This window comes from Caballeronia glebae, assembly GCF_001545035.1.
Lineage (GTDB): Bacteria > Pseudomonadota > Gammaproteobacteria > Burkholderiales > Burkholderiaceae > Caballeronia > Caballeronia glebae.
This window is the reverse complement of the sequence record NZ_FCOJ02000001.1, coordinates 226376-341049: the sequence shown is the minus strand read 5'-3', so window position 1 is coordinate 341049 and position 114674 is coordinate 226376. Positions and strand designations below refer to the sequence as shown.

The window sequence follows — 114674 nt, the reverse complement described above, 5'->3', positions numbered from 1 at the left end:
TCAACCTGTCGTACAGCAATGCCGGAACGATCGGCACGCTCGACGGCGAGATCCAGGTCGCGCTCAATCCCGATCACGCGCCGACGCAAAAGTACATCGACGAATTGCGCGCGCTCCTGCCGCGCCGCTTTCCCGGTGTCGAGTTCTTCTTTCAGCCCGCGGACATCGTCACGCAAATCCTGAACTTCGGCCTGCCCGCCGCCATCGACGTGCAGATTCAAGGCCAGAACGGTCAGGCGAATTTCGAAGTCGCGAGCAGGCTGATGAAGCAGATCCGCATGATTCCCGGCAATGTCGATACGCACATTCAGCAAAAGCTCGACGAGCCCGCCATCGACTTGCAGATGGATCGCACGCGACTGCAACAGCTCAATCTCTCGGCGAGCAACGTCGCACAGAACGTGCTGGTTTCGCTGTCGGGAAGTTCGCAAACCGCGCCGGGATTCTGGTTCAATCCGCGCAACGGCGTCGAATACAACCTCGCGGTGCAGACGCCGCAGTATCAGGTTTCATCGATCGACGAACTGCTGCGCACGCCCGTTTCCGCATCGCTCAACGGACCGACGCAACTGCTCGGCAATCTCGTGCGCCTCTCGCCGCAAAATCAGTTCGCGGTCGTCACGCACTACAACATCCGGCCCGTGATCGATCTCTTCGTGAGCGTCGAAGGGCGCGATCTCGGCAGCGTTGCGCGGCAGGTGAATCATCTTGTCGATGAAGCGCGCAAGACGCTTCCGCGCGGCACGCAGATCGCCGTGCGCGGTCAGGTCGAAACGATGCGCACGTCGTTCTTCGGCCTCGGCCTCGGCGTCGCGATGGCGATCGTGCTCGTGTATCTGTTGATCGTCGTGAACTTCCAGTCGTGGGTCGATCCGCTCATCATCGTGAGCGCATTGCCCGCCGCGCTCGCGGGCATCATCTGGATGCTCTTTCTCACCGGCACGCACCTGAGCGTGCCCGCGCTCACCGGCGCGATCATGACGATGGGCGTCGCCACCGCGAACAGCATTCTGATGGTCTCGTTCGCGCGGCAACGTCTGAACGCCGGCATGCCGCCGCTCACCGCCGCGCTCGAAGCGGGCGCGAGCCGCATTCGTCCCGTTTTGATGACGGCGTTCGCGATGATCATCGGCATGGTTCCGATGGCGCTCGGCCTCGGCGAAGGCGCGGAGCAGAACGCGCCGCTCGGTCGCGCCGTGATCGGCGGCCTCCTGTTCGCAACGGTTTCCACGCTCTTTTTCGTGCCGCTGATCTTTGCGGGCATTCACGCGCGTCTCGCACGCCGCGCCGCGCACAAGGATCAGACGCAACATCGAGACGGCAGCGGCCAACACTGACATCCAAGCATCCCGACGAACATGACTGAAAAGAAGCACGCATCGCTTGCGATTCCCGCTCGCGACCCGAACGAAGGACCCGCATTGCCGCCGCGCAATGTCGAGTGGAAACGCGCGAAGATCGCGCTTGTAATCGTGCTCGCGTTGCTCGCGATAGGCGCGACGCGCACGGTCGTCACCGACATGCTGCATAGCCATTCCATCGCCACGCGTACGCAACAGAACGCGCAGCAATACGTGAACGTCGTCATGCCGAAGCAAACCGACGGCGGCGGTGAAACGACCTTGCCGGGGACCTTGCGCGGCTTCGTCGAATCGCCGATCTATGCGCGAGCAACGGGTTATCTGCTGCACTGGTATGTTGATATCGGCTCGCGCGTGAAGCAAGGCCAGTTGCTCGCCGACCTCGACACGCCCGAGATCGATCAGGAACTGGCGCAAGCGGTGGCGCAGCGAGATCAGACCGCATCGAGCTTAGGCCTCGCGAAAAGCTCGCTCGAACGCTGGCAGCAATTGCGTCAGCGCGACGCCGTGTCTCAACAGGAACTCGACGAACGTCAAAGCACGTACAACCAGGACGTCGCGAATCTCGCCGCCGCCGACGCCAACGTGAAGCGTCTGCGCCAGCTCGAATCGTTCAAGCGCATCGTCGCGCCGTTCGCGGGCGTGGTCACGCAGCGCAATGTCGACGTGGGCGATCTCATCGATGCGGGCAGCGGCACGAGCCGCGCGCTCTTCGCGCTCGCGCAGAGCGACCCGTTGCGCGTATTCGTGCAGTTGCCGCAGGCGTACGCGCAGAACGTCTCGGTCGGGCAGGACGTGACCGTCTCGCAGGCGGAGCTTCCGGGCGAACAGTTTCACGGCAAGATCACGCACATTTCCGGCGCGATCGACGTGCCCACGCGTTCGTTGCAAGTGGAAGTGACGCTGCCCAATTCCGATGGACGTCTGCGGCCCGGCGCGTATGTGCAGGTGTCGCTGCCCGCGACCGCGCATGCTCGCCTGCTCGTGCCGGGCAATGCGCTGCTTTTCCGTTCCGAAGGCCCGCGCCTCGCCGTTGTCGATGCCGACGGACACGTGCGTCTGCACAAGATCGTGATCGCGCAGGATCTCGGGCAATCGCTCGAAATCGAGAGCGGTGTCGAGGCGACCGACAAGATCATCATCAACCCGAGCGATTCGGTCGCCGATGGCGATCATGTCGTGATCGCGCCGCAGCAAGCGCCACAGCAGCCCGCGTCGGGCGGCAAGGCCGCGTCATGAAAAGCGCGCTTGGCATCACGCTCGTGGCGCTGCTCGCGGCGTGCACCGTCGGGCCCGACTATCGCCGGCCCGTCGCGGAAACACCGCCCACGTGGCAGACGGATTCGTACTGGCGCGTGGGCGAGCCGTCGCATGCGCCGCTCGCGCTCGACTGGTGGCAAGGCTTCGGCGACGTCGCGTTGAGCGGGCTGGAAACGCAGGCGCTCGCGCAGAATCAGACGCTCGCCGCCGCGAGTGCGCATTACGCGCAGGCTCGCGCCACGCTCGCGCAAACGTCCTCGCTCGCGCTGCCCGAAATCGATCTGGGCGCGAACGCGTCACGCTCGCGCATTTCGAGGAATCGCCCCGTCAACAATTACGCGACGCCGAACAGCACCACCGTGCAGAACGATCTGAAGCTCGCGCCGACGGTCAACTACGACGTCGATCTCTTCGGCCGCATCCGGCGCGAAGTGGAGGCCGCGCATGCATCGGCGGATCAGTCGCGCGACGATCTCGCGAACGCGCGTCTCGTGCTGACCACCGATCTCGCCAGCGACTACTTTTCGATGCGCGAGCTCGACGCTGAGATCGACGTGTTGAACCGCTCCGTCGTTCTGCAGAAGAAAGCGCTCGACTACGTGCAGACGCAACACGATTTGGGCGCGGTGTCGGGACTCGATGTGCTGCAACAACAGGCGCAACTCGACCAGACGCGCGTGCAGGCGCAATTGCTTCTGAATCAGCGCGCGCAATTCGAACATGCGATCGCCGCGCTCGTCGGCACGCCGGCGCCGCAATTCTCGATCGCGCCGGAATTGAACGACCGCCCGCTCCCACCGATCCCACTCGGCATACCGAGCGACGTGTTGCAGCGCAGGCCCGACGTCGCGTCCGCCGAGCGCTCGATGGCCGCGGCCAATGCGCAGATCGGCGTCGCGAAGGCGGCGTTCTTTCCGAGTCTAACGTTGAACGGCACGGTCGGCTGGGAAAGCACGGCACTGTCGAGCCTGATCTCCGCGCCGAGCCTCCTGTGGACCATCGGCACGATGGCGAGCCAGGTCGTGTTCGATGGCGGACGGCGCGCGGCCGCCGTCGAGTTCGCGAACGAGGGCTATGTTGCAGCGGTCGCGAATTATCGGCAGACCGTGCTGGGCGCATTTCAGCAAGTGCAGGACGGCATCGTCGGATTGTCGGTGCTGGACGGCGCGGCGAAGCAATCGCACGCCGCGGTGGTCGATGCGCAACGCCTGCTGTCGCTCGCGAACGATCGCTACTCGGGCGGACTCGTCGCCTATCTCGACGTGATCACCGCGCAGCAGCAATTGCTCACGAGCGAGCGGCAGGATGTGCAGATTCACGGGCAGCAGCGCACTGTTTCGGTGGCGCTCGTGAAAGCATTGGGCGGCGGCTGGAATTCAAATGACGCGGCGCACGATAGCGAAGAAGTTGCAAACGCAACCAACGAGGCAAGCGACAAGCCGCCTGCACGCTGAGTTGATCAAAACGTATGCACGATGCCCGCGAGACTCGTATAGTTAGCAGTTGAACAATACGGTAAACACACACTGAACGCGCATAGGTGCCAGGCATGAAAGTCCTGATAGTCGAAGACGAACACAAAGTGGTGGATTACCTGCGCTCGGGGTTGACCGAGCAAGGCTGGGTCGTCGATATCGCGATGGATGGCGAGGAAGGCACGCATCTCGCCATCGAATACGACTACGACGTGATCGTGCTCGACGTGATGCTGCCGAGACGCGACGGCTTCGCGGTATTGAAGGCGCTGCGCCTGCAGAAATCGACGCCGGTCATCATGCTGACCGCGCGCGATCACATCAACGATCGCGTGCGCGGCCTGCGCGAAGGCGCGGACGACTATCTCACGAAGCCGTTCTCGTTTCTCGAACTGGTCGAGCGTCTGCATGCGCTCGCTCGGCGCACACGCGCGCAGGAATCGACGCTGATTTCCGTCGGCGATCTATACGTCGACCTGATCGGCCGCCGCGCGACACGCGATGGCGTGCGGCTCGATCTCACCGCGAAGGAGTTCCAGTTGCTCTCGGTGCTCGCGCGCCGCCACGGCGACATTCTCTCGAAGACCGCGATCACCGAACTCGTCTGGGAAGTCGATTTCGAAAGCCACACGAACGTCGTCGAAACGGCGATCAAGCGACTGCGCGCGAAACTCGACGGACCGTTCCGCACGAAACTGCTGCATACCGTGCGCGGCATGGGCTACGTGCTCGAAGTGCGCGAGGTCCGCGACACGCGCGAAGCAAGGGAAGACGCGAGACCATCATGAACACGCAGTGGACATCGTCGACGCCGCACGAAGCGCGCGAGCGGCGCACGCAGCGCTCCATATCGCGGCGTCTCGCCTTTATGTTCGCGCTCGTCGCGCTGTTCGTGTTCGCGCTCGTCGGTTCGGGACTGTTTCTCGTGCTGCGCGTGCAACTGGAGCAGCATTTGCGCGACTCGCTCGACAACCGTGCGGAGGTCGCGCGGCTCATCGTCGCGCACGTGTCGACGCCGGACAAATGGAAGATCGCGAAAGAGAAGCTCGCCGACATCACGCCGCGCGACGGTTCCACGCTCTTTGCCGTGTCGAGCAACGATCCGCGCTTCGAATACGGCTCGCCGCCCGCGGGACGCGTCGTCAAGCGCGTGATGGGCGGCTATGCGCGCTTCCATCCGGAAGACCGCGCCTACGACATGCTGATGACCACGCTCACGATTCCGCCCAACGCGGACCGTCCGCCCCTGCAACTCTTCGTCGCGATCGACTGCGCGCCGAACGTCCACACCATGCGCGCGTTCGGTCTCGCGCTCGCCGCGCTGATGGCGCTCGCCACCATCGCCGTTTTGCTGCTGAGTTATTCGGTCGCGCGGCTCGGTCTCGCGCCGCTTGCGCGCCTCACACGCGATGCATCGAAGCTGAGTCCGACCAATCGCTCGCAACGCCTGAACACGCGCGCGCTGCCGATGGAACTCGACGATCTCGCGAAGTCCTTCAACGGCGCGCTGGAACGGCTCGATCACGCATACGGCCGGCTCGAATCCTTCAACGCCGACGTCGCGCACGAGTTGCGCACGCCGGTCACGATTCTCATCGGCCAGACGGAAGTTGCATTGACGCGCGACCGCTCGATCGACGAGTTGCGTCACACGCTGCAGTCGAATCTCGAAGAGTTCGAGCGCGTGCGCGCGATCATCAACGACATGCTGTTTCTCGCGCGCGCCGATCAGGGCGAGCGCGCCACTGGACTCGTCGACGTGTCGCTCGCGGCGGAGGTCGGCCGAACGCTGGAGTTTCTGGAAATTCCGCTGGAAGAAGCCCAGGTCCGCGCGCTTGCAAGCGGCGATGCGCGCGCTTTCGTCAACACGTCGCTGTTCGGGCGCGCGCTGTCCAATCTCGTGATGAACGCGATTCAGCATTGCGCGCCGGGCGCGACCATCGCCGTGTCGATCACGCGCGAGCATGGGCGTATTCGCATCGCGGTGGCCAATCCCGGCGAACCGATCCAGCCGCACGTGATGGAGCATCTCTTCGACCGCTTCTATCGCGCGGAGAGTTCACGCACGAACAGCCGCGAAAATCACGGCCTCGGGCTTGCCATCGTGAAGGCGGTGGCGGAGATGCATCGCGGCACGGTGTCGGCGACGAGCGAGCACGGCGTCAACACGTTCTCGTTCTCGGTCGCGCGTTTCGGCAATGAATCGCGAACCGTCGAGGACGTGGCCTTGCCCGTGCCGCCGGTCGTCGGAACGAAGTCCGCCACGACCTGAGCCGCGCGCCTCACTGACAAAAATATTCGTCCGATGCCGCCACCGGCGCTTCGGCTGTCGCCGGTTTGAAATGGCTGTACTTGCGATACGTCTTGCCGTTCACCGTCACCGATTCGGCGGCTTCGGTCTCGCCCGAGGCCGACGCAATCGCGCTGCTATGCGCTTCGACCTGACCGTTGCTCCAACTGCTCGCGCGCGCATACGATCCGCCTTTCGACGTATCGGTCTTGCTTGCTTCCGAGATCGTGCTCGTCACGGGATTGCCGAAACTCTTCGTATCGATCGACGATTTCGGCGGCTCGTAGCCCCACTTCGACGTAAGCGTGCTCATGTCGATCTGTTGCGGCTTCCATCCGATCACGTTCGGGCCAATCGAGAGCGGCAACAATTCCACCGCGACGATCTGCGTGCCGCGCCGCGCGACGAGCAGGCACTTGCCGCCCGAGCTTCGCAAGGGCACATAGCCGCTCGAAGACAACAGCGCGAGCGCCTGCGCATCGGGCATCGACTGCACGCCGACCGGGTTCGCGGCCCAGATCACGCCGGCGCTTGCATCGGCGCGCGCGCTCGTCGGCATCATCGAGACCATCGCACTCGCCGCGAGCGCGATGGCCGCCATTTTCTTGTGACTCTTCATCGCATGCCTCAGCGGGAAAACGAGGGTTGACTCTCCGGGACCAGTCTTTCAGAGCCAACCCTTCAAAGGTAGAGACGGCCCGATTGCTCAGACGCGTCTCTGTTGCTCCATGGCCTCACGCGGCCACTGGATCTCTTGCTTCCTCACTTCACCAGCGAGACTTCGATCTTCTCGCCGATGGGCGCGCTGGCCACTTCGACGCCATTCGTGCTGTCAGTCTGATCGTACACGCGGGCCGCGACCGGCGTCGGCTGCGCGATCTGTTTCGCGGGCGCCGGTTGATCCTGCTTGGCCTCGTTGCGGGTCTTCAGGTTCACTTCCGGATTGTTGGCCGCGGTCATCGGCAAACCGAGACGCGCGCGCACCAGCGGATCGCGATACCGCTCGTCATCCGAAAGCACCGCGTCTTCGCCCGATTTCACGAGCGGCGTGGTCGTTCCGGGACACAGATGACCCGTGGCCTCGACCGCGCGGCGGTTCGCATCGCTCTGGCAGAGCAGCGCGAGCGCGACATCGGTCAGGCCCATTGCGCGGAATTCGCGTGCATCGAGACGGCGTACGCAAGCCTGATCGACGAGGGTCGTGCCGCCCGTCGCGCCGAAGCCCGTGATCGACAGCCCGAAGCTGGCCGAGCCCATGCAGGTGTCGGAGAGCGTCGTCGTAAGCGACGGCGCGGCGATCGCCGGCGTGGTGCGCACCGAGTACGAGCTCTGGTTGTAATCGACCGTCGTGCGCGTGTCGAAGGCGCTCGTGCCGGGGCCGCTGGTGGCTGCCTTGTTGGTCGCGTCCGTGCCGCTCGCATCCGGACCCGACGTCGTGAGCGTCGGCATCGACAGCGAGATGTTCACATTCGACGAACCGCCACGCGCGTTCGATGTACCGCCCTGCGCGCTCGACGAGCCGCCCTGCGCGTTCGAACGTCCGCCGCTTGCCGTCGCGACGCCGAGGCCGCCCACCGACGACGAATTGGAACTGGTGTTGGCCGTCGAGTTCGCCGACGTGCCGATATTGTTCAGGCTCGATCCGCCGCCCTGGCCGATGCCCGTGGACGTCGAACCCGAAACCGAGCCCGACGAGGAATTGGCGGTGGTGTCAGCGTGGGCAAGTTGCGCGGCGCAAAACAGAACCGCGCATGCCAGTTGCAGAGTGGTCTTGTTCATTTTGGTTCTCCGGAAGAAAGGGGAGCGCCACAGCGCATGACGGTCCCGGACGACTTGGATTTTTTTTATGAGTTCGGCAAAGGCGGCATCCCGCGAGCGCGTGGCTCTTCACGACACCGCCCCTGCCTTGGGTCGGAGACCGGCTTAGCGCCAGCCGCCGCCCAGCTTGCTCCATGCATTGGCCGCTGCATCCGCGCCCGAGGTGCCGCCCGCTTGCGCGTTGCCGTGACCGAAGCCGCTCACGTTCGACGTGTTGGTGTGGCTCGTCGTCGCGTTGGTCGCGTTGCCGGTCACACCGAACAGGCCGCCTGCGACCGATTGCGCGTTGCCGTTGGCCGTGCCGTGGTCGGTCGCCGTGAAACGGCCGAAGCCCGATACCGAAGCGGAGGTCGTGCCGCCCGAGGTCGAGGACGAGCTGGAGTTCGCGGTCGTGGCCATGGCGGCAACGGAGACGAACGAGAGCAGTGCTGCAGCGATCAGATTGCGTTTCATGATTTGCATTCCTTATTGAGTCGGTAAGATTGGATTTCGTAATTTGTTATTCGAACCGCGGTCACGTCGGTTGCGGGAAAGCGAACCCCGTTGCGGCGAAGTTCGCCGTCCGTCGCCGCGTGCTTAGCGCCAGCCGCCGCCGAGCTTGCTCCAGGCATTCGCGGCAGCGTCGGCGCCCGAGACGCCCGTTGCCGTCGAGCCGCCGAAGCCCTTGCCGCCCACCGACGACGTGTTGATGTGGCTGGTCGTCGCGTTGGTCGCGTTGCCCGTCGTGCCGAAGCCCTGGCCGGCGATCGACGATGCGTGGCCGTTGGCGGCGCCTGCGTTGGTCGCGGTGAACGAGCCGAAGCCGTACACGGCGGCGCTCGTGGTGCCGCCCGAGGTCGAGCTCGAGCTGGAGTTCGTTCCCGTTGCGAAAGCAGCTGCGGAAACGAGGGAGAGGACGGCTGCTGCTGCGATCAGTTTGCGTTGCATGGTGAGGTCTCCAAGTTTAGGCGCACGGTCAATTCCAGCTACATCGACGCCGGTATGTAGCGGATACAATCAAACTTCTTTTGCTTAGTATTCCTATGTCAAGCGCATGGCTGAATTTCGCGTCGATGAAGCAGCGTGAAAATCAGTGGGCGTTCGAGACAGGACGCGCCTGCGGCGCGGTTAAGCGGATCAGAGTCGGTGCGAGATGCGAACGTCGCGAGCTTCGATCAAATGAAGCCGTCGTTCGTGCATGCCGATGATGAGTTGAGACGGGCTCGTGGCTTCCGTCGAGCGGATCGTGGCGCGCTGACCTTGCGCCTGGCCCATTTGTTTTGCGTTCTTCATCGCAATCCCCGTATTACTTTTGGTGTTGTTCTCAGGCGTCTGTTTGTTTAGTGCCTGTGTTTTGAGGTGACTGTACGGAAGATGAATCGGGGAAAGCGTGGGGAATCCAACACACTATTTCACGTCGTAACAAATCGTAAGGGTTTTGGTTGGCGAGCGCTCATTCGAGCATACCAATACCCCGGAAACGCCCTGTTTTCGCGGGTTTTCACGGACGAGCGCGCATAGTGGGACGGCTGAAAAACGCAAACGCGGGCGACATGCGCCCGCGTTCGTGCGGTAGGCCACGCAGCAATCAGACCGTGGAAAGGCGCGCCATTTCCGTTTCGACGATGAGCTTCTTCAGCTCCGGCACGCACGATCCGCAGTTGCCGCCCGCCTTCACACACGACGTTATTTCCGCGGCGGTTTTCAATCCCTTCTCGCGAATCGCATTGCAGATCGTGTTGCGTCCGACGCCGAAGCACGAACACACCGTCGGCCCCGTGTCCTCGCCCTTGCCTATCGGCTGGCCGAGCAGAAGGCTCGCGCGGTCTTCGTCCTCCAGCCGGTCCTTTTCGAAGAGCGTCGCGAGCCATGCGCGCGCCGGCAGATCGGGCCGCTCCGAGATGAACACGCAACTCTCGATGCGCTCATCCACCACATGCGCCGCGCGATACACACCGGCGCTCTTGTCTTCGTATTCGATCCAGTCCGCATGTCGATCGTCGATGTGAAAGAGCGCGCGCGCCCAGTCGTGATGATCGCCGTGCGATGCATCGAAACGATTGCGGCCCGCCATTTCGTAGCGGACGAAGCGCTCGCCATGCACGCGCGTCCAGTGCGTGACGCCGTCGAGATCGGGCGCGGCGCGAGAGAGCGAAAAGCCATGCCACGTGACGTGAAATTTCTCGATTGCAACGGGCGTGTGCTTGAACTCCGGCTCACCCGAAACCGGATCGACGACGGGATTCACCACCGCGCCGACACGCGCATCGGAGGCGACCTGATCGTTCCAGTGAATCGGCACGAACACGCTGCCGCGCGGCATGCCGCCGCCGTGCTGCACGCGCGCGATCATCGAACCCCAGCGGCTCGACACGCGCGCGAGTTCGCCCTCGCGCACGCCGCATGCGAGCGCGTCTTGCGGATGCATGTCGATGAACGATTCGCTGATGTGTCCGGCGAGCTTCGCGGAGCGGCCCGTGCGTGTCATCGTGTGCCATTGGTCGCGCACGCGGCCCGTGTTCAGCACGAGCGGATAGTCGTCGTCGGGCGCGTTGACCGGGGCACGCGCAATGGTGGCGACGAAGCGCGCGCGGCCATCGCGATGACTGAAGCGGTGGTCTTCGAAAAGCCTCGCCGTGCCCGCTTGCGCCGATGCAGTCAACGGCCATTGCACCGGCTGCAACGCGTCGTACTTCGCGCGATCGAGTCCGACCAGCCCGCCGATATGAAACGCGCGATGCACGCCCGTCGATGCATCGTTGCGGTAAGCGCTCAAGCGCGCGTGCTCGTCGAAGATCTCATGCGGACCCGCGAAATCGAAGCCTTCGAAGCCCATGCGCCGCGCGACATCGCAGACGATGAGCCAGTCCGCGCGCGCCTTGCCCGGCGCCGGAATAAACGCACGTTGCCGCGAGATGCGCCGCTCCGAGTTCGTCACGGTGCCGTCCTTCTCGCCCCAGCCGAGCGCGGGCAGCAGCACGTCGGCGAACGCGTTGGTATCCGTCTTCACGACGATGTCGGACGCGACCACGAGTTCGCACTTGTCGAGCGCCCGCTTCACGCGATCGCCATCGGGAAGGCTCACGACCGGATTCGTGCCCATCACCCACACGGCTTTCACGCGTCCCGCTTCGATGGCGTCGAACAATTCCACGGCCTTCAATCCGGCACGCTCGGCAATCGCGGGCGAGTTCCAGAACGTTTGCACGATCTCGCCATGCAGCGGATCGCCGAATTCCAGATGCGCGGCGAGCGTATTCGCGAGGCCGCCCACTTCGCGTCCGCCCATCGCGTTGGGCTGGCCGGTGAAGGAAAACGGTCCCATGCCCGGCTTGCCGATGCGCCCCGTCACGAGATGGCAGTTGATGATGCTGTTCACCTTGTCCGTGCCCGCGCTCGACTGATTCACGCCTTGCGAGTAGACCGTCACCACGCGATCCGTGCGCGCGAACAGGCGATAAAACTCCATCAGGTCGTGTTGATCCAGCTTGCAATCCCTCGCGGTCTGCGCGAGATCCGACAATCCTGCCGCGGCGAGCGCTTCATCGCAACCGTTGGTATGGGCATCGACGAAAGGCGCGTCGATTGCGCCGTGCTCCGCGAGAAACGCGAGCAGGCCGTTGAACAGCGGCACATCGCTGCCGGGCTTGAGCGGCAAATGCAGATCGGCCATCTCGCAGGTCGCGGTATAACGCGGATCGATGACGACGATCTTGATCTCCGGGCGCGTCTCCTTCATCTTCACGATGCGCTGAAAGAGAATCGGATGACACCATGCCGTATTCGAGCCGACCAGCACGACGAGGTCCGCGAGTTCGAGGTCCTCGTAACTCATCGGGACGAGGTCTTCGCCGAACGCGCGCTTGTGCCCCGCCACCGACGACGACATGCATAGCCGCGAGTTCGTATCGATGTTCGCGCTGCCGATGTAGCCCTTCATCAGTTTGTTGGCGACGTAGTAGTCCTCGGTGAGCAACTGCCCCGACACATAGAACGCGACCGCGTCCGCACCGTGCTCCGCGATGATCCGCGAGAAGCCACTCGCAACCGTGCCGATCGCGTCCGCCCACGATGCGTCGGTGAACGCGCCCGTGCCGCGATCGCGCAGTTTCGGATTGAGCAGGCGCCCTTCGAGCCCCACTGTTTCGCCGAGCGCCGACCCCTTCACGCACAGACGGCCGAAATTCGACGGATGCGTTTCATCACCGGCGATCGACACTTCGGTCGCGCTCTTCGGCGACGCGTTCACACCACAACCGACGCCGCAATACGGGCATGTTGTTTTGACGGTAGCAGGTTGAATCGGGATGATGGGCATGCTCACGTTCAATGTCCTTGGCTTTGTCTCAGGCTTCGCAAAGCGTCTTGCCGAAGAGAAGCTTGCCGCGCAAATGCGATATGTCCGCGCGGCTCTGAATCAGATCGAAGTACCAGCCGCCGTCCTTCACGTCGCCATACAGCACCGCGCCGATAACACGTCCCGCCTGCAACACGAGACGCTTGTAGACGCCACGGCGCGGATCGCGCAGCACGAGATCCTCGCTGTCGCCGCCGCCGATGAAATCGCCCGCCGAATACAGATCGACGCCCGTCACCTTGAGCTTCGTCGCGGTCGCGCGCTGCACATAACGGCGATGCCCCGCGCCCGCGAGATGCGCGCCCGCGACGCGCGCCTGATCCCAGATCGGCGCGACGAGTCCGAACGTCGCCGAGCGATGCTGCACGCATTCGCCCACCGCATAGACGCGCGGATCGAAGGTCTGCAACGTGTCGTCAACGACGATCGCGCGCTCGCAATGCAGGCCCGCGTCTTTTGCGAGCGCGATGTTGGGGCGCACGCCCGCCGTCATCACAACGAGGTCCGCGTCGATCTGCGTGCCGTCCGCGAAACGCACGGCGCGCACGCGGTCGGCGCCGACGATCTCGGCGGTCTGCGCGGCCATCGCGAAGTTGAGGCCTTTGGCTTCGAGCGAACGCTTGAGCAACGCCGATGCGGTGGCGTCGAGTTGACGATCCATCAGGCTTTCGCTCGAATGCACGACCGTCACCGACATGCCCTGCCGCTGCAAGCCGTTGGCCGCTTCGAGCCCGAGCAAGCCGCCGCCGATGATCACCGCATGCCGATGATCGCGCGCCGCGTCCAGCATCGTCGCGACATCCTGGATATCGCGAAACGCGATCACGCCGGGAAGATCGCAGCCCGGCACCGGAATGATGAAAGGCTTCGAGCCGGTCGCGATCAACAGACGGTCGTAGCGCGCCTCCACGCCCTTCTCCGAGCGCACGATGCGCCGCGCGCGATCGATCTCGATCACGGCATCGCCCGCATGCAGCGCGATGCCGTTCGCGTCGTACCATTCGCGCGTGTTGAGAATGATGTCGTCGACGCTCTTCTCGCCCGCGAGCACCGGCGACAACAGAATGCGGTTGTAGTTGCCATACGGCTCGGCGCCGAACACCGTGATGTCGTACAGATCGGGCGCGATCTTCAGCAGCTCTTCGACGGTGCGCATGCCGGCCATGCCGTTGCCGATGACCACGAGCCGCTGGCGCGACGCGACGTGCTTCAACGAAGCCATGCCCGCAACCGCATATTCTGTTTTCATGCCGCGATCCACACCTTGCCGCCCGCGACCTTCACGCGATACGCGCTCACCGAAAGCTCCGGCGTTTCAAGGCATTCGCCCGTGCGCAGATCGAAATGCTGCTTGTAGATCGGCGATGCCACGACCACGCGCTCGCCCAGACTTCCCACGATGCCGCGCGACAGCACGGCCGCCTGCGAATGCGGATCGTAGTTGTCGATCGCATACACGGCCGCGTCTTCGCCCGCGAGATGAAACACCGCGACTTGCGCGCCCTTCACAAGGGCGCAGACGCCCGTATCCGGCACGATGTCATCGAGTTCACAAACGGCGGTCCAGTCCTGTTCGATGCGGTCGTTCATGATGCGCTCCTTGGTGTGTGCGATGAGTCAATGAGTCAGACGGTTTCGACAACGACGGGAATATCGGTAAGCTTCGACTTGCGCTCTTCGAGCGTCGCGGGGCGAATCTGGCCGCGCTCCTCGACGAAGGTCACGTTCGCATCGCCCTGTTCGCTGTTGACGAAGTGACGGAAGCGGCGGCGTGTATGCGGATCGGTGACGGCCTTCTTCCATTCGTCTTCGTAGGTATCGACCACGAGCTGCATCTCCGCTTCGAGCTCGGCGGCGATATCGAGCTTGTCGCCGATGACGACGTCGATCAGATAGTCGAGGCCGCCTTCGAGGTTGTCGCGCCAAACGCTCGTGCGTTGCAGGCGATCCGCCGTGCGCACGTAGAACATGAGGAAGCGGTCGATGTAACGCACGAGCGTGTCGTGATCGAGATCGGACGCGATGAGTTCGGCGTGACGCGGCTTCATGCCGCCGTTGCCGCAAACGTAGAGGTTCCAGCCGTTCTCCGTCGCGATCACGCCGACGTCCTTGCCTTGCGCTTCGGCGCATTCGCGGGTGCAGCCCGACACGCCGAACTTGATCTTGTGCGGCGTGCGCAGACCCTTGTAGCGGTTCTCCAGCTCGATCGCGAGACCCACCGAATCGCCGACGCCGTAACGGCACCACGTCGAGCCGACGCACGATTTCACGGTGCGCAGCGCCTTGCCATACGCGTGACCCGACTCGAAGCCCGCCGCGATGAGCTCTTCCCAGATGAACGGCAATTGTTCGACGCGCGCGCCGAACATGTCTACGCGCTGGCCGCCCGTGATCTTCGTATAGAGGCCGTACTTCTTCGCGACCTGACCGACGGCGATCAGACCGTCGGGCGTCACTTCGCCGCCGGCCATGCGCGGCACGACGCTATACGTGCCGTCGCGCTGAATGTTCGCGAGGTAGTAATCGTTCGAATCCTGCAGGCTCGCGTGCTCCTTCTTCAGCACGAATTCATTCCAGCACGACGCAAGAATGCTCGCGACCGCGGGCTTGCAGATATCGCAGCCGCGTCCCTTGCCGTGCTTCGCGAGCAGCGCGCCGAACGTGCGATGTCCTTCCACGCGCGCGATGTGATAAAGCTCCTGACGCGAATACGGAAAGTGCTCGCACAGATGATTGTTCACCGCGAGACCTTGCCGCTTCATCTCCGACTTCATCACTTGCGTGACGAGCGGCACGCAGCCGCCGCACGACGCGCCCGCCTTGCACGACGACTTGATCGCGCCGATGCTGGTCGCGCCCGCGCAGACGGCCGCGCAGATCTCCGCCTTGCTTACGTTGTTGCACGAGCAGATTTGCGCGCCATCGGGCAAGGCTTCGACGCCGAGCGCGGGCTTTGCCTTTCCATCGCTCGATGGCAGGATCAGGAATTCGGGCGCTTCGGGCAACTCGATCCGGTTCAACATCATTTGCAGCAGCGTGCCGTATTCGGCTGCATCGCCGACCATCACGCCGCCCAGCAGGAACTTGCCGCAGTCGGACACGACAATCTTCTTGTAGACCTGCTTGCGCTCGTCGCTGTACTGATACGTGCGAGCACCCGGCGTCTTGCCGTGCGCGTCGCCGATGCTCGCGACGTCCACGCCCATCAGCTTGAGCTTCGTGCTCATGTCCGCGCCCGCGAACGCCGCATCCTCGCCGACGATCTGTTTCGCGACGATGCGCGCCATGTCGTAACCCGGCGCGACGAGGCCGAACAACTGGCCCTTCCACAACGCGCATTCGCCGATGGCGTAGATCGCTTCATCGCTCGTGCGGCACGCGTCGTCGATCACGATGCCGCCGCGCGCGCCGATATCGAGACCCGCTGCGCGCGCGATGTCGTCGCGCGGACGAATGCCCGCGGAGAACACGATCATGTCGGTGTCGAGATGCGTTTCATCGGCGAAATTCATGCGGTTGAGCGCGCCTTCGCCATCCACGATCGCGAGCGTGTTCTTGCCGGTATGAACCGTGACGCCGAGCGCCTCGATCTTCGCGCGCAGTACGCGTGCGCCGCCATCGTCGACTTGCACGGCCATCAGACGCGGCGCGAATTCGATCACGTGCGTTTCCAGCCCCATGTCGCGCAGCGCCTTCGCCGCTTCGAGACCGAGCAACCCGCCGCCGACCACCGTGCCCGTCTTCGAGCGCGCGCCGCATGCCTGCATCGCTTCGAGATCCTCGATCGTGCGATACACGAAGCAGCCGTCGCGATCGCGGCCATCGACGGGCGGCACGAACGGGTACGAGCCCGTCGCGAGCACGAGCTTGTCGTACGCGAGCACTTCACCCGTCGAAGCCGTCACCGTGCGCGCTGCACGATCGATGGCGACCGCGCGCGCGTTGAGCTTCAACGCATAGCCCGAGCGCTCGAAAAAGCCTTCCTCGACGAGCGAAAGATCATCCGCGCTCTTGCCCGTGAAGAATTCGGTCAGATGCACGCGGTCATACGCGGCGCGCGGCTCTTCGCACAGAACCGTCACGTCGAGCGCTTCATCGCCGCTCTCGGCGAGACATTCGAGGAACTTGTGGCCGACCATGCCGTGGCCGATGACGACGATTTTCATGACGGGGCCTTCTCAGTTTGCAATGACGTTATTGGCCGCGAGCGCGCTTTCACGCAGTGCCGCTTCGCGCGCCTTGTGTTCGGGGGAAAAGCGCACGGCGAGCGCGCACAGCGCCGTGGTCGCGACGATCACGCCGAGCATCGAGAGCGTTGCCTGCGCGTTGCCGAGGCCCTTCATCAGGAAGCCCGCCGCGACCGCGCCCACATTGCCGCCCGCGCCGATCACGCCAGCCACGCCGCCGAGCGCGCGGCGATCGATGAACGGCACGAGCGCGTAGGTCGCGCCGCACGCCATGTGCGTGAAGAGGCCGAATGTGAGCATCGCGACGATGGCGAGCACGACGCTCGGCGCATGCGCAAACGCATAGAGGCCGACGCCTTCGCCCGCGATCAGCGCGAACAACAACGTCGCGCGGATATCGAGGCCTTTCTTCACGGCAGCCTTGTCCGAGAGCCAGCCGCCGAGCGCGCGGGCGAACAGCGCGAGCAGGCCGAAGCTGCCGGCGGCCAAGCCTGCTTGCGCGAGGGAGAGCCCGAAGTGATCGACGTAGTAGATCGCCGCGATGTTGTGGATGAACACTTCGACGCCGAAGCACGCGCCGTAGGTGACGAACAGCATCCACACGCGATAGTTCGAGCATGCGGTCACGAAGCTCTGCCAGCCGCCCTTCTTGCCGCCGTCGATCGCGATACCCGCGCGGCGCAGCGTCGCGAAATCGCCTTGCGGGCAGTCCTGCGTATAGCGCCAGTAGAAGAAGGCCATCACCGGCATTGCGATGCCCGGCACGATCAGCGCGACGCGCCATGCCGATGCCTCGCCCGTGCCGAGCGCGATCGCGGCCGCGACGAAGAGCGGAATGATCGCCTGCGCGGCGCCCGCGCCCGCGTTGCCCCAGCCGGCCGTCGTCGCGTTCGCGGTGCCGACGACGTTCGGCGCGAACATCACCGACGTGTGGTACTGCGTGATGACGAAGCTTGCGCCAATCGCGCCGATCGCGAGACGGCACCACAGGAAGCTGTCGTAGCCCGTCGAGAACGCCGCGCCGAGCACGGGTAGCGAACCGGCGAGCAGCAGCGCGCTATACACCTTGCGCGGGCCGAAGCGATCGCACATCGGTCCGACGACGAGGCGCACCAGAATCGTCACGGCCACGGCCGCGATGTTGATGTTCGCGACCTGATCCGCCGTGAGGCCGTATTCACGTTTGATGAGCGGCATCAGCGGCGCGCATGCGAACCACGCGAAGAAGCACACGAAGAACGCCATCCACGTGAGATGGAAGGCGCGCATCGGCGCGCTGCGCATGCTGAAGAGATCGATCCGGGTGGCTTTGTCCATCGTCTTTCCGCAAAAAAGAAAGGCGTCCCGCGCATTCGGCCGGGAAGCCGATGCGGGGGACGCCGTTGTCCGGTGCCCGCATGACTTCACTTGCCGGGCGCTGTATTCAGGACGGATCGCCGTTGATCCGATGGGCAGACATAAGGCAAGGGCTATGCCATACGCGATGCGCCGGCTCGCGAGGCTTGCTGCGTAAGGCTCGACGCGCTGCATGCACCGCTTGCGCGCACGCGCTTCGCCGCACGTTTCGATGCAGGCGGGCACAGCGATGGTGCGACGCAGCACTGATGCCGTGCGAGCGCACTCGAACGCGCTCTTTGCATGACGCGGTTTTTGTACTATCCGGTTAGTCGAAGCGTTCACCCGAACGAAGCACGCTTGCGCCGATGCAGTGCCGCGCGAGCCGGCCGCGCACAAGCACAGTGCGATCGACGCGGCCAAACCCCGGTTTCATCGAATGGCCCGCTTATTGCATTGCTGAAAGCGCTGCGAGCAACGGCGTTCGCGGCACATTCGTTCAGAGAAGCAAGGACAAGGGCGTCCCCATCGTGCAGCGACACGAGCGGACGCTATCGGCGTTTGCCGCGCCGATGCGCCTCATATACGCAAGCAAGCAGATTCAGGAAGCAACGATGAGCACCATCAAAGGCAAAGTCACTCTGTTGAGCGCAGGACCCGGCGATCTGGACTTGTTGACCTTGCGCGCCGCAAAGGCGCTCGCCGCCGCCGATATCCTGCTCGTCGACGATCTCGCGAACGCCGACATCGTCACGCTCGCGCCGCGTGCGCGCGTGATTCGCGTCGGCAAGCGCGGTGGATGCAAGTCGACGCCGCAAGCGTTCATTCAGCGCCTCATGCAGCGCTACGCGAAGATGGGGTTGCACGTGGTGCGCGTGAAAGGGGGCGATGCGTTGCTCTTCGGCCGCGCGGGCGAGGAGATCGCCGCATTGCGTGAAGCGCATATTCCGGTCGATATCGTCAACGGCGTGTCATCGGGATTCGCGGCGGCCGCGGGACTCGGCATCTCGCTCACGCATCGCGATCATTGTCAGGGCGTGACCTTCGTCACCGCGCACATGCAGGATCACAGTCAGCCGGACTGGGCCGCGCTCGCCGCGACCGGCACCACGCTCGCGATCTATATGGGCATGAGCCGCATCGCGAGTCTCACGGCAGCGTTGCTCGATGCGTTGCCCGCGAGCACGCCCGCGGCGGTCGTGCAGCACGCGGGGTCGTCGCAGGAAAAGCGGCTCGTGACGACGCTCGATCGCCTCGCCAACGATGCCATCGCCGCCGGTCTCGGCAGTCCCGCGGTAATTCTCATCGGCGGCGCGATCGGCGAAGCGGCCGGGTTCGCGGCGCATGCACACGACGCTCAAGGCCTGGCCCATGCAGCATGAAGCGGGTTCTCAAACGGCGGACGGCGCGTTAAAGTTGCCAGAGCCGCTTCCGCCGTTCTTCGCATGACGCCTCCCGCTTCCCGCATGCTCCGCGTTCTTCTCGTCACCGACACCGACAAGCCCATCGGCGATCTGCGCGAGCAACTCGCGCGCATGGGCTACGACATGCTCGCCGAAGCGGCCGCGCCCTCGGCGCTGCACAAGGCCGTCGAGAGCCAGAAGCCCGATGTCGTCATCATCGATACCGAATCGCCGTCGCGCGATACGCTCGAACAGCTCGCGGTGATGAACAAGGCCGCGCCGCGTCCCGTGCTCATGTTCAGCAACGACGCGGATCAGCAGTTCATTCGCGCGGCGGTCGGCGCGGGCGTCACCGCGTATTCCGTCGAGGGGCTTGCGCCCGAGCGTCTCGCGCCGATCATCGAAGTCGCGCTCGCGCGTTTCGCGCATGAAGAGCAGTTGCGTCAGCGTCTCACGAAAGTCGAGGACGAACTGGAGCAACGCAAGGTCATCGACCGCGCCAAACGCCTTCTGATGGACAAGCGCGGCATGTCCGAAAACGAAGCCTATGCGGCACTACGCAAGCGCGCGATGGATCAGGGCGTGAAGGTCGCGGAGATCGCGCGCCAGCTTCTCTCGATGGCCGATCTGCTGCGCTAGCCGACGCACTTCAAGAACCCGATATGAACCCGTCCGACACGAACTTTCCCGCGCCCGAACGCACGCATCTGCGACTCGGCTTCGTCGCCCTTTCCGACGCCGCGCCGCTCGCCGTCGCCGCGTTGCGCGATCTCGGCGCACGTCATGGCATCACGATCGAGCTGTGCCGTCAGCCATCGTGGGCGGCCGTGCGCGACAAGCTGCTGTCCGGCGAAATCGACGCGGCGCACGCGCTCTATGGCCTCGTGTATGGCGTGCAACTGGGCATCGGCGGGCCGCAAGCGGATATGGCCGTGCTGATGGTCCTCAACCGCAACGGTCAGGCGATCACGCTATCGCGCCCTTTGGCCGATGCGATGGAACGCGGCGCGAGCGTGAAGGAAGCGCTGCATTCGCTCGGGCGCACGCCTGTCATCGCGCAGACCTTTCCGACCGGCACGCACGCGATGTGGCTGTATTACTGGCTCGCGGCGCACGGCGTGCATCCGTTGCGCGATGTCGAAAGCATCGTGATTCCGCCGCCGCGCATGGCCGATGCGCTCGTCGAGGGCGCGCTCGACGGCTTCTGCGCGGGCGAGCCGTGGCATGCCGTGGCCGAGGCGCGCGGGGCGGGCAAAACGGTCGCGTACACGAGCGAGATCTGGCCGGATCATCCGGAGAAGGTGCTCGCGTGCCGGCGCGATTTCGCCGCGCTTTATCCGGCGACGGCGCGCGCGCTCGTGCGCACGATGCTCGATGCCTGCGCATGGCTCGACGCGAGCGCGCATCGCGCGGAGATCGCGCAGGCGCTGTCGTCGCCCGCGTTGCTCGGCGTGCCGGGCGCGCTGATCGAGCCGCGCCTCGCCGCGTCCGATGGCGGCGATGCGCGCGCGCTGCCCGTGCGCTTTTTCGATGACGGCGCGGTCAACTATCCGCGCGTATCGGACGGGCTATGGTTCATCACGCAATACCGGCGCTGGGGCATGCTCGACGCCGATATAGACGATGCGGCCGTCGCGACGAGCGTGAATCAGACTGCGCTGTACCGCGACGCAGCGCAGGCCGCGGGCATCGCGACGCCCGGCGAGCGGCGCGCGGCAACCTTCTGCGACGGCCGCGTCTGGGACGGCGGCGATGCGGCGCGGTATCTCGCGGGCTTCGAAATGCGCGCGTAGAAAAGCGCCTACCATGGAATCTCCAGCGCGCACCGGAGACTCGCCATGGAACTGCTCGCCATCGGCATCGACAAGCCCGAGGACACCAATTTCATCCTCGGCCAGTCGCATTTCATCAAGACGGTCGAGGATCTGCACGAGGCGCTCGTCGGCGCGGTGCCCGGCATCCGCTTCGGGCTCGCGTTCTGCGAGGCGTCGGGCAAGCGGCTCGTGCGCACCTCGGGCACGGACGAGCATTGCGTCGAGATGGCGGCGCGCAATGCGCAGAATATCGGCGCGGGGCATAGCTTCATCATCGTGCTCGGCGACGGCTTTTTTCCCGTGAACGTGCTCAATACCATCAAGGCCGTGCCGGAGGTGTGCCGCGTCTTCTGCGCGACCGCCAATCCGACGCAGGTGCTCGTCGCGCAGACGGATCAGGGGCGCGGAATCCTCGGCGTGGTGGACGGGCTGCCGCCGCTCGGCGTCGAAACCGCCGAGGACGTGAAGTGGCGCCACGACCTGCTGCGCAAGATCGGCTACAAGGCCTGAAACGCGAAATGGCCGCCGCGCCTTGACTTGGCAGCGCAAATCGCGAGAATGAGGCCCGCCGCCGCGCGCCCATCCGGAGCGTTTTTCCGGCCGGGGCGCGACATCATGGAAAATAACGGGATACGGTATAAAGGCCGTTAGCGTTTTTTTGATCCTTCATGCCTTTCGGCGCGCCCGAAAGCCGCATGAACGGACGAATCCCGGCATCACCCCCGCCGACACGGCATCGAACACCGGCCACCCGCGCCGCCCGAGGACAGGGTCGTCCTCGCGCGGCCTATAGGAGCATCACATGACCGATTTGAATCCAGGCTTTTTCGGCAGGATGAGCATTGCCTTCGGCGCCTTCTTCGGCATTCTGGGCAATGCATCGTTCGCGGGCCGCGTGCAGCGCCTGCGCGAAGCGCCGCATGCGCCCGAAGCCGCGCCCGTCGCGCCACAACCGCCGAAGCCTGCCGCCGCGCCCGTGCAGCCCGTGCAACCCGCGCCGTCCGCGCTGAAGGAAGCGAGCCCGGTCGCCGCGCTGCAACTGCTCGGCCTTCTGCAGCGCGATGCGCGTTTCATCGATTTCGTCGAAGAAGACATCGCCAATTACAGCGACGCCGATATCGGCGCGGCCGCCCGCCTCGTGCATGACGGCTGCCGCGCGGTGCTGCGCGAGCATTTCACGGTCAAGCCCGTGCGCTCGGAAGCCGAAGGCACGCGCGTCACGCTGCAGGAAGGCTTCGACGCCGCGGCCGTGCGCCTGACGGGCAACGTCGTCGGCAAGCCGCCTTTTTCGGGCAGCATCAGCCATCGCGGCTGGAAGGTCGAGGACACGCGCCTGCCGAAGCTCGCGCCGTCCCATGATGCGAGCATCGTCGCGCCGGCGGAGGTGGAACTGTGAGCGATATTCAATCGAACGATAATCCCGCGCGCTACTCGATCGGCGTCGATCTCGGCACGACGCATTGCGCGCTCTCCTACGTCGACATGAGCGCGAGCGACGGCGAAAAGACCGTGCAAGGCGTGCTGAGCGTCTCGCAACTGACCGCGCCCGGCGCCGCCGAAGAGCGCGATTTGCTGCCGTCGTTTCTTTATCTGCCGCACGAGAACGAGCTCGCGCCCGGCGATCTCACGCTGCCGTGGACGCAGGAGCGCACGTTCGTCGTCGGCGAGCTCGCGCGCAGCCGTGGCGCGGGCACGCCGATCCGCCTCGTCTCCAGCGCGAAAAGCTGGCTGTGTCATCCGGGCGTGGATCGGCGCGCGGCGATCCTGCCGTCCGACGCGCCCGAGGAAGTCGAGCGGGTGTCGCCGCTGGAAACCTCGGTGCGCTATCTGACGCACTTGCGCGAAGCGTGGAATCACGCCCACCCCGAAGCGCCGTTCGATCAGCAGGACGTCACCGTGACGATTCCCGCCTCCTTCGATCCCGCCGCGCGCGAACTCACCGCCGAAGCGGCCGCCGCGGCCGGCTACTCGCGCATGACCCTGCTCGAAGAGCCGCAGGCCGCGCTCTATAGCTGGATTCAGAAGTCGAGCGGCGGCTGGCGCAAGCAGGTCAAATTGGGCGATGTGATTCTCGTCGTCGATGTCGGCGGCGGCACGACCGACCTCTCGCTGATCGCGGTCGTCGAGCGCGAAGGCAATCTCGAACTGCATCGCGTCGCGGTCGGCGAGCACATCCTGCTCGGCGGCGACAACATGGACCTCGCGCTCGCGCATATCGTCGCGCGCAAACTCGCGCAAGCGGGCACGCAGCCCGATCCGTGGCAGTTGCGCGCCCTGACCTACGCATGCCGCTCCGCCAAGGAAACGCTGCTTTCCGATCCGGCCGTCGACGCCGTGCCGCTCGTCGTGCCGAGCCGCGGCTCGAAGCTGATCGGCGGATCGCTGCGCACGGAACTGACGCGCGCCGAACTCACGCAAATTCTGCTCGAAGGCTTTTTCCCGCAAGTCGATGCCGCCGCGCGACCCGTTTCGCGTGCGCGCGTCGGTCTCACGCAACTCGGTCTGCCCTACGCGCAGGACGCCGCTGTCACACGCCATCTCGCCGCGTTCCTCGGCCGTCAGGTCAACGCGCTCGCGCAAGTCGAAGGTCTGCAACATCAAACGCCGCAAGGTGCGACGCTGCTGCATCCGACCGTCGTGCTCTTCAACGGCGGCGCGTTCAAGTCGCCGCTGCTCGTCGAGCGCGTGATGACGACGCTCAATGGCTGGCTCGCGTCCGAGAACGCGCCCGCCGCGCGTCTGCTCGAAGGCGCGGATCTCGATCTCGCGGTGGCGCGCGGCGCGGCCTATTACGGCTACGTGCGGCGCGGCAAGGGCGTGCGCATCCGTGGCGGCACGGCGCGCGCGTACTACGTCGCGGTCGAATCGGCGATGCCGGCCGTCCCCGGACTGGAGCCGCCCGTGCAGGCGCTGTGCGTCGCGCCGTTCGGCATGGAGGAAGGCACCGACGCCGAACTGCCCGCGCAGGAATTCGGGCTCGTCGTCGGGGAGCCGGTGCATTTCCGCTTCTTCGGTTCGTCGGTGCGCCGGCAGGATCAGGTCGGCACGCTGCTCGAATACTGGCAGCCGGACGAGTTGCAGGAACTCGAAGAGATCGAAGCGTCGCTGCCGTCCGAGGGCCGCACGCCGGGCGAAGTCGTGCCCGTCAAGCTGCACGCGCGCGTGACCGAAGCGGGCACGCTCGAACTCGAAGCGATCCCGCGCGGCTCGTCCGAACGCTGGAAGGTCGAGTTCGACGTGCGCGGCAGCGTGAGCGCGGATCAGGGCATGGGCCTGTAAGTGTCCGCGCGTAAGAAAAAGGGCGCGCGGTATAGCGTCGGCATCGATCTGGGGACGAGCAATACGGTCGTCGCATACGCGGAGATCGGGTCGAACGATATCCGCGTGTTCGAGATCGAGCAGCTCGTTGGCGCGGGCGAAGTCGCGGCGCTCGCGCTTCTGCCCTCGCTGCGCTATCACTACGCGCCGGGCGAACTCAACCCCGCCGATCTGCAACTGCCGTGGGGCGTGATGGAAGCGCCCGCCGTCATCGGCAGATTCGCGCGCTCGCTCGGCGCACAGGTGCCCGGACGGCTCGTGTCGAGCGCGAAGAGCTGGCTGTCGCACGCGGCGGTCGATCGTCTCGCGCCGATACTGCCGTGGGGCGCGGACGAAGACGTCGAAAAAATCTCGCCCGTGATCGCGAGCGCGAGCTATCTGGCGCACGTGCACGCGGCGTGGAACGAGCGCTTTCCGGACGCGCCGCTCGACACGCAGGACGTCGTGCTCACCGTGCCCGCCTCGTTCGATGAAGGCGCGCGCGCCCTCACGCTCGAAGCCGCGCGCATGGCGGGACTCGAAAAGCTGCGGCTGCTGGAGGAACCGCAGGCGGCGTTCTACGACTGGCTGTTTCATCATCGCGAGACGCTCGCTGGCGAACTCGCATCGACGCGACTCGTGATGATCGTCGACGTCGGCGGCGGCACGACCGACCTCACGCTCATCCAGGTCGCGATGGAAAACGGCGAGCCGGTGCTCACGCGCATCGGCGTGGGCAACCATCTGATGCTCGGCGGCGACAACATGGATCTCGCGCTCGCGCATCTCGTCGAGAAGCGTCTCGCGGGCAACGATGCTCGGCTTTCCGCCGGGCGTCTGTCGCAACTCGTCGAGCGCTGCCGCGCGGCGAAGGAGCAATTGCTCGGCGGCAATGCGCCCGATTCCACGTCCATCACTTTGCTCGGCGCGGGCTCGAAGCTCATCGGCGGCGCGCGTTCGGCCGAGCTCACGCGCGACGAGATCGAGCGAATCATCGTCGAAGGCTTCTTTCCGATGGTGTCCGCGAGCGATCGGCCCGGCCGTTCGCGCGGCGGCATCGTCGAGTTCGGGCTGCCGTACGCGAGCGATCCGGCCATCACGCGGCATATCGCGGCGTTTCTCGGCCAGCACGCGGGCGAGGCGCGCAAGGCGCTCGGCCTGCTCGACGCGAGCGCCGAAACGCTCGCCATTCCGGACACCTTGCTGTTGAACGGCGGCGTGTTTCGCGCCGATACGCTCGCGCGCCGCATCGCCGATACGCTTTCCGGCTGGCGCGGCGAGGCCGTCAACGTGCTGGCGAACGGCAATCCGGATGTCGCCGTCGCGCGCGGCGCGGTCGCCTATGCGCTCGCGCGCGCGGGCCACGCGCCGAAGATCGGCGGCGGCTCGGCGCGCAGCTTCTTCCTGCTCCTCGAAGACGACACTAACGCGATGCGCGGCGTCTGCGTCCTGCCGCGCGGCACGGAAGAAGGCCAGGCGATCCATCTCGCCGATCGCACCTTCGCGCTCACGCTCGGCGCGCCGGTACGCTTTCACCTGGCGTCGTCGGTGTCGGAGAAGGCCTACGAGGCGGGCGCGCTCGCGGACCTCGCGGCCGCATCGGGCGATTTCATCCGGCTGCCGCCGATCGCGACCGTCGTCGATCCGCGCGCGGCGGACCATGGCCGGGCGCGCGAAACGCCGGTTCAACTGACGACCTCGCTCACCGAAGTCGGCACGCTGGAGATGCACTGCATCGCCGTCGACGATCCCGCCAAACGCTGGCTGCTCGAATTTCAACTGCGCCGCGAAGCAGCCCAGACCGACGAGACCGCGAGCGAGTCTCATCCGGCGCTGCCGAAAGCCATCGAACTCATCGATCGCACTTTCGGCGCGCGTTCGCAGGACGTCGGTCCGAAAGAAGTCAAACGCCTGCGCGCGCAACTCGAACAGACGCTCGGCCCGCGCGACACCTGGGACATCGCGCTCTTGCGCGAGCTTTTCGGCGCGCTGTTCGAGCGCGCGAAAAAGCGCCGCCGCACCGCCGATCACGAGCGCCTGTGGCTCAATCTCGCGGGCTATTGCATGCGTCCGGGCTTCGGGCATCCGCTCGACGAATGGCGCGTCGAGCAACTCTGGACGCTCTTCGATCAGGGCATTCAATACAGTAATGAAAGCCAGATCTGGTCCGAATGGTGGACGCTCTGGCGTCGCGCGGCCGGCGGCTTGCCCGAAGCCGCGCAACTCAGGCTGCTCGACGACATGGCCTTCGTGCTCCAGCCGCCCGGCACGAGCCGCTATCGCCGTGCGGCGGGCGCGGCGCGCGCGGGTTACGAGGACATGGTGCGGCTCGCGGCGTCGCTCGAACGCGTGCCGGTCGAGCGCAAGATCGAAGTCGGCGAGTGGCTGCTCACGCGTCTCAAGAAGCCTTCGGAGAACGTGCAGAGCTGGTGGGCGCTGGGCCGCATCGGCGCGCGCGCGCCCTTTTACGGCAGCGCGCACGGCGTCGTGCCGCCGGATGTCGCCGTCGTCTGGCTCGATGCGATCCTCGCGCTCGACTGGAAGAAGGTCGATCCCGCCGCGTTCGCCGCCGTGCAGATCGCGCGCATGACCGGCGACCGCTCACGCGATCTGCCCGACGATGCGCGCGCCGCCGTCGTTCAACGCCTCGAAACGATGGGCATGGCGCAGGCGTGGATCGCGATGGTCCGCGAGACCGTCGAACTCGATCGCGCCGACGAAGGCCGCGTGTTCGGCGAAACGCTGCCGGCGGGGCTGAAGCTCATCCGTTGAGCGCGCATCGGCGGAAATGCTTCGCTCTCAGAAGCTTTTCTCGCCGCTGCGTTGCGCACGCGCCGCACGCGTCTTGAATACCGGCTGAGCGCATCCTATGGTTATCAGTGTGTCGATATGGACACACACTGAAGGAGGTCAGCATGCCATCCCCACGCAAGGCTCAAGCGAGCCAACCCGCCGAAACGGAAATGTCGAGCCGCAAGAAAACGGCCGGCAGCAAGGCATCGCCCGCGAAGGCTACGGGCGCGAAGGAAATGCAGGTCACGAAGCGCACCACCAAGGCCAAACCGAAAAGCTGAGCGGTTCTCGTGCAAGACCGCCCTCGTCATCGTGCGGAGGGCATTCGATGTGGCTGTCCTTCGAATCGGCGGGCGAACAATCAGACGCCCGTCGATCGACGTCCTCCATCCTTCCTTTTTCGTCTCGCCGCATGCCGTCGGCAAACGCCCCCAAAAAAGCGCAATAATTTCCGGCTATAACGGCCGATTGCTAAAAAAAGGCGTATTTGTATGACCGCGTTGGCCTAAAGTAGATATCCCGATTCCGTAAGCGAGCATGAAGATGGCCGTTCCGCAGCGCGCCGCCCGGGTGCGCAATCCAGGAATTCTTCTTTCGGCCGCCCGCGAGGCCGGCGCGAGCCTGGTGCGCAATCTCTCGATTCCGGCGCCGTTTTCCGATCCCGTGCTGGAGGCGCAGTTTCTCGAAGACCACAGCCAGCGCTTCTGCGCGTTCCGGCGCGCGTCGACGCTGCTCGCGCTCGCCATCTGGACGTGCTTTCTCTGGTGGGACTTCAGCTTCGCGCGCGGCAATCGGGCGCTCGACGCGCGCCTCGCCGACATCCTCGCGTTGCGCTTCGCGGGCATCGCGCTCCTGTTTTTCGTCGGCGTGCTGGTGTTGCGGCCGTCGTTCCGCTCGCACGCAAGCGCGCAACGCATCATTCTCACGGGCATTTACGGGCTCTTGTGCCTGATCCTCGCGATGGTGGCGATCACGCCCGCGCCCTATAACTACACGCAGCATTTCATCGGGCTGTGTCTCGCGCTGTTCTTCCAGTTCAGTTTCTTCTATCTGCGCTCGCGCGTCGCGCTGACCGCCGGCGTCATCACGCTCGCGTCGATCGTGGTCCTGCAGATCACCATTCATCTGCTCAACCCCGAAGATTTCTTCGCCGGGGTGTTCTATATGTTCAACGTCGTGGTCGTGGGGCACGGCGTCTGCACGCACGCCGAACGCGTCTCGCGCGAACGCTATAGCTCGGAGCGCGCGCTCGCGGCGCTCAACGACGAGTTGCGCACCGCGAATGTCTCGCTCGGGCGCAAGAATCGCGAACTCGAAGTTTCGAAGAAGGATCAGGAGAACAAGACCAACGCGCTGCTCGCGCTGCGCGAGCAGCAAATGATCGCCGCGCAAACCGCGAGCCGCGACAAATCCAACTTCCTCGCCGCCGCGACGCACGACCTGCGCCAGCCAATGCACGCGCTCAATCTGTTCCTGCAGGCGGCCGCCGAAGCCATCCGCAACGGCGATTTCGCTCAGGCCGAACGGCTCATCGACGAGTGCGGGCGCTCTTCCGTGATTCTCGCGCGGCTGCTGAACGCGGTGCTCGATCTCTCGCGGCTGGAATCGGGGCGCGTCGTGCCGCGCTATCACGTGTTCGACGTGCGCCAGATCGTCGAGGAAGCCGCCGAGCAGTTGCGTCCGTTCGCGGCGAGCCGCGGCGTCGAATTGCGGCTGCGGCTGCCGAAGGAAGACGTCGTCTGCGTGCGCAGCGATTCGCACTGGCTCGGCCGCGCCGTCGCCAATCTCGTGTCGAACGGCATCAAGTACGCGGACCGGGACAAGACGTCGAAGCCGACCGTGATCGTCGGCGTGGTGCGCTCCACGACACGCGCGCGTATCGACGTGCTGGATAACGGCATCGGCATTCCGGCCGATTATTTCGATGCCATCTTCCAGCCGTTCTTCCAGGTCGACAATCCAGAGCAGGATCGCGACAAGGGGCTCGGGCTCGGGCTGTCGATCGTCAATGCGGTGATGTCGATGCTCGACCAGCACCGCATCGAACTGAAGTCCACGGCGGGGCGCGGCTCGCGCTTCTCGCTCGAAATGCCGCTGTGCGGTCCGTCGCCCGACAAGCCGTCGGCGCGCGCCCCGGCGCGTTCCGAGGCGGCCGAGATGGCGCAACTCAAGGGGCGTTACGTGCTGCTCGTGGAGGACGACGGTCTCGTGCGCGCGTCCACCGAAGCGCTGCTCTCGCAATGGGGCGTGCTCTACGACTCCGCGGCGAGCTTCGAGGCGTTCGAGACGATCCTCGGGGACATCGAGCGCTTCCCGGATCTCATCATCACCGACTTCCGGCTGCGCGATTCGAAGACCGCGCGCGAAGTGGCGATGCTCGGCGCCGCCCGGCTCGGCCGGCCCTGCCCGTGTCTCGTCGTGACGGGCGAACCGGCGGCGAGCATCGTGCCGCTCGCGTGCGAGCAGGATGTGCTCTCCAAGCCGGTCAGTCCGGCGGAATTGCGGCGCGGCATGCTCGCGCTGATCGCGGGCGAATCGACTGTGAGCGCATGAGCAAACACAAGATCATCTACGACACCGATCCGGGCATCGACGACGCCATTGCGTTCGTGTTTCAGGCGCGGCATCCGGATATCGAACTGGTCGGCATCACGAGCGTGTTCGGCAATTCGGACATCGGCACGACCACGACCAACGCGCTCTACCTCGCATCGCGTTTCGCGCCGCACGTGCCGGTCGTGCGCGGCGCGGCGGCCCCGTTGCGGCGGCCCGCGCCTGCGCCGATCGCGCATATCCACGGCAATGACGCGCTCGGCGATATCGAGCGGATCGGACGCGTGGAAAGGCACGTGGACGGGCGCGACGCGCATCGGTTCATCATCGACACGGTGCGCGCGCATCCGGGCGAGATCACGCTGCTCGCGGTCGGCCCGATGACCAATCTCGCGCTCGCGCTGAAGGATGACCCGCACATCGCCGGGCTCGTGCGCGAAGTCGTCGTGATGGGTGGCGCGTTCGGCTTCAACGGCGCGCTCGGCAACGTGACGCCCGCCGCCGAAGCGAACATGCACGCCGATCCGGACGCGGCCGATATCGTCTTCGGCGCGCCGTGGAAAGTGTCGATCGTCGGACTGGACGTCACGCACGAAACCGTGATGACGACAGCGTTTCTCGCGTCGTTGCGCGACCGCGCGGGCGACGCGGGCCGTTTCGTGTGGGACGTGTCGCGTTTCTACGAGCGCTTTCATGCGGACGACGGCATGTCGCGCGGCATCTACGCGCACGATTATTCGGCGGCGGCGTTCGTCGTCGCGCGCGCGTTCTACACGACGCGCAGCGGGCCGGTGCGCGTGCTGACCGAGGGCATCGCCGCAGGTCTCACGATACAAAAACCGTCGTCGATGCTCGCGAGCGCGCCCGACTGGGACACGCGCCCGTCCTGCGATGTCTGCATCGGCGTGGATGTGCGCGCCGTGCTCGACCTCTTCGCGGAAACCTTAATAGGACCGTAGCCGCGCGCCGAGCCACTCGCGCAGCGCCTCGACCTCCTCCATGCAGACCGAATGCGGCATCGGAAAGGCGTGCCATTCGACGTTGCAGCCCTGCGCGCGAGCGAATTCGCAGGCCTGCTCGCCGAGGCTCACGTTGAGCACGTCGTCGAAGCTGCCATGCGCGGCGAAGATGGAAATCGAGCGGTTTGCCTCGGAGAACGATTCATCGACGAGCCCTTCGGATGGAATGTAGCCCGACAGCACGATCAGCCCGGCGAGCTTTTCGGGATGCGTGAGGCCCGCCTGATAGGTCATCGCGCCGCCTTGCGAAAATCCCGCGATGAAAATGCGCTCGCTCGGTATGCCGCGCGCGTTCTGCTGCGCGATGAGCGCGCGCACGCGTTCGACCGACTGCGCGATGCCCGCCTCGTCCACGCGCCGGTTGATGCCCTCGAACGAGAGGATGTCGTACCACGCGCGCATCACGTAGCCGTTGTTGGCGGTCACGGCGATCTCCGGCGCGTTCGGAAACACGAAGCGGATGGCGGGCGCATCGGCGAGACGCAATTCGGGCACGAGCGGCGCGAAGTCGTTGGCGTCGGCGCCGAGGCCGTGCATCAGGATCACGGCGAATTCGGGATTCGGCGCGGTTTCGATCTCGATGGTCGAAGCTTGATCGTTCATTGCCCTTCACTCCTCGTCAGATGATGGGAACGAGAATCTGCACGATGCCGACGACCGACACCAGCCACACGATGGAGCGCACGAACGGCACGCCCGCGACGTAGAGCGGCACGTAGACCAGCCGCGCGACGAAATAGGCCAGCGCGCCGTAGTGCGTAAGCGTGTTCTCGCGCCCCGCGACGTGCACGATCAGCACCGCGATGGCGAAAATCGGCAACGTCTCGAACAGATTCGACTGTGCCCGCATCAGCCGTCCGCAAAGCTTGCTGGGCGGCGGCGTGGCGGCATCGCGCGGGCCGGCCTGGTATTTGATGCCGACTTCGCGGTTGCGTACCACAGCAGGGAGCAACACTTGCACCAGCGCGAGCACGAGCGTCCAGGCGAGCATCGTCAGTTCGAAACTCATGGTGCCTCCACGGTAAGAAATAGCCACGAAGGACCGCGCCCATGATGCCACCGCGACCGGCGAGCGTGTAGTCTTGAGAGCGATCCGCTACGAGTCTTTCATTCATGCATGCGATGACCCTTCGTCTGTCACCCGGCGACGACCTGCGCGCCGCGCTCGATCAGGCTTTGCGCGCGCACGGACTTTCGGCCGCTTACGTGCTCCAGGGCATCGGCAGCCTGAGCGTCGCGCGGCTGCGCTATGCGGGCCGCGACGAAGCCGCCGAATTGCGCGGCGATCTCGAAATTCTCACGCTCGCCGGCACGCTGTCCGAGCAAGGCCCGCACCTGCACATGAGCGTGTCCGACGCCGATGGCCGCGTGTTCGGCGGCCACGTGAGCCCCGGTTGCATCGTGCGCACGACGGCGGAGATCGTCGTCGCGAATCTGCCCGGCGAACGTTACACGCGCGAGCACGACGCCGCGACGGGCTTCGCCGAACTCGTCATCCGGCCAGCGTGACGGCGACCGCGGACTGCGCGTCGCCGAGCGCGAGATCGTGGCGCGCGACCATCTCGAAGGCCTCGCTCGTCTCCGAGTAATCCCAGCGCTCGACCGTCGTGTGGCGCGCGCCGCCATCGCCGCCGGTTGCGTCGTGGCGGATCACGTTCACCGAATTGTCGATCGTGCCGCGCGTGCGCCACGACAGCGCCGTGCCCGCCTGCACCGCCCACATGCGGCGCGTGAGTCCGGCGAAAGTGTCGTGCAACGGCAAAACGTAAGGCAGATGAATATGTCCGCCGAGAATCAGATCCGCGCCCGCGCGCGCCCAGCGCTGCACCGCGCGCTCGCGTCCGTGGAGGAGATTGCGTTCGTCCTGCGTGCGCGTGACGGCCACCGGCTGATGCGTGACCACGACGCGCAATTGTGTCGCGCTCGCCGCCTCCAGTCGCGCGGCGACGCGCCTCACTTGCTGCATCGACACTTCGCCGTCCTTGTGACGATACGGGCGCGTCGTGTTCACGCCGAGCACGAGCAATTCCGGCGATTCGAACGCCGGTTCGAGATCGGCGCCGAACGCGCGCTGATGATTCGCGTACGGATAACACAGCCGCGCAAACACATTGAAAAGCGGAATGTCGTGATTACCGGGGACGACGAGCGTCGGCGTTGCGCCGAGTGCATCGACGAACGCGCGCGCCGAAGCGAACTGCCGTTTGCGGGCGCGCTGCGTGACATCGCCGGAGAGCACGACCAGATCGGGCGACAGCGCATCGGCGAGACGCAGCAGCGCCGCGACCACCGGCGCTCGCTCGGTGCCGAAATGCGTATCGGAAATCTGCAACAGCAAGGTCATGAGCGATTGGCTTCGGCCACCGTCGGCTCGGGCTTGAGCAGGTAGAGCGGCTTTTCGGAAACGCGGAATTCTAGCGGCATCCGCAGCTTCGCGATCTCGCCATCCGTCGCGATCTTGACGAATCTGCGCTTCTTCGACGGATGCGTCACCGTGATGCGCCCGAACGTGAAGCTCACGACGTGATCCGAATCCGAAAGACGCCCCGCCGCGCCGTGCAGCGACAGCCACAAGTGCATGAGCCGTCCCACCGGCCGCGGCGCAATCGCGACGAGCAAGCCCTGTTCCAGCGCGCGCGCTTCGTTCGGCATGCCGATCTGCTCCATCTGCAGCCGGTTGTTGCCGACGAAGAGCGTCGACGAGCGGATCTCGGTCATGCTGCCTTCATGGTCGATGTGCAGTCGCAGATGGCGATGGGGTTTGAGCAGCGTGAGAAGCGCCGACCAGAGCGCCACCAGCCGGCTGCGGCCGAATTGCCGCTTGTAGATTTCGCGATCTTCGAGCAGCCGCGGATAGAGACCGAGGCTCGCGTTGACGAGGAACATGCGAGCGTTGACGAAGCCGACCTGCACCGGATACGCGCGCGCATCGAGCAGAAGTTTCGTCGATTCTTCGAGGTCGGCGGCAATGCCGTGGTCGCGGCTGAAGTAATTGAACGTGCCGCGCGGCAGCACCGCGAACGGGCAGCCGGCGTCGTGCGCGGCGTGCGCGACGGTGCAAAGCGTGCCGTCGCCGCCCGCGCCGACGAGCACGCCCCGCTCTTCGCACGCCGCCGCCGCGGTTTCGCGCGCGACGTCCGCAAGACGGCGCGGATCGTCCACGACGCGCAATTCGAAGCGCCGGCCCGCCGCGCCGAGTTCGCGTTCGAGCACGCTGCGTGTCGCGTCGGACTGACGCCGCCCCGAGCCCGCGTTCATCACGATGAAGAACGGCGCGTCGGCGGCGAGCGTCCTGGCTGTTTCGGCGGATGCGGCTGTTGGCGTCATCGGCGGCGCTCCTCGATGCTCCGCGCGCGGAACGCGCACGACGAGCCTCGCTCCACGCTCTCGCGCGGAGCCTGCCGATTATAACGAAATGCTTACAGTCAGAGCGCCGGCCGCTGCCTACGTGTGCTCGCCGCGAATGTAGTATTCGAGCTGCTGGATAGTGAACTGCTGCTCGGAAATGATGTTCTTCACCAGATCGCCAATCGAAATCATGCCGACGAGCTTGCCGTTGTCGATCACCGGCAGATGCCGCATGCGCTTGTCGGTCATGAGCGCCATGCAGTCGTCGGTGGTTTGATCGGGGCGCACGTAGCGCACCTGCGACGTCATGATGTCGCGCACGGGCGTGTGCTTCGACACGCGGTCCATCAGGACGACTTTGCGCGCATAGTCGCGCTCGGTCATGATGCCCACGATCTCCTCGCCTTCGGTGACGATCACCGCGCCGATATGCTTGTCGGCCATCATCTTGATTGCATCGAAGACCGAAGCCGTGGCTGGAACGGTAAAGACCGTCTGGTCGGGTTTCGAATTCAGAACCTGTGCGACTGTTGCCATCGAACGCCTCCGTTATCTGCGGGGGAACGTTGTTGCGCCTGGGCGACGGGATGTATTGCGCCTGTGTCGAGCGTAAAGCCTCGCGCGCAATGCCTTCATAGGCATTAACCCGACCATTCGAAAAAGTATAGATCACCGATGCCGCGCGAGACGTGCGCCGCGCCGCGCGTTCTTTCGCACATCGTGGCGTGTGCGCAGTTCGCTTCATTTTCGCGCGCCTTCAGTTTCGTCGGTTAATGCCGCTAATCAGGCATCCGGTGGAAATTCATCTCCACAGGCACATACACGACGCGGCCCGATGCACCGCTTAGAGGGAGAACGAGGTGAGCAGTTCACAACAGGATATCGAGCAGCGCGTGCGGCTCGCGGGCAGCAACATGTTCGAATTGCTCTTGTTCCGGCTCGGCGAGGCGCCGAACTCGGAGCAGCGGGAGCTTTACGGCATCAATGTGTTCAAGGTGCGCGAGATTCTCGCGATGCCGACGATCACCGCCGTGGCCGGATCGAGCGAGGAAATTCTCGGCGTCGCGGATATTCGCGGACAGATCATTCCCGTGATCGATCTCGCGCGCATCACCGGCTGCCGGCCGAAGAACGGGCCGAAGATTCTGCTCGTCACCGAGTTCGCGCGCACGACGCAAGGCTTCGCGGTCGAGGAAGTCGACGATATCGTGCGGCTCGAATGGAATCAGGTGCTTTCGGCGGAATCACACTCGGGCGGCAAGACGGTGACGAGCTTCGCGCGTCTCGACGGCAATGTCGATGGCTCGCGGCTCGCGCAGGTGCTCGATGTCGAGCGCATCGTGCGTGACGTGCTGCCGTCGCGCGAAACCGATATCACCGAGGCGAACACCGGGCGGCTGCAGCTCAAGCCGGGCGCGCGCGTGCTCGCGGCGGACGATTCGGGCGTCGCGCGGGCGCTCATCGAACAGAGCCTCACCGCGATGGGCGTGCCCTTCGTGATGACCAAAACCGGCCAGGAAGCGTGGGACGTGCTGGAAGCGGCGCTCAGGAAGGCGCAGAAGGACGGCACCGAAGTCGCGGATCACATCGCGCTCGTGCTCACCGATCTGGAAATGCCCGAAATGGACGGCTTCACCCTCACGCGCCGAATCAAGTCGGAAACGGGCCTGATGCACATTCCGGTGGTGATCCACTCGTCGCTGTCGGGATCGGCGAACGAACAGCACGTGCGCAAGGTTGGAGCGAACGCGTATGTGTCGAAATTCGAGGCGTCGGAACTCGCGGAAGTGATGCGCGGGGCGCTCGCGCACGCGGCCTGAAAACGATCGGCGCCCGGAAAACGCGAACCTCGTGAGTTCGTGTCGCCGGGCGCCGAAGCAGCCTCTTTCAGCCTGTCGGTCCGGCGATGAGCCGGGCCAGGCCGAACCGGTTATTGACCGAAGAAGACCGATTGAGCCTTGTTGGCCGATTGCGTACGGCTGCCCGATTGGGCCACCGCGTCATGCGAGCCGCCGAAAGCGGTCGTGTTCACGCCGTTGCTGTGTTCTTCGGCGGCGATCGCTTGTGCGCTCGGGCCTTGCTGCGACGTCGGCGCGCCGACAGCCGGACGATAGAACGGAGCCGGGCCGTAGCCGCTTGCGAAAGCGGGAGCGGCGAGCGTGGCGGTAGCGGCGATCAAAAGGGTAGCGATAAGATTGCGTTTCATGGTGTGTGCTCCAAAGACGGTTGACGTTCAATCAGAAAGCGCCGCAGCGGTCTTGCGAGAAACTGTCTGCTACGTCGATGGAATGCAGTGTATACCCCTACTATCGCCTTTTTATCCCCATAAATTTCAATTCAGTTTTCGATCTGCGCCAACAATCGGTGGCCGCACGAGCGTTCATATTTCCCGCGGAAGTATGCTGCGCAAGGGATCGAGCGAGACGCATCGCAGCGCGACGGTCTCTTTCGTTTAGCAGGGGCGGAACAATTATTTATCGCACGCGCGTGCTAATTTCGTGCGAATGCGCGTGGATTTCCGCGTTATCTCAGTGAACGAGCCGCCCGATCAGACGAACCAGTTCGGCGGGCGGATTACCCTTTTGGCAATAACCGTCGAACCCGGAATGCACGCCCTCGCGCCGCACGATCTCCTCGCCGAGCGCCGTGAACGCGATGATCGCCGCGTCGCGCGTGCGGCCGATGCGGCGTAACACGCGCGCGGTCGCAAAGCCGTCGTGCTCGGGCATGGTGATGTCGAGAATGACGATGTGCGGCACCCACTTGTCGACGGCATGGAGCGCATCGACGCCGGACAGCGCGAAACGGGTGTCGAAGCCGTCCGATTCGAGGGCGGCGGAAAGGGCTTCGGCGCTATAGACGTTGTCGTCGACGATGAGAATGCGCCACGGATCGTGGTCTACGTCGACGCTGCGGTTCGTCCACAGCGCGCAATGAGGGGAATGCAAGGAAACTGACATAGGCATTGCACGAAAGCACACGCTTGCACCGCAGCATGTTTCGCGCCTGCCCTGCCGTACAACTCAGGCGTCGCCGTTCTTTTTGCCCTTGCGGCGCTTTCCCGGCGGGCTTTCGCTCTCGCGCAGCCGCGCATTCGCCTCGACTAACGACGCCGCGTCGCGCTGGCGCAATGCGACGTCGAGTTCGCCGAGCGCGCCGAAAAGCGCGGACTGCTCCGTTTCGTCGAGCGGCTCGCCGCTCGGCGAGCACACCCGCCGCGCTTCCTTGTCGAGCCGTTTGAAGAGCTTCGCGCCGAAGCGGGTATCGATCGCCCCTTCGCGCGCGAGTCCCGCAATCACCGACGCCAGGCGAACGAGCCCGTTCGCCGTGGTTTGCGTCGCCCCGTCCATGTCGTCACGGTCTTCCACTGCCTTCTCCCCAGTTTGGCTCGCGGCGCGTCCTGTGCGCCCGTCTTGCGTGGCGCGATGATACGCCGACAATATGACAGCCATATATGATCCAGTCGGGCGAAAAGTCTTGCCTTGGAAGGTTCCGAAAGGAAAACATACACCGTCAGAAACGCCCAAAAACGCACACCGCGGCCCAGACGATTCAAGGACTTGCGCGGGGGGTTGTGGATGGCTCAGCATGCTGATTCTGAATGTATATACCGTATCGCGTGGGCGAGATGAGACTCTTTCGGCTCGAATTCGGAGCGCATCGCTGCCGCCAGGGCGAGCAATGGGGCGGCGAAGTCACGAACGGGAAGCACGCGCTTTGCGTGCGGGCCGGAGGAACACAGGTGACGGCGATGCCAGCACAACAGCTATGCGTGCTGGGGGCGCGCGACCGGCACTGAGGACGATGACCACAAAAAAGGCCCGCGCGTGGCGGGCCTATTACTAAAGGGTCATGTTAGTGGTGGGCCATGACTTCGAGGGCTGCGCGAGCCAAAAACCCGCTGCGTGTCTCATGGCGCGATTCGACATAAGCGTCGATCTTGTGCAAAACAAACCTCGGAAGGCTCACATTGATCCGCTCGGGCTTTGAATCAAGCCGAGACAGATCCACGTCGACCAGAGCCCAAACAGCCCCTGCATACTCCGATTTACCAGCCAAGTCTTCCACGAACGAACACGAGAGGCCGACTTCCTCTCCGAGTTCGATCAAGGTCGATACATGGCCGACAATTGCTTCCTTCGCATTTCTCATAGCTTCATCGATGGTGTCGCCCCAGGAGTGGACGCCCGGAATATCCGGCACAGTCACTCCATAGACGCTCCCATCGTCCTTATGGATCGCGATGGGAAATTCCATTTCAGATTCTCCGTGTGAGCCTTAATGCATCCCGCGTCGGGAAAAAACCGCCGGTCATTGCAGACCGGCGGCCTTCAGGATGCTCTTTACTGTCCCAATCGGAAGGTCCTTCTTTGGGTGAGGAACCGTTACAAGGCCCTTCTTCGTTGAGTGTTTAAAGTGATGATGGCTGCCTGTAACTCTGATTTCGTTCCAGCCGTCGTCTTCGAGCATCCGGATTAGCTTTGATGAGTTCATCTAGCCTCCGCATGTCTCGTGTGTAATTCTACACACCGGACCGGGAAGAGCAAGATTTTTGTGTAGCCGTGTGTATGGACCGTCTTGCGCACAGCAAGTACGTTGACGCGCACCGGGATCGCGGCGCCGCGAGCCGCACCGATCTCGGCGGGCTGCGGCGCGTGCTCGTGAGACTGCAGCGTCTGCTCGCGCCCGAACCCGGCTCCGTGTTTCGTCTGCTCGCGCGACCGCCGCGCTGGCTGCATTCGCAGGACATTCAGGATCTACGCGACGCGACCGAAGAGTTTTCGCTCGTGCTCAACGATCTCGCCGGGCTCGTCGAGCGCATCAAGCTCCTGCAGGAAGAAGTCGCGACGCGCATGGGCGAGCAAAGCAATCGCACGCTCTTCACGTTGACGCTCGTGACCGTGCTCGCGCTGCCGATCAATATCGTCGCGGGCTTCTTCGGCATGAACGTCGGCGGCATTCCGCTGGCGGAAAATCACCACGGCTTCTGGCTGCTGGTCGTGATCGTCGCGACCTTCACGGCGCTCGCGGGATGGTGGGCGTTCCGCCGCCGCCGCGACGCGTAGCGAATCCGGGCAGGCACGTTCGATGCAATCCGTTCCGATGAGGCGCATGCCTCGCGAATCGTCGGAGGACAGCATGGACAAGAACCGCATCGAAGGCACGGCTCGCCAGATGAAAGGCATCGTCCGCGAAGCCGTGGGCAAGGCCACCGGCAGCCGTGGCACGCAAATGCGCGGCGCCGCCGAAAGAATGGCGGGCAAGGTGCAGGCGAAGCTCGGCGCGGCAGCCGATGCCGTGCGACGCATCAAGAAGTAAGCGCGTCAGAAACCCAGGTCGCTCAGGCCCGGATGATCGTCGGGCCGGCGGCCGAGCGGCCAGTGATATTTGCGGTCCGCTTCCTTGATGGGCAGATCGTTGATCGACGCGTGACGATGCGTCATCAGTCCCGCTTCGTTGAATTCCCAGTTTTCGTTGCCGTAGCTGCGATACCAGTTATTCGCGTCGTCATGCCATTCGTACGCGAATCGCACCGCAATGCGATTGCCCGTGTACGCCCACAGTTCCTTGATCAGTCGATAGTCGAGTTCGCGCGCCCATTTGCGGCGCAGGAACGCGACGACTTCCTCGCGCCCGTTCGCGAATTCGGCGCGATTGCGCCAGCGCGTGTCCACGCTATACGCGAGCGACACGCGTTCGGGCTCGCGCGTGTTCCATCCGTCTTCGGCGAGACGGACCTTGAGCTTGGCGGATGCTTCATCGAACGGCGGAAACGGCGGCTTGGATTCCATGACGAGTCCTCTCTCCTTTGAGCGACGATATAAGTAGACAGACCTGTCTACCCGACGCACTCTAGCGCAGGTAGACGAACCTGTCTACAATCGATTGCATGAATCCTTCTGCATTCTCCACGGTTTTCCCCGCCGCTGCTGCCGACCTCGCGCCGGACGCGCGCATCCTGTACACCGCGCACGATCTCTTCTATCGCGATGGCATTCGCGCAACGGGCATCGATCGCGTGATCGCCGAATCGGGCGTCGCGAAGAAGACGTTCTATCGATATTTCCCGAGCAAGGACGATCTGATCGTCGCGTTTCTGGAGTTTCGTCACGATAACTGGATGGCGTGGTTCCGCGATGCGCTCGCGCGTCACGGCGGCACGCTCAACGCGCTCGTGCCCGCGCTTGCCGAATGGTTCGGCAGCGAGAGTTATCGCGGCTGCGCGTTCATCAATTCGGTCGTGGAAGTCGGCGCGACGCTGCCGCAGGCTATCGATATTTCACGCCGTCACAAGCGCGACATGACCGCGGCAATCCGCGCGCTCATGCCGGTTTCGCGTACCGCCAAAGCCGATGCGCAGGCGCTCGCGCTGGCGGTCGATGGTGCGATCGTCGCCGCGCAATTCGCGGATTCGCCCGCCGATGCGTTGAAGGCGCTGGCGCGCGTGGTGCGGGCGATCACGACAACGCAACGAAGCGCCCAGTGAACCGCGCGCCCGGCTTCACCGTGCGCTTTCGATCGGCGTGACGGCGGGCATCGGCGTGAGCGGCTGCAATTCAAAGGTGAGCGCGCGCGGAGCAGTCGGACTGGATGTCCCCTCGGAGGAGGCGGCACCCTCCTCGATCTGCCTCTTTACAGCACAGCACAGCATCGAACTGATCTGCGCGATATCTTCCGTGCTCAACGTCGCAACATCGGCCTTCAGACTGAGCAAGGTCACGACGGCCTGATAGCGCGATCGCATCAGATCGCGCTGAGTCATGTAGAAGCTGTCGATGGCGCGCAAGACATCGACGCTCGTGCGGCTGCCCGTCCGATAACCGATCTTCGTGGCCTCAAGCGCCGCGCGCGACGATTCAGTCAGACGCGTGAGCGTCGCGGTCCTCTCGCGCGCCAGGATATAGCGCGCATAGTTGTCGCGCGCCGAAGTCTCGGCCTGTCGCGAGGCGATTACAAAACCCTGTTCCGCCTTGTTCTCCAGCGCCAGGGATTGCTTGACACGCCCCTGGATCTCGCCGCCCGAAAGCAGTGGCACGCTCACGGACAACATGCCGGTGGTCGTGGTCGTCGGCCGCGCATAACCCGCCGCCGCGCCGGCCGGTGTATATGAGCCTGTCAGGTTGACGACGGGATAACCCGCGGCGCGCGCCTTTTGGGTATCGAGCTTGGCGATCTCCCAGTCGATCTGCCGAGACTGCACTTCATAGCCGCGTGACCGTGCTTCATCGACCCAGACTTCCGCGCTTTCCGGAGAGAGTCGCGGCAACGGCAAAACACCCGGCAATGCGGCAAGCGCGGTGAATGGCTGCCCGCTTACCGACTCGACGGCGCGACGCTTGATGAACAACTCCTCTTGCGCGTCCAGCCGCTGAAGGTGCGCCTGCTCGCGAGCAACTTCAGCGTCGCGCACATCGATCAGCGTGGCTTCGCCTGCCGCGCGTTTGCGGCTGATTTCCTGCGCCTGCGCCTCGATCGCCGCGCCATAGTCGATCGTGCGTTTCAACTCGTCCTCGGACGCGAGTTCCTCGAAATAGGCCTTCACCGCACGAAGCATGGCGCCCTGTTGCGCACCGGCGAGGTCGGTCACGCCGCGCGCCGCGACGTAGTCGGACTGTTTGAACGCCGTCCATTTGCTCCAGTCGAACAGCGGCTGCGACACATTGACCATCCACCCGCTCTGCCAGTAGCTCTGCCGCGGAAAATCTTCCACGTCAATGCGGTTGTAGGTGCGTCCCCAGCCTCCCGCGACTTGCGGAAGCAGCGCCGCGCGCGCCACTGGAATCGCCTGCTTCGCGGCCTCGTATGCCGCGCGCGCCTGCGCGAGTTCGGCATCATGGCCGAGCGTCTTGTCGACGATTGCGCTCAGATCTTCCGCGCGCGCGAGAGGCACGCACGCGACGGTGCCCGCCAGAATCCATCCCGCCAAATTCTTCCTGCTCATGCGATGACTTCCTCGCCAGCGTGGGCCTCGACCGCGTGCTCCCGTTCGAGCGCGCCATTTGCGAAGCGGTAGCGGGTATCGAACACCGATGCGAGTGACATGTCGTGCGTGATGACAACCACGGTCCGGTCGAGACTGCATAGCAAGTCCGCGATCCGGCGCACGGAAACCGGGTCGAGATTCGAAGTCGGTTCGTCGAGCAACAGCAGTTCGCGATCCTGATACAGCGCGCGCGCCAGCAGCAACCGCTGCCGTTGGCCCGCGGAGATATTGGCGATCGTGTCGCTGATCACGGTGCGCGTGCGCATCGGCAAGCGCATGATGTCGTCGATCAGACCAACTTGTTCGAGTAGCGAATGCATGCGCGCCTCGTCGGGATTGCCGGCAAAAAGCGTAATGTTGTCGGCGATGGAGCCATGCAGGATGATGTCGCCCTGGCGCATGTGCGCCTGATGCCGGCGGATCTCGTCGACGGCAAGATTCGGCCACGCGATACCATTGAGGACAATGTTTCCTTGCTGCAGTGTCTCGGCTGCCGAGAGCAATTTGAACAGCGTGGATTTGCCACTGCCCGATGGTCCGACAATGGCGATCTTGTCGCCCTTGCGCACCTCGAAGCTCGCGTCGCGCAGGACGGGCTCGTCGGACACGCCGTAGCTGAACGTGACATCGCGGACTTCCAGCTTGTCGAATACGCGAACCTCCGTGGCGCGCTGACTATCCTTCAAAGGCGTATAGCGTTCGTTCTTCGCCTCCGTGATGTCGTCGACTCGGGCGGTAGGCACACTCAGCATGAAATACTCGAAGGCCGCATTGATGGCGCGCGAGAAGCGTTCGGACAACAGCGACTTGTAGATCAGAAAGGAATAGAACACACCGACGGAGATTTTTCCGCCCAGCATGAGTCGTGCGGCCATCCATGTGATCAAAATCGTGTCTGCATACTGCAACAGCTTGAGGATCGCGTCGCGCGCGGATGCCAACCGGGCGCTCGAGAGCCGGGCTGCGACGAACTGCTCGTAGAGCGTCGTGAAGATCGCGGTGCGGCGCGTCTCCCCTTGCGCGAGCTTGAGCAGCGACGCCGCGCGGATGGTTTCTATCAGCGAGTCGTCGCAGCGCGCGGACGTCTCCATGACGAGCGCATGCGTGTCGCGCATCGACGGGTACATGCTGAATGCGAACGCCATGTAGACCGCAAAGACGAGCACCGCGACGATCGTAAGCTTCGGACTCTGCATGATCATGAGGCCCAGCGCGAGCGTGCCCACCGTCAGGTCGATGATGAGAGACACCGTGGTACGCGTCGCGAAGTTGTTGATTTCGTCCTGCGCTTTCACCTTCGCGAAGACATCGCCTACGTGACGCTTCTCGAACCAGGGCATCGGGTTGCGCAGCAGGTGGCCCATCAGCGCTTCCGTGACGTTGACCTGCGCCAGCCCGTTCAACAATTCGGTGAGGTAAGCCTGCACATACTGGCTCAGTGCGCCGATCAGGAAGATGCTGGCGAACGTCACCGTCAGTACGTTCAGCAGATTGCGGTTGTCTGCTGCGACGACGTAGTCGAGCACCAGGCTGCCGAAATACGGTGACGCAAGAATCGCGAACTGACTTCCCAGCGCCACGAACAGCACCTTGGCGATCTGCGCGTTCAATTGCGGATTGAGCGCGCGCACGCGCTTCACCGCGGCGGGCACGCGCGACTTCGAGGAGATGCGCGGCATCTCCGGCGTGGGCGCGAACTCCAGCAAAAAGCCCGAGACGGCGCTCATGAACATATCCATGGATACACGCCGCCGCCCGCTCGCCGGGTCGAGCACCTGGACGAAGCCCCGACCGTACTTTTCAAATACGACGAAATGCGCGCCGCCGAAGTGGAGGATCGACCCTTTTTTGATCTGCGACAGGTCCGATGGGTCGAACCGGTACGCCTGCACGGACAATCCGAACTCGACGGCGACGTCGTAGAGATCCATCAACGTCAGACCGTTCGCGGAAATCGGCTTGTGCGCGGAAAGCTCGCGCACTTCAGTGGCTCTTCCGTGATGGGAAAGCACCATGGCGAGGCAGGCATAGCCGCACTCCGCCACTTCATTTTGGTATATGACTCGCACTGTCAACTTCTCAACATACGGAACAAAGGTGCAAGCACCCACTCGGCAATCGTTCTGCGCTCCACGACGATGCTCGCCGTCGCCCTCATGCCTGGCAGGATCGCGAAGTGCTGCCCGTCGAAGTCGAACGTCTTGCCGCGCAGCGTGACCCATGCCATGTATTCGCCATCACTGCTCGCCCCTTTGCCTTGCTGATCACTCGACGCGCCCGTGCCTACTGTCGTCTCGGAAATGGAATCGATCGTTGCTTCGTAAGTGCCGAATTTGACGTATGGGAACGCGTCGAACTTCAGCCTGACGGTCTGGCCTTCCTTGACGAAGCCGCGTCGCCGGGAAGGAATGCGCAACGCGGCGCGAAGCGCACCGTTGTCACTCGTCGCGATGACGAGTGCGACATCGTCTTCCGTCAGCATCCTGCCCGTCACCAGGCTGGAAAACTTGATGACACCCGACTGCGGCGCCGACACCGTCGTATCCTGACGCTCGCGCTCATAGCGCGAGCGGATATCTCGAATTTCGGCGCTGTGTCGCGCCATGAGCTCGCGCATCTGTGCGTCGAGACCCGCCCGCGCGCTGCGCGTCTCCTCGACTTCGCCTGTCAGTTGCTGACGCCGGGCTGCAATCTGCGCAACCGCGACCTTGCTCTGATGAACCTCCGCCTGCGCCTGCTCAATCCGATCCGCTGTTACGTAATCCGAAACAGATCGCAAGCGCGTGAGCTTACTTTCGGACTCGTGTACCAACTGACCGTTCTGCGCGATCTGCTCGTCGAGCGAACCTATTTCCGCGCGCCGGCTCGCTTCCGTCACGCGCGAGGACTCGAGTTGCGCGTTCAACTGAGCACGCCGCTGCTCGTATTGATCGACGGCTCCACGGATCTGCTCGTCCCTCGTCTGTTCGTCGAACGCCTGACGACGAAGGCCGTTGGCCGCCAGCGAAAAGTCGCGCTGCAACCGGAAGAGCGGTGCACCCACAGCCACGTGCTCGTTGGGTTTCGCATAAATGGCGGACACGAGTCCCGTCATTCCGCGAATCTTGACTTCGGCGGGCGAGACGATCTCACTAGGCACGTCCTGCTTGAGTTCTACCTGGTGCACGAATCCGAAGGCGATCGCACCGACGAGAAAGGTCGACGTGGCGTAGGCGATCCATCGCCAGGGCACGTCCTTGTATTCCGGGAGGCTAGTTGCTTGCATAGCGCTCGAAAATGGCTGTCGGTTAGCAGTACGCATCGCGCGCAAGGGGTCTGCGGGAATTCGCAGACGGTTTTTCCTTAGCGCGCGGACTTGATTGTTACGGCGAAATAGCTACTTGGCGGCGGCGAACGAGTACATCGCCGGATGACCGGCCGGGAGCCATTGAGGATAATTTTCAGACAGCGCGGTTTCTATATAGCCGGCCAGCGACTGTGGTGCGTCCTTGTCGGCGAGTCGGATGTCGTCGAACAGGCGAGCGGTGAAGCGCCCCTGCTCGAATCGAAGATAGAACGGGAGCAGAAGCGCGTCGAACGATGCGCCCATGCGAAATACGCCGTTATGGATTCTCGCGTTGCGCCCTGATATTGATACGCCGATTGTCTCCATCGGATAGCGATGCATCGTAAAAGGCGGAACATCAGAAAACAGCACCGCCACCCCATGACGCTTGAGCGCACGGGCTACGCGAACGCCCAACCCGCCCCGGTTGGGGTCGTTATAGGTATACAAAACCTTTATGCCGGGAATCAGCGCGTGATCGTCGCCATATTGGTTCTGGGGCACGCCCGAGACCACGGCGAGTGAATCTATGCCAAGCAGGGCGCCCATTTTTTCGACCACGTAAATGTTCGCGTATTGCGAAACGTAGTGGAAGGGCGATACGAATATTGGCTTGCCCGGCGCGACGCCCTGCAGATACCGGACCTGTTGCGCGAGCGTGTGCGCCACTGCATCCAGATCCGGCAATGATTCACCGCCCCGGATTGCACGCCCAAAATAGATCCGCTGATCAATTAGCTTTTCAAGCAAAATCCCCGCGCGAGCGCGGCGCGCGACGTCGATCGGCAATTGCAAAAGATCGCGACCGAGTTCGGCCCGGATGAGTCCATTGGCACGCCAGCGCGCATCGCACCAGCTACGGATCATCCATCCGGCGTTTGCGAGTCGCTCAACGGCTTTTAGCGGAACACGACCCAACATGGAACGGCGTGCGCGGAATCTTTGTCGGGCCATCCAATTCCGGGCTGATCGAATTCTAAAGGCCATGTACGAGCGGGTTGAATTCGGATGAGAAAATTACTAAATAACCAATATCGCGAAAGAACGGAAAATATCTTCTGCCGTTCATAAACAGCACCGATTAAGCACCGTTTCAAATATTACGTCATGAGGGCGCACCCGAATCGGCGCGCCCTTGAATTTCACATTAGCGAAACTCTACGGAGCCTGAATCTTATACGGGGCTGGAACCACCACCACTTGTCGTCGACGAAATATTGATCTTGATGTTGGTGGTGTTAGTAGCGGTCGAAGTCGAACTCGACTTCGCAGCACCGCCCGACAGTTGAATTTGGTTCAGCGCGTTTCGTTCGATTTTTTGCATGACAGGCATTTGAAAGAAAAGACAGGAATCACAACGGCTCGAACCACTGGCAAGAGCCGTCGCCGTTTTTAGCCGCTGATCTTGATAGTCACGTCAGTGGTGTTCGTCGCAGTCGAGCTACTGCCCCCGCTCTTACCCGCGCCGCCAGAAATTTGAGCCTGAGCCAAGAGACTACGGTCGATTTTTTGCATGGTGCTATTTTCCAAATGAAATTCAACAGACGATTTTCCAAGCGGAACGGCTACCCGCCGAATTGTCAGAATGGCGATTCAGTGGTTAGTCGATTTCCCTCGGTTCTTACCGACAACCCCAATGAACTGGCGTGCCGGCACAAGCTTCTCCGATAGACGGAGAAAACAAGCCGTTAGCCCTTGACCGTCACATAGATGACCGTGGTGTTGCTTGCCTTCGCGGACGTACTGGCTTTTGCGCAACCACCGGTAATTTGCGTTTGCGTCAGCGCTTCACGTTGAATCTTCTGCATTTTTATTTTCCTCGTAATTAGTTTTCAAAGCGCGCAGCATCGACCAGAATGCTTACGCCCCGCATATCGTCTTGGCACCCGAATACTATCGCATTAGAGCACGGCAAACGATCACTCTTTTCATGGCTTCGATAAAAAGAGTACCCATTGCTTCCAGGTGGCCGAATTTTATATTTCCGTCGCAAGAAAGACAAATGAGATTATTCCGATATTCCACCCCTTCTTAATTATTCAAATATTCAATGCCTTAAGCAGCGTTTATGAGTTTTTTGCTGCTAGTTGTCATTTAATTGAGTGAGAAGATTTTTCCCGCCGTTACTACCCGGTCCGCGAAAGGGCGAATTAATCATTCGGTCCCGCTTATGCGCTCACGACTAAAGGTATCGTTTGTTCCATGACGTCCGCGAGCGTGGCGAAGTGAGGCGCGATCTGATCGTTCGGCACGCACGCGTAACCGAGCATCAACCCTCGCAACGCCTCATCGCGATTCATGAAGTAATTGACCAGCGGCCGCGTCACGACGCCGGCGGCCAGCGCATCGGCGGCGACCGCGCGATCGTCGACGAACTGCGGCAGTTCGAGCACGAAGTGCAGGCCGGCTTCATCGCCGCGCACGGCGAGCGTATCGCCGAAGCGCGCGCGGATCGCGTTGATCAGCAATTCGCGACGCTCGCCGTACAGCCCCCGCATGCGACGCACGTGCGACGTGAGATGCCCGTCGAGAATGAACTCGGTCAGCACCGCCTGCTGCATCAGTTGCCCTTCGCGATACAACTCGGCCACGCCGATGCGAAACGTGTCGACGAGCTCCTCCGGCACGACCATGTAGCCCATTCGCAATCCGGGATAAAGCATCTTGCCGAGACTGCCGACGTAGATCACCTGCCCCGCGTCGTCGAGCCCTTGCAGCGACGACAACGGCCGGCTGCCGTAGCGGAACTCGCTGTCGTAGTCGTCCTCGATGATCCACACCTTGTGCTGGCGCGCGAATTCGAGCAACGCGCGGCGCCGCGCGAGGCTCATCACCATGCCGAGCGGATATTGATGCGACGGCGTCACGAGCGCGATGCGCGGCGGCTCGATCATGTCGCGCGCAGCCGGATTGAGTCCTTCCTCGTCGACGGGAATCGGCACGAGCGTCAGTCCCGACGATTGCAGCACGCTGCGCGCGCCCCAGTAGCACGGATCCTCGACCCACGCGCGGTCGCCGAAATCGGCGAGCAGGCGCACGGCGAGATCGATCGATTGATGAATGCCCGTCGTGATGATGATCTGGTCAGGCTGACATTTCACCGAGCGCGCGACGCGCAAATAATCCGACAGCGCGCGCCGCAGCGGACGATAGCCGCCGCCCGGTGCATAGGTCAGCAGATCGGGGCTCGCGCGCTTCCAGAGACGCGCCTGCAAACGGCTCCAGGTGCGCGCCGGAAACTCGGCGACATCCGGCACGCCGGGCATGAACGCGCCCCACTGTTTCGGCGACACGCCCGCCTGGGCGATCAGCCGAGCACCGCGACGCGAGATCGTGCACGGCGCCTTCGTTTCCCCGGCCTTCGCCTTTTTCGCGGCGCCATCGCGCGGCGCGGTGTCGGCCACATACGTGCCGCTGCCGGTCGTCGAGTTCACATAGCCTTCCGCCGTGAGCTGATCGTAGACATGCAGCACCGTGTTGCGCGCGATGCCCAGATCGATCGCGAGCGTGCGCGAGCTCGGCAGTTTGGTGCCCGGCGCAAGCTGGCCCGTGAGGATCGCCTGCTGCATCAGTTCGAGCACTTGCCGGTACATCGGCTCGGCGGCCGTGCGGTCGAGGCGGGCGCTCAGCCAGTCGGCGAGGATGATGGTGTCCACGGAGTTCCCCAACGCATGGAACCACTCTTCCAAACGTGCTCAAGTGGTTCTATTTTGAATATTGAAATGGCTCCACATTGTAGAACCGTGGCGGGCTATAGTTATCGCAAGTAGTGGAAATAATTTCCGGGCGTCGGAGAGACGTTCGGCAGTTTCAGAGTTTTCCGAAGGAGACACGGAAGATGAAATCCGATCAGGTGATCGTCAGCTTTCGCGGCGTTCGAAAGACGTACGACGGTGAAACGCTCGTCGTCAAATCGCTCGATCTCGATATCTATCAGGGCGAGTTCCTCACGTTGCTCGGGCCGTCGGGTTCAGGCAAGACGACCTGCCTCATGATGCTCGCCGGCTTCGAGTTCCCGACCGGCGGCGAAATCTGGCTCGACGGCAAGCTGCTCAACAAGGTGCCGCCGCACAAGCGCGACATCGGCATGGTGTTTCAGAACTACGCGCTCTTTCCGCATCTGTCGGTGCAGCAGAACGTCGAATATCCGCTGACGGTGCGGAAGATGTCCGCCGAAGAGCGCGCGCATCGCGTGAACAACGCGCTCAAGATGGTGCGTATGGAAAGCTTCGCGAAGCGTTATCCGGCACAGCTTTCCGGCGGCCAGCAGCAGCGCATCGCGCTCGCTCGCGCGCTCGTGTTCGAGCCCAAGCTCGTGCTGATGGACGAGCCGCTCGGCGCGCTCGACAAGCAGTTGCGCGAGCACATGCAGATCGAACTCAAGGCGCTGCACGAGAAGCTCGGCGTCACTTTCGTCTACGTCACGCACGATCAGGGCGAAGCGCTCACGATGTCCGACCGCGTCGCCGTGTTCGACAAGGGCATCGTGCAGCAACTCGACACCGTCGATCATCTGTATGAAGCGCCGTGCAACGAGTTCGTCGCGAACTTCATCGGCGACAGCAACCGGCTGCGCGGCACCGTCGAACAGATTCAGGGCGATTTCTGCGAGATCCGCCTCGCCGATGGCACGCGCGTCTCGGGGCTCAATGTCGCGAACGCGAAGCCGGGTGCAGAGGCCATCGCGTGCATCCGGCCGGAACGCATGAAGCTCACGCAAGGCAATGGCCACGCGAACGGCAACATCAACGCGCTTTCCGGCGAAGCGAAGAGCCTCATCTATTTCGGCGATCACGTGCGCATGCGCTGCGGTGTGCGCGAGCAGGACGAATGCTTCGTCAAGGTGCCGCTCGGCACCGCGGCGCTCGACGGCTTCACGCCCGGCGCGCCAATCGCGCTCGAATTCGCGCCCGAGCATCTGCGCGTGTTCGCCTGAACAACGGCCAGGCGTTGCGCTTCCATCCGTAAGTCCACTGACAAAACCAAGTCGAAGAAGAGAGGAAACCATCATGAAGAAGTTCGCACTGTGTTCCATCGCGGCTGCGCTCGCGTGCGCGTCGGCGGTGTCGGGCGCGGCGGAGATCACCGTCGTCAACTTCGGCGGCGCGAACGGCGACGCGCAGAAAGTCGCGTTCAACCAGCCGTTCGAGCAGACGTCCAAGAACAAGGTCACGGCCGTCGAGTACAACGGCGAGCAGGCCAAGGTCAAGGCGATGGTCGAAGCGAAGCACGTGAACTGGGACGTGGTCGAAGTCGAATCCGGCGATCTTGGCCGCGGCTGCGACGAAGGTCTCTATGAAAAGCTCGACTGGTCGAAGATCGCGAAGAAGTCCGATCTCGTGCCCGAATCGCCGCAAACCTGCGGCGCCGGCTTCTTCGTGTGGTCGACCGCGCTCGCCTACAACGGCGACAAGCTGAAGTCCGCGCCGGCAGGCTGGGCAGATTTCTGGGACACGAAGAAATTCCCCGGCAAGCGAGGCATGCGCAAAGGCGCGCGTTACAACCTCGAATTCGCGCTTATGGCCGACGGCGTCGCGCCGAAGGACGTCTACAAGGTGCTCGGCACGAAAGCGGGCGCGGACCGCGCGTTCAAGAAGCTCGACGAACTGAAGCCGTCGATTCAATGGTGGGAAGCGGGAGCGCAGCCGCCCCAGTTCCTCGTCGCGGGCGATGTCGTGATGTCCACCGCGTATAACGGCCGCATCGACGCGGCGCGCAAGGAAGGCAAGAACCTGAAGGTCGTGTGGAACGGCAGCATCTACGACCTCGACTACTGGGCGATTCCGAAGGGTTCGCCGAACAAGGACGTCGCGCAGCAGTTCATCGCGTATTCGGTGTCGCAGAAACCGCAGGAAGTCTATGCGAAGAACATCGCGTATGGCCCGGTGAACAAGGCCGCGATCTCCGCGCTCGACGCAAAGATCAAGGCCGACATGCCGAATTCGCCGGACAACGCGAAGAACGCGGTGCTGCAGGACATGGCGTTCTGGACCGATCACGGCGACGAGCTTGAGCAGCGGTTCACCGCGTGGGCGTCGAAGTAAGTCTGACCAGGCCAGGCAGCACGACGGTTGCGCTTCGTCGAGAGGCGCGACCGTCAAGAAGGAGATACAAGCGTGAACACCATGACGATCCCCGCGGAAGAGTCGGGCGAATCGAGCGCGCGTCTGAAGCGCGAACTGAAGATCGCCGATGCGAAAAAGCGCGCCATGGCGCTCGCGCTGATCGCGCCGCTCGCCATTTTCCTGTTCCTGATTTTTGTCGTGCCGATCGGTGCGCTGCTCACGCGCGCCGTCCAGAATCCCGAAGTGGCGAACGCGTTGCCGCACACCGGCGCCGCGCTCGCGAAATGGGACCGCAAGACGCCGCCATCGGATGAAGCGTATGCCGCGCTCGCGCAAGACCTCACCGCGATATCCGACGGCGAATCGATGGGCGCCCTCGCCCGCCGGCTGAACACCGAGATTCCGGGCTACCGCTCGCTCGTCGCGAAGACCGCGCGCGCGATGTCGCTCACCGCCGACGACGGCAAGCCGCTGCCCGCCGCGCAGATCAAGTCGAAAATCATCGAAATCGATGAACGCTGGAACGATCCCGCTTACTGGCAGGCAATCGCGAAGAACGCGGGCCGTTATTCGCCGTTCTATTTCCTCGCGTCGCTGGATCACAAGCAGGACGGCTTCGGCAATATCGTCCATGCGGACCCCGATCAGTCGATCTACCTCAACGTCTTCGGCCGAACGTTCGTGATCGGCGTCGGGGTGACGCTGTTCGCATTGCTCCTCGGGTATCCGCTCGCCTACTGGATCTCGACGCTGCCCGAACGCCGCGCGAACCTTGTGATGGTTCTCGTGCTGATTCCGTTCTGGACCTCCGTGCTGGTGCGCGTCGCCGCGTGGATCGTGCTTCTGCAAAGCGAGGGGCTCGTGAACACGGCGCTGATCGGCGCGGGACTGATCGGCTCGCCGCTCGCGCTGCTGTTCAATCGCGTGGGCGTGTACATCTCGATGACGCACATCCTGCTGCCCTTCATGATCCTGCCGCTCTACAGCGTGATGAAGTCGGTGCCGCCTACTTATCAGCGCGCCGCCGTGTCGCTCGGCAGCCATCCGTTCGCCGCGTTCTGGCGCGTGTACGTGCCGCAGACGTATCCGGGCATCGGCGCGGGCGTGCTGCTCGTGTTCATTCTGGCCATCGGCTACTACATCACGCCCGCGCTGCTCGGCGGGCCGAACGATCAGATGGTCAGCTATTACATCGCCTACTTCACCAACGTGACGATCAACTGGGGCATGGCGTGCGCGCTCGGCGCGCTGCTGCTCGCCGCGACGCTGCTGCTCTACGTGGTCTACGGCCGCTTCACGCGCTCGAACGTGAGCCTGGGGTAAAGAAAGATGAAACTCGCCAAACCGATGTTCGCGCCGCATACGTCCGCCATCGAGCGCATCTGGTACTTCGCGCTGCGCATCATTTGCGTGCTGACGCTGCTGTATCTGATCCTGCCCGTGCTCGCGATCGTGCCGCTCTCGTTCTCGTCGAGCACGTTCCTCGTCTATCCGATTCCGGGCTGGTCGATGCGCTGGTATCACAACCTCGTCATGTCCGACGAGTGGCGCATGGCTGCCAAGAACAGCTTCATCGTCGCGCCTTCCGCGACGCTCGTCGCGACGATTCTCGGCACGCTCGCCGCGGTCGGACTGACGAAGGCGAACTTCATGGGCAAGAGCCTGCTGATGGCCGTGCTCATCTCGCCGATGATCGTGCCGGTGATCGTCGTCGGGGTCGGCATGTATCTGTTCTTCGCGCCGCTCGGCATCGCCAATACTTACTTCGGGCTGATCCTGGCGCACGCGGCGCTCGGCGTGCCCTTCGTCGTGACGACCGTCGGCGCGACGCTGCAGAACTTCAACACGAACCTCGTGCGCGCGAGTCAGTCGCTCGGCGCGAGCCCGCTCAAGACGTTCTTCCGCGTGACGCTGCCGGTCATTGCGCCGGGCGTGATTTCGGGCGCGCTCTTCGCGTTCGCCACTTCCTTCGACGAAGTCGTGGTCACGCTTTTTCTCGCCGGCGCCGATCAAACGACGCTGCCGCGACAAATGTTTACCGGCATCCGCGAAAACATCAGCCCGACGATCGCGGCGCTCGCGACGATTCTCATCGTGTTCTCGACGAGTCTGCTGCTGGCGCTGGAATGGTTGCGGGGTCGCGCGGCGGCGCGTGCGGTCGCGTAGATTGGCCTGACAAATCGCGCAAAATCCCGAACAAAACCCTTCCGAAGCGGGGTGATTGCAGCCAAAAGCTCAATTCGCACCGCTGCGCGAAAAGCTTACGAATCGCTTGAACGCCCGTCCACCAAGGCGCGGCGAAGCGCCACGCCTGCCATCGCCGATTATTCGCAACAACGGGATAGTGTATTCACTGATGCGGTATTTATCGCTATATGCTTAATGACGTACGTTCTAGGTCGAGTCAAAGCCTGGAACAATGCCATGACAGCTTGTATGAAAAGAGCGGACCCGTGGTCACAGACGGTTCACCTGCTCGAAGCGATGCCCACGGACATCGCCCGCACTGCACCTTCCCAGAAATCCGCTCGCGCCGAAAACGCGTTTCTCGATCGCCTGACGCGCGACTGGAACCGCGCGCACCCGCGGCATTCGAGTGAGCGGCTGCCGTTTCCGCAAGCCATCGTGCGCGTGATCGAGCGTCCGAGCAGCGCGACGGCGCTCGTGTACTGGTCCGATCCGGGTACGTGTCACTACGGCTATCAGGGCTGGCGCGCGACCACGGCGACGGCCGCGGGCGTCTGCTCGCTATCGGGCATGCCGATTCATCGCGGCGATCAGGTCTATCGGCCGTCGCAGCGCGATCCGAAACCGCAAAACGCGGCCGCGATGATCCTCGCCGAAGCGATGCCCAAAGACGCCGAGCAATTGGAAGTCGATTTGCACGGCTAAGGCGTCGGCAGAAGCGGACGGCGGCGGCACGGGCATCGGCATTCGACGCCCGTGCCGCCGCCGCTCGCGTTCAGTAGCCGATGGTGATGCGCTGTTTGATATGGGCGTCGCGTTCGAATTCATCGAGGAACGCGATCGCGTAGTCGTCGAACGAGATCCAGCTTCGGCCGCCGCCGTCGACGAGCAATTCGTCCACGCCGATGCGGAATTTTCGCGTGCGCGGGCCCGGCACGAATTCCGCCGACGGCGACACGAACGTCCAGTCCAGGTCGCGTTCGCGGCGCAAGGCATCGAGAAACGCCGCGCCCGCCGTGGCTTCCGGCTTGTATGCAGCGGGAAAATCGGGCGCGTCGAGCACGCGCTGGCCGGGAGCCGCGTACAAACTGCCCGCACCGCCGACCACCAGCAGACGCCGCACGCCAGCGCGCTTCACCGGCTCGACGATCGCGCTTTCGGACACCGTGGCGAAGCGCGTCGCGCTGAACACGGCGTCGTGTCCGGCGAGCGCGCTTGCGAGCGCGCTGGCATCGAGTACGTCGGCGTTCTGGGTACTGAGGCCTTCGCGCTGCCCGAGCGCGGAGGTATCGCGCGCGATCGCCGTGACCGTGTGTCCGCGCCGCAACGATTCTTCGAGCAAACGGCTGCCAACATTGCCGGTCGCCCCGATAATCGCGATTCTGCTCATTGCCACTCTCTCCTTTACCTATACGCCGTTCGCACCGGCTTCGTCCGACCGTCCGATCGATCATAGACGGAAATAAACCGCGGCACAGCCGCCACTCTCGATAGAGTTTGTTTCCCAACGAGACGGAAACGGAGAATCGATTGGCGCGCGGTCACGATTAAAAGCTTACATGGCAAACACAGGGTTATGCAATTTCCGGGCCGGTTTCACGGTGCCGGAGCAATAACGATACGCGATCGTCATAATGAAACAGCGCTTCCGGAAGTGCGCGCCACCATTAAACTAGAGGCCCCGCACTCTTTCGACTTGCGCGACAGCGGCGATTACCGGCGCGCCGCGCGTGACAGTTTCGGAGAGAGTTTCCAAATCGAAGTCGCCAAAATGTCATGACATTGGTTTATATTGCAGTTCCTCGCCGCTCCATTACCGGAAGGAGTTAATCGTGAAGAATCCGCAATTGCAGGGTGCCATCGAAGGACGCGACAATCCGGCAGGCGAAACCGCCTACGAACCGATTCCGGTTCGCGCTGTCCCCAAGGAGTCCGCCGATGAACCCGGCTACTCCGATTCGTTGGACATCCCGCTCAATTACGGCATTGTGATGGACGCAGTCAGGGACGCCGTGCGCGCGAATCCCTGATCGTTCAAGACGTCATGCAAAACGCCCCACTCGGGGCGTTTTTTTTCGCCCCTATCGGGCCATCGAAGTGACGTTTTCATTGCCTGTCGACTGGTAATTTTGAAAGGTACATGCGAAGTCGCGCTTGAGGCTGCCTTCGGTCCGCTTTATTCAGACGAGACAATAAGTTAGTTTGGCTGACTAATACGCCATTCCGCCAAAAGTCAATCGGTGTGAATCAGAGCCAACGCTCGAATCTTCTGCATTAACGAAGTGGTACACTGCCGCCGCCATTGCGGGCGGTTGAACTCGAAGTTTGAATCGTCCGCGCTTCTGTCTAGAATTCGTCCATCCTTGCGAACGCCGAACGCCCGAATTGAGTCGTCCCGCGCGTCTTATTCGCCTGATCCGACAAAGAAATCCTTGCTAGTCTTTCCACTGGCGAAAAAAAACGCATTGAAGTAAGTTCAGACGTGTAATAGCGCCTGGACAAGCGTCCGGATCGATGGTCACGGACCAAGAATTTTCCGGCAAGAATGTAAACAAGACTGTAAGACCGACTACCCACGCGCTGTGGCTTACGCCCTGCCGAACAAAACATGGCCGCTATTTTCGATTATCTGTTGGACAGTCAGATTTCCAGACAATGGCGCGGCCTTCTGGCAGCGCTCGCGGAGGAGTTCGAAGCGCAGATCGGGCGCAACGAACTGCGTCAGCTGATGCATAACGTGGGCAGCCGTTTCGCCGAGGCCCGGCCGCTTCCACCCTGCGATTCGACCTCGGCGCTCGCCGACGCGCTGAACGCGTTGTGGCGCGACGCCGACTGGGGCTTCGTCGAGCTCTCCGACGAGCGCGACTATCTGAGCATCGTGCATTACTGCGCGCCGTTGCCCGCCTTCGGCGAAAGCGCGCTCGCATGGACGCCCGCGTTTCTCGAAGGCGCGTATCAGCACTGGCTCGCCGCGCTCGGCGCGCAAGGACTCGCGATTCAACAGGCGAGCGATTTCGGCGACGACGCGGCCGTCGAATTCAGGCTCGCGCGCGTCACGGCCTGAAGCGCCTTCGGCGCATTCCGACCGCCGCCTCGACGCGGCGGCATCGACCGCCCCGACGGGCGTCTCAAAACAAACAGCATCGGCCAGGCATCAGGAATAGGCACGACGAGGAAGCGGCATCATGAATACTTCGCGCGACATCGAGAAGCTGTTCGATCATTTCGGCGGCAATGCAGGCGACTATCAGGAAATCGGCCGGGAGAACGAGGCCAAGACCGCACGCACGCGCTGGCCGCTGCTCGCCACGCTCGACTTCGTGCAACCGGAGATTCCCGAGATCGCGCCGCGCCGCGAGGTGCAACTCGGCGCCGCGCGGCCGCCTTCGCCCGAAGCGTCGGCGTCGGCCCAGATCGCCGACAAACCGACGCCGATTCATCGCGGCCGGCAGCCGCTCTTCACGCGGCCGCATCGCCGCACTATTCCGCCCGTCAATCCGCCTGCGGCCGAGTCGCTGAGCGCACTGCGCTTTTCGGCGCTCGGCGAATCGGCGTCGAACGAAACGGAAACGATTGCCGATTCCGCGATCGCGGACAAGGCGCGCGCGACGCCGGTCGCACCCGTCGAACACAAACCCGTCGCGATTGACACCAGCGCGGGCAATGCTCAACCCTCGCGCCCGGCCACTACTTTCGGATCGAGCTTTTTGGCGCGCCGCGCGCCCGCGCAAGTTTCGCCGGTAACGCCCGCCGTCCCTTCGCCGCGCGTCGCGGAGACTGCGCCCCACGCGCCGCAATCGATTCTCGGCAAGCTCTTCAAACCGCAAACGCCGAGCATACCTAACGCGCCCGCGAACACGCTCGACGCCATGTTCGAGCGCCTGCGCCACGCAAATCCGCCGGGCGACGAATCCACGAACACGCCAGCAAGCGCCGGCCAGACGCGCGCGAGCCGCCTCTCACGCTCATGAAAGTCATCACGGTAGTTTCCGCGAAAGGCGGCGTCGGCAAGACGACGCTCGCCGCCAATCTGGCGTCGGTGCTCGCCGCGCGCAACCGCCGCGTGATCGTGCTCGATCTCGATCCGCAGAACGCGCTGCGTCTGCACTTCGGCATTCCGCTCGACAGCATCGACGGCATCTCGCGCGCGACGCTCGCGGGCGATCCGTGGCAAACGGTGATGTTCGACGGCGTCGACGGCGTGACCGTGCTGCCTTACGGCGCGCTGATCGAGGACGACCGCCGCCGCTTCGAAGCGCTCGTCGACAGCGATCCGTCGTGGCTCGCCCATTCGCTCGGCTCGCTCGCGCTCGACGCCAACGACATCGTGATCGTCGACACGCCGCCGGGCTCGTCCGTCTACACACGCACCGCGCTGACGGCGGCGAACTTCGCGCTGAACGTCGTGCTGGCCGACGCCGCGTCCTACGCCGCGATCCCCGGCATGGAGCGCATGATCGACGCCTACGCCGCGCCGCGCGCCGATTTCGCGGGCCAGGGTTACGTCGTGAATCAGGTCGATCAGTCGCGCCAGTTGAGCAAGGACGTGCTGAAGGTGCTGCGCAACATGCTCGGCACGAAGCTGTTCCCGGGCGTCATCCACCAGGACGAAGGCGTTTCCGAATCGCTCGCGTGCGACACGACGCTCATTCATTACGATCCGCTGTCGCAAGCCGCCGCCGATCTGCGCGCGTGCGGCGAGTGGCTCCTCGCGGCCGTCGATGCGATGGCCGCCTCGCCGAGGAAACTCGCATGAGTTCCGCCAAGATTCCATCGCCTGAAACCGAAGTGAGCATGGCGACCTCGCGCCTCGAACGTTTCGTCGATGCGCGAATCTGGGGCAGCCGGATCGGCGTGGCCCTGCTCACGCTGTTCGCCGCGTTCGCGCTCTACTTCGTCGTCACGGTGCCGCTCGCGTTCGGCCAGCAACTCGCCTTCGCGACGATCTGCTTCATCTGCGCGCTCGGCTTTCGCCGTCTGCAAGGCCAGTACGCGACGCTCGTAATGATCATGCTGTCGGTCGTCACGTCGGGCCGCTACATGTTCTGGCGTCTCACCGAAACGACCTACTGGGAACGTCCGCTCGACGCCGCGTGGGGCCTCTTGCTCGTCGCCGCCGAAGTCTACGCCGCGCTCGTGCTCCTGCTCGGCTACTTCCAGACCGCGTGGCCGCTCAAGCGCAAGCCCTTGCCGCTGCCCGCCGACCGCAGCCAGTGGCCGACCGTCGACGTGTTCATCCCGACCTACAACGAGCCGCTTTCGGTCGTGAAGCCGACGATCTACGCCGCGCTCGCGCTCGACTATCCTTCGAACAAACTCGCGATCCACGTGCTCGACGACGGCCGCCGTCCCGAGTTCAAGACATTCTGCGAGGAAGTGGGCGTCAACTGGACGATCCGCACGCACAATCGTCACGCGAAGGCGGGCAATATCAACGAGGCGCTGAAGGTCACGAAGGGCGAATTCCTCGCGATCTTCGACTGCGATCACATCCCGACGCGCTCTTTCCTGCAGATCTGTCTCGGCTGGTTCCTGCGCGACAAGCTGCTGTCGATGCTGCAGACGCCGCACCACTTCTTCTCGCCCGATCCGTTCGAGCGCAATCTCGGCACGTTCCGCAAGGTTCCGAACGAAGGCGAGTTGTTCTACGGCCTCGTGCAGGACGGCAACGATCTCTGGAACGCGACGTTCTTCTGCGGCTCGTGCGCGGTGCTGCGCCGTTCGATGGTGGAAGAGATCGGCGGCATCGCGGTCGAAACCGTGACGGAAGACGCGCATACCGCGCTCAAGCTGCACCGGCTCGGCTATACGACCGCGTATCTCGCGATTCCGCAGGCCGCGGGCCTCGCGACCGAAAGCCTCTCGGGGCACATCGGGCAGCGCATTCGCTGGGCGCGCGGCATGACGCAGATTTTCCGCATCGACAATCCGCTCACCGGCAAAGGCCTCAAGATCGGCCAGCGGCTTTGTTATCTCAACGGCATGCTGCACTTCTTTTACGGCGTGCCGCGTCTCGTGTTCCTCACCGCGCCGTTGTCGTATCTCTTCTTCGGTGCGCACGTGATCGAAGCGGCGGCGAGCACCATCGCGATCTTCGCGCTGCCGCACATGATGCACGCGAGCATCACCAATTCGCGCATGCAGCGCAGCTTCCGCCATTCGTTCTGGGCCGAAGTGTATGAGTCGGTGCTTGCGTCGTACATCACCGCGCCGACGCTGCTCGCCGTCATCAACCCGAAGCTCGGCAAGTTCAACGTAACGGCCAAGGGCGGGCAAATCGCGAAGGATTATTTCGACTGGTACATCTCGCGGCCGTATCTGTTTTTGCTGCTGCTGAATTTGCTCGGGTTCGTCGCGGGCGTCGTGCATATCGTCATGTACTGGCATATCCGCAGCGAGGTGAACACGACCATCCTCAATCTCTGCTGGACGGTCTACAACATGCTGATTCTGGGCGCGTCGGTGGCGGCGGCGAGCGAGCGCAAGCAAGTGCGCGCGACGCATCGCGTCACGATGAAGATGCCCGTTATGCTCAAGTTCTCGACCGGCCGCACGCTCGCGTGCGAGACCATCGACTACTCGGAAGGCGGCGTGGGCGTCGCGCTGCCGAGCAAGATCGAAGTGCCGATGCACGAGCGCGTGAGCGTCTCGCTCTTTCGCGGCGACGAGGAATACGCCTTCCCGGCGACGGTCGGCTATACCGAGCCGGGCCGCGTCGGTCTGCGTTTCTCGCAGCTCACGCGCGAGCAGGAATACGACTTCGTGAAGACCACTTTCGCGCGCGCGGACGCCTGGACCGGATGGTCGGAGGGACGTCGCCCGGACACGCCGTTGCGTGGTCTGTCGCACGTGCTTCTGGTGGGCACGCGCGGCATTGCGGGATTGTTAGAGCACTTGCACAGCGACCTTCGAACCTGGATGACCAAGCGCCCAGTCGATGTGAAGAAACTGAAAACCAAAGACCAATAAAAATGGGCATCGGTATGTCGAAGTTGCGCGTTGAAAAAGAAACCGGCAAGCGCGCGCCGCGTTTTTGCGAAAGACCGCTCGGCCGCGCGCTGGCCGTTTTCATGGCCTTGCAGACGGCGTTCGCCGCGCCGCTCGCCTCCGCCGCGACCACCATCGCGGCAGCGGCGAGCGCGCCCGCGGGCGTCGCGCAGCAGGCGACCGGCGTCGGCGCCGTGCCCGCGCCGAGTCCGGCCGTCGTGTACAACCCGGCCGCGATCCAGCAACCGCCGCTCGCCATGCCCGTGCCCGCGTTCTCCGGCAAGCCCGAGAAGCCGCTCACCTCGCGCATTCCGACCACCGCCGATCCCGGCACGCTGGTGCCCGGCGGCCGCCGTCAGACGCTGACCTTCGCCGACTTCGGCGCGCTCGATCCGCTGCAATTGCGCGGCACGGACGGCCAGAACGGCATCGCGTTTTCGGTGCGCGGCGACGAAGTCGTGACCGGCGCGATCCTGCATCTGATCTATAGCTATTCACCGTCGCTGTTGCCTTCGATCTCGCAATTGAAAGTGCTCATCAACGGCGAAGTCGCCGCGACGCTGCCCGTGCCGCGCGAACAGGCCGGCACGCTGGTCGCGCGCGATGTGGCGATCGATCCGCGCTTCATCACCGAGTTCAATCACCTCAACGTGCAGTTGATCGGCCACTACACGCAGCAGTGCGAGGACCCGTCGAACTCGACGCTCTGGGCGACCGTCAGCAACGCGAGTTCGCTCGACCTCACGTATGCGTCGATCGCGAGCAAGCCCGATCTCGCCGCGTTGCCGCAGCCGTTCTTCGACCGCCGCGACGTGCGCCGCCTCGAACTGCCCTTCGTGTTCGCGGGCAAGCCGAGTCGCCCGACGCTCGAAGCCGCCGGCATGGTGGCGTCGTATTTCGGCTCGCTCGCGGGCTATCGCGGCGCGATCTTCCCGGCGCAAACGGACAACGTGCCGCTGTCCGGCAACGCCATCGTGTTCGCCGTCGGCGATGCGAAAGTCGCGGGTGTCGATATTCCGCCCGTTTCCGGTCCGACGATCGCGCTGGTCGAACGCGACGCCAACGCGCGCGGACGACTGCTGCTCGTGCTCGGCCGCGACGACAACGAGCTGAAGACCGCCGCGAAGGCGCTGGGCGTCGGCCAGAACACGCTGTCCGGCACGAGCGCGACGATCACGCAGTTCAACGACTTGCAGCCGCGCCGCCCGTACGATGCGCCGAACTGGCTGCCGACCGACCGCCCCGTGCGCTTCGGCGAACTCGCGGAAGCGCGCGAACTGACCGCCAACGGCTACGACGCCGACGCCGTGCGCGTGAATCTGCGCGTGCCGCCCGATCTCTTCATGTGGCAGACGAAGGGCGTGCCGGTCGACCTCGGCTATCGCTACACCGTGCGTCCCGCGCCGGATCGCTCGTCGCTCAACATCAGCGTGAATAGCGGCTTCGTGCAGTCGCTGCGCATTCCGGCGGTCTCGACGTCGACTTTCGATCTTGGCCAGTACTTCAGCCGCGTGCTGCCGGACAAGACCGTCGCCGCGCGCCGCGAGATCTATCTGCCGCCGCTGCTCATCACGCCGCGCGCGCAACTGCGCCTGCATTTCTATTACGACATCCCGAAGACGGGCGAATGCCAGGGGCGCGTGCTCGACAACGTCGTCGGCTCGATCGATCCGAATTCGACCATCGATCTTTCCGGCTTCCCGCACTACATGGCGCTGCCCGATCTGGCCGCGTTCGCCAACGGCGGCTTCCCGTTCACGCGCATGGCCGATCTCTCGCAGACCGCCGTCGTGCTGCCGAACGAGCCGAACTCGGCCGACTACAGCCTGTATCTGCTCGAAATGGGCCGCATGGGTGCATCGACGGGTTATCCGGTCACGGGCGTGACGGTCACGAGCGCGAACGATGTCGACCGCTTCGCCGACAAGGATCTGCTGATTCTCGGCTCGCCGGGCCGCCAGCCGCTACTGCAACGCTGGGCGAAACAGATGCCCTTCTCCAGCGACGGCGACGCGCGCACTTTCCAGCTCTCCGACGTCGCGTTCAAGCTCGTCGACTGGTGGCATGGCGAGCAAGGCCCGGAACGCTCGCCCGCGCGCGCGGATCTCTCGCTCGTCAGCGCGAACGGCGATGCGCTCCTCACCGGCTTCGAATCGCCGCTGAAGGGCGGGCGCAGCGCGGTGGCGCTCATCAGCGCGGCCGGCCAGTCCGACGCCGATCTCTCCGCCGCCCTGCTCGACAACGATCTGCTGCCGTCCATCCAGGGCGCGATGGCCGTGATCCACGGGCGCACCGTGACGGTCACGTCGAACGGCGAGGCGTATTTTGTCGGCCATCTCTCGCCGATGCATTACATGCGCTGGGCGCTCTCGTCGCATCCGCTTCTGCTGGTGCTCGCCGGCCTGTTCGCCGCGCTCATCATCGCGGCTCTGTTCTACCGTACGCTGCGCTCGATCGCCGCGCGGCGCCTGAGGGACTGATATGCGGGTATCCACCGCCAAGATTTTCGCCGGTGCAATGATCGCCGCGTCCGCCGCGAGCGCGGATGCGGCGCAGCAATGCGACTGGCCCGCGTATCGGCTCTTCGTCGAGCGCGCCGTGCAAGCCGATGGCCGCGTGATCGACCGCTCGACCGAGGCGCAGCAGACGACCTCCGAAGGCCAGTCCTACGCGATGTTCTTCGCGCTCGTCGCGAACGATCGCGCGACCTTCGACCGGCTGCTCGGCTGGACGCGCACGAATCTGTCGGCCAATCAGTTCGATTCGGGCAACCTGCGGCTGCCGGCGTGGCAATGGGGCAAAAAGCCGGACGGCTCGTTCGGCGTGCTGGACCCGAACTCGGCGTCGGACTCCGATCTGTGGATCGCGTATGACCTCTTCCAGGCCGGCCGGCTGTGGAAGGAACCGGCGTACACGAAGCTCGCCTACGCGCTCGCGACGCAGATCGTGAAGCAGGAAATCGTCGATCTGCGCGGACTCGGCGCGATGCTTCTGCCGGGTCCGCAAGGCTTTCGCATCGGCGACGTGACGCGGCTCAACCCGAGCTATCTGCCGCTGCCGCTCCTGCGCGCGCTCGCGCACGAAATGCCCGACGGCCCGTGGACGAAGCTCGCGCAGAACGCCGCGAAGATGATCAACGTGACGTCGCCACGCGGCTATGCGCCGGACTGGGCGGCGTATCAGAACGGCCAGTTCGTCGTCGATCCGAAGAACGGCGATGTCGGCAGCTACGACGCGATCCGCGTCTATCTGTGGGCAGGCGTGACATCGAGCGGCGATCCGCTCGCGCGCGCGTGGCTGGATGCGCTCGGCGGCATGCGCCAGAGCGTCGCGCAGACGGGTTTCCCGCCGGAAAAAGTCTCGACGCTTAACGGCGCGGCAAGCGGCGAAGGTCCGCTTTCCTACTGGGGCGCGCTCGCGCCGTACTTCAAGGCGCTGAACGACGAACGCGGCCTGGGTCTCGCGCGCACGCATCTCGAAGCGCTGGTCGCGCCGCCGGGCGCCGGACGCGAGCCGGTCTACTACGATCGCGTGCTCGGTCTCTTCGGCGGCGGATTCGTCGACGGGCGTTATCGCTTCGACGAAAACGGCCGTCTCGTGCCGAACTGGAGAAGCGCATGCTGATCCAGACCAGAAAACGCGTGCTCGCGGCGCTGCTCTGCGCCGCGCCCGTCATGGCGTTCGCGCAGACCGCCGCCGATCCGCTCAACGTGCTCATCGATCAGGGCAAGTACTGGCAGGCGCACAAGCGCGGCGATCTCGCGGAGCAGGCGTGGCAGAAAGTGCTGCGCATCAATCCGAAGCAGCCCGACGCGCTCTTCGGCATGGGCATGGTGCTCGCCGATCGCAAGGACGGCAGCGGCGCGCAGCAGTATCTCGCGCAGTTGCGTCAGGTTGCGCCGAACTATCCGAACATCGACGAACTGGGCCGGCGTCTCGGCGAAACCAGTTCGCGCGATCAGACCGTGAACGACGCGCGACGTCTCGCGCAAAGCGGACAAAGCGCGTCGGCGGCGCAGGAATACAAGCGCGCGATCGAAGGCAAGCCCGCGACGCCCGGACTTCAGCTTGAGTATTACCAGGCGCTCGCCGCCACGCCGCAAGGCTGGGACGAAGCGCGGCGCGGCCTCGAACAACTGGCGCGCGACAATCCCGACGAGCCGCGCTATCAACTCGCCTACGCGCAGCATCTGACGTATCGCGATACGACGCGGCGCGACGGCATCGCCCGGCTCGCGCGGCTTTCGGGCGACAGTTCGGTCGGCGCGGATGCGAAAAAGAGCTGGCGGCAGGCGCTTTTGTGGCTCGGCGCGCGCGCCTCCGATGCGCCGCTTTATCAGGCGTATCTGCAAGTCTCGCCGGACGACGCCGCCGTGAAAGCGCGCTTCGATTCGATGGTGCAGCAGGACAAGTCGGCCCGCGAGCGCGCGCAAACCGACGCCGCCGTCGATGCGCGCGGGCGCACCGTCGCGGAAGGTTTCACCGCGCTCGATCGCGGCGATCTCGTGACCGCGCGCGCGCGGTTTTCGTCGGTGCTCGCGAGCAATCCGAACGATGCCGACGCGCTCGGCGGCATGGGCGTCGCGGCATTGAAGCAGGAGCGTTTCGCGGAAGCCCGCACGTATCTCGAACGCGCGTCGCGGGGCGGCAATCCGGCGCGCTGGAAGGACGCGCTCACGAGCGCGACCTACTGGACCTATACGAGCGATGCGATCGGCGCGCGCAGCAACGGCCAGATTGCGCAGGCGAAGGCGCTGTTCGAGCGCGCGATCGCCATCGATCCGTCCGATGTCACCGCGCAGGTGCTGCTCGGCGAGATGCTGCTCGCGAACGGCGACGCGCGCGGCGCGGAAGCCGCGTATCGCATGGCGTTGCGCCGTCAGGCCGACAATCCCGATGCGATTCGCGGTCTCGTCGGCGCGCTGGCCGCGCAAGGCCGCGGCGACGAAGCGCTCGAATTCGCCAATCGGCTGAACACTGAACAGCAGGCGAAGGCAGGCGGCATCAACAAGCTGCGCGGCGAGGCGCAGGCGGCACAGGCGCGCGCAGCCGAGGCGCGCGGCGATCTGGGCGCGGCGCGCAGTCTCTTCGAAGATGCGCTGCTCAATAATCCCGACGATCCGTGGCTGCGGCTCGACCTCGCGCGCATCTACGTGCGTCAGGGCGCGGTCGGCAACGCGCGCAGCATGATGGACGGCCTGCTCGCCACGCATCCCGACATGACCGACGCGCTCTACGCGAGCGCGCTGCTCTCGGCCGAGACGCAGGACTGGTCGGCGGGTCTCGCGCAACTCGAGCGCATTCCGTCCGCGCAGCGCACGTCCGCGATGACCGCGCTGCAGCATCGTCTGTGGGTGCGGCAGCAAGCCGAACTCGCGACGCGCGCCGCCGCCGCGGGTCAGCGCCAGCAGGCGTTCACGATCCTGCGCCGCGCGGAACCCGTCGCGGCGGGCAACGCGGAACTGATGGGCGCGGTGGCATCGGCGTATGTGAAGGCGGGCGATCCCGCGCGGGCGTTGTCGCTCGTGCGCGGCGCGATCGCCAGTGCGCCGAACGACGCCGGTCTGCTGCTGCAGTACGCGGGCATTCTCTCGGCGACGCAGCAGGAAGCCGAACTCGGCTCGGTGATGCGCCGCCTGCAATCGATGCCGCTCACCACGCAGCAGCGCGCGGACTTCAACAATCTGAACGTGGGCATCGTCGTGGCGCGCGCGGATGTCGTGCGCAGACAAGGCGATCTCGCCGCCGCCTACGACGTGATCGCGCCGTGGCTCGCCGCGATGCCCGACAACGCCGATCTGCAAGCGGCGCTCGGGCGCATGTACACGTCGGCGGGCGATGACCGCAACGCGCTCAGGTGTTATCAGAACGCGCTGTCGCGCCGTCCCGACGATATCGGTCTGCAGACGGCCGCGATGTCGGCCGCGAGCGGCGTGCGCGATTTCAGGCTGGCCGAAAGCTACGCGAATCAGGCGTATGAAGCCGCGCCGAACGATCCCGGCGTGCTCGCCGCGATCGGCCGGATGTATCGTGCACAAGGCAAGCTCGATCTCGCCGCGCAGTTCCTGCAACGCTCGCTCGTCGCGGCCAACACGCCCGCGCCGGTGGCGTCCGCTCAGGGTCGCGGCAATGTGCCGCCCGGCTGGGAAACGGCGATGAGCCGCATCGGTTCGAATCCGCTGCCCGGCACCAATCCGTTCGAAGGCAAGACGGCCGTCGATACGGCGTCGAACCCGGCGCTCGCATCGGGCGCGTCTTATCGTCAGGCCCTTCCTCAAAGCTATTCGCAGCCCGTGCCGAACTATCTGCCGCCTCCCCAGCCCGCGCCCTACACGACGCCTTACGTCGCGCCTTCCTCCGCTCCGGCGACGATGCCCAATGCCGCGCCGCGCCCGGTTTCGAGCGGCGGCTACGGACCCGACATGTACGGCTCGGGGCAATCGGGCGCGCCGTTGCAGCCGTATCCGGGACAGGATGCGGGGTATCAGCCTTATCCGCAGCAGGCTTATCCGCAGCAGCAGTATCAGCAACAACCGCAGGGTTATCCGCAGCAGGGTTATCCGCAGCAGGGTTATCCGCAGCAGGCTTATCCGCAGCAGGGTTATCCGCAGCAGGCGCCCTACGCCGCGCAAGACCCGTATTCGTCGCCCTGGCCGATGTCGCCCGGCGCGCGCGATGCGCAATCGAACGCGTACACGCCGCCGCCCGCCAGCGCGAAGAAAAAGCAGACGCCGACGCGCAAGAGCACGCCGACGCGTCCCGCCGATCCCTACGCCTACGGCGCGCCGCCGCAGCAGCCGCAGCCTCCGCAGCAGCAATACGCCCAGGCGCCCTACGGCCAGCCGCAACCGTATTACCCGCAGCCGCAACAGTACGCGCCGCCGCAATACGCCCAGCAGCAGTACATTCCGCAGCCGCCGGCGGGGTACGCGCAGCCCTACTACCCGTCGCAGGCGCAACCCGCGCAACGCGCCGCCGCGGCCGCGACGATGAGCGCGGGCGGCGTCCCCGCGCCCGTCGCGAATTCGCAGACGGCGGGCGTCGCGGAAGAACTCGCGCAGATCAATCGCGAGCAGGCGAGCACGGTTTCGGGCGGGCTCATCTTCCGCAGCCGCGACGGCGAGGACGGCCTGTCGAACCTGACCGATATCGAAGCGCCCATCGAAGGCCGCATCAAGGCGGGCAATGGCCACGTGATCGTGCGCGCGACGCCCGTCACGCTCGATGCCGGCACCGCGAGCAGCCAGGCGAACACGCTCGCGCGCTTCGGCTCCGGCCTCGGCGCGACCGCCACGCCGCCGACCAACAACTACGGCTCGCAGACGGCGACGGGCGTCGGCCTCTCGCTCGGCTACGAGAACCGCAACCTCAAGGGCGATGTCGGCACGACGCCGCTCGGCTTTCGCGAGACCAATGTCGTCGGCGGTCTGCAGTATCAGAACGCGATCACCGACAAGGTGTCGTACTCGCTCGCCGTCGCCCGCCGCGCCGTGACCGACAGCCTGCTCTCCTACGCCGGCGCGCGCGATCAGGGCGCGAACCTCGAATGGGGCGGCGTGACATCGACGGGTGCGCGCGCCGACCTCGGCTGGGACGACGGCACGAGCGGCGTCTACGTGAACGCGGCGTATCAGTTCCTCGACGGCAACCAGGTCGCGACCAACAACGCCGTGAAGGGCGGCGGCGGAATCTACACGCGTCTTCTCAAGGATGCGGACCAGACGCTGACCGTCGGCGCGAACACCACGCTGATGCACTACGACAAGAATCTGTCGTACTTCACCTACGGACAAGGCGGCTACTTCAGCCCGCAGCAGTACGTGATCCTGAACTTCCCGGTCGAATACATGGGCCGCACGGGTCTCTTCACTTACGACCTGAAGGGCTCGATCGGCGTGCAGCATTATCGGCAGGACGCGTCGGACTATTTCCCGACGAACGCCACCTATCAGGCGAGAGCCGCAGGCTCCGGCGCGACGCCGGATGCGGGCGCGGTCTATCCCGGCCAGAGCAAGACCGGCGTGTCGTACTCGCTCAGCGCGACGGGCGAATACCAGCTCGCACCGCAACTCGCGTTCGGCGCGACGGCATCGTTCGGCAACGCGTATCAGTATCGCGAGTGGCTGGCCGCCGTGTATGTGCGCTACAGCTTCACACGTCAGGGCAGCACGCAGCCGATCTTCCCGCCGCAAGCGTTCAGCTCGCCGTATCTGTCGCTGTCGAACTGACGCTCTTGCGCGCGTGCGCCGCTTGCGGCTAGGCTTGAGGCCACTGCCGCCAAGCGGGGCGCACCAGCAAGATCGTTCGAATGAAAACGCAAAGCGCGCTCGTCGCGAACAACGACCAATTCCTGCGCGATTTGCAGTTGTTCTGCATCGTCGCGCGGCGTTCGAGCTTCATCGCCGCCGCCACCGAAACTGGCATCTCGCCGGCGCACGTCAGCAAGCGCATCGCGATGCTGGAGACGAGTCTCGGCGTCAGGCTCTTCACGCGCACGACGCGCCGCGTCTCGATCACGAGCGACGGCGAAGCAGCCTTCCAATGGGCGCAAAAGATTCTCGACGACGTGCAGGGCATGGCCGATGCCTTCGCTGGCCTCGACGATCCGCGCGGCCTGCTGCGTATCGGCACGAGTCTGCGGCTCGGACGCGAGCACGTCTCGCCCACGCTCACCTTGCTGCGGCGTCGCCATCCCGGGCTTGAGATCTGGCTCGAACTGCTCGACCGGCGCGTCGATCTCGTCGGCGAGAACTTCGATATCGACATTCGCGTCGGCGAAGTGCTGGAGCCGCATCTGATCGCGCACAAGATCGTCGAAAGTTTTCGTGTGCTTGCCGCGGCTCCCGCGTATCTCGAACGGCGCGGCACGCCAAAGACGCTTGCCGAGCTTGCGCATCACGATTGCCTGCTGTTTCGCGGACGCGATCAGCGTTTCGGCGTCTGGCGGCTCGCCGGGCCGAACGGCGAGGAGAGCGTGAAAGTAACCGGACCGATCGCCTCGAACCACAGCGACATCGTGCGGCAATGGGCCGAGGACGGCTTCGGCATCGTGATGTGCTCGATCTGGGACGCCGCCGGCAGCCTGCAGAACGGCGGTCTCGTGCCTGTCTTGCCGGCGTATCGGCAGCGCGCGGATGTGTGGGCGGTGACGTCAGCGCGTTCGTCGCATTCAGCGAAGATCCGCGTGTGCATTGAGTTTCTCAGACAGCAATTGACACGCGGCCCTTATGCGCTCGTCACATCGGGCGTCGCGGGGTTTTGAACGCTCGCTCTTTTCAGCAGACTGGCCGGTAAAAAGACCGATCCGGCACTTTAGTCTGCAATCTGTTTTGATTCCCTCCTCGGCGCTTCCGCCGCGCGATCACGCGCCGCAGAGCCTTGTCTTGCAGACGTGGCGTCGATCTCGTCAAGATAGACGCACCGCCCAGCTTACAAAACATACGTTGCGCCGACGTCACAAATCCGGAAAAAAGACCCGCCTGAGAACTAGGAAATTTCCAAATGTTTCTAAGACGTGTAATGATACTGATTCGCATTTCACTTAAAAGCGACGATCGGCTGCCTCAATGAAGCCCGTCGCGCACAACGGGCGCTTTCAGGGCGCCGCCGCCGGATTTCTTCTCGACGACGTCGCCCGCTCCGCTTTGATCATTCGATCAACTTCGGCAGACGAAAACCCGCTTCGCTGCCGATCCGGATTTCACTAACAAGTATCGGGGAAACGACATGTTGAGAAAGACGCCGCTTGCCGCGGCATTGGTGACTATTGCCGTCGCGCCCATGGCCGCGCCGCTTTACGCCCAAACCGCACCGAAAACCGCGCCACAGTCCGCGCCGCAGTCCGCACAATCGGCACCGCAGGATGCACCTTCCGCCGCCTCACCCGAAACCGCCGCTCTGCCCGCGGTCAAGGTGACGGGCCAGGCCGACACGCCCGACTTCCAGCCGGACATGTCGAGCGTCGGCGCGAAGGTGCCGACCGCGCTGCGAGACATTCCGCAGGCCGTCGTCGTGGTGCCGAAGGCGGTGTTGCAATCGCAGGCGGTAAGCTCATTCTCCGATGCGCTGCGCAACGTCCCCGGCGTCACGCTCGGCGCGGCCGAAGGCGGTCAGATCGGCAACAACATCAACCTGCGCGGTTTCTCGGCGCGCACGGACATCTATCTCGACGGCTTCCGCGATCGCGGCCAGTACTATCGCGACACGTTCAATCTCGAATCGATCGACGTGTTGTACGGTCCGTCGTCGCTGTACTTCGGGCGCGGCTCGACCGGCGGCGTCATCAATCAGGTCAGCAAGCAGCCGACCCTCAAGCCGCGCGCCGATGTCTCGCTGCAGGCCGGCACGCACGACCGTTATCGCACGACAGTCGACATCGATCAGCCGATGACGGATACCTCGGCGTTTCGCATCAACGCGTTCGGCCAGTCGCTCGGCTCGACGCGCGACGAGATGATCAACAAGGACTACGGCATCGCGCCCGAAGTGAAGTTCGGCATCGGCACGCCGACGCAGGTGACGTTGTCGGCGCTGATCCAGCACAACCGCGATCAGCCCGACTACGGCATTCCGCCGCTGAACGGCCACCCCGCGCCCGTCGACACGAAGACCTTCTACGGCTTCACCGACGACCGCACGATCCAGGACGTGCAGACGGTGAACGCGCGCGTGGAGCATCGCTTCGACGACATGTTCACGCTGCGCAACCAGACGCAGTTCAGCCATTACAGCACCGAGGCGCGCGCGACCAACGCGGCGGCCGTGCTGACCGGACCGCTCGGCTCGTCGCCCGCGCTCTCGAACGGCAATTACACGACGCTGCCGCTCTCGTCGCTCTTCGTGCGTCTGCAGGGCAAGGACCGCAACATCAACGATCACTCGGTCTACAACACGACCGACATTCAGGGCAAGTTCGCCACCGGCTTCCTGAAGCACGACATGCTCGCGGGCGTCGATCTGAGCCACGAAACGTATAGCAACCAGAGCTTCACCGCGACGACGCCGGGCTTGCCGTCGAACACGCTCGCGATCGTGCCGCTGGTCGATCCGGCTTACGTGCCGCGTCCGTCGAACTATCGCGAAGTGGCGACCAATCTCGCGGAATCGAGCGCGAACGGCGTCGGCCTCTACCTGAACGACACGATCTCGATCGGCGAGCACTGGAAGTGGATCGGCGGCGTGCGCTGGGACCGCTATGAGGCGGCGATCAACAACTCGATCAACGCGCCGGGTTACGCGACGCAGACGAACTACTTCACGAGCGTGCGCACCGGCGTCGTATGGCAGCCGGCGGACTGGCAGTCGTACTACGTCTCGTACGGCACGTCGTTCGACCCGTCGCTCGAAGCGCTCACGCTCACCAACGGCCAGCAAAATCTGCCGCCCGAGCACAACAAGTCCTATGAAATCGGCTCGAAGTGGGATCTGCTGAACGGCGGCTTGTCGGTTACGCAATCGCTGTTCAACATCGAGAAGACCAATGCGCGGACGCTGGCCTCGGATGGCAGCTATTCCCTCGATGGCAACATCCGCGTGCGCGGCTACCAACTGGGCGTGGCGGGCCACATCACGAAGCAGTGGCAGATGTTCGGCGGCTACACCTACATGGACGGCACGATTCTGAAGGCATTCGACGGCACGCAAGGCAACACGCCCGCCAACCTGCCGCATAACATGTTCACGCTGTGGACGACCTACGACTTCACGCCCACGTGGCAGATCGGCGGCGGACCTTCGTATGTGTCGTCGCGCTATGCGGCGAATAACAATCTGGTCGAAGTGGGCGGCTATGTGCGCTGGGACGTGATGGCCGCGTATCATCAGAAGCGCTACGATATCCAGTTCAACGTGCAGAACATGTTCGACAAGAAGTACTACGACGCCCTGATTCCGTCGGACGGCGGACGCGCGGTGCCGGGTCTCGGCCGCACGTTCATCGCGACGTTGAATTACCGCTTCCGTTGATGTAATGCGAATGCGCGCGCCGTGCAATACACGGCGCGCGTTCGCGAAGGCAATAACAATGATCCTCTCGATACCGAACGTGCTCTCCCCCGAAGACGCCGCCGCGATGCGCGCGCGTCTCGAAGCGAGCGACGCCTGGGTCGATGGCCGCGCGACCGCGGGCTATCAGGGCGCGCCGGTCAAGCGCAACATGCAGATCGCCGAAGGCTCGCCGATCGCGCTCGAACTGGGCGATACGCTCGTCGGCGTGCTCCAACGTCACCCGCTTTTCATCAGCGCGGTGTTGCCCAATCGCGTTTATCCGCCGCTCTTCAATCGTTATGAAGGCGGCATGCATTTCGGCAGTCATGTCGATGGCGCGATCCGCATCGTGCCCGGTCATGGCGCGCGCGTGCGCACCGATGTGTCGGTCACGCTCTTTCTCACGCCGCCCGACGAGTACGACGGCGGCGAGCTCGTCATCGAAGATACCTATGGCGTGCAGGAAGTGAAGCTGCCCGCCGGACATGCGATCGTCTATCCCGCGACGAGCCTGCATCAGGTGCGGCCCGTCACGCGCGGCGCGCGCGTGTCGAGCTTCTTCTGGGCGCAAAGCCTCGTGCGCGACGATGCGCAACGCGCGCTGCTCTTCGATCTCGACAACTCCATTCAGCGCCTGAACGCGACCAACGGCGACGAAGCCGCCAAGCGCACGCTCGTCGGCTGCTATCACAACCTGCTGCGTATGTGGAGCGATACGTGATTCACGCGGCGCGCAGGGCCTTCGGAGGCGTTCGTCCCACATCCGCGAGCAACGCTTCGTCGCGCGCGATCACGTCGGGCAAGTGCGCGCGCAGAAACTCGACCCACGTGCGCGTCTTCGCATCGACGAACTTGCGCGACGCATAAAGCGCATAGAGATTCGTGCGCTGTAACGTGTGCTCCGGCAGCACGCGCACGAGCGAGCCGTTGCGCAGGCCTTCGATAGCCGCATAGAGCGGCAACACGCCGATGCCCATGCCTTCGCGAATCGCGACGGCGAGCGATTCCGCGATATTCACCTGCACCGTTGAGCTGATCTGCAAAGTCTCGCGGCCGACGGGCCCTTCGAGCGTCCATTCGCGCGCGGGAAACGCGGGCGTCTGCAAGGTGAGGCAATCGTGCTGCGCGAGATCGGCGGGCAAGTCGGGCGCGCCGCGCGAGCGTATGTATTCCGGCGATGCGCACAGAATGCTGAAGGTCTCGCCCAGCTTGTGCGAGATCACTTCCGAATCCGACAAGGCGCTCGCCGAAACCACGGCCACGTCGCTGCTGCCTTCGAAGAGATCGGGCATGCGCTGCGATAGCGTGAGTTCGACTTTCACATCGGGATAAAGCGCGCGATATCGGGCGATGGCCGGCAGGATGTAGTGCTGCCCGACGCTCGCGAAGCTGAACATGCGCAACGTGCCCGTGGGATGTTCATGCGCGCAGCTCGCTTCTTCTTCGGCGCCGTCGATGTCGGCGAGAATCTGCCGCACGCGCTTGAGGTAGCGCTCGCCCGCCGACGTGAGCGCGAGACGCCGCGTCGAGCGGTTCATCAGGCGCGTGCGCAAATGAGCTTCGAGTTCGGAGACGGCGCGCGACATCGCGCCGGTGGTCGAGTTCATCGACTGTGCGGCAGCCGTGAAGCTGCCGGCTTCGATCACGCGGGTGAAGACCCGCATGTTCTGTAGGGTATCCATCAAACCATCACAATCACTTCGGAAGCGGTATTGTCCGCCTTCGCGCGCGATCGATTGTTGTTGAATCAGGAAAGAATGTTCCCTGATTTGCACATTAATCCGGAAAGTCCGCTTGCCTACAATCGGCGCCTTCATGACGAGAGGGCTATCGGTTCACAGCATGTCGTTCCTGGAAGCACGCTTGTCGATGCGCGACTGGCTCGCCACCGATGGCCACGTCTGGATGCATCTCGCGAAGACATTGCTTGCGGCGTTCATTGCGATGAGTATCGCGATGCGCCTGGAGTTGCCACAGCCGCGCGTCGCGATGACGACCACGTTCGTATTGATGCAGCCCTTCTGCGGCATGGTGCTCGCGAAGAGCGTGTATCGATTCGCGGGCACCGTGCTCGGCATGATGGCCGCGCTCGTGCTCGGCGCCGTGTTCGTGCAGCAAACCGAACTCTACGCACTCGCGCTCACGACATGGGTCGCGGCCTGCACCGCGCTCGCGGTGCGTTACCGGCAGTTCCGCTGGTACGGCTTCGTGCTTGCGGGCTATACGGCTGCGCTGATCGGCATTCCGGCCGTTACCGACCCGAACAGCCTGCTGATCGCGACGCTCACGCGCGGCGCGGAAGTGATGCTCGGCATCGTGTGTTCGAGCGTCGTGAGCGCGCTCGTGTTTCCGCGCCATTTCAGCGCGACGCTCGCGCAGTCGCTCGATGCGCGCCGCATGCGCTTCAACGCATTCGCCGCCGACGTCTTGCGCGGCCGTCTCTCGCGCATCGCGCGCGAACGACGTTTCGCCGATTTCGTCGATGAGATCGTCGGCTTCGAAGCGACCCGCGGTTTCGCCATGTACGAGTCGTCCGCGCTGCGTCAGCACAATGGCAAACTCGCGCGGCTGAACAGCGCGTTCATGGACGCATGCGCGCGCCTGCATGCGCTCGATCAGTCGATGAAGCGCCTGCGCGCGAACGACAACACGCGCTACGCACACGACGCGCTCATGCCCTTCTTCGAAGCGCTCGCGCATATCTTCGAACGCGAATCGCCGATGCCGCATCTGGAGCGCTACAAGGCGACGCTGCCCAAGCGCTTGCGCGATGCGCAACGCGGCCTCGCCCGTGCCGATCACGCGACGCAACTCGATTTCACGACATCGGCGGAACTGTTATATCGCTTCATCGCCGATACGATTCGCTATGCATCGATCCCGGATGGCGCGTCATCGGGCAATCGCGCGTCCTCGCGATACGAAGCGAGAACACACCGCTTCGTCGTCGTCGCGACCTTCATGCGCACGGGCATCGTGATCGCGGCGACGGCATGGTTCTGGATCGCGACCGCGTGGCCGAGCGGCGGCTATGCCGTGATCGGCGCGACGCTCGCGTGCGCGTTGTCGTGCGCATCGGCGCGGCCGTCGAAGTTCATCGCGCAGATGGCCGCCGGCGCGGCGCTCGCGATCGTCATGGGATACGTGTACGTGTGTCACGTGTATCCGGCTATCGACGGCATCGTGCTCTTGTGCGCGATGCTCGCGCCACCGCTCGCAGCGGGCGCGTTTCTCGCGATGCGTCCGTCGAGCGCGGGATACGGCATCGGCTTTTGCGTGTTCTTCTGCCTGCTCGCCGCGCCCGACAACCGGATCGTCTACGATCCGGGCCTGCTGTTGAACAATGGCTTAGCCGTGCTCGTCGCGATGCTCGGCGCGGCCATCGCCTGCGCGGTCGTCGTGCCGCCGCGCACCCCGTGGCTCGTCCGCAAGACACTCGAACAATTGCGCGCCCAGGCCGCGCTCGCGTGCGAAGGCAAACTCGCGGGACTCGGCGAGCGCTTTCACTCGGGCACGCACGACCTGATGTCGCAATTGCGCGCCTTGCTCACGCGACGCTCGCGTGAACATCGACATGCGCTCTCGTGGATGCTCGTCACGCTCGAAGTCGGACAGGCGATGATCGACCTGCGGCACGATTCGCGCGCGCTGCATACGCAGTGCTTTCCCGATGCCTTGCGCATTGCATGGAGCACGTCGCTTGCGCGCGTGTTGCGCGACATCGCCGTGCTGTTTCGCGCGCCGCACAGCGAGACGCTGCGTCGCGCGATAGGTTCGGTCGTCGCGTCGATCGTGATCGCGCAAAGCATGCTCGAACTCGCGCGGCACGAGCGCGGCACGCGGCACGAGATGCAACGCGTGCTCGCGTGCCTGCACTTCGTGCGCACCGCGCTCGTCGATCCCGATGCGCCGTTCGATGCGCATCGCTAACGGCATTCTTCCGCCGCGTGGAAGGATGCCTTCCCGGTCAGGCGATTAATTCACGGCGACGCGCGTCTTATAGTGGAATCGATTCATCGCGAGCGCGCGCGCATTTGTCGCATCTTCATGGCGGGTGCCAACGTTCCTGCGTGCGTCGAACTGGACAATGCGCAATGTCGCACGGCATTGAAACAATCTCTTTCAACGCTGCGATTTCGACAGCAGGCCGCGCTACCTATAATCGCCTTCAATTAAACGAAGCCCTTGAAGATAGACGTCGATGTACGAAGATCGTATTCGCTGTGCCGCCTTGCGCGGAAAAATCACCTCGGCCGCCGAAGCGGCCCAACTCGTCCGCGACGGCATGATCGTAGGCACCAGCGGCTTTACGCGCGCCGGTGACGCGAAAGCCGTGCCGCTCGAAATCGCGCGCCGCGCCCGGGAGGAAAAAGAGCCATTGCGCATCACGCTCATGACGGGCGCATCGCTCGGCCATGACACCGACCGCATCCTGACCGAAGCCGGCGTGATCGCGCGACGTCTGCCGTTTCAGGTCGACACGACCTTGCGCCGCGCGATCAATCGTGGCGACGTGATGTTCGTCGACCAGCACTTGTCGGAAACGGTCGAACTGCTGCGCGCGAATCGCCTCGGCAAACTCGATCTCGCGATCATCGAAGCGGCCGCGATCACCGAAACGGGCGGCATCGTGCCAACCACATCGGTCGGCAATTCCGCGAGCTTCGCGATACTTGCAGAACGCGTGATCGTCGAAATCAATCTGGCGCAGCCGCTCGCGCTCGAACTGCTGCACGACATCTGGATTCCAGAACGCCGGCCCGCGCGCGAGCCGCTTCCGATCGTGCGCCCGCATGACCGGATCGGCGTCGCCGCCATCGAGATTCCGCTCGAAAAAATCGCCGCGATCGTCATCACCAATACGCCGGACAGCGCGTCCACCGTGTTGCCCGCGGACGAGGACACGGCCTTGATCGCCGGTCATCTGATCGAGTTCTTTCAGCACGAAGTCTCGCGCGGGCGTTTGCCGAAACAGTTGCCGCCGTTGCAGGCGGGCATCGGCACGATCGCGAACGCGGTGCTGTCGGGATTCGCCGCGTCGCCGTTCGAAGCGCTGACCATCTATTCCGAAGTGCTGCAGGACTCGACCTTCGATCTGCTCGACGCCGGCCGCGCGACGTTCGCATCGGGCGCGTCGATCACGCTGTCGGCCGAGCGGCACGCGAAAGTGTTCGCCGATATCGAACGCTATCGCGACCGGCTCGTATTGCGGCCGCAGGAAGTGAGCAATCATCCCGAGGTCATTCGCCGGCTCGGTCTCATCGCGATCAACACGGCGCTCGAAGCCGATATCTACGGCAACGTGAATTCGACGCACGTGGGCGGCACGCACATGATGAACGGCATCGGCGGTTCGGGCGATTTCGCGCGCAACGCGGCCTATGCGGTGTTCGCGACGAAATCGATCGCAAAGGACGGCCGCATTTCGAGCATCGTGCCGATGGTGCCCCACTGCGATCACAACGAACACGATGTCGATATCGTCGTGACGGAACGCGGGCTCGCAAATCTCACCGGCCTCGCGCCACGCGAACGCGCGATGAGCGTGATCCAGCACTGCGCGCATCCGCTTTATCGCGATCTTTTACGCGACTATTACCGCGATGCAGCAGCGCTTGGCGGCCATACACCGCATCGTCTCGATCAGGCGTTTTCGTTCCACACGCGCTTTGCGGCGAACGGTTCGATGCTGCCCTGATGCACATTCGCGCGCGCGATGCTGCGCCGCGAAAACGAATGCCGGGCGAGAACGAAGCCGTTACATGAAGATTAGGCGCACAATGGCGGCAGCCTGCTTGGGCTGGCGAACAGGAGGAGAACATGACCGCCATCACCTGGGTTCTCGCCGCCGATGGCAGCCGCGCCCGGATCTTCGAAACCCAAGGATTGAAGCTGGATTTGCGGCAGGTCGAGGACCTCAGGAATCCGGCACCGCGCGCGACTGAAACGGCGGAGAAGGATCGTGAGAAGTTCGCGCTGACCGTCGCCGACTATCTCGAACAAAGCCGCTTGCATCAACGATTCGACCGCCTGCGTCTCGCGGTCGAGCCCAAATTTCTGGGCCTCTTGCGTGACCATCTGAGCGGCGAAACACTCAAACTCGTCTACGAGGAAACCGACAGCGACGTGTCGAATCTGGGCACGCGCGATATCGGCCGTCATCTGGACCGGCCTTGAAGAGTACATGCAGTGCGTCGTGTTTCATCGCGAGACACGACGCACCGCGTATCACGCCGCGGGCGTGATGTTCTGATTGCTGCGGAACAGGTTATCCGGATCGTAGCGCCGCTTCGCTTCGGCGAGGCGCTCGTAATTCGGGCCATACGCCGCCCTCACGCGATCGCCTTCTTCTCCCGTCATGAAGTTCACGTAGACGCTGCCGATTGCGTGCGGCGTCATCGCGGCGAACATGTCGCGTGCCCACTTCGTACACTTCTCGTCGTCCGCGGCTTCGCTCCAGCGGCCGTGAATGTTGATCGTGTAGATCGAATCGCGATTCGCGTAAGCGGTTGCATCCGCAGGCACGCGGTTCGTCTGCCCGCCCATCGCGCCGATGAAGACCTCGCATTGCGTCGATGGAAGCGACTTCACCGCATTCGTCAGGATTCCGAATGTCTCGTCATTGAGACTCGCGAAGTTGTGCGACTTCCAGTAGTTGCGCTCGCCGGGGGTGAGCAGCGGATCGAATGCTTTCTGCCACGCGGTGAACGGCATCGCGCCGAGATGCTCGCCGTAAGGCGTGCCGAAGCTGCGCACCGGCGCGAGCGCCCTTTCACCGTTCTCGACCGGCCCGACATAGCAGCTTGCCAGCACGACGACCGGTTTGCCATGCGCGTCCTCGGGCAGGAACGGCAGCGGCGGCGCAAGCCGCAGCACGGCCCACACGGTCAACTCGTCGGGAGATTGAGCGACGAACTCGCGATACTTCGGCAGCACTTCGTCCGCCTGTTCGAGCGGGAAGACGACGAGGCCGCCGTATATCTGCGGGCCGACTTCATGCAGTTGATATTCGAACAGGGTCACGACGCCGAAGTTGCCGCCGCCGCCGCGCAACGCCCAGAAAAGATCGGGCTCGCTGTCGGCGCTCACGCGGCGCCATGTGCCGTCCGCCGTGACGATCTCCGCCGCGACGAGATTGTCGACCGTCACGCCGAACTTGCGGCTGATCCAGCCGAAGCCGCCGCCGAGCGTGAGACCGGCGACGCCTGTCGTGGAGTTGATGCCGAGCGGTGTCGCGAGACCGAATGCCTGCGCTTCATGGTCGAAGTCGGAGAGCAGCGCGCCGGGCTCGACATAGGCGCGCTTCGCCTGCGGATCGATACGCACGGATTTCATCGCGGAGAGATCGATCATCAGTGCGTCGTCGCTCACTGCGCTGCCCGCGATATTGTGCGACCCGCCGCGAATCGAAACGAGCACACCATGCTCGCGCGCGAACGAGAGCGCGGCGATCACGTCGGCGGTGCCGGCACACCGCACGATGAGCGCGGGGCGCCTGTCGATGGTCGCGTTCCAGACCTTGCGTGCTTCGTCGTAGTCCGTATCCGACGGTGAGATGATCCTGCCTCTCACCGACGCCTTGAGGGTGTCGATCGCTTCGCCTGAAATGTTGCTCATTGTGAGACCTCGCTGCTATATGAAGCGCTGCGACGTTTCCGACCCTGCCAGTTGGTACGCGAGAGCGCAAGGAACCCGCCATCGGATCGTGCGCGGCATGTCGATCGGATGCACATCGGAGAGATCACGAGAACGGGAGTGAATTGCAACAAGCGGACGCTTCGGCCCGCCTGTTGATTTAATGCCGGGAATCAGGCTATGTAAAGTGCCCGACCAGAGAAATCGTGCATGTGATCTAGCATGTATCGGACAAAGTTGCCGATGCGGGGGAGGAGCGAATACAGTACTTCACGAATTTGCTGTGTATTCCTTATTTAATAATGTCTATTAATGAAACGACTCTTTAACATAAAAAAGCGCGCCGATGATTCGGCGCGCCGATACTGCTGACTCCGCTGATTCGATCAATCCGTGCCGTACTTTGGCGAACGCGGACCGTACAGCAAAGTGTTCGACCCGCCTGTTGCCAGCAGGCGCTGACTTGTCAGTCCCGCGACGGGCCAGGACTTGTCGCTTGCGACGTTAACGACGTGCTTCACGGCAGTCTCCACGAGCGCGCCGACGAGACCGAAACCGATGCTGAAGTTGTTGCCCACCTCGCTCCCGTTCGCCGTCGCCGAGCCGCTCCAAAGCGTTTCACCCGAGCGTAGATCGACGAGCTTCGCCTCCGCCGCGACCACGGTCGTACTCGCGACCACCCGGTACGACGAGCCATACGCCGTGATCTTCGTGTATAACGCGGCATCGGCGCCGAAGATCGTGCGTAGCTTCTCGGCCGAAACGCTCTGGATGTCGTTGGCCGTCGTCAGGCCGTTGTGCTTGAAGGTCTCTTCCATTTCGGCGACCGGCACGACGTAGTAACCGCCTTCCGCGAGCGGCATCGTCATCTGGGACAGCATGCCGTATGTCGCGCCGACTTCCACCGAATCATTGATTGGCGGCAGAACGAGAATCGAGCGCGGCTTGCTGTTGCGAAACGCCGTGTAGTCGGTCTGGCTCGGCGAATGCGTAGCGCACGCCGTCATCGTCAGCAGAATCGCCAGCACCGCGAGGAGTTTGCGGGAAATATTAAAGGTCATGGTCGGTGCTTACTGAAGTTTGCTCAACAGAAAATCCATATACGTGGATGACTCGGGGAAACGCTCCTTTTCCTCGGTCAGTTGTTGGCGAGCTTCGGCCCCCTTGCCGACGCTCGCGTACAACATCCCCAGATGCGCCCGAAAGCCTGGCGGCAGTGTCTTGTCGTTTGCGAAGACTTTCTCGCGCGCCGCTTCGAGCGCGGCGATCTGCTCGGACGGGCTCGTTTGCCCCTTGAAGTATTCGTAGACTTGCGGCTGATAGCCGTCCCATTGATAAAGCGTCGGGGTTTTCGTGGCGCAGCCCGTCAGCAGCGCGCACGCCACCGCGACCGGCAGTGCGAGGCCGGTCAGTTTTTGATTCTTGATAATCATGTTCGAATGGAAACGAATGGAATTACTTTGCGGCCTTTAGCGCGCCTGCGTCGACCTGTTCGGCCAGATGATTGACCGCTTCGCTGATTGCAAGATCGAGAACCTTGCCATTGAGCGTGGAGTCGTAACTCGACGTTCCGCCGAAGCCGATCACTTCCCGGCTCGACAAGCTGTATTCGCCGGCGCCCTGGCTCGTCGTCACGATCTCGGACGTGGTTATATCGACGATATTCAGGCTGACCTTCGCATAGGCCACCTGAGTCTTTCCGCGCCCGAGAATACCGAACAATTGCTGATCGCCGACGTCCTTGCGGCCGAACTCGGTCACGTCACCGGTAATGATGTAATTCGCGCCTCGGATCGACTGCGCCTTGTTCGCAAAACCCGCTTCCTGTTTCGTTTCGCCAAGGTTGTGGCGATCCAGCACGGCGAAGCGACGGCTCTGCTGCAAGGCCGTTGCGAGGATGGTCGTCGCCTGACTGCCGAGGCGATCGACGCCATCCGAGAACACGCCACGCATGTAACTCGAACGGTTGTCGAACTTGCCGATCGCGACCGGCACGGGCGTGCCGGCAAACGGCTTCTGGGAAACCGCGACAGGGGGCACCGCCACCGAGTGCGACGCTTCGGTCGCGCAACCGCTCAACAAGGCTGCAACAGACACGACCGCGATGTGTCCTTTTGTAATTTTCATGGATTGCCTCTAATACATCGGATATCGAACTCACCTGCCGACTGACAGATGCTTTCAAAAAAGCGACAATTATTTAGCAATTCAAGGTTTTAAAAAGAAGGAGGATTCCTAAAAAGTGGGCATCGACGGGAACTACTCGCTGATGCGCGCAGCACGCGTCGTGCTGCCTCGCGGACCGCGCATCGCGCCGCGCAGATCTTGCAGTTTCATCAGCCGTGCGACCGTACAGCGCGCCACCGAAATGCCCTCCCGATTCATCTGCTTCCAGACCTTCAGCACGCCATAGACCCGCATGTTGGCCCGCTAAACACGCTTGATCTCCGGTTGCAGAACTTCGTCGCGCTTTGCACGGGCGCAGCGTCTCAACGGATCCCAACGCCGTGCCGCATGGCGTTGGTAACTCGACGATGCAATCCGCAAGACCTTGCCGATCGACTCACACGAACGGGTCACGATGCTGATGGACGAAGGCCTTCGGGACTTCAGACGGCGGTCAAGCTCCGCCTTGGCAAAAAAAGCGCTCGCCAAAGTTCGGAATCTGGTTGGCGCGGCGTAATTCCTTGTTCTCACTTTCCCGCGTCTTAAGGCGTTCGCGTTCCGACGTGTTCACGCCCTCGCGCTCGCCCTCGTCGATCTGCTCACGTTTGACCCGGACCAATAGCGACTGACTCGAACAACCGATCATCGCCGCACTGGTTTCTATAGCCGCCCACAGTGACTGATGTGACCATGCTGCTCGCGCGCCAAGCGAATGGCGCACTCTCGGACCTTCGGGGAAGATTGGCTTGCCTTGTCCACGGCTCCATTTCCTTCAAGCGTTGGAGCTTCGATCAAATCCGGGGCGGCTCACCTTCTTAATACTCCGATTGCGAGGATACCGAGGCGATGGATGCCACGTTCCCTATAAAATCATAAGAACCAGTGTGCACGACATCTGGCCACGCACATCCGTACACGGTACCGCCATGCTTGCGCACTAGATTGCAGAAATAGAAGTCCTCACCGACCAATCGTCCGTCGATTACTTTCTGTATGAAAAACTCGTGAACTGGAAAATCACCTTCTTCGCCCGCCGCGGCGTAAGGAATTTCCGCGTTCACAAGCCGCTGCAAACAGGCACGCGCGATCAACATGATTCCGGTACCGATTTCACGCACAGGCATTGGCGCATCGAGGGCCGCCGCTAATGTGTCCTTCTCCTGCAGGAACGTCTGCATGCCGTGGTAGTGTCCGGCTACCAACGGTAGAAGCGTCGGGTCGATCTCCGGGTTTGCGAGCACGGCCTGCTTTATTCGGGCCCAGTCAAATTCCTTGCGCGGATACATGGCGGCCACCACGTCGTAATCGAGCCAGTCAAACATGCGCATAATATCGGCAACATTAAAGCCCATGTCGTCGTCAAGGAACAGCATGTGACTAAAATCGGTCTTATGAAGGAAGAAGCTCGAAAGAGTGTTTCTTGCCCTGTCGACCATGCTCTGATTAGGCAATGTCAATAGTTCGATGCGTGTATCGCGAGCAATGCACGATTGCTGCAATCCCCAAAGACTGCTAACGTAGGACGTTGTGAAGAGTCCTCTATGAGACGGCGTTGCGACGGCCAGCGAAAATTTTTCAGACATTAAGGATTCCTATAACTTGTTAAGAACTATAAATTATAGGACTCCGTTATGCTTGTTTGCAATAAAGTTCGCCGCCCCCCGCTGGGCCAACTTGCAGATAGGGTTCGGATAGATGCGGAGTCTCTGTATTGGATATGAAACATAAAGACTATCGCCGTCATTCGGGTCTTCGCGAACAAAGTTCGGCATGCCTGAGTACGGCGGGTTCTTAATCTCTTTGATCAACTCCCCGGTCCTTGCATCATGGAGACGGATGCTAGTGGCATTGTATGCGTAATATTTTGACCCATCTCTGGATGAAGCGATCTGGGTTGCGCCGTTGTTGGGAAGATCGGTCCGTGCGACGTTGATAACAGTGTTGGAAGCCGTGTCAACTGTAATCAAGTCAGTCAGATTGTCCGTTCGTGTGAGCGTAACCAAAAGGCGCGTGCCATCACCACTTTTGATGAGCTGTCGGGCAGACTTGTAGACGTTCTCTAGCGACAAGTCGACGACCGGTTTTGAGGTGTGCGTTGCTAAGTCGAATACGGCAATATGCACGGGAGCGATCCAATTGGCCAGTGAATAAATTGTTCCCCTTGTTCTCGGCTTGCCATAGAATTTTTGCACCATCGCTACATCACCGGCACTGAGTCGATATGGAATGTGGGAATTTATTGATATCGGATTGCAGTAGTTCATGACTGAATCAAGATCCCACGCACCGACCTTTGTATCTCCGTCGCCGCCTTGCGGATGCTGTTTGCACGAAGCAGGGGTATCGTCGCGATTCTGCTCATGTGAGAATCCTAGTGCATGACCAAACTCATGTACTGCATTGAATTTAATGCAATTCTCGCGTTGATTGATACACACAAAGTCATAGAACGTGAACTTGAGTCTCATGCCCGGCATCCATCGTGCCGTCTCTGTGCCAAGTCCTATTGTGAAAGCGCCATCGAAGGGGGCCTCCTGAAGACCGATGCGCAGTCCACCGAAAACGCGCGGGTTCGGGCCGCACTGATTCCACCCTGCGAACTCCGCTCCTGAATTCGCAACCCAAGTTTCCTCAACAGCGGAGCGCGTCCAGGCTCGCTCTTGAGTTGTGCGTGCGAATTCTTCATCGTCTAACATCCAGCAGACGGGTATCGGCATCGTGGGCCATATGTTCGTGGAGAGCGCATAGCCTTTTGCCACCGGCTCCGGAAGCGAGCCGGCGTAGGTACTCGCCGCCTGAACAGTGGAACGCACCTCCTTCGACGTGCCGCTCCCGTCACCGCAGCCAGCTACCATTAACACTGCTAAACAACATATAAAGAAGATCTTCAATTGCCGAAACACAATAATGCTCCAGTTAGTCAAGGATTTACGTTAACCCCGAAGGGCTATTGTTAAGTGTATTTATGTTTTCGTAATGAATCGTCGTGGGTCACTTTTTTTTACGATGTGAAAGCGTCTTACCGTCGTTGGCCGTCGTGGGCTATGCCGACGAGTTTGAAAAAGGCCGGACTTCGCGTGTGGTCGAAGCGTTCCGGTGTCTTTGCACGCACGTGGCGCGCGTTGTGGCCGATGACGAGGGGGAGTCGGTGGCTTGGAGGCGGAGGTTAAAAAAACGCAGAGTTGTGTGATTCCGGACTCAGTCAAAGAGAAATTCCCAGACCGCGCCCACGGTCTTAGCAGCGACTATCCCTGCTCCGACGCCAATCGCAGCGATTGCAATCACAGGAAGCTCAACCGTAATAGCAGCAGTAGCGGCGGAGGCCGCAGCGACACCTGCAACCTGCTTCAAAGTACCTTTTAGATCACCATCGTCTTTGTAGTTAACTTGCTTGAAATCCATTTCCGTAATCCTTAATAACGCCTTGTAGGTGTTCCGTAGGCCGATTGCCTTGTCTGGTCGTTCAAAGTATAAGCGGCGCATTATTGCTCGGAGCCAGCAATGTCTACTCCCACGCTCGATGCACCGAAACGACTGGGTCGCCCCATTCGCCCGCTGCGGGACAAGGGACGTTTGACATCGTGCGCGACCGCATGACCAAACGCGCGCTGCTGCAAAGCGCGCGCCTGCCGGGCTATATCCAGAAAAACGTCGTGGCCGCGTCATCAGTTCGGGGCTTTGGGGCCTGGACGAGAGCATCGACGTGATGCGCCACTTCGGCATGCTCTCCGGGCGCGAACTGCGGCCCTATGGGCTGTCCGTCGATGACGATCAGTATTACGAGGTGCAGGCCGTGGTGCTGGGCTACTGGACCCTCAAGCTGCTCATCAATCCCAATCCGGACAGCACGGCCCGTCCAATCTACGCAAGCGCCTACCAGCGCATGCCGGGAAAGTTGGCGGGCTATGGCCTCGGGCAGATCGTTCGTCCGTTTGAACGCTGCTTCATGGCGTCGCTGCGGGGCTTGCTGGAGAACGTCGGGTATTCGGATGCGCCGCTCGGCGAAGTCGATTTCAGCCGCATCCAGCGCTATATGGCGCAGGACCAGATCGGCAATGTCATGGCGGGCACGATGGTGCCGACCGATCCCGACATCACCGGAGGCGGCAGGCCCGCGCACTATTTCCATACCGGGCCGAACATCACCTCGCAGTTGACCAACCTCCTGCAATACTGGCTTGAGTTGGTGGACCGCTGGACCGGCCTGCCTGCCGCGCTTTCAGGGCAACCCATCGGCACGGGCGTGAACCGGACGTTCAGAGACATCATGGCGCTCTACGGCAACGCGCTCAAGGGTGTGCAGTCGAGCCGGACGAACCTCGACATCGATCTCTTCGAACCGCTCGGCACCGCGTACTTCAACTACAACATGCGCTTCGACCCCGACCCGACGATCAAGGGCGATGCGAAGGTCAAGGCACGCGGAACAAGTGGCTTGTTGCAGAAGGAAGTCAACAAGCAGCAGACACAGGACACCTTGGGTTTCATCGCCCAGCTCGCGCAGACGGGTCAGGTCAGCCCCCCGGCCATGCAGTGGGCCATCGATCAGGCGCTGACGGCCGCAGGTGTGCCGCTCGACCAGTTTCCGGCGCAGCAGACGCCCGCGCAGCCGCAGGCGGCGCAAGGCGGACCACCCGGCGCTTCGCCGCAGGCAGGGCCGTCCCAACCCAGTCAACCCCAACAGGAGTAGCTAGTCCGCCCTGAACAATTCGTTTTGTCGCCCGATGAAACTATGTTGCCGACGGCGCACCGGTGTGAGCGTTAAGCAAGGCGACGAGAATCAGGGCGTAAAAAAGCCGCAGCCTGCGCAGGATCATCCGCAGGTTGTGGCCCGCACCACATAGCACCGCATGAATCGCATCGCCAAGGGACCCTTGAGCCAATTCCGATCGCGCTTGCCGTCCGCCTTCATGTGTCCGATCGCAGGCTCAATGGCGCTGCGTCGCCGGATCATCGCGCGCAAGCCATCCGCGATGCCGCGTCGCAATCCCGGGTGGTAGACCTTCACACCGTCGATCGCGACGCCCTTGTAGCCGCGATCCACAATCGCCACTTCTGGACTTACATCGCTCAGAATTGCCGCCTGCTCCAACGCCTCAGCCAGCGTGTGCCCAGTACGGATTGCCCGGCATTGAGCGAGCGCCAATGACCAGCCCTTCCTTGTGAGTCGTCGTGATCGACACCTTCACGCCAAATTCGTATGGTATACGAATCTTTCCTTTGACCAAACACTCGACTTCCGGTGCATGCAGTGCGTACAGCTTGTTCTTGTCCTTTGGCTTCTGCGACACAATCCGCTTCGTACGGGCAAGCAGTTCCCGCAGCGCAACGCGACCCGAGTCCGACGCTCGGTCGACTTGCCGTTCGACATCGCGCATCACCCTTCCCACACGCGAGCGCAGCTTGCGCAACGCTTTCCTCATGCGCTTGTACTGCTTGACGTGGGCGTAGCGGCCAATCTGCAGTGCAAGACGCGGCGCCTCGCGGTTGTAGTTCTGTCTGAGCTTGAGTCCGTGGCCCGCGGCGGCTTTGACCAGATGTTCACGGCACCGCTCCAGCAAGCGTGAATCGGTTGGATTGGCAATTGCCTTGGGCATTACCGTAGTGTCGACGATCACGCCTGCACGTTTGGCGGCCTCAATCGTAGCCGCCAACAGCTCTTCGACGCCCGCTTAACCAACTCGCTTGCGCCAGCATGTCAGGCTCGAAGGATCGATCGGCGGCTCGGTTTGCAGGAACGTCTCGCCAGTGAAGACCTGCCAATTGGGGTTCTCGACCCATTGCCACACGACGTCCTCATCAGACAGCTCAGATGCGTGTTCGCGATCAAGCGCGGTGATGTCGCGGGTCGTCAGGCACTGGATACGAAGCTCTCACTCATCGCCGTGCCCAGTCGCTCCCAATCGATCAAGCCGGCCAAGCGCACCAAGGGATGCTTCAAATTGATCTGCTCAAGCAGCGGTTGGCGGAAGAAATCTCGCTCTGTCACGCGTGCTTTCGGACCCATTCGCACCCATTCGGACCTAGTCAGAATTTGCAGGGCTTCAAGCATGAATATGCCCATACCCGGCAATCCGGTTTCGCCCTTAAACGCCCGTCAGTAAAGACTTAGCCGATTATTCAGGGCCGACTCTATAGGCAAAGGACTACAGAGCGCGTGCGGCAGAATGTTCCATTGGATAACCTGTTTCTCAAAAATGCCGCGATTTATACTGGGGCACTTACTTCAAATCCCGCACAGAAATATCGTATAGCTACGTTCAGCGCGAAGGTTCAACCTCTCGCCATTCATCCGCAATAAAGCAAGTCACCATTTTGGCGGCAACGTCTTTTTTCTCAGGAAACCATCTATGGCCGAAACCATAATCGCGGCATTATTACCTATTGTCATTACATTATTATTTGGATTTCTCGCCGGGTGGCACCACGATTTCGATTCCACTCAGGGCGCCATTCTGAACCGCATGGTAATGCTTTATGCATTGCCGCTCAGCTTGTTCTCCGGGATGATGGGCATACCCCGGGAAGTACTTCTGGCGCAAGGCACGATCGCGATGCTCCTGCTCGCAGGAATGGTCGGCGGCTATGCCGTGATATTCCTGTTGGCGCGCTACCTGTTTCGCCGATCCACTTCAATGTCCGCTCTGCTCGCTCTGGCCACTGCGGGCCCGGGAGTTCCGTTTGTCGGCGTTCCGGTGCTCGGCCATTTATTCGGCAATCTCAGCACGGTTCCCATCGCCTTAAGCAGCATCATCATGAATCTTGTTCAGGTGCCGGTGACCTTGCTGTTGCTCTCGAAAAGTTCCGGGAATGGAGCAAAGCGAATGTCGTTCGGAGACAACCTTCTCCATACGATCAAGGAGCCGGTGGTGTGGGCGCCCATTCTCGCATTCGCGCTGTTGCTGGCAAACGTGCATATTCCGGATGCGGTCCGTTCGTCGCTGCAATTGCTGGGCGGGGCGACCGGCGGCGTCGCGCTGTTCGCGTCGGGCGTCATTCTGTACTCGTATCACGTCGCTTTCAATCGCACGGTGGCCATTTCAGTCTTGCTCAAGAATGTCCTGCTTCCGCTGGCGATTATCGCGGTCAGTCTGGCTATCGGCGCGAATGCCATAACCATGAAAATCTCCGTGATTACCTTGTCCATTCCGACCGCTTCCATCTGCGTGATGCTTGCCGTCCAATACAAGACTGCGGAACAGGAAATAGCATCGATCCTTTTCTTCAGCACGGTTCTCTCCATTCTGACAATGGGCGGCTTTCTCTACTACTTTCACTAACGACTGACCCATTGTCGGCAAACCGCCAGCGCTCGTTAAATAAAACGATTCTATTCAAGGTCTCAAAATGCAGAAAGAAAGTCAGACTGTCGCCGAGTTTATCGTATCCTGCCTCGAAGCCGAGGGCGTCGAATATGTCTTCGGCATTCCCGGCGAAGAAAATATAAAGCTGATAAGGGCCATCACTGCATCCGAAAAAATCCGCTTCATTCTGGTTCGTCACGAACAGGCTGCTTCGTTCATGGCGGATATTTATGGCCGCTTGACGGGCAAAGCCGGTGTCTGCGCGGCCACGCTGGGACCGGGCGCCATCAATCTGCTGCTGGGCGTCGCCGATGCGCAGACCGATTCCAGTCCCCTGGTCGCCATTTCGGCTCAGGTCGGCCTGAACCGGATCTACAAGGAATCACATCAGATCGTCGATCTGGTCTCGATGTTCAAGCCCGTCACCAAATGGGCGGATACCGTTTCGAGCCCCCATGCCGTGCCGGAAATGATCCGCAAGGCCTTCAGCGTCGCCCAGCGGGAGCGCCCAGGCGCGGCTTATCTGGCCGTGCCGGAGGATGTCGAGGCGATGCCGATGCCCGAAGGTCTTGCCCCGTTCCCGGCAGGCTGCGAGAGCAAGAGCTATCCCGCGCCCGAGCTGGTCGGCAAGGCGGCCAGAATGCTGCGTGACGCGCGCTATCCGGTGATCCTGGCCGGCCACGGCGTCGCGCGGGGCGGCTGTGCGCCAGCGCTGAACGCGTTGGCCGAGCGCTATCGCATTCCTGTCGCGACCACGTTCATGGGCAAAGGAACAATCAGCGATCGCAGCCCGCATTCGCTGGGCGTCATGGGCTTCATGCGCCACGACTACGAGAATTTCGCGTTCGATCAGGCGGATGTCATTCTGTGCGTCGGCTATGAGCTACAGGAGTTCCTGCCGCAGAAGATGAACCCGCATCAGGACAAGAAGATCATCCACATCAACACGTTCGCTTCCGATATCGACGCCTGCTACCGGCCCGAGATCAGCATCGCGTCCGACATCGGGCTGGCGCTCGCCGCGCTCACCGACGCGCTCGGCGAAGCGCCGCTGCACGCGACGCCCAACGAATCGAAGATTCGCGCACTGAAGCAAGACGAGCTGGATCAAGGCCGCGCCGACGACGCGTTTCCGCTCAAGCCGCAACGCATCGTCGCGGACATTCGCGCGGCGATGGGCGACAAGGACATCGTTCTCGCGGACACTGGCGCAATCAAGATGTGGATGGCGCGCCTTTACCCGACCTACGAGCCGCTCGCCTGCCTGACGTCGAACGGCCTGTCGACCATGGCTTTCGCGCTGCCGGGCGCCATCGGCGCAAGGCTTGCCTGCCCGGACCGCAAGGTTCTGGCGGTGATGGGCGATGGCGCCTTCCTGATGAACTCGCAGGAGATCGAAACGGCGGTGCGCGAGAACATTCCGCTGGTGGTGCTGGTCTGGGTCGATGGCAGCTATGGCCTGATCAAGTGGAAGATGGATATCGAGGAAGGCGCGCACGACACCGTTGACTTCGGCAACCCGGATTTCGTGCAGTACGCGCGCAGCTTCGGCGCGAAGGGCTATCACATCGACGCCGCCAGCGAGCTTCTGCCCACGCTCGAACGGGCCTTGAACGACGGCGGCGTGTCGGTCATCGCATGCCCGGTTGACTATCGGGAAAACATGAAGCTGGTGAAGAAGCTGGGCGAGCTGACGATCACGTTGTAACCGCTGCGTCGAGCCTGATCACGCCGCTCCCCACGGGAAGCGGCGTGATCGAAGGCGCGCCGGGCGCGCTCCCTTGCCTGCGCAATACAGCGAAGCTACGCCCGCTCAAGCACCGCCATTTCCCTCACGACCACGAGCAGCATCGACAAGCTCGCCCCGCCGCTCGCCCGCAACTCCGCCAAGAGCCGCGTATAGCGGTCCAGCGCGTCCTGCCGCTTCGCGCGCCAACTCTCCACGATCACATCCGGCTCGTCGATGCCGCGCGATTGGTCGAGCGCACTCACCGTCAGCGCGCGCTTCAAACGCGTGAGTTCCTCCAGCGCGGCCGCACGCGCAAGCAGATCCCAATGCGTCGTGATCGGCAGCGCCATCGCCCGTTCGGCGATACCGCGATAGTCGAGCAAGGTGCCGATGCCGAAGTACACGCTCGCGACGACCTCCAGACTGCGCCCGGAGCACGCCGCCACTTCCGCGCTGTCGAGCACGGCGGTCGCGATCTCCCCGCTCGCGACGCGCGCCGCGAGCGTGCTCTCGACGCCCGCATCCTCCAGATCGCGCCGGCGCGCATACCACGCGTCGAGTTGTGTCGCGGGCAAGAGCGCCGGCAGTTGCGGCGCGAGCCGTTGAGCGGCCTCGCGGCAGCGCGCGAGCACGCCCCTCGCCTCGTGCGCGCCGGAGCCGTTGTGCTTCAGATGACGCAGGAACCAGAGCGACGTATCGTCGAGCAGACGCACGACATCGACGAACATGCGCGCCTGCACTTCATCCGCGACGATATTGTCGAGACCGTCGATGCTGCGCCACAAATCGTCGAGATCGAAGACATCGCGCGACATGAGCGCCGCGCGCACGATGTCGCTCGGGCGCGCATCGGTCTCCTCCATCAGCCGATGCACGAAGGTGCAGCCCACGCGATTCACGAGCGCATTCGTCAGATGCGTCGCGAGAATCTCGCGCTTCAGCGGATGGCGCTGCATGGTGTCGCTATAGCGTTGCTGCAAGGGCTTCGGGAAGTACTCGGGCAGCAAGTCCGCGACGAGCGCGTCTTCGGGCACGTCCGATTCGAGCAGTTCGTCGTAGAGCCACATCTTGCCGTAGGCGAGCAGCACCGCGCGCTCAGGCGACGTGAGCCCGGACTTCGACGCGGCGCGCTCGGCGATGTCGTCGTCGTTCGGCAGGAACTCGATCCGGCGCTTCAGGCGTCCCGCGCGTTCGAGGAAGCGCATCATGCGCGCTTCGGCGTCGAGCGTCTCGGCTTCATGGCGCTTTGCGATCGACAGCGCCTGCGTCTGCGCGTAGTTGTCGTTCAGCACGAGCAGGCCGACTTCATCGGTCATCTCGGCGAGCAACGCGTTGCGCTGCTTCTCGGTCATCTCGCCATCCGCGACGACGAGGCCGAGCAGGATCTTGATATTTACTTCGTGATCCGAACAATCTACGCCTGCTGAATTGTCGATCGCATCCGTGTTGATGCGCCCGCCCTTCTGCGCGAACTCGATGCGCCCGAGTTGCGTGAGCCCGAGATTGCCGCCTTCCGCGACGACCTTCGCGCGCAGTTCCGCGCCGTTCACGCGCACGGCGTCATTCGTGCGATCGCCGACTTGCTGATGCGTCTCCGCGCTCGACTTCACATAAGTGCCGACGCCGCCGTTATAAAGCAGATCCGCTTCGGCGAGCAGGATCGCGCGAATCAGCTCGTTCGGCGCGAGCACCGACGCGCTGATGCCGAGCGCCGCCTGCACTTGCGGCGAGACCGGAATCGACTTCGCCGTGCGCGGATAAACGCCGCCGCCCGTTGAGATCAGCGCGGAATCGTAGTCGGCCCAGCTCGAACGCGGCAGCGCGAAAAGACGCGCGCGTTCCTCGAAGCTCGTCGCCGCGTCGGGCGTGGGATCGAGAAACACATGCCGATGATCGAACGCCGCGATCAACCTGATATGACGCGACAGCAGCATGCCGTTGCCGAACACGTCGCCGGACATGTCGCCGACGCCGACCACGGTGAAATCGGTCGTCTGCGTGTCGAAGTTCGTCTCGCGAAAATGACGCTTCACCGATTCCCACGCGCCGCGCGCGGTGATGCCCATCTTCTTGTGGTCGTAGCCGACCGAGCCGCCGGACGCGAAGGCGTCGTCGAGCCAGAAGCCGTATTCGTGCGCGATCGCGTTCGCGTAGTCGGAGAACGTCGCCGTGCCTTTGTCGGCGGCGACGACGAGATACGGATCGTCGGGATCGTGGCGCACGACGTCGGGCGGCGGCACGATGCCATCGGGCGTGCGGTTGTCGGTCACGTCGAGCAGGCCGCGCAGGAACATCTGATAGCACGCGACGCCTTCATTGAGGAACGCCTCGCGATCCGAAACCGGCGGCGGGTTCTTCACGACGAAGCCGCCCTTCGATCCCACCGGCACGATTACCGTGTTCTTCACCATCTGCGCTTTCATCAGACCGAGCACTTCGGTGCGGAAGTCTTCGCGCCTGTCCGACCAGCGCAGCCCGCCGCGCGCAACACGCCCGCCACGCAAATGCACGCCCTCCACGCGCGGCGCATAGACCCAGATTTCGAACATAGGTTTCGGTTCGGGCAAGCCCGGCACTTTCGACGGATCGAGCTTGAACGACACATACGGGCGCGGCTCGCCGTGCGCATCGCGATGAAAATGATTCGTGCGCACCGTCGCCGTGATAACGCCAAGGAACTGGCGCAGGATGCGGTCTTCGTCGAGATTCGGCACTTTGTCGAGCGCCGCTTCGATATCGGCGAGCACGCGTTCGGCGGTCTTCTCGCGATCTTCCGCCGAGCCGCCGCGCGCCGGATCGAAACGCACCATGAAGAGTTGCAGCAACTTCCTCGCAATCTGCGGATTGCCGATCAGCGCGCGCTCGATATACGCGTCGCTGAAAGTCGAGCCGACCTGGCGCAGATATTTTGCATAGGCGCGCATGATCGTCACGTCGCGCGCACCGAACTCCGCGCGCAGCACGAGACGGTTGTAGTCGTCGTTCTCGATCTCGCCCGACCACACGCTCGCGAACGCATTCTCGAAGAGCGGCTTCACGCGGTCGATATCGAAGTCGACATCGTCCTGCAATTCGAGGCCGAAATCGTGAATCCACGCGTTCGGCGCGCCGGTCGGCTCGATGAGATACGGACGTTCTTCATCCACACGCACGCCGAGGTGTTCCAGCATCGGCAGGCTGTGCGACAGCGCGATCGGATCGCCGACGCGATACACCTTGAAGCGAAACGCGCGGCGTCCGGCTTCGATCGGCCGGTACAGGCTCATCGACAAACCGCCCGGGCGCGTGTGCGTCGCCTCGATCAGTTCGATGTCGCGTACCGCCGTGCGCGCCGGATAGTCCTCGCGATAACCGGCCGGGAACGAATCGGCATAACGCTGCAAGAGCCGGTTGCCCGCTTCCTCGCCGTGACTGTCGATGAGCGCATCGGCGAGATCGTCCTGCCAGCGGCGCGCGACCTGCACGATGCGCGCTTCGAGTTCGCGCGTATCGACTTCCGGCATCGCGCCCCGGTCGGCGCGCACGACGATATGAATGCGCGCGAGCGGCGATTCGGAAAGCAGCGGCGTGAACTCGATGCTCTTGCCGTTGAACGCTTCCATCAGAACCTTGCTGATGCGGCGGCGCAGGTCGGTGTTGAACTTGTCGCGCGGCACGAAGACGAGGCACGACACGAAGCGGTCGAAACGGTCGCGTCGCACGAAAAGCCGCGTGCGCTGATGTTCCTGCAAGCGCAGCACGCCGATGGCGATGTCGAAAAGCACGTCTTCGTCGGCCTGGAACAACTCGTCGCGCGGATACTGCTCCAGCACCGTGATGAGCGACTTCGCCAGATGCCCTTTCGCGAGAAAGCCCGCGCGCCGCACGATGTTCGCGCACTTGCGGCGCACGATCGGGATTTCTGACGTGGGCACGAGATACGCCGTCGACGTATACAGCCCGAGAAAGCGCCGCTCGCCTGTCACCTTGCCATCGGCCGACGTGCGCTTCACGCCGACATAGTCGAGATAGCCCGGCCGATGCACCGTCGCGCGCGAATTCGCCTTCGTCAGAAAGATCGGCGCCGCGCCTTCGATGATCGCGGCCGCGCCCGGCGGCAACGGCGTGACATCGCCGTCGGAGGGCGCGCGCAAAGTCTCGCGCAGAATGCCCAGACCCGAGCCCGGCACGCCGCGCAACGCGAAGCCGCCTTCGTGCTCGACCAGTTCGTAATCGCGGCAGCCGAGGAAAGTGAAATGGTCCGCGACCATCCATTCGAGGAACGCGCGGGACTCGATGCCATCGGGCGTCGTGTCGCGCGTCTTCAGATCGCCGATCGCGATACGCGCCGCCTCCGTGACCTTCGGCCAGTCCTCCACGGCCGCGCGCACGTCGCCGAGCACGCGCGCGATGTTGTCGCGCACTTCGTTCAGGCGCTCGCCCTCGCCACAGCGATTCACTTCGAAATGGATGAACGATTCGAGCTCGGAGTTACCGTCGCCCGCTTCGGCATGACCCTGCCCGATGCGCTCGATCTCGCCCGCATGCGCGCCCTTGCCCGCGCTCCAGACGCGAAACACCGGATGAATCGCCGAATGCAGCGCGAGGCCCAGGCGGTTGAGCTCCATCGTCACCGAATCGACGAGAAACGGCATGTCGTCGTTGACGATCTCGACGACCGTATGATCCGAGTGCCAGCCGTGCTGTTCGAGATTGGGGTTGTAGACACGCAGCACCTCGCGCCCCGGCACGAACTTCTGCGCCGTCTGCCAGTGCGCCATTGCTGCGCCGTAGAGATCGGCGACATCGCGGCTCGCGATATCCTCGACATCGACCTGCTCGTAGTAATAGCGAAGAAGCGGCTCGATAACCTTGAAGGTTGGCTCCGGCAATCGCCCTTTCGCGAATTCGAGAAGATCGTTTATTACCTGTTCGACCCGCGCTTCGTTCTTGACCAGCATGGTGTCCTCCCGAGGCTTCCGGTTGCGGTGCGATTGCGGCACGCTCTTCGAATCAGGGAGATTATGCGCCGGCCCGGGCCTTCGCTCGCGAGTCGGACATGTGCGGTTGCACAAAGACGGTGCGCCCGTCCTGGCTACATTAGCCGTGTCGCGTGACCTTTGCGCGACATCGGCTTTCGGCTATTGTCGATATCGGCCACGCGGCTCACGGAGGAATCGCCATGCAGGACACCACGCAAGAGACAGCGCAGCAGACGGTCGTCACGGTGCGGCCGCAGGAAAAACTCGCGACGGTTCAGCATCTGCCGTATTTCATCGGGCTTTCGGCGGCGACGGCGGGCACGCGCGGACTCGCGATGCATCTCGTCGTCGTGCCGCCGGGCGGACATGGCGAGCCGCATGTCCATGTGGGCTACGAGACGGGCATCTACATTCTGGAAGGGCGCATCGAGACGCGCTATGGGCCGGGGCTGGCGGAATCGGTCATTAACGAGCCGGGCGACTTCGTGTTCATTCCGCCCGGCGTGCCGCATCAGCCGGTCAATCTGAGCGCGACGCAGCCGGCTCGCGCGGTGATCGCCCGCAACGACGCGAACGAGGCGGATCGCGTCGTGCCCTACGATCCGCGGGAAGCGTCGGCGCCCTAGTCGGCGCCCTAGTTGGCGCCCTAGTAGCCGGACGCGCCCATGCCGGGAAGATCGACGTAGCCGCTATCGCTAAAACGCGCGCCGCCGAACGCGCCGCCCGCGAGCTTGCCACGCACCGCATACGAAACCTTGCTGACCGCATCGCCGCTTGCGAAGCCGAACGCCTGGCGCGCGACCGAGAATGCCGACACCGACACCGGCACGGACAGCACCGTCTCGCCGAAACGCGGCACCGTGCCGTGCTGATCGCTCACGCCGCTCGCGAAGGCGCGGCCGTTGAGGTCGAGATCGAGCGCGACGCCGTCGAAGTCGATCGGCGCATCGTTCGGGTTCTGCACGCGCAGCTTCACGGCGAAACGCATTTCGAGCCCCTGCCCGTCGAGCGGTTCGATGCCCGCGACGCTCACGCGCATCGCGTCGCGATTGAAGAGGCCCGCGCAGCCGCCGAGCGCGAGCATCGCGAAAAGAGCAGCGAAGAAGAGAACGAAGCGATTGCGTGTGGGATTCGATTGCATGAGAACGTGACTCCTCGCGATGTCAGGTTAAATGTGCAGCGCGTCGAGCAGCATGCGGCCGTAGACATGATGAAACCAGACATCGTCGACGACGAAAAGCGCCGCAGCCCACGCAGCCGCCACGACGATCAGATCGCAATGCCCGCTCGTCCAGAGATTGAGCGAGTGGCGCGCCGCGATCCACGGCACGCCGAGCGGATTCGGCCAGTCCGCGAAGAGATGCATGAGGCCGCCGCACGCGAAGCCGAACGCGATGGGCGCCGCCGGATGCCGTCCGAGGAAGTGATACGAAAGCGCGAGCAGCGCGGCCCAGCCAATGCCCCAGTGCGTGAGCGTGCGATGCGTGATCCACAACCTGCGCGCGCGCGTCCACCACGCAACTTCGAGCCAGTCGGGCGCGGTCGCGCCGGCGACGCCCGCCAGCAGCGCGAGCACGCCGGACAAAACCGGCGCGCTGCCCGCCGTCACCGGATGCATCACGATCGCCGCCGCGATGATGCCCGCCGCCCATCCCGTTGCATGATGAGCCTTGCTCGATGCCATGAAGAAACCCGCCTCGTTGCCCTTGCCTGAAGAGCGCGCATGTTCGCACGCGCGCTGGGGTCGGAACCAGCCTGAAACATAAACTTACGCAATTTCGCGCGTCGAAACACGACTGTGCTCACCGCGACGGCGAGGCGGCGCGCCGTTGACTAAAATGGTTGCTAGAGATCGCTGCGCAAAGCGATGCTGCGGGACGCTGCTCGATGCGTCCCACGCCCGCCTTGGCGCACGCTGGCATTGAACTATCTATCCGAATCCGGCCGTCATGCAACACCTGAAATACCTGAGCGCCTACCCGAACGTGCTGCAGGAGAAAGTGCGCCGACTGATTGCCCAGCAACAACTGGGCGTTTATCTCGACGCACGCTATCCGAACAAGCACGTCGTCCAGTCCGATCGCGCGCTCTATGAATATTGCTCAGATCTGAAGCAGGAATTCCTGCGCGTCGCGCCCGCGATCGACAAGGTCTTCTACGACAGCAAGCTCGACGTGCTGCGTCACGCGCTCGGCCTGCATACCGCGATCTCGCGCGTGCAAGGCGCGAAGCTCAAGGCAAAGAAGGAGATCCGCATCGCGTCGCTCTTCCGGGACACCGCGCCGGAGTTTCTTCGAATGATCGTCGTGCACGAGCTTGCGCATCTGAAGGAAAGCGATCACAACAAGGCGTTCTATCGGCTGTGCGAGTTGATGCAGCCGGGCTACCATCAGATCGAGTTCGATTTGCGCCTCTATCTCACGCATCGCGACTTGCTTCGCACGAAAGTGGCGTGAGCATCGCTGCAACGCATCAATATGACCAGGCGAGCGCGGCTGCGTATGCTTCGGGCGCGATGAGCGAAACCGCGTCGAACGCGCCCGCGTCGCGCGTGAGCGCATAGCGAACGCCTTCGCGAGGCAGAACCGAAAAGCGGTGCATGGCGAGATTCGTTCCGCCGATGCCGACGCCGTGCGCCTTCAGCACCGCTTCCTTCGCCGTCCAGCAGTCGAAGAATACGCGATTCCTGGCGGCTTCGTCGGGCATTGCTTCGATTTCGCGGCGATCCGTGTCCGCCAGCACGGAGGGAGCGAGATCGCGCCAATGAAAGTCCGCGCGCGCTTCCTCGATATCGACGCCCACCCGCCTTTTTCGCGATAGCGCGATCAGAGCATAGTCGCCCGAATGCGACACGTTGAAATCCGGCGCGTCCGGATGCGCGAGAAACGGCCTGCCCTGCTCGCCGGCTTCGAGCACGAGACGCGCTGGATCGTCGCCGGTCTCGGCGGCGAGCAGATACCGCAGCGCGCACCGCACCGCGCCGAAACGCGCGGCATCCGCGTGACGCAAAAAGCGCGCGGCGCGCGCGCGTTCGCCCGCGTTCATCACGTCGTAAGCCGCGTTGCCGAGCGGCGCCGAAAAATCGATAGGAAGCAGCCACACGCGCACGTCGTCCGGCGTGTGTTCGGGCAGCGGCATCGGCCGCAGCGCGAAGGGAATCGTTGCTTCGGTCATTTCGGTGCGTACTGCGCCTCGCCGTTGCCGAAGGACCAGTTCTCCTTCTTCACTTCGACGAGACTGATGAAAACGTCCTCGCGCCGCAGCTTGAGCCTTTCGTGCAGGCCATCGGCGACGGCCTTGTAGAACGCGCTTTTCTTCGCGACGTCGCGGCCTTCGTTGAGCGTGACCTGGATCACGACGCAATCGTCCGTGCGGCTAATGCCGAGATACGTGCGATCGACGATGAAGTCCGTCGCGCCATGCTCCGCGACGATCTGAAAGCGATCGTTCTCGGGCACGTCGAGCGTCGTGCGCATCGCGTCGTACACGACATCGCCGATGGCCGTGCGATACGCGCTGTCCTTGCCTTTCTGCAGATCGATGCGAACCAGCGGCATGAGTTTCTCCTCGTGAATGATGTCAGCGATATTCCGGATGAAGCAGCAATTGCGGCACGCCCGCGCGATCGACGTACACGATCGCGTTCTGCTCGAACTCCGTCATCAGTGCATCGGCGGCAGCGCGGGTCGCACCGAGCGCGAGGAGGCTTGCTTCTGCCACCCAGACTTCCTTCGGATCGAAGCCCGCGCCCGGCAGCGCACGCAAACCCATCTGTCCGACGCGCTCGATCAGCGCCCGCTGGCGCGCCGCATTCTCGTCTGGCGCGAGTACATGACCGAACGGATTGAACGCCGTGACGAACACCGCGCTTTCGACGCCGTGCGCGGCGAGCAAGGACGCCACGGCCCCATTCGCGACGCCGATTTTCATGTCGATGTCCGGCCGCGCTTCGATCCGATAGGTCGCCGTATGATACGCATCGAGCGTGGCGATGGGCAATCCGTGCATGCGCTTCAGGACGATCGGCTGGCCATGCGGCGTGCCGCGCGCAGCTTCGTCCCATTCGACGCGCCGCCGCGCGAGCATCGCCTCGCTCACGCAACCCTTTTCGGCCGTGAGGCGTTCCAGCGCGTCCAGCCAATGCGCGTAGTAGGTGTCGCCGCGATCGGGATCGCCCGCCGCCTGCGCGTCCCGGATCGCGATGCTCAGCGCGTGCGCCCACTCCTTCCACGTGAACACGCCGCGCTCATGCAGCGCGAGCGTCATCGCGAACGCCTGCGCTTGCCATGGCGCGCGAAACACCGGACCGTCGTCGTCGAAAGGCAATTCGGGCAACGCGGCGCGCAGTTCGTGCAGCTTCGATTTGTTGTCGTTCGATGTCATGTCACGCGTTTGCGGCATCGAGATAAGGCTCCCAGCAATCGACGCACACGGAAGACGCGGTCGTGTCCGCGCCCCACAGATCCTCCGCGTCGAAACGCACGGTGTAGAGCCACTGCGGATGCTCGCCGTGGCCGAGCGCGTTTTCATCGGGAAACACGTGCGTGCCGCGCACGGCGACGATACGTCCGGCCTTGCCTCGGCAATAGCGCGGCAGACGCGTGTGCGTCGGCGGATTCATCAGCTTCGCGCGCACTTCGTCGCCCACGGCGAAGCGCGCCGCCGACGCGGCCGGCCGATCGCCCGGCGCGCCGCGCAAAAGCGCCGCGCTCACGTCCGCCGCCTTGAGCACGCGCACGTTCGGCTTCGCGGCGGACTCGGAACGGCCGTTCGCGATCTCTTGCGCGCTCGCGAGTCCTTTGGCCATCAGCAGCTTCTTCAAGCCTTCGAACCAGATTTCGTAATAGCTGCTGTTGAGATATTGCGCGGGCGGCAGGCTTTCGCGCGCCGCGCGAGACGTGTCGATGTTCCATTGCCCCGTCGCGCCCATCGCGAGCGTCACGGCCAGCACGCGCCGCTCCCAATCCGCATGAAAGGGCGATGCACCCGGCGCGTCGCAGGCGTCGATTTCGATTGGGCCGAACGCCTGCATGCCGCCCATGTCGTGCGCCGCGTTCATACCGATGCTCCCACTGCCCGCGATGGCGCGAGCGCTACGCCCGTGCCGATCATCGAGTCGCGCGTGACGAGCTCGGCGAGCGCGTCTTCGTCGAGATGATCCGTGCCGGCCGGACGCATCGGCACGACGAGATAGCGCACTTCGGCGGTCGAATCCCACACGCGCAACTCGACTTGCGCGGGCAACTCGACGCCGAAATCCTTCAGCACGCCGCGCGGATCGATCACCGCGCGCGAGCGATACGGCGCCGACTTGTACCACACAGGCGGCAGCCCGAGCACCGACCACGGATAGCACGAGCACAGCGTGCAGACCACCATGTTATGTACGTTCTCCGTGTTCTCCAGCGCGACCATGTGCTCGCCTTGCCGCCCGGTGAAACCGAGCGACGCGATGGCGGCGGTGGCGTCGTCGAAGAGCCATGTGCGAAACGCCGGATCGCGCCACGCCTTCGCGACGACGCGCGCGCCGTTGCGCGGCCCGACCTTGTGTTCATAGGTTTCGACGAAGACGTCGAGCGCCTGCGGATCGATATAGCCTTTCTCGACCAGCAGCGATTCGAGCGCGCGCACGCGCAGATCCATCTCCGGCAAAGCGCTGCCGGTGTGATCGTGATCGTGATGATGTGGATGATCGTGGCTCATGAGCGGGCTCGCGAATGGCACAGACGTCACACGTTACCGGAGTGTGCGCGCGCGTGCAAACGTCGTCGCAGCCCCGCTGCGCGCCGCCTATACTGGATTCAGCGTCTCATGTGAGGAGGATGCCATGACACGCAAGTACATCGATTGCCGCGAGTGTCCGAGCGACGTGAATTGCAGCGTCGCTCTATCCGCCGATACCGAAGACGAACTGATGGAAGCGGCGGTTCAGCACGCCGTCGCCGTGCATCAGCACACGGATTCGCCCGAATTGCGCTCGCAACTGAAGACCTTCTTCCACGACGGCGCGCCGCCAGCCTGATCGAGGCTTGGCGGTTTCAGCCGAGTTCGAAGGTCGTCACGCCGAACACATGCGCGAGCGGCACGTCCGGGGCCGCGCGCGTGTACATGCGCGCCGTTTCGAAAACGCTCTGCATGTCGTGCTCGACGGCGAGCGCGACCGCCGCGGGGTTGATTTCGGGCACGTCGAGGAACACAGTCTCGCCGGGCAGAACGCACACGAGCGCGCGGTAGAGCGCGCGCGCCGTGCTCAGATCGTCGGCGAAGAGCGGACCGATCTTGTGCCCCGTGCCGCAACGCCGCATGACGGCGAGGCCGCACACCGCGTCGCCATCGAGCGCGGCGAGTGCGCGCGCGTGCTCTTGCGGCTGCGACAGCCACGCGCGCAGAAACGCGGGGCGCGCGCAGGCGAACGCACGCGTGTCGTAGTCGAGCAACCGATCGAAGGGAATGTTTCGCGCATCGGTGATCGTCGCGCCATCGGCATGATCTTCGTGCGCCGATGCAACGCCCTCATATCGCACGTTTCGATACGCGAGCACGAAGCCGGATTTCCGATAGTTGGGCTGCTGCGCGAGCACGCCATCGAGCCCGACGTTGCGCGCGCCGAGATACGCCATGCCTTCGTTCCACAAGCGCATGCCGAAGCCCTTGCCGCGCCATTGCGGACACACGATATAGAGGCCGATGAAACCGAACGCATCGCCGTATGCGACCGCCGAGATGCAGCCGACCGGCGCGCCTTCCCACGTGCCGACGAAGAACCCGTGCGGATCGGCGGCGAAGAACGGGCGGGCGTCGTCGAGACCGGGATTCCATCCTTCGGTCGCGGCCCAGTCGAGCGCGATGTCGACATCGCGCGGCGTCATGGGGCGTATCGCGAAACGGGGATCGGCGGGTGTTGCGTGCAACGGGCAGGGAACGGACGACATGGGACGCGCCTTGTCGGAATGCAAGTGCGTTAGTGTCGCGCGTTTCTGGTGCAGGCGAAAGCAGGTGAAAGCAGGTGAAAAAAAGCGATGAGACGTGGGTGCAACGAGGGGCAAGAACGGCGGAACGTGTTGAGGGCGAGCGTGTGTCGCCCGATCAGGAACAGCCTTGACGCCGCTCGCCGCGGCCGAAGCTTTGGCGCGAGCGCCAGTCTTCCGAGCGCAGGACATGCTCGCCGTCCTCGCGCGCTTCTTCCTCGGTTTCGAAGCCTTCGTCGCTATACGCGACGACCTTCATTCCGCCTCCCGCCGCTCGTTCGACGGTAATGCCCCAATGCCACCCGCCTTCCTGAAGAAAGACGTGCAGCGTCGGTTGCGACGATGTGGTCAGTTCCATATATGCGGCTCCCTCAAGCAGATGGCCGTAATGCTTACCGGCCCGCCCGATGAAACGCTCTGTGCTTACCGGCGTTTGATTATTCATGTCCATGCGTTCGAGGCATGAAGCGGCGGCCCGTGCCACCGCCTAGAACAGCATACGCAATGCGATGCTGCGTTGCAACACGAGATTTCCCTAAGGCGTCGCGCGAATGGCACGCCCATTACGGGAGTCAACATGAAAGGCGTGACCGTTACGTGCAACGAAGCGCGAGACGTCCGCGACGATGCTTATTCGCCATGGTTATGCGCCATCGTCGTGCCTGCTTTACTCGCCGTCCCAGTAACCCAGCGAATCGCTGGCGCGAAACACGGCGCGCAAGCCTTTTACGCCCGGTTCATCGACCACGAGAACGGCCTGGCGGCCCGTATCGGGATACTCGACCACTTCGGGCGATTGCATCGTGCTGACCGCAAGGTAGCGCAACGGCTGCGCGCCCGTGTTGACGATCTGATGCGCCGTTTCGGAATCGCCCGGCGGACACGCGATGACATCGCCCGCGCGAATCGCATGCGTCTCTTGCCCGATGCGCACTTCGCCCTCGCCTTCCACGACGAAGAACATTTCCTCGTTCACGCGATGATGATGAAACGGAAACGCGCGCTTTCCCGCTTCGAGCACGATGAGGCTGTAGCCGAGTTTCTTCGCGCCGAGCATGCCGCCGATACGCGCGATGCGTGGCGCGTAACGTTCGGCGGCGGGACCCGTCGGTGCAAATTCGGGCGGCAGCGGTTGTGGATCGAGCGTTTCGAGATTGACGATGGGCGGTTTCATATTGGCGTCGAAGTTGGATTTCATGCGCTCGTCACGCGAATGTCACGCGCGGCTTCGTGCTCGTCGAGCCATGCGGCGATGGCTTTGCACGTCCAGTCGGCGTCGTCGTGAGGCAGATCGTGCCCCGCCCACGGATGTACCGCGTGCGAGGCGCGCCATTGCGTCGCGATGCGCACGGAACATATCGGATCGACGAGCCGATCCGACGCCGACGATAGCAGCAACACAGGGCAGCGCGGCGCATCGCGGCCCGCGCGAAAGCGCGCCGCCGCCGCGAGTTGCCGCAGCGCATTCGCCGCGCTCGCGCCATGCGTGCGCCGAAAATGCGTCCACTGCGCGATATCCGCGTCGCGCGCGTCCACACGATTGCACGTGAGGTCGTGAATCAGCGCTTCGCATCGTTCGGGTCGCGTCCACGTTCTCGCGACGCGAGCGAGCGTCGGCCATGCCGCGGGACGCAGGCGTTCGGTCGTGCGCGCGAACGGACGCATGCTGGTGTTGATCAGCACGAGCCGCTCGATCTCGCCGGGATGACGTTCGGCCCACGCGGTGGCGACCATCGCGCCGAGCGACATCGCGAGCACGCGGCACGGCATGCGCACGTTCAGCGCGACGGCGCGCTCACGCACGAACGACATCATCGCGATGACGGAAAGCGGCGCCGCATGCGCATGCTCGACGCCGTTGCCCGGCAGATCGATGCACATCGCGCGCTCGCCCGCGCCGACGAGCCCATGCGCCACGAGCGCCGCATCGAACACGCCCCAGTGATGCGCTTCGCGCGTGAGGCCGCGCAGAAGAATCCACTGGCTCATCGCAGGCCCGTGCGCTGCCAGTGCGCGCGTGCGCGGCGCAACACGTCCTCGCGGAATTCGCCGCTCGGCAGCCAGCGGCGCGACGAGAACGCGGCGCGCGTGAGGAAATCGAAGAAGTTCGGATGACGCCGCAACACGCGCCGCGTGCGATGCGCCTTGATCGGATTGAAGATGCCGAGACGCGAGAACAGTTGCATCGGGTTTTTTCGAATCCAGCGCCACGAGCCGAGTTCGAGCGTCATCGGCAGAAAGATGTTGGGTGCGCGCGCGCGGTCGTATGCGAAATCCCACAGGTCGCCGTGCAACAGGTATTGATGGCTCTGCGGCTCGAACGCATAGCCATGATGCGGATACGACTCCTCGAACATCGTCTTCAGCAGAAACATTTCGGGCAGATGCGCCATCTGCCGCTCGGTGCGCGCGTACGGAAACCAGATGCTGTCGTCCCAGCCGAAGCCCGAATGACAGTCGAGCGCGAAGCTCAGCGGCCGCGACATCAACTCTTCCTCGACGACCGAAAGCAGCGCCGCGCTCTCCACTTCCATACGGCCATCGACGGGTCCGCGATACCACGGCAGCCACGGCCCGATGCGCTGCCCGCCCGCGAGAAACGGCACGCGTCCCTCGGCGCTTTGCGGCGCGTTGCGCATCAGATCGACACCGTTCGGATTTGCGCGGGTGCGTGCGAACATGCCGCCGGGATTGACGATCGGCATGAAGATGAGCCGGATCGCGCGCAGTTGATGATGCAGCGTGTCGTCCCATTCGAGCCGGCGCAACAGCGCGCGCATGTATTCGAGCACGAGTTGCGTGCCGATGCATTCGAGCCCGTGCACGCCGCCGAAAAAGCCGATAGCGGGCGCGTGCGGATCGTCCGAGCCGATCGTCGCGGTCAGGATCGGAAACGCATGCTCGCGGGCGCGCGCTTCGCCGATCGTGCGCCACGCGAAACGCGCGCCACCAGCGACGCGAATCGCGTTCAGTTCGTCCATCTCCGGAAAACTGCTGGTGATGGCAACACTCGACGTGCTCATGACTGCGGCCTGTTTGTCTGCGCTTCGTGGAACGCCCCGCCCGAAGGCATCGAGTATAGGGCGATCGGTCAGTACACGACATATCGAACATCGCGCGGCACGTGCGAAACGCGACGTGCCGGACACGAACAAACGTGTTCTGCGCGTTTTCGTTCTGTCACCTAGAATCAAATAACCGTGCCAAGCGGTATGAGGTATTCGTCATGACATCCATTTCCCGCATCATCCTCGGCGCGCTCGCTCTGTGTTGCGCCGCCTCCGCGCTCGCGCAACCGCAAGCGCAATCCTCCGATCCGAACGCGCCGAAAACGCGCGCCCAGGTCCGGCAGGAATTTCTGCTGTGGCGCTCGGTCGGCTACGATCCGAATGACTGGCTGAACTATCCCGAGAATGCCATGCGCGCGAGCCGTATCATCGCGCAACGGCAAGCTCGCGGCGATACCACCGTGCAGTGATGCGGCATTCGTCAGGCTGATTCGCGCGGCTTCGGTCCGCGCAAAATGCGCCGCGCGATGCTCCAGCGATGCACTTCCGACGGACCGTCGTAGATCCGGAACGCGCGCATGTCCGCGAAAATTCGCGCGACGACGGTTTCGTGCGTGACGCCCTGCCCGCCCAGCACCTGCACCGAGCGGTCGACGACGCGCCACAGCGCCTCCGACGACACCACCTTCGCGATGCTCGATTCGTGCTTGCCGAGCACGCCCTGATCGAGCACCCACGCGCAATGCCAGATCGCGAGGCGCGTCACGTGCAGGTCCATTTCGTTGTCCGCGAGCATGAAGCCGACGCCCTCGTGCTCGCCCAATGCCTTGCCGAACGCCTGACGTTGGCGCGCGTGCGCCGTCGCGACATCGTGTGCGCGCCGCGCGGCGCCGAGCCAGCGCATGCAATGCGTGAGACGCGCCGGCGATAGCCGCACTTGCGCATAGCGAAAGCCTTCACCCCGCTCGCCCAAAACGTTTTCCTTCGGCACGCGCAGGCCCTCGAAGCGCACGACGCCGTGGCCGCCGGGAAAGCACGTATCGAGCGAATCCATCGCGCGCTCGATCACGATGCCGGGGCTCGACATATCGGCGAGAAACATCGTCGCGGGGCCGTCGGCGAACTTCGCCATGATGATCGCGACCGCCGCGCCATGCGCGCCCGTGATGAACCATTTTTGTCCATCGATGACGTAGTCGTCGCCGTCCTGCACGGCGATCGTCTGCAGCATCGCGGGATCGGCGCCCGCGCCCGGCGGCGGCTCGGTCATGCAGAAGCACGAGCGAATCGCGCCCGCCGCGAGCGGGCGCAGCCAGCGTTCCTTTTGCTGCGGCGTGGCGATGGCTTCAAGAAGATGCATGTTCCCTTCGTCGGGCGCGGCGATGTTCAGCGCGACGGGACCGAGCGGCGAATAGCCCGCCTCCTCGAACAGAATGGCCTTGGCCACGTGACTCAGCCCTAGGCCGCCGAATTCAGGCGATACGTGGCTCGACAACAGCCGCGCCGCGCGCCCCTTCGCGATCAACTCGGCACGTAGCGCCTCATTCGGGCCATGCGGCGTGCAGCGCGGATCGCGCTCGAAAGGCATGATTTCTTCAGCGATGAAAGCGCGCACGCGCGCCTGCAGATCGGTCAACTCCGGTGAAAGCGAAAAGTCCATCGACAATCCTCTAAGGGAACGGGCTGAACGCCAAGCTTAACCGCGCGGACGCATCGCGCGCCAGTGGCGTTGGCCCGCGATTCACTCGTCGTATTCGGTGTATTTGCGCGCGTCGCCCTTCACTTTGTGCGCGGGATACTTCGACCGGTTCAGCGCCATCTTCTCGATCAGCGCGCGATGCAGATCGACGTCGAGCGAGTCGGCGAGCATCACGAGATAGGCGAGCACGTCCGCCATTTCGTGCCGAATCGCTTGCAATTTCGCTTCATCGAGCTCGGACTTGTCGCCGCTGGCGAGCCACGTGAACGGTTCGAGCAACTCGCTTGCCTCGACTGACAGCGCCGCAGCCAGATTCTTCGGCGAATGAAACCGGCTCCAGTCCCGCTCGCGGACAAACTCGCGCAGCATGTCGCGCATCTGGACGAGTTCGCTCGCGCGTTCGTGTTCCTGTTGATTCTGTTGCTCCATGAGCTTCCTCTGACGGTTTCGTTGCACGCGTCGCATAGCTTAACGCGATGGCGTCCTCCGGATCGACGCGCCCACAACTACGCCTCGTTCGGTCTCAGATCGGCCACGCGATGTCCGGAATTCGCATCTGTGGGTCCCGATCTCGCGAATTCGAGACATTGTGTGACATGTCAGGTAAATTTCTTGCGCGAATTAACTACGATTCATAGAATCGTAGTTAAGAGATCACGACGACCACCGTCGATCCATCGACCCCAATATCGAATTTCAAGGAGCATCGAAATGTCCAAGCGCATTCTGGTAATCGGAGCCGGCTTCGCCGGCATGTGGAGCGCCTTGTCCGCCGCGCGTCTCATCGATCAGCACGGCAGGACCGATATCGAAGTCGTGCTGATCGCGCCGGAGCCGCATCTGCATGTGCGTCCGCGTCTGTATGAAGAAAACGCCGCGGGCATGAAAGCGCCGCTGCTGGACATCTTCGCGTCCACCGGCGTGCGGTTCATTCAGGGCACCGTGGAGCGTATCCACGTCGAGCGCAACGAGGTCGACATGGTCGACGCTCAAGGCACGCCGTCGATGCTGAACTACGACCGGCTCGTTCTGGCAGCCGGCAGCCGCCTGTTCCGCCCGCAGATTCCGGGACTCGCCGAACACACTTTCAGCGTCGATCAGGTCGATGAAGCCGCCGCGCTCGAAGCGCACATCAAGCGTCTCGCGACGCAACCCGAGAGCGTCGCGCGCAACACGGTGGTCGTCGCGGGCGGCGGCTTCACGGGCATCGAAACAGCGGCGGAAATGCCTGCGCGTCTGCGCGCGGCGCTCGGCCAGAACGCCAACGTGCGCGTCGTTATCGTCGAGCGCAACGAGGAGATCGGTCCGGATCTCGGCGCGGGTCCGCGTCCGGTGATCGTCGAGGCGCTCGAATCGCTCGGCGTGGAGTGGCGGCTCGGCGCGGCGGTGACATCCGTCGATGCGGGCGGCCTCACCACGTCGAATGGCGAACGCGTCGAGTCGAGTACCGTGATCTGGACGGCCGGCGCGCGCGCCAGTGCGCTGACCGCGCAGATTCCCGCCGAGCGCGACGCGCTGGGCCGCCTGCATGTGGATCGCAATTTGCGCGTGCTAGGCGTCGACACGGTCTACGCGACGGGCGATGTCGCCTACGCCGCCACCGACGACGAAGGCAACCACGCGGCGATGTCCTGCCAGCACGCGATGGCCCTCGGCCGCTCGGCCGGCAACAACGTCGCGGCGGACCTGCTGGGCGATGCGCCGCTTCCGTACAGCCAGCCGAAATACGTGACGTGTCTCGATCTCGGCCCCTGGGGCGCGGTCTATACGGAAGGCTGGGAGCGCGAAGTGAAGATGTCGGGCGCGCAGGCGAAGGCGCTGAAGACGCAGATCAACAGCGAGTGGATTTATCCGCCGAGCGCGGAGCGGGCCGAAGCGTTCGCGGCTGCGGACCCGCGGCGGGTCGTGGTGGCGTAATGCGGCTTCACGCCGCCGGGTAAAGTCCCAGCGTGCGGGCGTGCAGGCGCGCGAGTCCGAGCAGGGCATCGGTAAACGGCGTCGGCACGCCGGTCATCGCGCCCAGTTCGCGCACCGACGCGACGAGCGCATCGAGCTCGACCGCCTTGCCCGCCTGAACGTCCTGCAACATCGAGGTTTTCATCGCACCGAGCTTGAGCGTCACGGCGTGGCGATCTTCCGGTTCCTGTTCGATGGGAATGCCGAAGCGCGCGCCAATTTCCTTCGCCTCGCGCATCACGTTCGTGACAAAGCCGCGCACGAGATCGTCGCTCAGAATGCGGTCAGTGGTCGCGCCGGTGATGGCGCTGATGGGGTTCATCGTCATGTTGCCCCACAGCTTGAACCAGACGTCGCGCTGGATCTGCTGCGAGAGCGTGGCGTCGAAGCCCGCCTTCGAGAAGAGCGAGACGAGCGCCTCGGTGCGCGCGCTCGGTGCGCCCGTTGCCTCGCCGAGAATCAATCCCTTGCCCTGATGATGCCGGATGACGCCCGGCGCTTCGACGAAGCAACTCGCATGGACCACGCAGCCGACCGTCTGCGCGCCCGGGATCGCAACGGCGATGTTGCCGTGCGGATCGACGGACGAAAGGCGCTTGCCCGTGAAGGGTTCGCCGAGGCCGTCGCAGAACCACCAGGGCACGCCGTTCATCGCGGTGAGCACGGTGGTTTCATTCGACAGCAGCGGCGCGATATGCGCGGCGACGGATTCCATCGCAGGCGCCTTCACCGCCACGACGACGAGATCCTGCGCGCCGAGATCCGCGGGTTCGGCGCTCGCCGCGACCTTCACGATATGCGTCGCGTCCTTTTCGACGAGCCGCAGCCCGTCCCTCTTCAGCGCATCGAGCGTGGCCCCGCGCGCGACCACGCCGACATCGCAGCCCGCCTGCGCGAGCTTCACGCCGATCCAGCCACCGATGGCGCCCGCGCCATAAACGCATACTTTCATCGTTCGATCCTCGCTCGTGGCAATCATCCGATCGCCATTGTAAGAGCGGGACGCCATGCGCGTCGCGCCGTCAGTGAGCGATATTCGTGGCGAGCTTCGCGACCGTCAGCAGCGTCAATCCGAATGCGCCCGCGAGCATTACCGCGATGATCGGCAAGAGCGGCAGTTTCACCTGCGCGAAATCGGCGTTATGCGACGCGCGCTTGCGCACGCCGAAAAAGCTCCAAAGCACGATGCGCATCATCTTCAAGAGTTCCATGAGCGGCTCCTTCGCCTGTTTCATCTCGACCTTTCACAAGTCGATGATGCCCGCCGCGCCGCATGAAAAACAGCAGCAGTTGCGGTGTATTCGGCGGTAGCAGATTGGCGTGCACGGAGCACATTCGAACGGATGTAAGAGCGTTTCGACGTCCTTCAAGTCCCGCCTCGCGAAAATAAATCGCGCTTGAAACATAGCTCTCCGGTATTGAAACGATAGCCTTCGCACCTACCTTGAATGCAAGGACGGCGACAACCGCGCTGTCGTTTCAATCCTGCTGCAGGCCTCCTTGGCCGCACTATCGGAGACTGGACCATGAGTGACTTTTATTTTGGCGGCGATGTTTTCTCTGAACTGGACCGCATGCAACGGCAGGTGTCTTCGCTCTTCGGCAACCTTCCTTCCAGCATGCGTTCGAGCCGCGCGGATGCTTTCCCTCGCCTGAACATCGGCAGCACGGACGATGCGATTCATATCGTCGCGTTCGCGCCGGGCGTCGAGCCCGCATCGCTCGAAGTGACCGTCGACAAAGGCACGCTCACCATCAGCGGCGAGCGCCGGGCGCAGGCAACGGCGGAAGGCGCGCGCACCTATGCGAAGGAGCGCTTTACGGGCAGCTTCCGCCGCGTCATCGAACTGCCGCAAAACGCGGACGCGGACAAGGTCGAAGCGCGCTATGAGAACGGCACGCTGTCCATCACCATCGGCAAGCGCGAAGCGTCGAAGCCGCGTGCAATCACCATTCAGTAAGAGGAAGCACATCATGTCCGAGAACATTCAAGTCGCAGCGCAAGAAACGAACGAAGTGGCGCGCAAGAGCGAAGACACGGCACGCCGCGCAACGGTGACGCCCGCGGTCGATATCGTCGAGGATAGCCAGGGCATCACGCTGTGGGCCGACCTGCCCGGCGTGTCGCGCGAGAAGCTCGACGTGAAGGTGCACGATTCGCGCCTCACCATCGAAGCCGAAGCGCAATTGCCCGTGCAAGGCGCGGTGCGCGTGCATCACGCCGAACTGCGCGCGCCGCGTTTCGCACGCGCCTTCACGGTAAGCGACGATTTCGACACCGCGAAGATCGACGCGAATCTCAGCAACGGCGTGCTCAGGCTCACCATTCCGCGGCGCGAACAAGCGCGTCCGCGCCGCGTTGAAGTGCGCGCGGGTTGAGCACCGCAAAAAAGTTATAAGTGTTCGTTTCGAGCGGCCGCGATTTTTTTCGCGGCCGTTTTTTCTTTTGCGCCACGCGCACGCCTCTATAATCTTCAACGGCGGATTTAAGTCGCCTACATTCAAATACTCATAGAAAGAAGGGACTATCGTGAAGAGGCTGTTGACGGTGTTGTTGGGTTCGATGCTGGCCGTATCGATCGGAGCGCATGCAAAAGAGTGGTCGACTATTCGCTTCGGTGTCGATGCAAGTTATCCGCCTTTCGAATCGAAAGCGCCCGACGGCACGCTGGTCGGCTTCGACATCGATGTCGGCAATGAGTTGTGCCGGCGTCTCAACGCGAAATGCGTGTGGGTCGAAAACGCATTCGACGGCATGATTCCGGGCCTCAAATCGCGCAAGTTCGACGGCGTGCTTTCCACGATGTCCATGACGCCTGCACGCGTCAAGCAGATCGCCTTCTCCAGCAAGCTCTTTCACGTGCCCACGCGCCTCGTCGCCAAGCGCGATTCGGGCATCCAGCCGACGGCGGAATCGCTCGCGGGCAAGTCGGTCGGCGTCGAGCAGGGCTCGATGCAGGAAACGTATGCGAAGGCGCATTGGGGCGCGAAGGGCGTGAAGGTCGTGTCTTATGCGGATCAGGATCAGGTCTATCAGGATTTGCTCGCCGGACGCCTCGACGCGTCGCTGCAAAACGCCGTGCAGGCCGAACGCGGCTTTCTCGATACGCCGCGCGGCAAGCCCTACGGCTTTGCGGGCGGCGCATTGGAAGACAGCGCGATCTTCGGGCCGGGCACGGCAATCGGCTTGCGTAAGGAAGACACCGATCTGAAGGAAAAGCTCGATGGCGCCATCGCCGCGATGATCAAGGACGGCACCTATAAGCGTATCGAGCAGAAGTACTTCGACTTCGATATCTACGGCGAATAACACGATGACGCAGCCCGCGAACGATCAATCCAATGCGGATAACTTCGTGCGCGGGCGGCGGGTTATCCGTGTAACTCGCAATCACGCAATAAGCATAGAGTTGGGCGCCGGTTAGCGCCTTCACTGAAACACAGAACCAACAACAAAGGAGAAGGCGATGGCGACCCTCAAACAGATGCAGGCCAAGCTGAAAAAACTTCAGGCGCAGGCCGAGCGGCTGATCGCGAACCGCGCGCAAGCCGTGCTCGACGATATCCGGGCGATGATGGAACGGCACGGTCTCACGACCGCGGATATCGACCGGCACGGCAAGAAGGTCAAACGCGTGGGCAAGTCGCAGGTCGCCTTACCCGCGCCGGCCGGTCGTCACGAAGCGATGAACAAGCTCGCGAAGAAAGGCAAGCTGCCCGCGAAGTATCGCAATCCGAAGACGGGTGAAACGTGGAGCGGCTGGGCGCGGCCGCCTGCGTGGATCGCGAATGTGAAGGATCGCAGCAAGTTTCTGATCGATGCGGAAAGCGCGGAGAACGCGGTCAAACCGAAGGCCGCAGTCGCAGTCAAGAAAGCCGCAGCTAAAAAGACCGTGGCGAAGAAAGCCGCGACGACGAAGGCGAGCGCGCCCGCAGCGAAGAAGAAAGCAGCAGCGCCGGCGGCGAAGAAATCCGTGGCGACGAAACCAGCCGCGAAACCGGCCACAAAGCGCGCCGCGAAACGCAGCGCGCCAAAGAAACGCGCGGCGAAAGCAGCATCGGACACCAAGAGCGCGCCCGAGCAGGACAATGCAGGCGCGTCACCATCGGCATCGAATGTAGCGGCATCGACGACGACGGGCGATGCATCTGTATGAAACCCTGACGTAATCCCATTGTTTGAGATCGGCGAAAACTCAATTGGCTTTTCGTGCGATTAAAAACCGGCTCAGTCCTTCTACACTGCGTTCACATGTCGGGGGCGTTTCGTAGCAAACGATTCGCTTCTCCGATTGCGGTTGCCGTAGCCTGACAACCGCATCTCCTCATATCTTCGTTGGAGCGTTCTCGTGAACAAGCGACTCGTAGTGGGCTTTGCTATTGCATTGAGTTCTGTTTTCGCCGGTTCGGCGTTTGCAAGCGGTTA

Annotated in this window: 103 protein-coding genes, 3 pseudogenes and 1 other annotated feature (2 of these 107 running past the window's edge); of the genes and pseudogenes, 52 read left to right on the top strand and 54 right to left on the bottom strand. The window is 63.4% G+C overall.

Annotated elements, in window-relative coordinates:
* From AWB82_RS01570 to AWB82_RS01550, 5 genes are all read left to right on the top strand, one after another.
* Nucleotides 1–1337 carry the 3' end of an efflux RND transporter permease subunit gene (locus tag AWB82_RS01570; RefSeq protein WP_086965102.1) on the top strand. Its footprint begins 1849 nt before the window's first position, so the window shows 1337 of its 3186 coding nt (coding positions 1850–3186); the start codon falls outside the window, past its left edge; its stop codon occupies nt 1335–1337.
* 21 nt (nt 1338–1358) lie between these two features.
* Nucleotides 1359–2600: an efflux RND transporter periplasmic adaptor subunit gene (locus AWB82_RS01565; RefSeq protein ID WP_086965100.1), complete on the top strand. Its 1242-nt coding sequence runs from the start codon at nt 1359–1361 to the stop codon at nt 2598–2600.
* On the top strand, nt 2597–4075 hold the full coding sequence (locus AWB82_RS01560) for an efflux transporter outer membrane subunit (protein WP_086965098.1): 1479 nt from the start codon (nt 2597–2599) through the stop codon (nt 4073–4075). The genes AWB82_RS01565 and AWB82_RS01560 overlap by 4 nt, the downstream gene beginning before the upstream one ends.
* Before the next feature lie 95 nt (nt 4076–4170).
* The gene (locus AWB82_RS01555) at nt 4171–4884 is read left to right on the top strand and encodes a heavy metal response regulator transcription factor (RefSeq protein WP_086965096.1); all 714 of its coding nucleotides are present in this window, start codon (nt 4171–4173) and stop codon (nt 4882–4884) included.
* Complete coding sequence (locus tag AWB82_RS01550; protein WP_086965094.1) at nt 4881–6368, top strand: heavy metal sensor histidine kinase; 1488 nt, start codon at nt 4881–4883, stop codon at nt 6366–6368. The genes AWB82_RS01555 and AWB82_RS01550 overlap by 4 nt, the downstream gene beginning before the upstream one ends.
* A 10-nt stretch (nt 6369–6378) precedes the next feature.
* Here the strand turns inward: AWB82_RS01550 and AWB82_RS01545 are convergent, their stop codons facing one another.
* The 10 genes from AWB82_RS01545 to AWB82_RS01505 all read right to left on the bottom strand — a co-directional run bounded on the left by AWB82_RS01545 (nt 6379) and on the right by AWB82_RS01505 (nt 18044).
* Nucleotides 6379–7005 (bottom strand): hypothetical protein, encoded by a 627-nt coding sequence (locus AWB82_RS01545; RefSeq protein ID WP_086965093.1) that lies wholly within the window; start codon nt 7003–7005, stop codon nt 6379–6381.
* A 143-nt stretch (nt 7006–7148) separates the two neighbouring features.
* The gene (locus tag AWB82_RS01540; RefSeq protein ID WP_086965091.1) at nt 7149–8165 is read right to left on the bottom strand and encodes a hypothetical protein; all 1017 of its coding nucleotides are present in this window, start codon (nt 8163–8165) and stop codon (nt 7149–7151) included.
* Between the two features lie 144 nt (nt 8166–8309).
* On the bottom strand, nt 8310–8657 hold the full coding sequence (locus AWB82_RS01535) for a hypothetical protein (RefSeq protein ID WP_200818015.1): 348 nt from the start codon (nt 8655–8657) through the stop codon (nt 8310–8312).
* Between the two features lie 123 nt (nt 8658–8780).
* Complete coding sequence (locus tag AWB82_RS01530) at nt 8781–9131, bottom strand: hypothetical protein (RefSeq protein WP_086965087.1); 351 nt, start codon at nt 9129–9131, stop codon at nt 8781–8783.
* A gap of 189 nt (nt 9132–9320) precedes the next feature.
* Nucleotides 9321–9476: a hypothetical protein gene (locus tag AWB82_RS37545; protein ID WP_159462548.1), complete on the bottom strand. Its 156-nt coding sequence runs from the start codon at nt 9474–9476 to the stop codon at nt 9321–9323.
* A gap of 295 nt (nt 9477–9771) precedes the next feature.
* Entirely contained in the window at nt 9772–12501 is a 2730-nt protein-coding gene (locus tag AWB82_RS01525; RefSeq protein WP_407642965.1) for a molybdopterin-dependent oxidoreductase, read from the bottom strand.
* Between the two features lie 28 nt (nt 12502–12529).
* Nucleotides 12530–13789, bottom strand: coding sequence for an NAD(P)/FAD-dependent oxidoreductase (locus AWB82_RS01520; RefSeq protein ID WP_086965085.1), 1260 nt, complete (start codon nt 13787–13789; stop codon nt 12530–12532).
* Complete coding sequence (gene nirD, locus AWB82_RS01515; protein WP_086965083.1) at nt 13786–14130, bottom strand: nitrite reductase small subunit NirD; 345 nt, start codon at nt 14128–14130, stop codon at nt 13786–13788. The genes AWB82_RS01520 and nirD overlap by 4 nt, the downstream gene beginning before the upstream one ends.
* A 35-nt stretch (nt 14131–14165) precedes the next feature.
* Complete coding sequence (nirB, locus tag AWB82_RS01510) at nt 14166–16706, bottom strand: nitrite reductase large subunit NirB (RefSeq protein WP_086965081.1); 2541 nt, start codon at nt 16704–16706, stop codon at nt 14166–14168.
* Nucleotides 16707–16718: 12 nt separating this feature from the next.
* On the bottom strand, nt 16719–18044 hold the full coding sequence (locus AWB82_RS01505) for an MFS transporter (protein ID WP_086965079.1): 1326 nt from the start codon (nt 18042–18044) through the stop codon (nt 16719–16721).
* Between the two features lie 632 nt (nt 18045–18676).
* Between AWB82_RS01505 and cobA the strand changes: the two genes are divergently transcribed.
* The 10 genes from cobA to AWB82_RS01460 all read left to right on the top strand — a co-directional run bounded on the left by cobA (nt 18677) and on the right by AWB82_RS01460 (nt 30881).
* Nucleotides 18677–19444 carry a uroporphyrinogen-III C-methyltransferase gene (gene cobA / locus AWB82_RS01500; RefSeq protein WP_086965205.1) on the top strand — a complete coding sequence of 256 codons (768 nt, stop codon included), beginning with the start codon at nt 18677–18679 and terminating at the stop codon, nt 19442–19444.
* Nucleotides 19445–19528: 84 nt separating this feature from the next.
* Entirely contained in the window at nt 19529–20104 is a 576-nt protein-coding gene (locus AWB82_RS01495; protein WP_086965077.1) for an ANTAR domain-containing response regulator, read from the top strand.
* Nucleotides 20105–20127: 23 nt separating this feature from the next.
* Nucleotides 20128–21258, top strand: a complete 1131-nt coding sequence (locus tag AWB82_RS01490; protein WP_086965075.1) for a CmpA/NrtA family ABC transporter substrate-binding protein — start codon at nt 20128–20130, stop codon at nt 21256–21258.
* 45 nt (nt 21259–21303) lie between these two features.
* Nucleotides 21304–21789, top strand: a complete 486-nt coding sequence (locus AWB82_RS01485; RefSeq protein ID WP_086965073.1) for an adenosine-specific kinase — start codon at nt 21304–21306, stop codon at nt 21787–21789.
* A 292-nt stretch (nt 21790–22081) separates the two neighbouring features.
* Nucleotides 22082–22675 (top strand): DUF2760 domain-containing protein, encoded by a 594-nt coding sequence (locus AWB82_RS01480; RefSeq protein WP_086965071.1) that lies wholly within the window; start codon nt 22082–22084, stop codon nt 22673–22675.
* Nucleotides 22672–24558: an Hsp70 family protein gene (locus AWB82_RS01475; RefSeq protein WP_200818014.1), complete on the top strand. Its 1887-nt coding sequence runs from the start codon at nt 22672–22674 to the stop codon at nt 24556–24558. The genes AWB82_RS01480 and AWB82_RS01475 overlap by 4 nt, the downstream gene beginning before the upstream one ends.
* Nucleotides 24559–27348: an Hsp70 family protein gene (locus AWB82_RS01470; protein ID WP_086965070.1), complete on the top strand. Its 2790-nt coding sequence runs from the start codon at nt 24559–24561 to the stop codon at nt 27346–27348.
* A gap of 143 nt (nt 27349–27491) precedes the next feature.
* Nucleotides 27492–27650 carry a hypothetical protein gene (locus tag AWB82_RS37540; protein WP_159462547.1) on the top strand — a complete coding sequence of 53 codons (159 nt, stop codon included), beginning with the start codon at nt 27492–27494 and terminating at the stop codon, nt 27648–27650.
* A gap of 262 nt (nt 27651–27912) precedes the next feature.
* Complete coding sequence (locus tag AWB82_RS01465; RefSeq protein ID WP_086965201.1) at nt 27913–29922, top strand: hybrid sensor histidine kinase/response regulator; 2010 nt, start codon at nt 27913–27915, stop codon at nt 29920–29922.
* A complete protein-coding gene (locus tag AWB82_RS01460; protein ID WP_086965068.1) occupies nt 29919–30881 on the top strand; it encodes a nucleoside hydrolase in 963 nt (320 codons plus the stop codon). Before AWB82_RS01465 ends, AWB82_RS01460 begins: the two co-directional genes overlap by 4 nt.
* On the opposite strand, the gene AWB82_RS01455 is transcribed toward AWB82_RS01460, so the two are convergent.
* Entirely contained in the window at nt 30867–31544 is a 678-nt protein-coding gene (locus tag AWB82_RS01455; RefSeq protein WP_086965066.1) for an alpha/beta hydrolase, read from the bottom strand. The two genes, AWB82_RS01460 and AWB82_RS01455, sit on opposite strands and share 15 nt — an antisense overlap.
* A gap of 16 nt (nt 31545–31560) precedes the next feature.
* On the bottom strand, nt 31561–31950 hold the full coding sequence (locus AWB82_RS01450; protein ID WP_086965064.1) for an MAPEG family protein: 390 nt from the start codon (nt 31948–31950) through the stop codon (nt 31561–31563).
* A gap of 104 nt (nt 31951–32054) precedes the next feature.
* Between AWB82_RS01450 and AWB82_RS01445 the strand changes: the two genes are divergently transcribed.
* Entirely contained in the window at nt 32055–32450 is a 396-nt protein-coding gene (locus AWB82_RS01445; RefSeq protein WP_086965061.1) for a PPC domain-containing DNA-binding protein, read from the top strand.
* Here AWB82_RS01445 and AWB82_RS01440 read toward each other — a convergent pair.
* The 3 genes from AWB82_RS01440 to AWB82_RS01430 form a co-directional block, all read right to left on the bottom strand.
* Nucleotides 32434–33285, bottom strand: coding sequence for a metallophosphoesterase family protein (locus AWB82_RS01440; protein ID WP_086965059.1), 852 nt, complete (start codon nt 33283–33285; stop codon nt 32434–32436). The genes AWB82_RS01445 and AWB82_RS01440 overlap by 17 nt on opposite strands.
* Nucleotides 33282–34268 (bottom strand): diacylglycerol/lipid kinase family protein, encoded by a 987-nt coding sequence (locus tag AWB82_RS01435; protein WP_086965057.1) that lies wholly within the window; start codon nt 34266–34268, stop codon nt 33282–33284. Before AWB82_RS01435 ends, AWB82_RS01440 begins: the two co-directional genes overlap by 4 nt.
* 117 nt (nt 34269–34385) lie before the next feature.
* Nucleotides 34386–34826, bottom strand: coding sequence for a CBS domain-containing protein (locus AWB82_RS01430; RefSeq protein WP_086965055.1), 441 nt, complete (start codon nt 34824–34826; stop codon nt 34386–34388).
* 323 nt (nt 34827–35149) lie between these two features.
* Between AWB82_RS01430 and AWB82_RS01425 the strand changes: the two genes are divergently transcribed.
* Entirely contained in the window at nt 35150–36109 is a 960-nt protein-coding gene (locus AWB82_RS01425; protein WP_086965053.1) for a chemotaxis protein, read from the top strand.
* Nucleotides 36110–36219: 110 nt separating this feature from the next.
* Here the strand turns inward: AWB82_RS01425 and AWB82_RS01420 are convergent, their stop codons facing one another.
* The 5 genes from AWB82_RS01420 to AWB82_RS01400 all read right to left on the bottom strand — a co-directional run bounded on the left by AWB82_RS01420 (nt 36220) and on the right by AWB82_RS01400 (nt 38783).
* On the bottom strand, nt 36220–36495 hold the full coding sequence (locus tag AWB82_RS01420) for a hypothetical protein (RefSeq protein WP_086965051.1): 276 nt from the start codon (nt 36493–36495) through the stop codon (nt 36220–36222).
* A gap of 322 nt (nt 36496–36817) precedes the next feature.
* Complete coding sequence (locus tag AWB82_RS01415) at nt 36818–37249, bottom strand: response regulator (protein ID WP_086965199.1); 432 nt, start codon at nt 37247–37249, stop codon at nt 36818–36820.
* Between the two features lie 63 nt (nt 37250–37312).
* Nucleotides 37313–37657, bottom strand: coding sequence for a hypothetical protein (locus AWB82_RS01410; protein WP_086965049.1), 345 nt, complete (start codon nt 37655–37657; stop codon nt 37313–37315).
* Between the two features lie 487 nt (nt 37658–38144).
* Complete coding sequence (locus tag AWB82_RS01405) at nt 38145–38546, bottom strand: type II toxin-antitoxin system HicB family antitoxin (protein ID WP_086965047.1); 402 nt, start codon at nt 38544–38546, stop codon at nt 38145–38147.
* A 54-nt stretch (nt 38547–38600) separates the two neighbouring features.
* A complete protein-coding gene (locus AWB82_RS01400) occupies nt 38601–38783 on the bottom strand; it encodes a type II toxin-antitoxin system HicA family toxin (RefSeq protein WP_086965044.1) in 183 nt (60 codons plus the stop codon).
* Nucleotides 38784–38917: 134 nt separating this feature from the next.
* Here AWB82_RS01400 and AWB82_RS01395 point away from each other — a divergent pair.
* Together AWB82_RS01395 and AWB82_RS01390 are read left to right on the top strand one after the other, a co-directional pair.
* Nucleotides 38918–39355 (top strand): annotated as a pseudogene (locus AWB82_RS01395) (CorA family divalent cation transporter); the annotation flags it as partial.
* A gap of 73 nt (nt 39356–39428) precedes the next feature.
* Nucleotides 39429–39608 (top strand): CsbD family protein, encoded by a 180-nt coding sequence (locus AWB82_RS01390; protein ID WP_086965197.1) that lies wholly within the window; start codon nt 39429–39431, stop codon nt 39606–39608.
* A 5-nt stretch (nt 39609–39613) separates the two neighbouring features.
* Here the strand turns inward: AWB82_RS01390 and AWB82_RS01385 are convergent, their stop codons facing one another.
* Nucleotides 39614–40081, bottom strand: coding sequence for a nuclear transport factor 2 family protein (locus AWB82_RS01385; protein ID WP_086965042.1), 468 nt, complete (start codon nt 40079–40081; stop codon nt 39614–39616).
* A gap of 98 nt (nt 40082–40179) precedes the next feature.
* Between AWB82_RS01385 and AWB82_RS01380 the strand changes: the two genes are divergently transcribed.
* Nucleotides 40180–40776, top strand: coding sequence for a TetR/AcrR family transcriptional regulator (locus tag AWB82_RS01380; protein ID WP_086965041.1), 597 nt, complete (start codon nt 40180–40182; stop codon nt 40774–40776).
* 15 nt (nt 40777–40791) lie between these two features.
* Here the strand turns inward: AWB82_RS01380 and AWB82_RS01375 are convergent, their stop codons facing one another.
* The 5 genes from AWB82_RS01375 to pdxR form a co-directional block, all read right to left on the bottom strand.
* The gene (locus tag AWB82_RS01375) at nt 40792–42231 is read right to left on the bottom strand and encodes a TolC family protein (protein WP_086965039.1); all 1440 of its coding nucleotides are present in this window, start codon (nt 42229–42231) and stop codon (nt 40792–40794) included.
* Entirely contained in the window at nt 42228–44342 is a 2115-nt protein-coding gene (locus AWB82_RS01370; RefSeq protein WP_086965037.1) for a peptidase domain-containing ABC transporter, read from the bottom strand. Before AWB82_RS01370 ends, AWB82_RS01375 begins: the two co-directional genes overlap by 4 nt.
* A gap of 2 nt (nt 44343–44344) precedes the next feature.
* A complete protein-coding gene (locus AWB82_RS01365; protein WP_086965035.1) occupies nt 44345–45538 on the bottom strand; it encodes an HlyD family secretion protein in 1194 nt (397 codons plus the stop codon).
* A 111-nt stretch (nt 45539–45649) separates the two neighbouring features.
* A complete protein-coding gene (locus AWB82_RS01360; protein WP_235023125.1) occupies nt 45650–46465 on the bottom strand; it encodes a hypothetical protein in 816 nt (271 codons plus the stop codon).
* Nucleotides 46466–47766: 1301 nt separating this feature from the next.
* The gene (pdxR, locus tag AWB82_RS01355; protein ID WP_086965031.1) at nt 47767–49254 is read right to left on the bottom strand and encodes a MocR-like pyridoxine biosynthesis transcription factor PdxR; all 1488 of its coding nucleotides are present in this window, start codon (nt 49252–49254) and stop codon (nt 47767–47769) included.
* 182 nt (nt 49255–49436) lie between these two features.
* Here pdxR and AWB82_RS01350 point away from each other — a divergent pair, with 182 nt between their 5' ends.
* The 5 genes from AWB82_RS01350 (at nt 49437) to AWB82_RS01330 (ending at nt 54555) form a co-directional block, all read left to right on the top strand.
* Nucleotides 49437–50534, top strand: a complete 1098-nt coding sequence (locus tag AWB82_RS01350) for an ABC transporter ATP-binding protein (RefSeq protein ID WP_086965029.1) — start codon at nt 49437–49439, stop codon at nt 50532–50534.
* Nucleotides 50535–50607: 73 nt separating this feature from the next.
* Nucleotides 50608–51642, top strand: coding sequence for an ABC transporter substrate-binding protein (locus AWB82_RS01345; RefSeq protein ID WP_086965027.1), 1035 nt, complete (start codon nt 50608–50610; stop codon nt 51640–51642).
* Between the two features lie 72 nt (nt 51643–51714).
* Complete coding sequence (locus AWB82_RS01340; protein ID WP_200818013.1) at nt 51715–52986, top strand: ABC transporter permease; 1272 nt, start codon at nt 51715–51717, stop codon at nt 52984–52986.
* Between the two features lie 6 nt (nt 52987–52992).
* Nucleotides 52993–53829 carry an ABC transporter permease gene (locus tag AWB82_RS01335; RefSeq protein ID WP_086965023.1) on the top strand — a complete coding sequence of 279 codons (837 nt, stop codon included), beginning with the start codon at nt 52993–52995 and terminating at the stop codon, nt 53827–53829.
* A gap of 270 nt (nt 53830–54099) precedes the next feature.
* A complete protein-coding gene (locus AWB82_RS01330; RefSeq protein WP_235023124.1) occupies nt 54100–54555 on the top strand; it encodes a DUF3331 domain-containing protein in 456 nt (151 codons plus the stop codon).
* A gap of 70 nt (nt 54556–54625) precedes the next feature.
* Here the strand turns inward: AWB82_RS01330 and AWB82_RS01325 are convergent, their stop codons facing one another.
* Nucleotides 54626–55240 (bottom strand): NAD(P)-dependent oxidoreductase, encoded by a 615-nt coding sequence (locus AWB82_RS01325; protein WP_086965021.1) that lies wholly within the window; start codon nt 55238–55240, stop codon nt 54626–54628.
* 442 nt (nt 55241–55682) lie between these two features.
* Between AWB82_RS01325 and AWB82_RS01320 the strand changes: the two genes are divergently transcribed.
* The 11 genes from AWB82_RS01320 to AWB82_RS01270 all read left to right on the top strand — a co-directional run bounded on the left by AWB82_RS01320 (nt 55683) and on the right by AWB82_RS01270 (nt 73543).
* Nucleotides 55683–55880 carry a hypothetical protein gene (locus AWB82_RS01320; RefSeq protein WP_061159876.1) on the top strand — a complete coding sequence of 66 codons (198 nt, stop codon included), beginning with the start codon at nt 55683–55685 and terminating at the stop codon, nt 55878–55880.
* Between the two features lie 578 nt (nt 55881–56458).
* Complete coding sequence (gene bcsD / locus AWB82_RS01315) at nt 56459–56914, top strand: cellulose biosynthesis protein BcsD (RefSeq protein WP_086965019.1); 456 nt, start codon at nt 56459–56461, stop codon at nt 56912–56914.
* Nucleotides 56915–57035: 121 nt separating this feature from the next.
* A complete protein-coding gene (gene bcsP, locus AWB82_RS01310; protein WP_086965017.1) occupies nt 57036–57821 on the top strand; it encodes a cellulose biosynthesis protein BcsP in 786 nt (261 codons plus the stop codon).
* Nucleotides 57818–58606, top strand: a complete 789-nt coding sequence (gene bcsQ, locus AWB82_RS01305; protein ID WP_086965015.1) for a cellulose biosynthesis protein BcsQ — start codon at nt 57818–57820, stop codon at nt 58604–58606. The genes bcsP and bcsQ overlap by 4 nt, the downstream gene beginning before the upstream one ends.
* Nucleotides 58603–60819 carry a UDP-forming cellulose synthase catalytic subunit gene (gene bcsA / locus AWB82_RS01300; protein WP_086965013.1) on the top strand — a complete coding sequence of 739 codons (2217 nt, stop codon included), beginning with the start codon at nt 58603–58605 and terminating at the stop codon, nt 60817–60819. Before bcsQ ends, bcsA begins: the two co-directional genes overlap by 4 nt.
* Before the next feature lie 2 nt (nt 60820–60821).
* A complete protein-coding gene (gene bcsB, locus AWB82_RS01295; protein ID WP_096031409.1) occupies nt 60822–63317 on the top strand; it encodes a cellulose biosynthesis cyclic di-GMP-binding regulatory protein BcsB in 2496 nt (831 codons plus the stop codon).
* A 1-nt stretch (nt 63318) separates the two neighbouring features.
* Nucleotides 63319–64461: a cellulose synthase complex periplasmic endoglucanase BcsZ gene (bcsZ, locus tag AWB82_RS01290; RefSeq protein ID WP_086965011.1), complete on the top strand. Its 1143-nt coding sequence runs from the start codon at nt 63319–63321 to the stop codon at nt 64459–64461.
* A complete protein-coding gene (locus AWB82_RS01285; protein ID WP_086965009.1) occupies nt 64455–69065 on the top strand; it encodes a cellulose biosynthesis protein BcsC in 4611 nt (1536 codons plus the stop codon). The genes bcsZ and AWB82_RS01285 overlap by 7 nt, the downstream gene beginning before the upstream one ends.
* Nucleotides 69066–69145: 80 nt before the next feature.
* Complete coding sequence (locus AWB82_RS01280) at nt 69146–70099, top strand: LysR family transcriptional regulator (RefSeq protein WP_086965007.1); 954 nt, start codon at nt 69146–69148, stop codon at nt 70097–70099.
* Between the two features lie 464 nt (nt 70100–70563).
* A complete protein-coding gene (locus AWB82_RS01275; RefSeq protein WP_086965005.1) occupies nt 70564–72801 on the top strand; it encodes a TonB-dependent receptor in 2238 nt (745 codons plus the stop codon).
* Between the two features lie 58 nt (nt 72802–72859).
* On the top strand, nt 72860–73543 hold the full coding sequence (locus AWB82_RS01270) for a Fe2+-dependent dioxygenase (RefSeq protein ID WP_086965003.1): 684 nt from the start codon (nt 72860–72862) through the stop codon (nt 73541–73543).
* Nucleotide 73544: 1 nt separating this feature from the next.
* Here the strand turns inward: AWB82_RS01270 and AWB82_RS01265 are convergent, their stop codons facing one another.
* On the bottom strand, nt 73545–74504 hold the full coding sequence (locus AWB82_RS01265; RefSeq protein WP_086965000.1) for a LysR family transcriptional regulator: 960 nt from the start codon (nt 74502–74504) through the stop codon (nt 73545–73547).
* A gap of 133 nt (nt 74505–74637) precedes the next feature.
* Between AWB82_RS01265 and AWB82_RS01260 the strand changes: the two genes are divergently transcribed.
* The 3 genes from AWB82_RS01260 to AWB82_RS01250 all read left to right on the top strand — a co-directional run bounded on the left by AWB82_RS01260 (nt 74638) and on the right by AWB82_RS01250 (nt 78999).
* Entirely contained in the window at nt 74638–76752 is a 2115-nt protein-coding gene (locus AWB82_RS01260; protein WP_235023123.1) for an FUSC family protein, read from the top strand.
* A 271-nt stretch (nt 76753–77023) separates the two neighbouring features.
* Entirely contained in the window at nt 77024–78520 is a 1497-nt protein-coding gene (locus AWB82_RS01255) for an acetyl-CoA hydrolase/transferase family protein (RefSeq protein WP_086964996.1), read from the top strand.
* Nucleotides 78521–78642: 122 nt separating this feature from the next.
* On the top strand, nt 78643–78999 hold the full coding sequence (locus AWB82_RS01250) for a host attachment protein (protein ID WP_086964994.1): 357 nt from the start codon (nt 78643–78645) through the stop codon (nt 78997–78999).
* Nucleotides 79000–79050: 51 nt separating this feature from the next.
* Here AWB82_RS01250 and AWB82_RS01245 read toward each other — a convergent pair whose 3' ends face one another.
* The 8 genes and pseudogenes from AWB82_RS01245 to AWB82_RS01210 all read right to left on the bottom strand — a co-directional run bounded on the left by AWB82_RS01245 (nt 79051) and on the right by AWB82_RS01210 (nt 86025).
* Entirely contained in the window at nt 79051–80439 is a 1389-nt protein-coding gene (locus AWB82_RS01245) for an FAD-binding oxidoreductase (protein ID WP_086964992.1), read from the bottom strand.
* Between the two features lie 404 nt (nt 80440–80843).
* A complete protein-coding gene (locus AWB82_RS01240) occupies nt 80844–81518 on the bottom strand; it encodes a DUF799 domain-containing protein (RefSeq protein ID WP_086964990.1) in 675 nt (224 codons plus the stop codon).
* Between the two features lie 9 nt (nt 81519–81527).
* Nucleotides 81528–81890, bottom strand: a complete 363-nt coding sequence (locus tag AWB82_RS01235; RefSeq protein ID WP_086964988.1) for a DUF4810 domain-containing protein — start codon at nt 81888–81890, stop codon at nt 81528–81530.
* 22 nt (nt 81891–81912) lie between these two features.
* Nucleotides 81913–82584 carry a CsgG/HfaB family protein gene (locus AWB82_RS01230; RefSeq protein WP_086964986.1) on the bottom strand — a complete coding sequence of 224 codons (672 nt, stop codon included), beginning with the start codon at nt 82582–82584 and terminating at the stop codon, nt 81913–81915.
* A 156-nt stretch (nt 82585–82740) separates the two neighbouring features.
* Nucleotides 82741–83382, bottom strand: a pseudogene (locus tag AWB82_RS38180) (IS3 family transposase); the annotation flags it as partial.
* Nucleotides 82990–83104 (bottom strand) — a sequence feature (AL1L pseudoknot). Its footprint overlaps the pseudogene before it by 115 nt.
* Before the next feature lie 56 nt (nt 83383–83438).
* The gene (locus AWB82_RS01220; protein WP_235023122.1) at nt 83439–84206 is read right to left on the bottom strand and encodes a hypothetical protein; all 768 of its coding nucleotides are present in this window, start codon (nt 84204–84206) and stop codon (nt 83439–83441) included.
* 33 nt (nt 84207–84239) lie between these two features.
* Complete coding sequence (locus AWB82_RS36905) at nt 84240–85547, bottom strand: zinc metalloprotease (protein ID WP_143756667.1); 1308 nt, start codon at nt 85545–85547, stop codon at nt 84240–84242.
* Between the two features lie 274 nt (nt 85548–85821).
* A complete protein-coding gene (locus AWB82_RS01210) occupies nt 85822–86025 on the bottom strand; it encodes a hypothetical protein (protein ID WP_143756666.1) in 204 nt (67 codons plus the stop codon).
* A 301-nt stretch (nt 86026–86326) separates the two neighbouring features.
* Here AWB82_RS01210 and AWB82_RS01205 point away from each other — a divergent pair, with 301 nt between their 5' ends.
* Complete coding sequence (locus AWB82_RS01205; RefSeq protein ID WP_143756665.1) at nt 86327–87313, top strand: hypothetical protein; 987 nt, start codon at nt 86327–86329, stop codon at nt 87311–87313.
* Between the two features lie 40 nt (nt 87314–87353).
* Here AWB82_RS01205 and AWB82_RS01200 read toward each other — a convergent pair.
* A pseudogene (locus AWB82_RS01200) lies at nt 87354–88630 on the bottom strand (IS5 family transposase).
* A 343-nt stretch (nt 88631–88973) separates the two neighbouring features.
* Between AWB82_RS01200 and AWB82_RS01195 the strand changes: the two are divergent.
* Complete coding sequence (locus tag AWB82_RS01195) at nt 88974–89903, top strand: AEC family transporter (protein WP_086964975.1); 930 nt, start codon at nt 88974–88976, stop codon at nt 89901–89903.
* 67 nt (nt 89904–89970) lie between these two features.
* Nucleotides 89971–91635, top strand: coding sequence for an acetolactate synthase large subunit (locus AWB82_RS01190; RefSeq protein ID WP_086964973.1), 1665 nt, complete (start codon nt 89971–89973; stop codon nt 91633–91635).
* Nucleotides 91636–91730: 95 nt separating this feature from the next.
* On the opposite strand, the gene AWB82_RS01185 is transcribed toward AWB82_RS01190, so the two are convergent.
* Nucleotides 91731–96596: an NAD-glutamate dehydrogenase gene (locus AWB82_RS01185; protein WP_086964971.1), complete on the bottom strand. Its 4866-nt coding sequence runs from the start codon at nt 96594–96596 to the stop codon at nt 91731–91733.
* Nucleotides 96597–96817: 221 nt separating this feature from the next.
* Here AWB82_RS01185 and AWB82_RS01180 point away from each other — a divergent pair, with 221 nt between their 5' ends.
* Nucleotides 96818–97243: a cupin domain-containing protein gene (locus tag AWB82_RS01180; protein ID WP_086964969.1), complete on the top strand. Its 426-nt coding sequence runs from the start codon at nt 96818–96820 to the stop codon at nt 97241–97243.
* 20 nt (nt 97244–97263) lie between these two features.
* Here AWB82_RS01180 and AWB82_RS01175 read toward each other — a convergent pair whose 3' ends face one another.
* Together AWB82_RS01175 and AWB82_RS01170 are read right to left on the bottom strand one after the other, a co-directional pair.
* Nucleotides 97264–97758 (bottom strand): LEA type 2 family protein, encoded by a 495-nt coding sequence (locus tag AWB82_RS01175; protein WP_086964967.1) that lies wholly within the window; start codon nt 97756–97758, stop codon nt 97264–97266.
* A 27-nt stretch (nt 97759–97785) separates the two neighbouring features.
* A complete protein-coding gene (locus AWB82_RS01170; protein ID WP_086964965.1) occupies nt 97786–98301 on the bottom strand; it encodes a metal-dependent hydrolase in 516 nt (171 codons plus the stop codon).
* Nucleotides 98302–98566: 265 nt separating this feature from the next.
* Here AWB82_RS01170 and AWB82_RS01165 point away from each other — a divergent pair, with 265 nt between their 5' ends.
* Entirely contained in the window at nt 98567–99073 is a 507-nt protein-coding gene (locus tag AWB82_RS01165) for a M48 metallopeptidase family protein (RefSeq protein ID WP_086964963.1), read from the top strand.
* A 16-nt stretch (nt 99074–99089) separates the two neighbouring features.
* Here AWB82_RS01165 and AWB82_RS01160 read toward each other — a convergent pair whose 3' ends face one another.
* Genes AWB82_RS01160 through nthA form a run of 5 tightly spaced genes read right to left on the bottom strand, consistent with a single transcriptional unit; the run spans nt 99090 to nt 102320 of the window.
* A complete protein-coding gene (locus AWB82_RS01160) occupies nt 99090–99791 on the bottom strand; it encodes a 4'-phosphopantetheinyl transferase family protein (RefSeq protein WP_086964961.1) in 702 nt (233 codons plus the stop codon).
* A complete protein-coding gene (locus AWB82_RS01155) occupies nt 99788–100174 on the bottom strand; it encodes a tautomerase family protein (RefSeq protein WP_086964959.1) in 387 nt (128 codons plus the stop codon). The genes AWB82_RS01160 and AWB82_RS01155 overlap by 4 nt, the downstream gene beginning before the upstream one ends.
* 22 nt (nt 100175–100196) lie before the next feature.
* Nucleotides 100197–101000 carry a nitrile hydratase accessory protein gene (locus AWB82_RS01150; protein ID WP_086964957.1) on the bottom strand — a complete coding sequence of 268 codons (804 nt, stop codon included), beginning with the start codon at nt 100998–101000 and terminating at the stop codon, nt 100197–100199.
* A gap of 1 nt (nt 101001) precedes the next feature.
* Complete coding sequence (gene nthB / locus AWB82_RS01145) at nt 101002–101676, bottom strand: nitrile hydratase subunit beta (protein WP_086964955.1); 675 nt, start codon at nt 101674–101676, stop codon at nt 101002–101004.
* On the bottom strand, nt 101673–102320 hold the full coding sequence (gene nthA, locus AWB82_RS01140) for a nitrile hydratase subunit alpha (protein ID WP_086964953.1): 648 nt from the start codon (nt 102318–102320) through the stop codon (nt 101673–101675). The genes nthB and nthA overlap by 4 nt, the downstream gene beginning before the upstream one ends.
* Nucleotides 102321–102444: 124 nt before the next feature.
* On the opposite strand from nthA, the gene AWB82_RS01135 reads away from it, so the two are divergent.
* Nucleotides 102445–102639 carry a DUF1059 domain-containing protein gene (locus tag AWB82_RS01135; protein WP_086964951.1) on the top strand — a complete coding sequence of 65 codons (195 nt, stop codon included), beginning with the start codon at nt 102445–102447 and terminating at the stop codon, nt 102637–102639.
* Nucleotides 102640–102655: 16 nt separating this feature from the next.
* On the opposite strand, the gene AWB82_RS01130 is transcribed toward AWB82_RS01135, so the two are convergent.
* From AWB82_RS01130 to AWB82_RS01110, 5 genes are all read right to left on the bottom strand, one after another.
* Nucleotides 102656–103549: a GNAT family N-acetyltransferase gene (locus AWB82_RS01130; RefSeq protein ID WP_235023121.1), complete on the bottom strand. Its 894-nt coding sequence runs from the start codon at nt 103547–103549 to the stop codon at nt 102656–102658.
* Between the two features lie 154 nt (nt 103550–103703).
* Nucleotides 103704–103943, bottom strand: coding sequence for a hypothetical protein (locus AWB82_RS01125; protein ID WP_086965192.1), 240 nt, complete (start codon nt 103941–103943; stop codon nt 103704–103706).
* Between the two features lie 309 nt (nt 103944–104252).
* Nucleotides 104253–104783 (bottom strand): cupin domain-containing protein, encoded by a 531-nt coding sequence (locus AWB82_RS01120; RefSeq protein WP_235023120.1) that lies wholly within the window; start codon nt 104781–104783, stop codon nt 104253–104255.
* A complete protein-coding gene (locus AWB82_RS01115; protein ID WP_086964947.1) occupies nt 104780–105574 on the bottom strand; it encodes an alpha/beta fold hydrolase in 795 nt (264 codons plus the stop codon). The genes AWB82_RS01120 and AWB82_RS01115 overlap by 4 nt, the downstream gene beginning before the upstream one ends.
* A complete protein-coding gene (locus AWB82_RS01110; RefSeq protein ID WP_235023119.1) occupies nt 105571–106608 on the bottom strand; it encodes a M14 family zinc carboxypeptidase in 1038 nt (345 codons plus the stop codon). The genes AWB82_RS01115 and AWB82_RS01110 overlap by 4 nt, the downstream gene beginning before the upstream one ends.
* A 203-nt stretch (nt 106609–106811) precedes the next feature.
* Here AWB82_RS01110 and AWB82_RS01105 point away from each other — a divergent pair, with 203 nt between their 5' ends.
* A complete protein-coding gene (locus AWB82_RS01105; RefSeq protein WP_086964943.1) occupies nt 106812–107063 on the top strand; it encodes a DUF4148 domain-containing protein in 252 nt (83 codons plus the stop codon).
* Between the two features lie 11 nt (nt 107064–107074).
* Here AWB82_RS01105 and AWB82_RS01100 read toward each other — a convergent pair whose 3' ends face one another.
* Together AWB82_RS01100 and AWB82_RS01095 are read right to left on the bottom strand one after the other, a co-directional pair.
* The gene (locus AWB82_RS01100; RefSeq protein ID WP_086964941.1) at nt 107075–108253 is read right to left on the bottom strand and encodes an acyl-CoA dehydrogenase family protein; all 1179 of its coding nucleotides are present in this window, start codon (nt 108251–108253) and stop codon (nt 107075–107077) included.
* An 81-nt stretch (nt 108254–108334) separates the two neighbouring features.
* Complete coding sequence (locus AWB82_RS01095) at nt 108335–108721, bottom strand: nucleotide pyrophosphohydrolase (protein WP_086964939.1); 387 nt, start codon at nt 108719–108721, stop codon at nt 108335–108337.
* A 282-nt stretch (nt 108722–109003) separates the two neighbouring features.
* Between AWB82_RS01095 and AWB82_RS01090 the strand changes: the two genes are divergently transcribed.
* Nucleotides 109004–110209, top strand: coding sequence for an NAD(P)/FAD-dependent oxidoreductase (locus tag AWB82_RS01090; RefSeq protein WP_086964937.1), 1206 nt, complete (start codon nt 109004–109006; stop codon nt 110207–110209).
* A 7-nt stretch (nt 110210–110216) separates the two neighbouring features.
* On the opposite strand, the gene AWB82_RS01085 is transcribed toward AWB82_RS01090, so the two are convergent.
* Both AWB82_RS01085 and AWB82_RS01080 read right to left on the bottom strand, forming a co-directional pair.
* A complete protein-coding gene (locus AWB82_RS01085; protein ID WP_086965188.1) occupies nt 110217–111200 on the bottom strand; it encodes a 2-dehydropantoate 2-reductase in 984 nt (327 codons plus the stop codon).
* Nucleotides 111201–111270: 70 nt separating this feature from the next.
* Nucleotides 111271–111459 (bottom strand): DUF2970 domain-containing protein, encoded by a 189-nt coding sequence (locus tag AWB82_RS01080; RefSeq protein WP_086965186.1) that lies wholly within the window; start codon nt 111457–111459, stop codon nt 111271–111273.
* Between the two features lie 315 nt (nt 111460–111774).
* On the opposite strand from AWB82_RS01080, the gene AWB82_RS01075 reads away from it, so the two are divergent.
* From AWB82_RS01075 to AWB82_RS01055, 5 genes are all read left to right on the top strand, one after another.
* Nucleotides 111775–112209: an Hsp20/alpha crystallin family protein gene (locus AWB82_RS01075; RefSeq protein ID WP_086964935.1), complete on the top strand. Its 435-nt coding sequence runs from the start codon at nt 111775–111777 to the stop codon at nt 112207–112209.
* A gap of 13 nt (nt 112210–112222) precedes the next feature.
* Nucleotides 112223–112627, top strand: coding sequence for an Hsp20/alpha crystallin family protein (locus AWB82_RS01070; RefSeq protein WP_086964933.1), 405 nt, complete (start codon nt 112223–112225; stop codon nt 112625–112627).
* A 151-nt stretch (nt 112628–112778) separates the two neighbouring features.
* Nucleotides 112779–113558 (top strand): ABC transporter substrate-binding protein, encoded by a 780-nt coding sequence (locus tag AWB82_RS01065; RefSeq protein ID WP_086964932.1) that lies wholly within the window; start codon nt 112779–112781, stop codon nt 113556–113558.
* Between the two features lie 157 nt (nt 113559–113715).
* Nucleotides 113716–114405: an H-NS histone family protein gene (locus AWB82_RS01060; RefSeq protein ID WP_086964930.1), complete on the top strand. Its 690-nt coding sequence runs from the start codon at nt 113716–113718 to the stop codon at nt 114403–114405.
* A 192-nt stretch (nt 114406–114597) separates the two neighbouring features.
* On the top strand, nt 114598–114674 hold the start of the coding sequence (locus tag AWB82_RS01055; RefSeq protein ID WP_086964928.1) for a hypothetical protein. It continues 184 nt past the right edge of the window; only the first 77 of its 261 coding nucleotides appear in the window; it begins with the start codon at nt 114598–114600; the stop codon falls past the right edge of the window.

What these genes read in the sequence shown, in the direction of transcription:
- AWB82_RS01180 (WP_086964969.1), top strand. Translation starts at nt 96,818, where the DNA reads ATGCAGGACACCACGCAAGAGACAGCGCAGCAGACGGTCGTCACGGTG.
- AWB82_RS01350 (WP_086965029.1), top strand. Translation starts at nt 49,437, where the DNA reads ATGAAATCCGATCAGGTGATCGTCAGCTTTCGCGGCGTTCGAAAGACG.
- AWB82_RS01380 (WP_086965041.1), top strand. Translation starts at nt 40,180, where the DNA reads ATGAATCCTTCTGCATTCTCCACGGTTTTCCCCGCCGCTGCTGCCGAC.
- AWB82_RS01455 (WP_086965066.1), bottom strand. Translation starts at nt 31,544, where the DNA reads ATGAACGATCAAGCTTCGACCATCGAGATCGAAACCGCGCCGAATCCC.
- AWB82_RS01115 (WP_086964947.1), bottom strand. Translation starts at nt 105,574, where the DNA reads ATGAGCCAGTGGATTCTTCTGCGCGGCCTCACGCGCGAAGCGCATCAC.
- AWB82_RS01480 (WP_086965071.1), top strand. Translation starts at nt 22,082, where the DNA reads ATGACCGATTTGAATCCAGGCTTTTTCGGCAGGATGAGCATTGCCTTC.
- bcsB (WP_096031409.1), top strand. Translation starts at nt 60,822, where the DNA reads ATGGGCATCGGTATGTCGAAGTTGCGCGTTGAAAAAGAAACCGGCAAG.
- AWB82_RS01365 (WP_086965035.1), bottom strand. Translation starts at nt 45,538, where the DNA reads ATGCAAGCAACTAGCCTCCCGGAATACAAGGACGTGCCCTGGCGATGG.
- AWB82_RS01105 (WP_086964943.1), top strand. Translation starts at nt 106,812, where the DNA reads ATGACATCCATTTCCCGCATCATCCTCGGCGCGCTCGCTCTGTGTTGC.
- nirB (WP_086965081.1), bottom strand. Translation starts at nt 16,706, where the DNA reads ATGAAAATCGTCGTCATCGGCCACGGCATGGTCGGCCACAAGTTCCTC.
- AWB82_RS01555 (WP_086965096.1), top strand. Translation starts at nt 4,171, where the DNA reads ATGAAAGTCCTGATAGTCGAAGACGAACACAAAGTGGTGGATTACCTG.
- AWB82_RS37545 (WP_159462548.1), bottom strand. Translation starts at nt 9,476, where the DNA reads ATGAAGAACGCAAAACAAATGGGCCAGGCGCAAGGTCAGCGCGCCACG.
- AWB82_RS01415 (WP_086965199.1), bottom strand. Translation starts at nt 37,249, where the DNA reads ATGTCAGTTTCCTTGCATTCCCCTCATTGCGCGCTGTGGACGAACCGC.
- AWB82_RS01060 (WP_086964930.1), top strand. Translation starts at nt 113,716, where the DNA reads ATGGCGACCCTCAAACAGATGCAGGCCAAGCTGAAAAAACTTCAGGCG.
- AWB82_RS01545 (WP_086965093.1), bottom strand. Translation starts at nt 7,005, where the DNA reads ATGAAGAGTCACAAGAAAATGGCGGCCATCGCGCTCGCGGCGAGTGCG.
- AWB82_RS01385 (WP_086965042.1), bottom strand. Translation starts at nt 40,081, where the DNA reads ATGGAATCCAAGCCGCCGTTTCCGCCGTTCGATGAAGCATCCGCCAAG.
- AWB82_RS01450 (WP_086965064.1), bottom strand. Translation starts at nt 31,950, where the DNA reads ATGAGTTTCGAACTGACGATGCTCGCCTGGACGCTCGTGCTCGCGCTG.
- AWB82_RS01165 (WP_086964963.1), top strand. Translation starts at nt 98,567, where the DNA reads ATGCAACACCTGAAATACCTGAGCGCCTACCCGAACGTGCTGCAGGAG.
- AWB82_RS01070 (WP_086964933.1), top strand. Translation starts at nt 112,223, where the DNA reads ATGTCCGAGAACATTCAAGTCGCAGCGCAAGAAACGAACGAAGTGGCG.
- AWB82_RS01160 (WP_086964961.1), bottom strand. Translation starts at nt 99,791, where the DNA reads ATGACCGAAGCAACGATTCCCTTCGCGCTGCGGCCGATGCCGCTGCCC.
- AWB82_RS01550 (WP_086965094.1), top strand. Translation starts at nt 4,881, where the DNA reads ATGAACACGCAGTGGACATCGTCGACGCCGCACGAAGCGCGCGAGCGG.
- AWB82_RS01125 (WP_086965192.1), bottom strand. Translation starts at nt 103,943, where the DNA reads ATGGAACTGACCACATCGTCGCAACCGACGCTGCACGTCTTTCTTCAG.
- nthA (WP_086964953.1), bottom strand. Translation starts at nt 102,320, where the DNA reads ATGAGCCACGATCATCCACATCATCACGATCACGATCACACCGGCAGC.
- AWB82_RS01490 (WP_086965075.1), top strand. Translation starts at nt 20,128, where the DNA reads ATGAACCCGTCCGACACGAACTTTCCCGCGCCCGAACGCACGCATCTG.
- nirD (WP_086965083.1), bottom strand. Translation starts at nt 14,130, where the DNA reads ATGAACGACCGCATCGAACAGGACTGGACCGCCGTTTGTGAACTCGAT.
- AWB82_RS01430 (WP_086965055.1), bottom strand. Translation starts at nt 34,826, where the DNA reads ATGGCAACAGTCGCACAGGTTCTGAATTCGAAACCCGACCAGACGGTC.
- AWB82_RS01135 (WP_086964951.1), top strand. Translation starts at nt 102,445, where the DNA reads ATGACACGCAAGTACATCGATTGCCGCGAGTGTCCGAGCGACGTGAAT.
- AWB82_RS01485 (WP_086965073.1), top strand. Translation starts at nt 21,304, where the DNA reads ATGGAACTGCTCGCCATCGGCATCGACAAGCCCGAGGACACCAATTTC.
- AWB82_RS01245 (WP_086964992.1), bottom strand. Translation starts at nt 80,439, where the DNA reads ATGAGCAACATTTCAGGCGAAGCGATCGACACCCTCAAGGCGTCGGTG.
- AWB82_RS01260 (WP_235023123.1), top strand. Translation starts at nt 74,638, where the DNA reads ATGACGAGAGGGCTATCGGTTCACAGCATGTCGTTCCTGGAAGCACGC.
- AWB82_RS01445 (WP_086965061.1), top strand. Translation starts at nt 32,055, where the DNA reads ATGCATGCGATGACCCTTCGTCTGTCACCCGGCGACGACCTGCGCGCC.
- cobA (WP_086965205.1), top strand. Translation starts at nt 18,677, where the DNA reads ATGAGCACCATCAAAGGCAAAGTCACTCTGTTGAGCGCAGGACCCGGC.
- AWB82_RS01195 (WP_086964975.1), top strand. Translation starts at nt 88,974, where the DNA reads ATGGCCGAAACCATAATCGCGGCATTATTACCTATTGTCATTACATTA.
- AWB82_RS01170 (WP_086964965.1), bottom strand. Translation starts at nt 98,301, where the DNA reads ATGGCATCGAGCAAGGCTCATCATGCAACGGGATGGGCGGCGGGCATC.
- AWB82_RS01440 (WP_086965059.1), bottom strand. Translation starts at nt 33,285, where the DNA reads ATGACCTTGCTGTTGCAGATTTCCGATACGCATTTCGGCACCGAGCGA.
- AWB82_RS01150 (WP_086964957.1), bottom strand. Translation starts at nt 101,000, where the DNA reads ATGACATCGAACGACAACAAATCGAAGCTGCACGAACTGCGCGCCGCG.
- AWB82_RS01565 (WP_086965100.1), top strand. Translation starts at nt 1,359, where the DNA reads ATGACTGAAAAGAAGCACGCATCGCTTGCGATTCCCGCTCGCGACCCG.
- AWB82_RS01345 (WP_086965027.1), top strand. Translation starts at nt 50,608, where the DNA reads ATGAAGAAGTTCGCACTGTGTTCCATCGCGGCTGCGCTCGCGTGCGCG.
- AWB82_RS01405 (WP_086965047.1), bottom strand. Translation starts at nt 38,546, where the DNA reads ATGGAATTTCCCATCGCGATCCATAAGGACGATGGGAGCGTCTATGGA.
- AWB82_RS01250 (WP_086964994.1), top strand. Translation starts at nt 78,643, where the DNA reads ATGACCGCCATCACCTGGGTTCTCGCCGCCGATGGCAGCCGCGCCCGG.
- bcsZ (WP_086965011.1), top strand. Translation starts at nt 63,319, where the DNA reads ATGCGGGTATCCACCGCCAAGATTTTCGCCGGTGCAATGATCGCCGCG.
- AWB82_RS01130 (WP_235023121.1), bottom strand. Translation starts at nt 103,549, where the DNA reads ATGTCGTCCGTTCCCTGCCCGTTGCACGCAACACCCGCCGATCCCCGT.
- AWB82_RS01155 (WP_086964959.1), bottom strand. Translation starts at nt 100,174, where the DNA reads ATGCCGCTGGTTCGCATCGATCTGCAGAAAGGCAAGGACAGCGCGTAT.
- AWB82_RS01240 (WP_086964990.1), bottom strand. Translation starts at nt 81,518, where the DNA reads ATGACCTTTAATATTTCCCGCAAACTCCTCGCGGTGCTGGCGATTCTG.
- AWB82_RS37540 (WP_159462547.1), top strand. Translation starts at nt 27,492, where the DNA reads ATGCCATCCCCACGCAAGGCTCAAGCGAGCCAACCCGCCGAAACGGAA.
- AWB82_RS01285 (WP_086965009.1), top strand. Translation starts at nt 64,455, where the DNA reads ATGCTGATCCAGACCAGAAAACGCGTGCTCGCGGCGCTGCTCTGCGCC.
- AWB82_RS01525 (WP_407642965.1), bottom strand. Translation starts at nt 12,501, where the DNA reads ATGCCCATCATCCCGATTCAACCTGCTACCGTCAAAACAACATGCCCG.
- AWB82_RS01210 (WP_143756666.1), bottom strand. Translation starts at nt 86,025, where the DNA reads ATGGATTTCAAGCAAGTTAACTACAAAGACGATGGTGATCTAAAAGGT.
- AWB82_RS01235 (WP_086964988.1), bottom strand. Translation starts at nt 81,890, where the DNA reads ATGATTATCAAGAATCAAAAACTGACCGGCCTCGCACTGCCGGTCGCG.
- AWB82_RS01120 (WP_235023120.1), bottom strand. Translation starts at nt 104,783, where the DNA reads ATGAAATCCAACTTCGACGCCAATATGAAACCGCCCATCGTCAATCTC.
- AWB82_RS01110 (WP_235023119.1), bottom strand. Translation starts at nt 106,608, where the DNA reads ATGAGCACGTCGAGTGTTGCCATCACCAGCAGTTTTCCGGAGATGGAC.
- AWB82_RS01075 (WP_086964935.1), top strand. Translation starts at nt 111,775, where the DNA reads ATGAGTGACTTTTATTTTGGCGGCGATGTTTTCTCTGAACTGGACCGC.
- AWB82_RS01435 (WP_086965057.1), bottom strand. Translation starts at nt 34,268, where the DNA reads ATGACGCCAACAGCCGCATCCGCCGAAACAGCCAGGACGCTCGCCGCC.
- AWB82_RS01375 (WP_086965039.1), bottom strand. Translation starts at nt 42,231, where the DNA reads ATGAGCAGGAAGAATTTGGCGGGATGGATTCTGGCGGGCACCGTCGCG.
- bcsD (WP_086965019.1), top strand. Translation starts at nt 56,459, where the DNA reads ATGGCCGCTATTTTCGATTATCTGTTGGACAGTCAGATTTCCAGACAA.
- AWB82_RS01270 (WP_086965003.1), top strand. Translation starts at nt 72,860, where the DNA reads ATGATCCTCTCGATACCGAACGTGCTCTCCCCCGAAGACGCCGCCGCG.
- AWB82_RS01360 (WP_235023125.1), bottom strand. Translation starts at nt 46,465, where the DNA reads ATGATCCGTAGCTGGTGCGATGCGCGCTGGCGTGCCAATGGACTCATC.
- AWB82_RS01535 (WP_200818015.1), bottom strand. Translation starts at nt 8,657, where the DNA reads ATGAAACGCAATCTGATCGCTGCAGCACTGCTCTCGTTCGTCTCCGTT.
- AWB82_RS01280 (WP_086965007.1), top strand. Translation starts at nt 69,146, where the DNA reads ATGAAAACGCAAAGCGCGCTCGTCGCGAACAACGACCAATTCCTGCGC.
- AWB82_RS01390 (WP_086965197.1), top strand. Translation starts at nt 39,429, where the DNA reads ATGGACAAGAACCGCATCGAAGGCACGGCTCGCCAGATGAAAGGCATC.
- AWB82_RS01330 (WP_235023124.1), top strand. Translation starts at nt 54,100, where the DNA reads ATGAAAAGAGCGGACCCGTGGTCACAGACGGTTCACCTGCTCGAAGCG.
- AWB82_RS01505 (WP_086965079.1), bottom strand. Translation starts at nt 18,044, where the DNA reads ATGGACAAAGCCACCCGGATCGATCTCTTCAGCATGCGCAGCGCGCCG.
- AWB82_RS01080 (WP_086965186.1), bottom strand. Translation starts at nt 111,459, where the DNA reads ATGGAACTCTTGAAGATGATGCGCATCGTGCTTTGGAGCTTTTTCGGC.
- AWB82_RS01090 (WP_086964937.1), top strand. Translation starts at nt 109,004, where the DNA reads ATGTCCAAGCGCATTCTGGTAATCGGAGCCGGCTTCGCCGGCATGTGG.
- AWB82_RS01400 (WP_086965044.1), bottom strand. Translation starts at nt 38,783, where the DNA reads ATGAACTCATCAAAGCTAATCCGGATGCTCGAAGACGACGGCTGGAAC.
- AWB82_RS01560 (WP_086965098.1), top strand. Translation starts at nt 2,597, where the DNA reads ATGAAAAGCGCGCTTGGCATCACGCTCGTGGCGCTGCTCGCGGCGTGC.
- AWB82_RS01100 (WP_086964941.1), bottom strand. Translation starts at nt 108,253, where the DNA reads ATGGACTTTTCGCTTTCACCGGAGTTGACCGATCTGCAGGCGCGCGTG.
- nthB (WP_086964955.1), bottom strand. Translation starts at nt 101,676, where the DNA reads ATGAACGCGGCGCACGACATGGGCGGCATGCAGGCGTTCGGCCCAATC.
- AWB82_RS01265 (WP_086965000.1), bottom strand. Translation starts at nt 74,504, where the DNA reads ATGGATACCCTACAGAACATGCGGGTCTTCACCCGCGTGATCGAAGCC.
- AWB82_RS01520 (WP_086965085.1), bottom strand. Translation starts at nt 13,789, where the DNA reads ATGAAAACAGAATATGCGGTTGCGGGCATGGCTTCGTTGAAGCACGTC.
- AWB82_RS01185 (WP_086964971.1), bottom strand. Translation starts at nt 96,596, where the DNA reads ATGCTGGTCAAGAACGAAGCGCGGGTCGAACAGGTAATAAACGATCTT.
- AWB82_RS01095 (WP_086964939.1), bottom strand. Translation starts at nt 108,721, where the DNA reads ATGGAGCAACAGAATCAACAGGAACACGAACGCGCGAGCGAACTCGTC.
- AWB82_RS01325 (WP_086965021.1), bottom strand. Translation starts at nt 55,240, where the DNA reads ATGAGCAGAATCGCGATTATCGGGGCGACCGGCAATGTTGGCAGCCGT.
- AWB82_RS01255 (WP_086964996.1), top strand. Translation starts at nt 77,024, where the DNA reads ATGTACGAAGATCGTATTCGCTGTGCCGCCTTGCGCGGAAAAATCACC.
- AWB82_RS01220 (WP_235023122.1), bottom strand. Translation starts at nt 84,206, where the DNA reads ATGTCTGAAAAATTTTCGCTGGCCGTCGCAACGCCGTCTCATAGAGGA.
- AWB82_RS01190 (WP_086964973.1), top strand. Translation starts at nt 89,971, where the DNA reads ATGCAGAAAGAAAGTCAGACTGTCGCCGAGTTTATCGTATCCTGCCTC.
- AWB82_RS01465 (WP_086965201.1), top strand. Translation starts at nt 27,913, where the DNA reads ATGGCCGTTCCGCAGCGCGCCGCCCGGGTGCGCAATCCAGGAATTCTT.
- AWB82_RS01175 (WP_086964967.1), bottom strand. Translation starts at nt 97,758, where the DNA reads ATGCAATCGAATCCCACACGCAATCGCTTCGTTCTCTTCTTCGCTGCT.
- AWB82_RS01495 (WP_086965077.1), top strand. Translation starts at nt 19,529, where the DNA reads ATGCTCCGCGTTCTTCTCGTCACCGACACCGACAAGCCCATCGGCGAT.
- AWB82_RS01275 (WP_086965005.1), top strand. Translation starts at nt 70,564, where the DNA reads ATGTTGAGAAAGACGCCGCTTGCCGCGGCATTGGTGACTATTGCCGTC.
- AWB82_RS01540 (WP_086965091.1), bottom strand. Translation starts at nt 8,165, where the DNA reads ATGAACAAGACCACTCTGCAACTGGCATGCGCGGTTCTGTTTTGCGCC.
- AWB82_RS01460 (WP_086965068.1), top strand. Translation starts at nt 29,919, where the DNA reads ATGAGCAAACACAAGATCATCTACGACACCGATCCGGGCATCGACGAC.
- bcsP (WP_086965017.1), top strand. Translation starts at nt 57,036, where the DNA reads ATGAATACTTCGCGCGACATCGAGAAGCTGTTCGATCATTTCGGCGGC.
- bcsQ (WP_086965015.1), top strand. Translation starts at nt 57,818, where the DNA reads ATGAAAGTCATCACGGTAGTTTCCGCGAAAGGCGGCGTCGGCAAGACG.
- AWB82_RS01420 (WP_086965051.1), bottom strand. Translation starts at nt 36,495, where the DNA reads ATGAAACGCAATCTTATCGCTACCCTTTTGATCGCCGCTACCGCCACG.
- AWB82_RS01335 (WP_086965023.1), top strand. Translation starts at nt 52,993, where the DNA reads ATGAAACTCGCCAAACCGATGTTCGCGCCGCATACGTCCGCCATCGAG.
- AWB82_RS01085 (WP_086965188.1), bottom strand. Translation starts at nt 111,200, where the DNA reads ATGAAAGTATGCGTTTATGGCGCGGGCGCCATCGGTGGCTGGATCGGC.
- AWB82_RS01530 (WP_086965087.1), bottom strand. Translation starts at nt 9,131, where the DNA reads ATGCAACGCAAACTGATCGCAGCAGCAGCCGTCCTCTCCCTCGTTTCC.
- bcsA (WP_086965013.1), top strand. Translation starts at nt 58,603, where the DNA reads ATGAGTTCCGCCAAGATTCCATCGCCTGAAACCGAAGTGAGCATGGCG.
- AWB82_RS01230 (WP_086964986.1), bottom strand. Translation starts at nt 82,584, where the DNA reads ATGAAAATTACAAAAGGACACATCGCGGTCGTGTCTGTTGCAGCCTTG.